Raw genomic sequence first — 115,343 nt, forward strand, 5'->3', positions numbered from 1 at the left:
AATGTCAAATCCATCTTCACGCGGAACGCCATTGACCTTGCCTTGCAAGCCGTCTACGATGTGGCGCAGTTGCCGGTCATTCATATCCACTGCCCGCTTCCAAGTGATGCGGCGAGAGTCGATGCCTAAGGCATTTCCATGATGGATGTGGTTATCAATGAGGGCTGCCAGCAGGTTGTTGGCAACACCGATGGCATGAAAGTCACCAGTGAAGTGGAGATTGATGTCTTCCATTGGCACAACTTGAGCGTGTCCACCGCCAGCAGCTCCGCCCTTGATACCAAAGACAGGTCCGAGTGAAGGTTCCCGTAGAGCGATAACGGCTTTTTTACCGATAGCAGCCAAAGCATCGACCAATCCGACAGAAGTCGTTGTCTTGCCTTCTCCGGCTGGTGTTGGAGAAATAGCTGTCACGAGAATCAGTTTGCCGTCTGGCTTGTCTTTTAAGGCTTCCAGTTGGCCAGCACTGATTTTTGCCTTGTAATTTCCATAAAGAGACAAGGCGTCTTCAGCAATTCCTAGCTTTTCTGCCACCTCTTTGATGGGCTTCATTTGAACCGAATTCGCAATTTCAATATCTGATAAAACCATATTGTTACCTCTTGAGAAGAGGAAGTCCATTCATGGGAAAGAGTGGCCTTCTCTTCCGTTTATCTATTAGACAACTTTCAAAATTTCTTGATAAATTTCATCTGCTAGAGCGCAGCCTTTTTGCAGTAGCTCTTCACCCTTGCTGCGGTAGTCTGCGACAAATGCTTCATCCTTGACACCTGATAGATTGATGAGGACATTGAGCCAAGCCCCTTGTAGACCAGCCTTAAGGTTAAGAGCTGCCACGCCTAGGTCGCTAGCAGCATTGGTATTGGACTTGCCGACAGCCTTTTGGGTTGTTTGCAGGGCAGCCAAGATGTCTTCCATCATGCCATAAGGTGACTTGGTCGCTTCCTTGAGGGCTTGCTGCATCGCTTCTCGACGGGCAGCCTTGTCTTCCTCTGTTTCCTTAGGCATATCAAAGACGGCGGAGACTAGATTGAAGGCTTCAGTGTCCTTGTCAATAGCTGCGAGCAAGCTTTCTTGCAGGCGGGCGCTTTCTGCATGCACTTGAGCAATTTCTGCTTCAAATTCTGCGTATTTTTTCTTGCCAAGAGTCAATTCACAGACCATCTTAGTCAGGGAAATACCGTTGGCTGCGGAAAGAGCAGCGGCAGAGCCGCCTCCTGGTGCAGGAGCATCTGAGCCTAGGACTTGGGCAAATTCTGTCAAGCTTAAATCTACTAATTTCATAGGTTTCTGTCCTCCTAGCCCAGCAAATGGTTTTCCAGAACTTGCTTGCCATAGTCAAAGTCTTCGATTTGCAGATAGTATTCTGCAGCGTCAATCAAAGCCTTGGCTGGTGCCAAACCGATGACTTCTGAGCCGAGGATTCCAACTCCGTAGCGCTTGGCTTCAAAGCGAACAGTTTCAAAAACACGATAGAGTGGGAATTTTTCCAGATTGACCATGTTGATAGAAACCTGAGCAATGTTGCGGTCTTCCAGCATAACGCCAATCGCTTTACAGTATTTGTAGCCACCGCTTGATCCACGGATGATTTTGGCAATATTGTTGGCAATTTCTAGATTGTCTGTATCCAAGTTGATGTTGTAGGCGATGAGTGGCATTCTAGCTCCGACAGCAGTGACACCAGCAGTTGGGTGAATCTTTCTTTCACCGTAGTCAGGCGCCCAGTCTGGTTCCAAGAGTTTTTCAGGCATTCCTTCAAATTGTCCCTTACGAACCTTGGCCAAGTTCTTACGCTCTGGACGAGTCGCTGCATCTTCATAGAGGAAGATAGGAATACCGAGCTCACGGTTGATCCGCTCAGATACGGTCTTCGCAATTTCTACGCATTCCTCACTTGTGATGTCCTTGATAGGTACAAAAGGCAGGACATCAGTTGCGCCCATACGAGGGTGTTCACCTTGGTGCTTGGTCAAGTCAATATTTTCAGAAGCGTATTTGACCAAACGGAAAGCAACTTCCTGAATGTTTTGATCGTCACCGACCAGGGTAAAGACGCTGCGGTTGTGGCTGGCATCAGAAGAGTGGTCCAGAAGTGTTACGCCTGGCACGCTCTTAGCTACTTCCACTAGACCGTCAATGACCGCTTGGTTGCGGCCTTCAGAAAAGTTAGGAATACATTCAACAATTTTTGCCATAAGATATTACCTCGTGTTATATGTTATTAAAATTTACAAAGTAGATAAAGTGGAACTTCCAGCTGAGCTAGATGTGAGATCTAGCTCAGTTCAGAAGTTGGGGGACAAGTTTTTCCTATTCGAACAATTTCTTAACAGATTCTTTGACCAAATCTTCATCAGTTAAGTACGGAATGGTGATGTGGTCTGTTCCTTGGTGGAGACGGTTGTACTCGATAGCAGTTTCGATGGCATGCTCATTACGTGCCCAGTTACGACGAGCGACTCCGCCGATTGTATCCCAAGCGATAGCAGATTTGATGATTTCATCGATGCGTTCGCTGCCGTCCAGTACCAAGCCAAAGCCACCATTGATTGCTTTACCGATACCAGTTCCGCCACCGTTGTGGAGAGCTACTAGACTCATACCACGAGCTGCATTACCAGCATAACATTGCACGGCCATGTCGCAGGTAACGTTAGAACCATCCTTAATATTAGAAGTTTCACGGAATGGTGAGTCGGTACCAGATACGTCGTGGTGGTCACGTCCGATCATGACAGGGCCAATCTTGCCTTCGCGGACTAATTCATTGAACTTGAGGGCGATATTGACGCGTCCCATACAGTCTTGGTAGAGAATGCGAGCCTGAGTTCCAACAACCAGCTGGTTCTTTTCTGCATCACGGATCCAGTTGTAGTTGTCGCGGTCTTGATAGCGGCGGTTAGGGTCAATCACTTCCATAGCTGCATGGTCAGTAGCGACTAGATCTTCGTGTTTACCGCTCAGACATACCCAACGGAAAGGACCATAACCATAGTCAAAGAGCATTGGGCCCATGATATCTTCTACATAAGATGGCCAAATGAAGCCGTCTTTATCATCAAAGCCATTCTTAGAAATTTCCTTGATGCCAGAGTCATAGACTGCCTTCATAAAGGCATTGCCGTAGTCAAAGAAGTAGGTACCATTGCTAGTCAGGGTCTTGATTGCCTTGAAGTGACGTTCCAAGGTTTGGTCAACCAGCTTAGCAAAGCTTTCCTTATCTTCAGCCAAGAGGCGAGTCCGCTCTTCAAAGCTGATACCAGCCGGACAGTAGCCACCGTCGTAAACATTGTGGCAAGAAGTTTGGTCAGACAGTAGATCTACATGGATATTGTTCTCGTTGACGTATTCCAAGAGGTCTACAATGTTACCATGATAGGCAATGGAAGTTGATTCACCAGCTTCCAGAGCTTTCTGAGCTAGCTCGATTGCTTCTTTTGGACTTTCGGCTAATTGACTAATCCAGCCTTGGGAGTGACGAGTTTCAATCCGAGATTGGTCTACTTCAGCTACGATTGCCACAGCTTTAGCAATTTCGGCTGCTTTCCCTTGAGCTCCACTCATACCACCTAGACCAGAAGAGATGAAGAGTTTGCCGGTTAGATCACCATCATCTGCCACGCCCAGTTTCAAACGCCCAGCATTGAGGAGGGTGTTGAAAGTACCATGGACAATACCTTGAGGGCCGATGTACATCCAACCGCCGGCTGTCATTTGACCGTAGTTGGTGACCCCCATTTCTTCTGCAATTTCCCAGTCTTTCATATTGTCGTATTCACCGACTAAGAGACCGTTGGTGATGATGACACGAGGAGCTTCTGGTTTGGATTTGAAGAGACCAACAGGGTGACCAGATTCTACAACCAAAGTTTGATGGTCGGTCATCACTTCCAGATATTTTTTAATTAAATTATACTGCATCCAGTTAGCGCAGACAGATCCAGTTTCCCCATAAGTAACCAATTCATAAGGATAGAGGGCGATTTCAAAGCTCAGGTTGTTGTCAATCATGACCTGCATAGCTTTAGCTGCGGTACAGTTTCCTTTATACTCATCAATTGGTTTACCATAGATACGTTCTTTTGGACGCCAGCGGTAGCCATAAATCCGTCCGCGAGTTTTTAACTCTTCTAAAAATTCTGGAATCACTTCTTCGTGGAATTTTTTTGGAATATAGCGAAGAGCATTTTTTAGAGCGATTTCTGTTTGCGCCTGAGTGAGACGGAAGCCCCGGTCAGGTGCACGTCGAATGCCTTCTTGGAAAACCGTTTTTTCAGGCAAGACATCGTCTAATTTGACGGTCATTGCTGCTGCAATTTCATTTTCACTAAAGTATGACATGAAGATTCCTCCTTATTAAGTCAAGTATAAAATATGTTTCGACCTTATTTTATAAGACCCCCGTCCATAAAAAGTCAAGAAAAAAAATAAAATAGAAAAAAAGAGAATTTCCTATTTTTTAAAAGCTTTTGACTATAATTTGACGATAGTGTATTATGATGAAAAGCAAGTAAAAATGTTAGAAATAAAATGGAGGAAGAAACATGACTGCTGATTTACTATTAACTCACTTTAATCAAGTCTTTTGTCCTAATGATCTTGGGCACCCTCTTTTTGGAGCGGAGATGAAGGAAGCTCGAGTGTTAGAAGACGGCTACATTGCAGTCAAAGACGGCAAAATCTTAGCTGTTGGCAGCGGAGAACCAGATGCTAGTCTGATTGGACCAGATACTAAGATCCAGTCTTATGAGGGTAAGATTGCTACGCCCGGCTTAATCGACTGTCACACTCACTTGGTCTACGGTGGCAGCCGGGAGCATGAATTTGCTAAGAAATTAGCCGGAGTCCCTTATCTGGAAATTCTTGCTCAAGGTGGCGGAATTCTCAGTACAGTTCGAGCAACGCGAGAAGCTTCCTTTGAAAATCTGTATGATAAATCCAAGAAGCTATTGGACTATATGTTGCTTCATGGGGTGACAACGGTTGAGGCCAAGAGTGGCTATGGTTTGGACTGGGAAACAGAGAAGCGTCAGCTAGATGTTGTTGGAGCTTTGGACCGTGACCATGATATTGATCTAGTTTCAACCTTTATGGCTGCCCACGCCGTTCCGCCGGAATATAAAGGACGTTCTCAGGAATATCTGGAGCTCATCGTCGAGGAAATGCTGCCTCGGGTAAAAGCAGAAAATCTAGCTGAGTTCTGTGATATTTTCTGTGAAAAAGGCGTCTTTACAGCTGACGAGTCACGCTACTTACTTTCTAAAGCTAAGGAAATGGGCTTCAAACTTCGTATCCATGCTGATGAAATCGAGTCTATCGGCGGGGTGGATGTAGCGGCTGAGCTAGGAGCAACCAGTGCGGAACACTTGATGATGGCGACTGATGATGGCATTCGCAAGATGGCAGAAGCCAAGGTTATCGGGAATCTTCTGCCAGCAACTACCTTCAGTCTGATGGAAGATACCTATGCACCAGCCCGCAAAATGCTGGAAGCTGGTATGGCTATTACCCTGACCACCGACAGCAATCCGGGCTCTTGTCCGACAGCTAACCTGCAGTTCGTCATGCAACTGGGTTGCTTTATGATGCGTCTGACGCCAGTGGAAGTTCTCAACGCTGTAACCATCAATGCGGCCTACTCAGTTAACCGTCAAGATAAGATTGGTAGCTTTGATACTGGCAAGCAGGCTGACATTACCATCCTAGATGCTAAGAATATTGACTATCCACTTTATTTCTTTGCGACTAACCTAACCCATCAGGTCTACAAGGCAGGAAAACTAGTTGTCGATCAAGGAAGAATTGTTTAAGCCTTCTAAAAACGAATCGTATTTTTCGAACTCTCTCTGGTGACAGGGGGAGTTCTTTTGCAGACGTCAGAACTTAAGAGGATTTGTTTCATAAGTGAGAAAAGAAATAATCTTAGAGCCATTTCTATCAAAAGTTTCAGACTCTCTTTTTTTCAAAATTAGACATAAAAAGACCACTCAGTTTGAGTGGTCGTGATGATTATAAGTTTTTTACTGCTGCAATCGCCGCATCATAGTCAGGTTCAGTGTTGATATTATCGACATATTCGGCATAGGTCACAGTGTTGTTCTCATCCAGAACGAGAACTGCACGGGCCAAAAGGTGCCATTCATTGATGAGGACAGCGTAGTCGCGGCCGAAAGAATGGTCGAAGTAGTCAGACAGCATGACAGCATTCTCAATACCTTCAGTAGCGCACCACTTGCCTTGTGCAAATGGCAAATCAACTGAAATTGTGATAACAACAGTGTTGTCCAAGTCAGAGAGTTCTTGGTTGAAGCGGCGAGTCTGAGTTGAGCAGACACCAGTATCGATAGATGGGATGATGCTCAGGACTTTCTTTTTGCCAGCAAAGTCAGCCAGAGTTTTCTTTGATAGATCCGTTGCTGTCAGGCTAAAATCATGGGCTGCGTCACCGACTTGTAGTTGTTTTCCAGTAAAGGTTACAGGATTTCCGAGAAAAGTTGTCATAAAAGTCTCCATTCATGTTTGATAGCTTCATTGTACCCCGAATCAATGTTTTTTTCGAATAATTTGACTGGAAATTTGAGAGCGCCTACATTTCAGCCCAATTTTTTCTTTGCATAAAAAGGTTAGGATTGCTTCCTAACCTTTTGTTATTATTTGGCCAATCCTTCAGAAATTTTATCCAGATTGTATTTCATCATGTTGTAGTAGCTGTCTCCTTCTTCGCCTTTTTCAGCGATTGAGTCGGTGAAGATTTTAGCGTAGATTGGGATATTTGTGTCTTTAGAAACAGTCTTCATCGGACGGTCGTCTACACTTGATTCGACAAAGAGAGATGGGACTTTGGTCTTGCGCAGTTTTTCAACCAAGCTTTTAATTTGGTCTGGAGTACCTTCTTCTTCAGTGTTGATTTCCCAGATGTAGGCTGATGGCACATTGTAGGCCTTAGAGAAGTACTTGAAGCAGCCTTCGCTGGTCACAATCATTTTCTTTTCTTCTGGGATGTTGTTGAATTTCTCTTTGGCTTCCTTGTCCAAAGCAGTTAGCTTCTCTACATAAGCTTTGAGATTTTTCTCGTAAGTAGCCTTATTGTCAGGGTCTTTTTCAATCAAGCGTTTGGCAATATTTTGCGCATAGATGATCCCATTTTCCAAGTTTAGCCAAGCATGAGGATCTTCTTTTCCTTTTTCATTTTGGCCTTCTAGGTAAATGACATCAACGCCTTCACTGACAGCATAGTAGTCCTTGTTTTCTTTCTTCTGGGCATTTTCTACCAATTTAGTGAACCAAGCATTACCACCTGTTTCAAGGTTGATACCGTTGTAGAAAATAAGATCAGCCTTAGAAGTCTTTTTGACATCTTCGGGCAGAGGTTCGTATTCGTGCGGATCCTGACCGACAGGGACAATACTGTGCAGATTGATTTTATCGCCAGCGATATTTTTTGTGATATCTGCGATAATTGAATTGGTTGCAACGACATTTAGCTTGGAAGAGCTAGAGTCAGTACTGCTTTTTTGACTAGAGCAGGCTGCTAGGCCGACAAAAGCCAGCAAAAGCAGAACTAAGAAACGACATTTTTTCATTGGAAATCCTCCATAAATATATTATTTTACTTTTCTTTTTAAATACCGCTGTTTTGGTGCGATAAAAAATGAAACCAAAAAGATCAGGGCAGAGGTTAGAACGATACTAGAACCTGCTGCAACATTAAAACTATAACCGATGAAGAGGCCTAAAACAGATGCACCAGTCCCCAAGGCAGATGACAATAAAATCATGGTCTTGAGACTCTTGGCATAGAGATAGGCTGTCGCAGCTGGTGTAATCAGCATGGCCACAATCAGAATCGTTCCGACACTTTGCATAGCTGTGACAGAAACCAAAGTCAAGAGAATCATCAGCAAATAGTGGTAAAAATTAACCTTCATTCCCATAGCTTGGGCCAAAAGCGGGTCAAAGGACGTCAGCAAAAGTTGCTTGAAGAAAATACTAATGACCAGCAGCACCAAAATACCCACGCCAATACTAATCCACATATCAAGGTCTTGTACCGCCAAGATATTCCCAAAGAGGATATGGAAGAGGTCGGTCGAACTCTTGGCAACGCTAATCAAAATGATCCCCAGAGCCAGGAAGGAAGAAAAAGTAATTCCGATAGCCGTGTCACTTTTGATAATAGAATTGCCCTTGATATAAGTGATAATAATGGAAGCTAGTAAGCCAAAGGTAATGGCACCGATGAAGAAATTAATCCCCAAAATAAAAGACAGGGCCACACCGGGCAGCACCGCGTGAGAGATGGCATCCCCCATGAGTGACATGCCCCGCAGAATGATAAAGCAGCCAACGGCACCGGCCACCACTCCAATCACAATGGCTGTAATCAAAGCATTTTGCAGGAAATGAAAGTCATGTAAGCCTTGAATAAATTCCTGAATCATCCTAGGCACCTCCATTCATAAAGAGCTGAGAGCCGTAGGTCTGCTGCATATTTTCTTTGGTGAAGGTACTCTCGGTTGATCCGAAAGCGACGACTTTTTTGTTAAGTAGCAAGACCTGATCAAAATAAGCGACCACCTTGCTCAAGTCATGGTGGACAATCAAAATCGTCTTCCCGTCTTTTCTTAGCTGACGGAGTGTTTTCATAATAATCTCTTCACTGACAGAATCAATACCGACAAAGGGCTCATCAAGGAAAATATAATCCGCTTCTTGGACTAGGCAGCGCGCAATCAAGACCCGTTGGAATTGACCGCCAGAGAGTTGACTGATTTGACGTTCAGCAAAATCCTCTAAACCAACGATTTTTAGAGCCTGGTTGACCTTGTCCCAGTCAGAAGTCTTTAATCTTTGGAAAAGCTTTATCTTAGGATAAAGCCCAAGAGAAACACACTCTTTTACCTTGATAGGAAAGTTATAGTCAATATTGATTTTTTGTTCTACATAGGCAATTCGTTTTAGTTCTTTGTCTAAGGGCTGACCATCCAGTAAAGCTTGGCCTTGGTGGTCGACGATTCCCAATAAACCTTTAATAAGGGTGGATTTTCCAGCCCCGTTTGGGCCGATAATTCCTGTAATAGTAGGGCCTTTTATAGTTACGTTTGCATTATCTAATGCCAGCTGGCCCTGATAGCTGACACTTAGGTTTTGTATCTCAATCATGTATATCACCTCTACGGTATTAATATACCTTAACATAAAAATTAAGTCAAGTTAATTTTGCAAAATATGGGAAATATTTAACAAAGATTTGAAAATCAAAGCTATTTTTGATAAGGTTATATCAAAAGCATGAAAGTGAGAAAAAGATGACACGACTGCAAGATGATTTTTATGATGCAATAAATGGCGAATGGGCCAAGACAGCTGTTATTCCCGACGATAAACCAGTTACAGGTGGCTTTATGGACTTGGCTGAGGAAATTGAAGACCTCATGCTCTCTACGACCGACAAATGGCTAGCTGGAGATGGAGTACCAGAAGATGCTATTCTGAAGAACTTTGTTGCTTACCATCGCCTAGCAGCGGATTATGATAAGCGGGAAGCAGCAGGGGTTGAGCCTGCGCGTGCTTACATTGATGAAATTCGTAACCTAGCGTCTTTTGAAGAATATGCTTCTAAGATTGCAGACTTTGAGCTGGCTGGTAAGCCGACTTATTTCCCCTTTGGTGTAGCGCCTGACTTTATGGATGCTCGGATCAATGTTCTCTGGGCGGATGGACCGGGCACTATTTTGCCAGATACGACCTACTATGCGGAAGACCATCCGCAGAAAGCAGATCTGCTTGCAAAATGGCGAAAGGCACAGGAAGATTTGCTAGCAAAATTTGATTTTACTGAAGAGGAAATCAAGGATATTTTAGACAAGGTTTTAGAGTTGGATGCTGTTTTTGCTCAGTATGTTCTTTCTAATGAAGAGAGCTCTGAGTATGCTAAGCTCTACCATCCTTATAAGTGGGACGATTTCAAAGCCTTGCTACCAGAGTTGCCTTTGGCAGATATTTTTACCAAGTTAATCGGTCAAGAACCCGACCAAGTCATTGTGCCTGAGGAACGCTTCTGGAAAGCAGCTAAAGATATTTATACAGCCGCGAACTGGGATAAACTCCACGCTTTACTGATTCTCTCTGCGGTCCGCAATACGACCCCTTATCTAACGGATGACATCCGTGTCTTAGCAGGTGCTTATCAACGTGCTTTATCAGGAACTCCTCAAGCTCAGGACAAGAAAAAAGCTGCCTATTACCTAGCTCAGGGGCCTTTTAATCAAGCGATCGGTCTTTGGTATGCCGGTCAAAAGTTCTCACCAGAAGCCAAGGCTGATGTGGAGCAGAAAGTGGCAACGATGATTGAAGTTTACAAGAACCGCCTAGCTCAGAATGACTGGCTAACACCAGAAACTCGTGACAAGGCCATTGTCAAACTTAATGTCATCAAGCCTTATATTGGTTATCCAGACGAGCTTCCTGAGCGCTATTCTCGCAAGGTTGTGGATGAAAATCTGACGCTCTTTGAAAATGCTCAGAAGCTGAGCCAGATTGATATTGCGTACAGCTGGAGCAAGTGGAATCAACCAGTAGATTATAAGGAATGGGGTATGCCAGCTCATATGGTCAATGCCTACTACAATCCGCAGAAAAATCTGATTGTCTTTCCAGCAGCTATCCTGCAGGCGCCTTTCTACGACCTGCACCAGTCTTCATCAGCTAATTACGGTGGTATTGGAGCGGTCATTGCCCATGAGATTTCTCATGCTTTTGATACCAATGGTGCTTCCTTTGATGAAAATGGTAGCCTTAATAATTGGTGGACGGAGCACGACTATCAAGCCTTTACTGAACGGACTCAAAAGGTTATTGACCAGTTTGAAGGGCAGGATTCCTATGGTGCTAAGGTCAATGGCAAGCTGACCGTTTCAGAAAACGTGGCAGATTTGGGCGGTATTGCAGCAGCCCTAGAAGCAGCCAAGCAAGAAGCAGATTTCTCTGCAGAGGAATTCTTTACCAACTTTGCCCGTATCTGGCGGATGAAGGGCCGGGAGGAATATATGAAGCTCCTGGCAAGCGTCGATGTCCATGCGCCGGCCAAGCTTCGGACCAATATACAGCTGCCAAACTTTGATGACTTCTTTACAACCTTTGATGTGAAAGAGGGAGACGGCATGTGGCGGAGCCCAGAAGAGCGGGTGATTATTTGGTAACAAACAAGTCATAAGAAGACGTAAAAACCTGACTGGAGGAGCTTCAGACGAAGTTCTTTGGTCAGGTTTTTATTTGTAGCTGTAGAGATAAATTTTGATAATCAAATTATGCTATAATAGGAAATATCTGGAAGAAGGAGAGCCTGATGTGGAATTTAAGGAAGAGCTAGGACAGAAAATTCAATCTCTAAGAGAAGAAAAAGGCTTGAGTCGTCTAGCGATTTGTGGGGAAGAAGACATTTTGACAACGCGGCAACTACAGCGAATTGAAAAAGGCCAGTCTCTGCCTACCATCGCGACAGCTCTCTATATTGCTGAGCAACTGGAAGTATCACTGGATACACTAGCAAATAGAGAGCGATTAGAGTTACCGTCTGGCTATCTTGAGTTGAAGTATCGCTTGGAAAAGCTATATCACTATGGAGATGGAGAGCGTCTTCAACAGAGAGAAGAGCTGATCGAGGAAATCTATCGGAAGTATTTCGATCAGCTCCCTGAGGAAGAACAACTTTATCTTCAGATTAAGCAGGCCAAGAACGATATGGTTTTAACGGAAAATATCGCCTATGATCAAGGCTTAATAGATGAATATCTGGATCAGGCTTTGGCCAAGGAAAAATTGACGGAAATGGATCTAGAAATCATTGATTTACGCCTGTTGGCGCTTGGTTTGAAAGATTTTGATAAGAAGGAGTTTACTTATTTGCTAAACAAGTTACTTGTGGCAGTAGCTGATTATCCGACCAATGGATTGGAAAAAATTCAGACCAGAATCATTTTTGCAGCGGGGGTCTTGTCTCACTATCAAGAATATGACCTCCTACCTAAAATATTACGAGCTCTGGAAGAGCTGATGTTGAGGCGAAACGACTTTCAAGATCGTGTCTTTAGCTATGCGCTTCAGTGGAAAATCGCCCTCTTCTTAGAAAACAATCTCGAAAAAGCTGAGGACAACTATCAAAAGGTAAAGTTAATGCTAGAGCTATTGCCAGAAGATGTCCTTAAGGAGAATATGAGACTGGACTGGGAGCAGGATATAAGCCGCTATAGTAAAATTGATGAATAAGCAACAGAACTCTGTGAGTCTAGGAACTCATAGAGTTTTTTAAATAGGACATGAATGTCCTCACACTTCGGTTTATTGATCTCTTATAATAGTGGGAGTAGAAAAAAGAAGTTACTTCTTCTTGAAGAAGGGATTTGGGAAAATGGAAATTAGATTAAAAAATATTAAGAAAAACTATGGCTCCTTTGAAGCCTTAAAAGGAATTGATTTAGTTTTGGAAGAAGGCAAGTTCTATGGTCTTCTTGGGCCCAATGGTGCTGGTAAAACGACTCTCTTTAATCTCCTCATTCAAAATTTCAAACAAAGCTCAGGAGATATTAGCTGGGAAGTTGACGGGCATCCTCTATCCGTAAAAGATTTTTATCGCCATATCGGAATCGTTTTTCAAAGCAATCGTTTGGATGAAAATTTAACAGTAGAGGAAAATTTGGTATCTAGAGGTGCCTTGTATGGCTTATCTAAGAGCAAGGTCTTGGAGAGGATGAAGGATTTACAAAACTATCTAGATGTTGCATCTATTAAAAATAAAAAATATGGGAGCTTGTCAGGAGGGCAGAAACGTAAAGTAGATATTGCTCGTGCTCTGCTACCTCGACCATTACTTTTATTGCTGGATGAGCCAACCACTGGTCTAGATCCGCAATCTCGACATGATTTATGGAATGCCATTCATCAGTTGAATAAGAAAGATAATATGACGGTAGTTCTCATCACTCACTATTTAGAAGAGATGGCTGGATGTGATATTCTACATGTTTTAATTTCTGGGAATCTTTATTACTCAGGAGATATTGCTACTTTTATTGAAAAGCATTCAACAACTAACTTGAATTTGCTTTTAAAAGAAGGGCAGTTTGTAACATCACTGTCGGTATCGCAATTTATGAACAAATGTCAAGTTTTGTCAGAAAGAGAGATTGTTTTTAAAGATGTTTCTGTTGAAGAAATGATGGAAATTATTTCTGAAAACCAAGATAAGTCTATCATTGAAGCATTTAATGTGGAATATTCAAACTTGGAAGCAGCTTATTTGAACTTATTAAAAGAAACAGGAGGAGAAATGAATGTTTGAGCTAATTTCTAGAAATAGGAAAGTATACACGAGAGATCGTTTGGCGTTTTTCATGTCATTCTTGTCAGTTATTATTTTAATTTTAGTCTATCAAGTCTTTCTAGGCCAACTCCAGATTGATGCCATTAAGGAGGCGTTAGGTAGCGACACTGCTTCGAGCGATACGATTAAGATGGTAAACTATTGGTTGATATCAGGTTTGACGACGATTATTTCTATGACCAGTACTTTAGGAGCGTTTGGAGTAATGGTCTCAGATAAGGAAAAGAAACTGAGTGAAGATTTCAAGGTTGAATTATCCTATGCTATTTTTGCAATCTTATTTGGGATAATCCTCACCATGTTCTCTTGTGTCTTTGCGATTGGGATTTTCAACGGTTTTAGTTCACTTCTAGATTATTCGGCTATGGACTATCTAAAGATTTTTGGAATTGTTAGCTTATCAACAGTTTTATCAGCTACTATTGTTCTTCCTGTATTAGCCTTTATTCGAACAAGTTCAGCTTTTACCACTTTAAGTACGATTGTTGGTACCTTTATCGGATTTATTTCAGGAGTTTATCTTTCTATCGGTTCAGTTGGGGAAACATTGCAGCAGGTTATGTCTTGGTTTCCTATGACACAAGTGAATGCACTTTTAAAACAAGTTTTGATGAAAGACTCAATTGCTCAAGTATTTGATAGTGCCCCAAGCTCGGTGGTAAATGAATACAAGGAATCTTATGGAGTAGTATTGCAGAATGCTAGTGGGGATCATCTTTCTAATTCCTTTATGCTAATTTATATTTCACTTATTATTGTTGCTCTATTAACACTCCACTTTTTTATTAAAAAGGTTAAGAAATGAAAGAAACCTCAGCTAAAGTTATAGAAAAGTGAATGCATATACAAAAAATCTGTTTAGGGAACCCTAAACAGATTTTATAGTTCTTTGATTTCTTTCATATAGCCAGCTGTAATGATACCAGCGGGGAGTGCAACAATTGCAATTCCTAAAAATGAAGAGATCATTGTAATGATTTTTCCGGTAGTTGATATCGCGTAAATGTCCCCATAGCCAACCGTAGTCAGGGAAATCGTTGCCCAATAAAGGGCGTCAAAGAAGGTAGGGAAAGTACTAGGCTCTACGTTGAAAATGACAAGGGCGGAAACAAAGATATATCCGAGTGCTAAAACCCCTACAATAATCAGACTGTCTTTCTGTTTTTTTAAGACATTTGTCAAGATCTGAATGTTCTTGGAATAGCGGAAAAATTTAAAGATACGCAGGGTACGAAGCATACGTAAAATCTTAAATAGACGCAGACTGTCGTTTAATAAAAAGAGTGATGGTAATATGCAGAGCAAATCAGCCATAGCCAAGAAAGTAAAAGGATAGAGGAGGAAAGAAATCCGTCCTTTCTGTAATTTATAATCGGCAGTGACAAGCCTAAGAACATAGTCAATAATAAAAATAATCGTTGTTATTAGATCGAGCCAAATGAAGATTCCTGAATGACTCTTTGAAGTTAGAGGAATTAAACTGACAATGATGGCCAAGATCATGAAAATATCGTAGGCTTCTTCAATAAAACTTTCCTGCTGGTGGGGCTCAATAATCTGAAACAAAGTCTTTCTCATAATCATAGCTCTCCCTTATTCATATGAATTTAATTTTAATTCTATCTGTTTTTAAAGATAAGTCAAGGTAAATCAACAAAGATTTTCCCCATTCTCCATTTTTAGCGTCTTTCAAAATCCTTTGAGAAAGTTACTATAAAAATAAAATCCAAGCTCATATCATATTTATATAAATGAGGTTGCTTTTGAGAAAAATATACAGTAAGAATCCGGATTTGGATAAATAAAAGCAAAATAGAAAACAAGCCACCTTTCAACTATAAGGCTGACAAGGCGGCTTGTTTTTTTGTGAGATTACCAGATGTAAGGAAAAACTCGGTATCTAACCTTTTGGCAATATGCTTCGTAATTTTTTCCAAAGTGATTACCTAAGGCTTTTTCTTCTACTTTAAGTCGAATGCTATATCCTACCACTAGTAAAATAAGACAGATAATGATTGTAAAAGGATTTAGTGAAGTAATCGATAGGCCAAGGATAGACAAGATACTGCCAGTATAAGCAGGATTTCTCACAATAGCATAAGGGCCATGGTCTACTAATTGTTGATTATCAGTTGTTTGAACGGCTAGTGTGAAGTTTTTTCCGAGATAATTGACCGCATAAATCCGCAATACGAACCCTGCTAGGGAGATGAGGATTCCAACATAGATCAAAAAAGGTGGCAATTGAGCTATAGAAGGTAGAAGTTGTTCATTCATTAATAGAAGACAACAAACAACACTACCAATAATGATGTAGCGACTTCCTTTGTCAGCAGAATCATTTACATTGTTTGACTTAGTTTTATTTTTAATCCACATTTCTGTGCTAATAAAAATAACAAAGAAAACATAAGTGAAAATAGTTTGTAAATTCATGATTATTCCTCCAGTCAGAATTATACACCTTTTAATTTTGGAGGTCAATCAAAGATTAACGCTTTAGAAATGGCTTATAGTTTTTATCGGTGAAAACTGGATTCCATCTTTCAAAATCCTTTGAAAATGGTATAATAGTAACATCACAAAAGTTGGAGATAAATATGAGTACTTATAATCATAGAGAAATCGAGCCTAAGTGGCAAAAATACTGGGCAGAGCACCATACATTTAAGACAGGTACGGACAAGGACAAGCCTAACTTTTATGCGCTGGACATGTTTCCTTACCCATCAGGAGCGGGGCTCCATGTAGGGCATCCAGAGGGCTACACAGCGACAGATATCCTTAGCCGCTACAAGCGAGCTCAGGGCTATAACGTCCTTCATCCTATGGGCTGGGATGCCTTTGGTTTGCCAGCTGAGCAATATGCTATGGATACAGGCAATGACCCGGCTGACTTTACAGCGGGAAACATTGCCAACTTCAAGCGCCAAATCAATGCTCTGGGCTTCTCTTATGACTGGGATCGGGAGGTCAATACTACTGACCCTAACTACTACAAGTGGACTCAGTGGATTTTCACAAAACTTTACGAAAAAGGTCTGGCTTATGAAGCAGAAGTACCAGTAAACTGGGTGGAAGAGCTGGGAACGGCTATTGCCAATGAGGAAGTTCTGCCAGACGGCACATCTGAGCGCGGTGGCTATCCAGTTGTCCGCAAGCCTATGCGTCAGTGGATGCTGAAAATCACAGCCTATGCAGAACGTTTGCTCAATGACTTGGAGGAACTGGACTGGCCAGAGTCTATCAAGGACATGCAGCGTAACTGGATCGGTAAATCAACCGGTGCTAATGTAACTTTCAAGATTAAGGATACAGATAAGGACTTTACTGTCTTTACGACTCGTCCGGACACCCTTTTTGGTGCAACCTATGCTGTCTTAGCTCCAGAGCATGCTCTCGTTGATGCCATTACAAGTGCCGAACAAGCCCAAGCAGTAGCAGACTACAAACATGCAGCCAGCCTCAAATCTGACCTGGCTCGGACAGATCTAGCTAAGGAGAAGACCGGTGTCTGGACAGGAGCTTATGCTATCAATCCTGTCAATGGTAAGGAAATCCCAATCTGGATTGCCGACTATGTGCTTGCAAGCTATGGAACAGGGGCTATCATGGCTGTTCCTGCGCATGACGAGCGCGACTGGGAGTTTGCTAAGCAGTTTGACTTGGAGATTATTCCGGTTCTAGAGGGTGGCAATGTTGCTGAAGCTGCTTATACAGAAGACGGTCCGCATATTAACTCCGGCTTCCTAGATGGCTTGGACAAGGCTGCCGCTATTGAAAAAATGGTTGCTTGGCTGGAAGCGGAAGGTGTCGGAAATGAAAAAGTCACCTATCGCCTGCGCGACTGGCTCTTTAGCCGTCAGCGCTACTGGGGTGAGCCGATTCCAATCATTCATTGGGAAGACGGGACTTCAACGGCTGTTCCAGAAAGTGAATTGCCGCTTGTCTTGCCTGTAACCAAGGATATCCGCCCATCTGGTACCGGTGAAAGCCCTCTGGCTAATCTGACTGACTGGCTGGAAGTGACTCGGGAAGATGGTGTTAAAGGACGCCGTGAAACCAACACTATGCCTCAATGGGCTGGTTCTAGCTGGTATTACCTGCGTTACATTGACCCGCATAACAATGAGAAATTAGCAGACGAAGAGTTGCTGAAGGCTTGGCTTCCAGTTGATATTTACATCGGAGGTGCAGAGCATGCCGTGCTCCACCTTCTCTACGCTCGCTTTTGGCACAAGTTCCTCTATGATCTTGGGGTGGTTCCGACCAAAGAGCCTTTCCAAAAACTCTTTAACCAAGGGATGATTCTGGGGACTAGCTACCGTGATCACCGTGGAGCACTTGTGGCGACTGACAAGGTGGAAAAACGCGATGGTTCTTTCTTCAACATCGAAACGGGAGAAGAACTAGAGCAAGCGCCTGCTAAGATGTCTAAGTCTTTGAAGAATGTGGTCAACCCAGACGATGTAGTAGAGCAATATGGTGCCGATACGCTTCGTGTTTATGAAATGTTCATGGGGCCACTGGATGCTTCCATCGCTTGGAGCGAGGAAGGTCTTGAAGGCAGTCGTAAGTTCCTCGATCGTGTTTACCGTTTGATGACAAGCAAAGAAATCGTTGCGGAAAATAGCGGAGCTCTTGACAAGGTCTATCATGAAACAGTTAAGGCTGTCACAGAGCAGATTGAGGAGCTCAAGTTTAACACAGCCATTGCCCAGCTCATGATCTTTGTCAATGCAGCCAACAAGGAAGAAAAGCTCTATGTTGAATACGCCAAAGGTTTCATTCAATTGCTGGCGCCTTTCGCACCACACTTGGCTGAAGAACTCTGGCAGTCACTAGCTCAAACCGGCGAGAGTATCTCCTACGTAGCTTGGCCAACTTATGATGAAAGCAAGCTTGTCGAAGCAGAGGTCGAAATCGTAGTTCAAATCAAGGGTAAAGTTCGTGCTAAGCTAGTCGTAGCCAAAGACTTGGGCCGTGAGGAACTGCAGGAAATCGCTCTGGCAGATGAGAAAATCAAGTCTGAAATCGCCGATAAAGAAGTCGTGAAAGTGATTAGTGTACCGAATAAACTTGTTAATATCGTTGTGAAATAATTTTTTAGAGGCTGGGACAAAAGTCCTAGCCTCTAAATTGTCTTTGGATTGTCGAGCAAGACGCAGTGGTTGAGTGGGCTCTACTACGCTGATTTCATCAGCTTTTACAGCCCTACTCAACTGTGCGGAGGTGGGACGACAAAATCGAATTCTAACGAATTACCGATTTCTGTCCCACTCTCTATTTTTTATCGTTCACTTTTATTAAGGCTAACCGCTGTGGAAGTTTATAGAACCGGTATCAGAATTCCCTGCTCATGCTTCTTCTTTCGCCTTGGATGTGGTATAATGACTGAAAAAATGGTGTAAAGGAAAGAATACGTACTTGTATATGAAGGAGTTATCTCAGATTTATGAGACTATATATAAAAGGTGACTATACTAGAAAAGTGCCATTTGGCTACAGAGAACTCGCATGGAAAATGTGGTTTAAAGAAAGAAACGGTCAAAAAATAAGTTTCTCAAATGTCGGGGATGACGAGATGTTGCAAAATGACTTCTATTTATCTTTGAGGTTAGATAAGTGGGGAGCAAGTGGCTCTCGTTGGAAAGATGTCAAGGCTAAAGGTGGCAGTGCAATCAATTCCCAAAAATATGAAAATATTGATTTGGATTATGAGGAAAGTTATGAAAGCGATGGTAGAGAAAAGGGCAAATATCTAAGAATCGCTGCGAATTATCTGGAGGTTTTAACAGTTGATAAACGAGCTATGTATATTATGGCACTTGAAATTGCGACTGCGATTGACGGTCAAATCAGTGAAGATGATAAGAAAACATGGCTAACAATTAAGGAATTCAAGGAAAAGCACCAAGATATCTTATCTCTGACCTTTGATGAAGCAAATGAGACGAGTTTGGAAGAAATTCAAACGATTGACACTATCGACGATCCCATCTGGGAAGAATTGGATCGGAAGCGTGAGGAGTATATCCAAATCCATGGTGAACGAATTTATGACGACGAGGAAGACGAGTGAGAATTTACATCAAAAGTGATTTTAAGCAAAAAATAACCTTTACGACAAGAGAGCTTGTTTGGCAGATGTGGTTTAAGGAACGGAGTGGCAAGAAAATAAGTTTCTCCAATGTTGGAGATGATGAGATGTTGCAGGATGATTTTTACTTTGGTGTTCGGTTACACAAATGGTCTTCAGTTGACGAAAGATGGGATAAGGCTCCTTTTATAATTCCTAGTAACCCTTGGTTGTCTTTGGAATATGAGAGTATAACACTTGAATTTGAAAAAACTTTCATTACAGAGTGGAGAGAACGTGGAGATTATCTACGTATCGCAACATCCCATATAGATGTTTTAACCGTAGATAAACGTGCCTTATACATTATGGCAGTCGAGGTTGCGAGAGCAATTGATGGGCAGATTAGCGAGGATGACAAAGAGACCTGGGTGGATGTAGAGATATTTAAGGAGTTGCACAAGGATGTTCTTTCACTGACTTATGATGAAGCGGTTGAGCTTAGTTTGGAAGAATTAAAGACAATGGTACCGGTAAGAGATCCTATATGGGAAGAGGAAGAACGGCTTCGCGAAGAATATATTAAAATCCATGGTGAACGTGTTTATGACGACGAGGAAGACGAGTGAGACTATATCTTAAAGGCAACTACGAAACTAGTATTTACCAAAACTGTATGGAATATCCTTGGAAAATGTGGTTCAAAGAACGTAAGGGAGTGAAAGTTGGTTTTTCTTATGCATTTGATGAAAATTTTTATTTGAGTTTAACTCTAGATAAATTTTCTTCAAATGATGAGCGTTGGGGAATGGCTGATTTTAGAATAGGAAAAGACTCTTGGGCGACTTTTAAGCGTGAAAATTTAAATTTAAATTTTGAAGATTCTTATGAAAGTGATGGGCGAGAAAAAGGAGACTATCTTCGAATCATCACGACTCATAAGGATATTCTAACGGTTGATAAGCGAGCACTCTATATCATGGCGATTGAAGTAGCATCTGCCATTGACGGTCAAATCAGCGAAGACGACAAAGAAACATGGCTGAGTATTGAAGAATTTAAAACGAAACATAAAGATCTACTGAATTTGACCTACGACGAAGCAGTCGATATTAGTTTAGAAGAGATAAAGGTTATGAAAGCCATTGACGAGCCACTCTGGGAAGAATTGGATAGAAAACGCGAGGAGTATATCAAAATCCATGGAGAAGTGGAGTTAGACGAAGAGGAAGACGATTGAGAATTTATATTAAAGGCGATTACACCAAAGAAATTCCATTTGATTATTTAGAACTAGCGAAGAGAATGTGGTTTGATACTAAGGATGGTAAGCGAGTAGATTTTTCTTATTTTGGAAATACTCGCCCATTTAAAACAGACCCAACTATTCACTTAAAATTAAATAAGTGGATGCATGATAATAGATGGAATAATATTCAGTTGAAAGAAGGGATTACCAACAAATTTGGGAGTCATGTATATGAAAATCTTGAATTAGATTACGAAGATAATCCAGCAACAGACTATCGAGAAAAAGGAGACTGTCTACGTTTAGCTTCTACCCACCTTGATCTTCTAACTGTTGATAAACGTGCCTTCTACATTATGGCGATTGAAATTGCGACTGCGATTGATGGTCTGATTAGCGAAGATGATAAAGAGAGCTGGTTAAGTGTGGAGGAATTTAAAAAACGGCATGAAGATATCCTTTCGATGAGTTATGAACAGGCTAATGAGATGAGCCTTGAAGAAATTCCGTTTATGGATGATGTTCAAGATCCAGTTTGGGAAGAAGACGACCGCAGGAATGAAGAATACATCAAAATCCATGGAGAAGTGGAGTTAGACGAAGAGGACGACGAGTGAGACTATATATCAAAGGCGATTACACCAAAGAAATTCCATTTGATTACTTAGAACTAGCTAAGAAAATGTGGTTTGAAAATTATCAAGGAGAAGGTATCCCTCTCTCCTATTCTGGTTTTCTTCAAATCAGAGATAGGAATGATATAGCCATTCATCTAAAACTAGATAAACAGGATTATGATGAACGTTGGTTGCATGTTCCGATACAAGAAGGGCTAAAATATCGTTTTTATTCACAAATTGATGAATATTTGAATTTAGATTATGAAGATGCTTATGTAACAGATTTTCGCGAAAATGGAGACTGTTTACGTTTGGCTTCTACCCATCTTGAATTGCTCACTCTTGATAAAAGAGCGTTCTATATCATGGCTATTGAGATTGCCACAATATTTAATGGACAAATCAGTGAAGATGATAAGAAAACATGGCTAACAATCGAGGAATTCAAGGAAAAGCACCAAGATATCTTATCTTTGACCTTTGATAAAGCAAATGAGATGAGTTTGGAAGAAATTCAGACGATTGATGCTATTGACGATCCTATTTGGGAAGAGTTGGATAGAAAGCGTGAAGACTACATCAAAATCCATGGCGAATGTGTTTATGACGATGATGAAGATGATTTTTAAAAGTAAGCTATGATACGAGAGTCTGATTAACACAGAAGACCATCATGTCCTGTATTTAAACTACATATTATGAACAAGACCTTGAGAATATTTTCTCAAGGTCTTTTGCTAGATTTTTAAAACATTTATTAAGCCAATCAAATTGATTACTTAATTAAGAGCAAGCAAATGGCGCAAAAGAGGAAATTTTCATTAGAAGCTTCAAGCCCATATTCTACTTACAAAATAGATAATAAAGGTGTATACTAAAAGCAAGGAAGAAATAGAAAGCAGGTATGTTCTATGAAGAAAACAGTCTATACAAAAGCTGGGGAAGTGGGTCTAGTAGAAGTGGAGCGTCCGCGAATAGAGGCGCCAGATGATGCTCTCATTCGTATCGTTCGGACCTGTGTCTGTGGTTCTGACTTATGGAGCTACCGCAATCCAGACATCGAAAAGGGCCATCAAAATAGTGGGCATGAAGCTATCGGGATTGTCGAAGAAATCGGTGAGGCCATTACAACGGTTAAGCCAGGTGACTTTGTCATTGCTCCCTTTACTCATGGGTGCGGGGAATGTGATGCTTGTCGAGCAGGATATGACGGTACCTGTGACCGCCATATTGGCACCAACTGGTCTGATGGGGTTCAAGCGGAGTACATCCGTTTCCACTTTGCCAATTGGGCCCTTATCAAAGTTCCAGGTCAACCTTCTGATTATACAGAAGGCATGCTCAAGTCTCTCTTGACATTGGCGGATGTTATGCCGACAGGTTACCATGCAGCGCGTGTTGCTGACGTCAAGCCTGGTGATAAGGTAGTTGTCATCGGTGATGGAGCGGTTGGACAATGTGCAGTGATTGCTGCTAAAATACGTGGTGCATCGCAAATCGTCCTCATGAGCCGTCACCAAGATCGCCAAAAAATGGCCTTGGAATCAGGTGCGACAGCTGTTGTAGCTGAACGTGGTCAAGAAGGAATTGCCAAAGTCCGTGAAATCCTTGGAGGAGGAGCAGATGCAGCTCTCGAATGTGTCGGGACAGAAGCAGCTGTTGACCAGGCACTGGGAGTCCTTCACAATGGTGGTCGGATGGGCTTTGTTGGAGTTCCTCATTATAACAACCGTGCTCTTGGATCGACCTTCGCCCAAAACATTACGGTGGCAGGCGGAGCAGCCTCCGTCACGACTTACGATAAGCAAATTTTGCTCAAGGCTGTCCTTGATGGCGATATCAATCCAGGACGTGTCTTCACTAATAGCTATAGTTTGGACGAGATTGATCAAGCCTATAAAGACATGGACGAACGTAAGACCATTAAGGCCATGATTGTAATCGATTAGAAAAGAGTCTAGTAGAATTGTTGTCTACTAGGCTTTTTGTTAGAGTCATTCTTAAATAGCTGTTGAACTTTTCTGCCTGTTCCCCATGAAAATGAATTTATGTTCCAATAAAAGCTGAGCTTATATGCGATAAGAAGTTCTATGAGGTCTATTATTATCTGCGTGCAAATGATAGAGTAAGTTTATCAGCTTGTCGGCATTTACTGAGTAAGATTTGTAGATAAAGAAGGTCTTGTGGCATAGATAGATTTAGAAAAATAAAAAATATCAAAAAAAATATCACTAATTATTGACAATGTTTCAAAAAACTGTATAATAGATATTGTAACAAATATTATTACAACAAAGAAAGGATGCTATGAATATCTTTAACGGATTCAAACAACTTTTTAAACAGAAAGAGGAAAAAATAATGACAAACTTTTCAGATTTACAAGCAAAACGCCGCTCCATCTATGCTTTGGGCAAAGATGTAAACCTTACAAATCAAGAATTGATTGATACCATCCAAGGAGCAATTCTCCAAACACCAACAGCTTTCAACTCACAAACGTCACGAGTTGTAATTCTGTTGGATGAAGAGTCAGATGCTTTCTGGAATGAGATTGCCTACTCAGAACTTGAAAAAGTGACACCAGCTGAAGCCTTTGAAGGAACAAAAGAACGCTTGGCAGGTTTCGCTCAAGCCAAAGGAACCATTCTTTTTTATGAAGATCAGGATGTTGTCAAAGGTCTTCAAGAGCAATTTCCACTTTACGCTGAAAACTTCCCACTTTGGTCAGAGCAAGGCCACGGAATTGCTCTTTATGCGACATGGTTGGCTTTAGCTGAGCAAAATATTGGTCTCAATGTGCAACACTATAACCCCTTAGTAGATGCACAATTGGCTGAAAAATATGATATCCCAGCCAACTGGAAACTCCGTGCTCAAGCACCATTTGGAGCAATCAAGGCACCAGCTGCTGACAAAGAAATCCAAACAGAAAACCGCTTCAAGGTATTTGGAAATTAATAGATAAAGAAAATCCCATCTGGAACTAGATGGGATTTTTAGTTTGATTAGAATAACTCCCAATTAGGTGTTGAGAATTTCTTAGTTTGAGTCATATAAAAATGAGTAAAATGAATTTCCATTGCTAAGGTCATCAGAGTTGCGATAGCAATGACGATGGTTGGGTTGTCTGAGAACAGAAGGGAAAGAAGCAGTCCGATAAAGAAGAATGCAGCTTGTAATCCATAATAGAGCTTGTCATACTTGAGGTAGCTCTTGTTAAAATAACCATTTGCAAGAATGGCAGCTTGGAAGAGCCCGATACCAGCATAGAAGAAGCTAGTCGCAAAAAACGATTGGCTTCTGGATTAACCAGAAAGTTCATGGAAACAGTGACCATAATTAAGCCGATAAAAATCGGATAGTGGCTATAAATCAAGAAGATTCCTTTATTTTCCCCTTCTTCATCAATGGCATGGTCAAACTGACCAAAATAGTTCATAAAGAGGTTGACCATGATGATAAAGTAAAGGATAGAACGGATGGAGAAATGTTCAAGGGTAAAGAAATCAGCTAATCCCATAATCATCTCACCAAAAGTGATGATAACTAAAAGCGAAATGCGTTCAATCAGGTGGGGCAGGTTGATTTGAAAATGGGAAACTTTTCGTGTCAATAGGACAGGCATGATAAAGGTTAGGAGAATCCCAGTCATGTAGACATGAATCCCAAGATGAATTGGCAAAAGAGCAGCTAGGTAGACCAAAATAGTTCGAAGACCGGTCATCCAAAGAAAACCCTTGATGCTTTTACGATTAGCCGGCGTGGTAGATTTTCGAAGGTATTCAACCAAGTATTGGAAAAATAAGGTCAAGGTCAGTGTACCAATGGTCCAGCAGAAGGTATGGAAATAGGATTGCCAGTTATTAGTAATCATATTTGATATCAAGAGCAGCATGGCCATATTGACGAACATAACGACCATATTGAAAAGAGAATTCTTTCCGTAACGATTCGTGTAGACAGTCTGAATCATCCAAGAATTGACCAGAACTAAAAGTGACATCAGGAAGCCGAAGATGTCATCTAGGGATAGAACCCCATGATGAAGATGATGGATGAGGGCAGTCGTTTTGGAAATCGCGTAGACAAAGACGAGGTCATAAAAAAGCTCGCTAAATTCCACCCGTTTGTGTTTGATAAGATTTGTCATAAGAAGACCTTTCGTAGTAATCTCTAACAATTCATTATAACAGAAAATGGGTATCAAGAGATACAAGTAAACTAGCAAAACTAAAAAGTGGCCTAAACCACTTTTATTTTCTTTTGATTAGAAATTTTGATGGCAAGCAGATTGAATGGGGATTTTTTGCAATAGCCGCTTTAAAAGCAAGTGTGCCAAGTTGGTAAGAATAGTTGTCAATGCTGGGGATATTGAGCAGTTTCCCAGACAACTGACTGGTTTGACTGACAATGAGTGGCGGTTCTATACCAGCTTTTTTATAGAATTCTAGTAGTCCGACTGCTAAGTCATCGCTATTGGAAACAATGCAGTCTAAACCTTTTTGCATACACAGCTTTTCAAAAATCCATCCTGCATCCTCATATCTCATTAATCCCCCAAAAGTTACATACTCTACGCCCTTGAAAATTCCCTCAAAGACTGATAGGGTTTCACGAAAAGTGGGGCTGATTGGACTGTTTCGAGAGAATAACAAAGCTATTTTCTGGGGGTTATGCTTCTGGATCCATTTAAAGAGAGCTTGATATCCAGGTTTTCGATCCACTGAGATAGAAATTAACTCAGGTAAGTCTGTTTCTTCCAGACAGACAATGGAGCCATATTTTCGGTAGCTAGCTATGGTCTGTATATCAATAGCCCGAGAAGTAAAGATTAGTGCATCAAAAGCATTGCTCCGTAGCTGTTCCAGATAGGATTTCTCAGCTTCAATACTGTAATCCGATGGTAAAAATAGGAGCTGGTAATGACTCTCTAGGGCTGCGTCTAGCAACCCCTTTATCAATTCAGTAAAGTAGGTATGCCGAACATGAGGCACTACAACACCGATTTTTCGAGTATGGCCAGCACTTAAGTCTCTAGCAATCTGACTAGGGCTGTAATCTAGTTCTTTTATAATAGCTGAAATTGTTTCGGCAGCTTCTTGTGAGACATAACCTGATTTGTTGATGTAGCGAGAAACAGTTGAGATGGAATAGCCAGATTGTTTGGCGATGTCACGTATGGAAACCATAGTACCCCCTTTCTTTATACACTATACCAAATGATAGGAGTTGTTGGCAAGATTGGATTTATAGGAGAAAGTGATGGATACCATAGCCAACACCGTCTTCATCGTTAGTTTTGGTAATGAGACTGACTTTGTCTTTGATTGCTTGACTAGCATTTTCCATTGCAATACTCAGTCCAACCCGTTCAAACATAGGGAGATCGTTGTGACCATCGCCGAAGGCGACTAGTTCTTTTTTATGTAGCTTTTCTTCTTTGATTATATAGTCAATGCCAACTGATTTTTTAGCTTTTTTGTGTGTAATTTCTAGATAGAAATCACCAGCTTGCTGTATAGAAACATTTGGAAGATTTAATTCTTCGAGTTTAGCTTTTAATGCTCTCATTTCGTTTCCATCAAAAGTGATGAGCATAATTTTAAAAATGCTTGTTTGAACTTTTAGGTATTGCTCCTCCCCGATAATAGTTGCCTCTAGTCTGGTCAATTGTTGCTCATAGTCGATTCCATTGTCCATTTTATACGTATACCAGTTTTCTAAGTCGTAGTAAGATTGACTTAAGTGAGGAAAATGCTGGTTGATAAAGTTGACTAAATAAGTAGAATCATTTCTTTCTAAAGCTTGCTGATGCAGGATCTTGATTTGATTTTGCTTGTAGGTATAAATCAATCCACCATTGAAACCAATCTGGGGGCCAGTCAGTTCTAATTTATTAATGGCCTCTTTCATCTCCATAGGTGCACGTGCAGAAACCAGAGTGAAGGGAAGATTGGCCTGAGAAATAAGTTTAGCATTACTGTCGGTCAGTCTGCCTTGGCTATTCAATAGCGTTCCATCCATATCGCAAAAAATACGTTTGATTGTCATATTATGAACCTCCGTTTGGTGTTTTTCTAAAGTATATCTTGTGGAACGCGTTCCATGTCAATGATTTTTTTTAAATTTTACAAAGAATTGCAATTCAAGTGTTTGACCAGTTAAAAATGGTATAGTAGAAGAAATACTCTTGCTTATGTCGTAAATTGTCATCGCCCTGTCAGGTATTATCATTTACTTGTCGGATTCTGTATCGTATAATAATCTCATCAATCAAATGAAACAAAAGAGGAAATCAACATGTCAAATAAAAAAGTTATCTTAGTCACAAGCGCTTCATCAGGTATGGGAAAGCTTTCAGCCCGAGACCTCATCAAAGCAGGTCACACAGTCTACGCAGTTGCTCGTAGCGTGGACAAGATGAAAGATTTGGAAGCACTCGGTGGTCACATCATGAAGATGAACGTGACCAATGAAGAAGATATCGAGAAAGTCGTAGCACAAGTTATTGCAGAACAAGGTCGTATCAATGTTCTCTGGAACAATGCAGGTTACGGTCTCTATGGTCCTGTTGAAAACTTGTCAATGGAAAAAGCCCAACAGCAATTTGAAGTTAATGTTTATGGTGTGGCTCGCTTGACCAAGAAAGTCTTGCCTTATATGCGTGCTCAAAAGGATAGTCTCATTATTAACACATCATCAATGGGTGGAAAAATCTACACACCACTTGGCGCTTGGTACCACGCATCAAAACATGCCATTGAAGGCTTCAGCGACTGCCTCCGTATGGAAGTCAAGGGGTTTGGAATCAAGGTTGTCGTCCTAGAACCAGGTATGATCAACACGGGTTTTAACGCGACAGTTGGTCAAAACTTCTCCTACGAGTCTAAAAATGGAGCTTACAGTCGTTTGGTTAATGGCTACATTAAGGCAATGGAAAACAATCCAACACCAGGTTCAAACCCAGAAGTCATCTCTCGTACTGTTCTCAAAATTATCAACGCTCGCAACCCTAAAACACGTTATCTAGTTGGACGTGGAGGGAAACTCTTGGTCGGTATTCGCCGTATCTTTGGTGACAAATTCTTCGACCGTATGATGCTCATGTCTATGCGTTAATAGAAATGGAGAAACCCTATGCGTCTTAGTCTTAGTCAGCAATATATTGACAATTTAAAACTTATTGGCTTAGATCTGAATATGATTCTGGAACTAGCCAATCTTCCAGATACCACTTGGAAGGAAGAAATAAATCTTTCAACCCTTGATTACTACCATCTGTTGACGGCTTTTGACAAGCTAGCCAATGATGAGCAGATTATCGCTATGAGTCGTATCAAGGATATTCAGATGTTCATGCCTCCTTTCTTTGCGGCTCTTTCATCGAAAACCGGCCTCGCAGCGATGGAGCATTTTGCCAAATACAAGAAAATCACAGGTCCCATTGTCGTTAGTATTGAAACCTTTGAGGACCTTGTCCGTGTGAGCTATCGCTATGATTATCCAGGGTTTGACTTGCCTCGTTTCGCTCTCCTCAACGAACAGCTGTTATTGGTCGATTTGGTTCGGACAGGGACAGGAGAAAACATCACTCCAGTACACGTTGGGACTCCATATGTCTATGAAGAAGCGAGTATTGCGGTATTTGGTTGTCACGTGGAAAAAATGGAAGGCAATGAAGTCGTCTTTAAAAAGTCAGATTTGGAGAAACCATTTTTAACTGCCAATAATGTCATGCTAGACTACCTAGAGCCTCAACTCAAAGAGCGCTTGGCAGAAGCCGTGACTAGTGAAAGTTTTACCGGTATCGTTCAGCAAAAACTCTATCAGGCTATCCCAAGTGGGGTCTTTGGTATCGAAGATATCGCAGCGACGCTAGGGATTAGTAGCCGAACCTTGCAACGAAATCTGACGGCAGAAGGCACTAAGTTTAACCAAGAATTGCAAAATGTGCAGAAGCTCCTAGCCTTTGGTTACTTCAAGAATCCTGACATGACAACGGATGATATAGCCTATCTGCTGGGCTATTCCGAAGTGTCCTCCTTCTCGCGGGCCTTTAAAAAGTGGACAGGAAAGACCATTTCAGAGTATCGAGAAGAGATTCAGAAACACTCCTAAAATCAGAGATATCGATTATAAGCATCAGATAATATCATCTGGTGTTTTTATTTTTTAAAGAATTTCAACTTTTTTCTTGACAAGTGAGTAAACACTCACTATAATAGCTCTTGTGATTTAAAAAAGTGAGTATACACTCACCTGGGAGGAAGTAAATGAAAACATTACTACATTTACAAGATTTAGTAAAATCTTTTGACCATCAAATAGTTCTGAATCATGTCAGCTTTGAATTGCAGACAGGAGAAATTATAGGATTAATTGGTCCGTCTGGTGCTGGTAAATCAACTATGATTAAGACTACGTTAGGAATGGAAAAGGCTGATGGAGGCGAAGCTTTAGTTCTGGATCATACTATGCCCAATCGTCATATTTTAGGAGATATTGGTTATATGGCCCAGTCAGATGCCTTATATGAGGCTTTGTCAGGCCAAGAAAATTTGGAATTTTTCGGTCAGCTAAAAGGGCTATCCAAAAGAGATTTGACAGTTGAAATTGCCCACGTGGCTCAAGTTGTGGATTTGACAGAGCATTTGAATAAAACGGTATCCGGTTATTCTGGAGGAATGAAACGGCGTTTATCTCTGGCCATCGCACTTCTGGGGAATCCTCAGCTCTTGATTTTGGACGAACCGACAGTTGGAATCGACCCTTCTCTTCGAAAGAAAATCTGGAATGAATTATTCGCGCTTAGAGACAATGGGATTGGGATATTAGTTACTACCCATGTTATGGATGAAGCAGAGTTGACGGATAAGGTCGGTTTATTATTAGGCGGAAAAATCATTGCTTTTGATACACCGCAACACTTAAAAGAAAGTTATCAAGTTTCAAGTATTGAAGAAGTATTTTTAAAAGCAGAAGGTGAGTAAAATGAGAACAATAGCGATTGCAAAAAAAGTCATCAAAGAATTACTTCGTGACAAACGAACTCTAGCCCTGATGTTTATAGCACCTGTTTTTATCATGTGGTTGATGAACCTCATGTTTTCAGCTAGTACAACCGTGAATGTCAAGTTGGCAACACAAGATCTACCAACTGGTTTGGTAACAAAAATGGATGAGCTCGATCATGTGGACGTCGAGATTTATCAAGGCTTAGATCAAGCCAAAGAAGCGCTAGTAAATGAAAAAGTCGATGCTGTGATTTCTTATAAAGACGGTGAGTATCAGGTCGACTACGCAAACACAGATGCCTCCAAGACATCTATGATACGACAAGTGTTACGAACAAGTATCGTCAATGAAGGCACCGATCAGTTATTATCTCGTGTCAAACAAGCTCTTCCACAATTGAAATTAGATGCAAAGGCGCCTGAAATCAAAGAATCTTACCAATATGGAGATAAAAATACTGGATTCTTTGCACGTATGATTCCAATTTTAATTGGCTTTGTGGTCTTCTTCTTTGTCTTTTTGATTTCTGGTATGGCGCTTTTGAAAGAACGCACCAGTGGAACACTAGAACGTTTGTTAGCAACACCAGTGAAACGATCTGAAATCGTCTATGGCTATATGTTGTCTTACGGTATTATTGCGATTTTTCAAACGGCAGTTGTCGTCTTAGCAGCAATTTGGCTACTAGATGTAGAAGTTGTAGGAAGTATTTTAAATGTTATAATAGTTAATGTGGTACTGGCTCTTGTAGCACTGGCATTTGGAATTCTCTTGTCTACTCTAGCAAAATCAGAATTCCAAATGATGCAATTTATTCCTCTCGTGATTATGCCCCAACTTTTTTTCTCAGGAATTATTCCATTGTCATCCATGGGAGAATGGGCTCCAACTGTGGGGAAATTTTTGCCATTAACCTATTCTGGTGATGCAATAAGCCAGATTATTCTTTACGGGCACAATCTTGGTGATATTTTGTCAAATCTTGGTGTTTTAATGATTTTCTTGATCATTTTAACAATTCTTAATATTGTTGGATTGCGTCGTTATCGTAAAGTTTAGAAATCAACATAAATAATGCTAAAAAGGTGTGAAGATTAGATGGATAAGACTGTTTTTGAATCGTTTGAAGATTACTTAGAAGAAGCGAATTACCCTCAAGGAAAGAAAAAAATCATGCAGGCAGCAGTGGATCTCATATCAACCAGGAGTTACCATGGGACCTCAACTCTTCACATAGCTGAGCGTGCTGGACTAAGCCAGGCAACTTTGTTTAAGTATTTTAAGACGAAGGATGATCTACTGACGGCTATTTTACATCCTGTAGTCCCAGGCATTTTCGGTAGTTTTTTTGAGGAACTCTTAGCTTTTGAAACGACAGAAGAGAGGGTTCGTTATCTCGTCCATGATCGTATGAGCTATCTCAAAAAAAATCGTGCTTTGATGAAGATCATTCTGCAGGAGAGTTTTTCAAATAAAAAACTAAAAAATGAACAGATTTTTATCTGGAATGCTATTCAAGATAAACTTCGAGTACTCCATAAGGAATTGCTAGCAGATCCACGTGTAAATCCAGAGTTAACGATTCCTCAAATGGTTCGTATTTGTGTTGGCCCGTTGTTGGCTTACTTCGCTCAGCTTTATATCGTTAGTGACAACGGAGAAATAAAGGAAGAAGACCTAGACTTATTAGAAAAACAGATTTTAGGTGGTTTGTGGAAATAAGGGAGTTCTAGAAGAACTAAGGTTTATTTACTTGACTTTCAAACAAGCTAAAAAAGACATGTTCTGCTTATTTCAGATTCATGTCTTTTTTGTTGTTGAATTTGGTATTTATTTATAACTCCTCAATCACTCTGCACAAGGCTTCCACATCTTCTTTTCGACTAGACCAGGAAGTAGCAAAACGGATGACGGTATGATGATCATCGTATTTTTCCCAGTAAGAGAAAATCACCTTTTGAGCCAGTTTTTTCATCTGATCATCATTCGCAATACAAAAGACTTGATTGATTGGATTTTCAAAATAAAGGGGGAGACTAGCATTTTTACAAGCTAGACGAATTTGGTTAGCGTAGGAAATCGCATCTTTGCCAATCGTCTGATAGAGCTTGTCTTTAAACAATTCGTCAAATTGGATGCCTAAAAGTCTTCCTTTGGCTAGAAGGGCGACGTGTTGTTTGATAATGGTGGTCATGTGAGGAAGGAGTTGAGGATTTGGGATAACGACTGCTTCCCCGAGAAGAGCGCCACATTTGGTCCCTCCGATATAGAATGCGTCGCATAAACGAGCCAAATCAGCAAGACTGACATCATTTTCAGGACAGGCAAGAGCGTAAGCAAGACGAGCACCACCTACGAAAAGTTTGACATTTTTTCCTTACACACATGAGAAATAGCTTCTAATTCTGCTTTTGAATAAAGAGTTCCGAGCTCAGTTGGTTGAGAGAGATAGACCATTCCTGACACGCGAAAGGAAATAGGATTCTTAGCAATTTGCAGGAATCCTTATTTTATAGGCATTTCTACTCTATTTTTTTGCCGTAAAAAACACTAGCTAGTCACTTTATTTATGTTTTTACATTAGCACTAAGAACAAAGATGGAGACTAGTTTAGTAATTTTTCAAAGAATTGGATGACCTCTGGTTTGAGATTACTTTCCCTCGGTTCAACTAGTGAAACGAAAAAGCTTATTCGTTCGTCTTCAGCCATCGGAATCGCAATCAATTCCTCTTCATCATCTGTTAGTGCAAGATCTGCTAGTAAACTGATCCCCACTTGTTTACGAAGTAGTTGTTTTAGGAGTTGAATATCATCTGTCTGAAAGAAGGGTGTAGCCTTATGGTGATAACGCTCATTCAACTGTTCAAAGGCTTTTAAATGAACAAAGTGCTCATCTGGAATGATAAAATCTTCATCGATGACGTCTGAAAATTGTAATACCTTTTTTGAGGCTAGTGGATGGTTGTGATGAAGGATATAGAAGAGATCTCGTTTGGCCATTTCTCTTACCTGGAAGCGATGATCTTTAATCGGTTCTAAACTCCCTAAAAAACTAGCATCTAGTTCTCCTTTGGAAAGTAATTCCAAAAGTTCGACAGATCCTTCTTGAATAGGATGGATACTTTGAAGAGCTGCAACATTACTGATAAAGGCGGGTTGTTTTCGGACAAGATAGTCAATGATGATTGGTGGGAAACCAATCGTATTGAATTGAGAGAGACTCCGTAGAATCTCTTTTTTTGCCCCTTGAATCTCAGGTAAGACCTTTTGAATATGTCGTAGCAAGATGTCTCCTTGGGGCGTCAATTTGAAAGTACGGTGAGAAGGATCGTGCACGATTAATTGGCAGTGAAATTCCTTTTCTAGTCGTTTAATCGCATAGGAAACGGATGGTTGACTGATCCCGTGTTTTTGGGCAACCCCGGTAAAGGATTGCTGTTGACTGAGATCAAGAAAATAATAAAAGTCCTTAAGATTCATTGGGCTCCCTCTTCTAAATAGACAGACATGGATAGGCAAAAATTATCCGTGATAGCTAATTTGACTATATGATTTTTTGTTTGTTACACTCTAAGGTGAGTCAGAGGATAATTAAAGGCTATCTAAAAGATCTTCGAATATCTTTAGGAACTTCTCCCTTTTTCCAACTGGAAGTTGTTTAATTTTCATATTTACTCTTTTAAGTGAAAGGCTGTCGGTAGGATCTGAAGATGCTTCGAGTGAATCAAAATTGAAGAATTCTTCAGGAGTTAACTCAAGAGCAGAAATGACTTTTTCAAGACTGTGAATGGTCAGATTCACATTTTGATTTTCCAATTGATTGATGTATTTTAATCCAAGGTCTGCCCGTTCCGATAGCTCCTCTTGACTCATGTTTTGTTTTTTTCGCAAATATTTGACCTTTTGCGCTATATACCGTTGTAAATAATGTTTTGTTTTCATGTAACCAGAATACAAGTTTTAAATGACAAAAATAACACCTTAAACAAAACAAAGTATCTTATAACAAACATATTTTAGATTTAGTATCTATGGCTTTCATAGGGCTGACTCATCCTAATGAGTAAAAAAGAGTCCTTAAAGCAATGAAATTTTTGATGAGAATAACTTTTTAAAAATGTGTAAAGGATTTCGCTTTTTAAAAAAATGACTGTGATTATTTAGGGAGTGATGGATAAATGCACTATTTTGTTATTTATGGAATCGCATCATTTTCGGTTGCTGGCCTGAATTTTCATTGACTAATTCATTAATATTGTATCATATATAGAACAAAGTGTCATTTAAAGCAAAAGGTGTTATAATAGAATAAACTAATAAGGAGGTCACATGATGACTGCACATGATATTTTAAACAACCCCTTCCTTAACAAAGGAACTGCCTTTACCTTGGAGGAACGTCAGAAACTAGGTCTCATTGGCCTCCTGCCACCTTACGTTCAAACCATTGAAGAACAAGCGACGCAAACTTATGCGCAAATGCAAACAAAGGTTAACGATTTGGAAAAACGTTTGTTCTTGATGGAAATTTTTAATACCAACCGTACCCTTTTCTATTACCTGTTTGCTCAACATTTGGAAGAATTTAATCCCATTGTCTATGACCCAACCATTGCTGATACCATTGAGGGATATAGCGACCTCTTTGTAGATCCACAATATGCCGCATATCTTGATATCAATCATCCTGAAAATATCGAAGCAACTTTGAAAAATGCAGCAGGGGACCGTGAAATTCGTCTTATTGTTGTGACAGATGCAGAAGGTATTCTTGGTATTGGAGACTGGGGAACAAATGGTGTCGATATTTCTGTTGGGAAATTGATGGTCTATACTGGAGCTGCAGGAATCGATCCTTCAACGGTGCTTCCTTTGGTCATTGATGCAGGTACCAACCGTGAAGAACTTCGTAACAATCCTAATTACTTGGGAAATCGTCACGAACGTGTGCGTGGAGATCGTTATTATGATTTTATCGATCAATTTGTTCAAACTGCAGAACGCCTCTTCCCTAAACTCTACCTGCACTGGGAAGATTTTGGTCGCTTAAATGCTGCCAACATCCTTGAAAAATATCGAAAACAAATCCCAACCTTTAACGATGATATCCAAGGAACTGGTATTGTAACTCTTGGTGGGATTTTTGGGTCATTGGATATTACAGGTGAAAAATTAACGGATCAAGTTTATCTCTGCTATGGTGGTGGGACTGCTGGTGCAGGGATTGCCTCTCGTGTCCTTCGCGAAATGGTTAGTGAAGGTCTGCCTGAAGAAGAAGCTTATAAACGGTTCTTTATGGTGGATAAACAGGGTCTCCTTTTTGATGATATGGATGACTTAACGCCGGAACAAAAACCATTTGCTAAGAAACGTTCTGATTTTGCCAACGCGGATAAGTTGACGGACCTTCTTGAAGTAGTGAAGACGGTTAGACCAACCATTCTTGTGGGAACTTCAACTCAGCCAAATACTTTCACAAAAGAAATTGTAGAAGCTATGTGTGAAAACACAGAACGTCCTATAATTTTCCCATTGTCAAACCCAACCAAACTAGCTGAAGCAAGTGCCAAAGATTTGATCGAATGGTCAGACGGAAAAGCATTTGTTGCAACAGGAATTCCAGCTGGTACTATTTCTTATAAAGGAGTAGACTATGTGATTGGTCAAGCGAATAATGCCCTGATTTACCCAGGTCTTGGACTCGGTATGCTGGCTTCTGAAGCGAGTCTTTTGACGGATGAAATGATTGGAGCTGCCGCACATTCATTGAGTGGTATTGTCAATCCAGGCGAACCAGGAGCACCAGTCTTACCTCCATTCAAGTATGTAGCTGATGTTTCTATCAAAGTAGCAGAAGCAGTTGCTAAAAAAGCGCAAGAACAAGGTCTTGCGCGCGCTCAAGAAAAAGATATGGCTAAAGCGGTTCGTGATTTAAAATGGTATCCAGAATATAAATAAGTAAATGGAAACGGGGTGTACGAGTGCGACTAGATGCCTCGTACGCCTTTTACTGTATATCCTAATATATAGAAAGGGAGATTATGGAAATCTTTTTAACTTCAATTCAGAGTATTGTACCCATTATCGTCATCATCATTCTTGGTTATTTCTTACAGGTCCGTGGGTGGTTTCAAGAGAGTTTTGGAAATGACTTATCTAAACTTATTATGAACGTGGCCATGCCCGTTGCAATTTTCACCTCTGTTCTTAAATATTTAACTTTAGATAAATTGATTAGCTTGTCTGGCGGTTTAATGTATACGTTTATCGCCTTCATTCTTGGTTACCTAGCGGCCTTTATCGTGGTGCAAGTTTTTAAAGTGCGCCCAGGTCGTCGAGGAACCATGATTAATACCTTTGTTAATGCCAATACCATATTTATTGGTTTGCCTTTAAATATCGCTTTGTTTGGAAATCAAGCCCTTCCTTACTTCTTGGTTTATTATATTACAAATACAGTATCTACTTGGACATTAGGTGTCTATCTGATGACTTCTGATAGTAAAGATAAAGAAGGGGCTTCAAAACAGGCTCAAAAATTTAATTGGAAGAAGCTTTTCCCAGCTCCTTTATTAGGTTTTCTCGTAGCCCTCGTCTTTTTGGTGTTACGTATTCCTGTTCCAAGTTTTGCGGAAAGTACCTTGACTTATATTGGTAGTTTAACAACGCCGTTATCTCTTGTCTATATCGGTCTCGTCTTATCTAAGGCAGGCCTTAAGACGATTCGCTTTGATAAAGATACCATTATCACATTGGTTGGTCGTTTTATTCTTGCACCGGTCATCATGCTCTTGGTTCTGAAGTTCTTCTCTCCAAATATGGTGGCACCAGAATTTAGAACCTTTATGATTCAATCTGTAACACCAGCCTTAGCAGTACTTCCTATCCTTGCCAATCAAGGTAAAGGCGATGTTGAGTTTTCAACGAATGTGGTTACTCTTAGCACAGTCTTATTTGTGATTGTGGCTCCAATTCTGCAGACATTATTAGGATAACAGGAAAGACTATTTCGGAGTACCGAGAAGAGATTCAGAAACACTCCTAAAATATAAATAGAGCTTAAAAGGTATCAGATAGTAGAAATCTGGTATTCTCTTCTATTAAATAGTAGAACTTTTCTCATTTTCCTATTTTTCCTTGTATTAGCTTAGGGTTTTATTTATAATGATTATAAATAAGAAACAAGGGAGAATAATATAAATGGAAGAGCATAAAATTGATAAGAACTTTAGTGGTCGGCTGAACATCTTGCGAGCTGGGGTTTTAGGAGCCAATGATGGTATTATTTCTATCGCAGGAGTAGTAATCGGGGTGGCCAGTGCGACGGACAATGTCTGGATAATCTTTCTGTCTGGTTTGGCAGCTGTCTTTGCCGGGGCCTTTTCTATGGCAGGCGGGGAGTATGTGTCTGTTTCTACTCAAAAAGATACAGAGGAGGCAGCTGTTGCCAGAGAGCGTGAGCTTTTAGAGAAGAATCCAGATATTGCAAAGCAGTCTCTCTATGCTGCCTATGTCCAAAATGGTGAGTGTGAGACTTCTGCTCAGCTTATGACCAACCGGGCCTTTCTACAAGATCCGCTGGAAGCCCTGGTGGCGGAAAAGTATGGCATCGAGATCGAGGAGTTCACTAATCCTTGGCATGCGGCCATCTCTAGTTTTTTAGCTTTTGCAGTTGGTGCGCTTTTTCCTATGATTACCATTATCCTGCTTCCTGCCCATATCCGTATCTGGTCAACGGTTGTGATTGTGGCTTTGGCGCTTTTGGGAACGGGCTATACCAGTGCTAGGTTAGGCAAAGCACCGATCAAAAATGCTATGCTTCGCAACCTCGTTATCGGCCTTCTAACCATGGCGGTCACTTATCTGGTCGGACAGATTTTTGCGATCTAATTTGAGAGAAAAATTAAAACGAGCATCCCTCTTCAACAAATTATAGAAGAAAGAGTGGCTTTTTAGGAAGTTATATGGAAGGTGTTGTTAGCGCCTTCTTTTTTTGTTATAGTGGAGATAGCAAAGAGATTTACTAGAAAAGAATGAGGCGGATAGATATATTTATGAAAAAAATGGACGAAATTGCAGACTTTGCTCCCTTACCTTCAGCAGCCCAGCTGGCTTATCATCGAGATGAATTGGCGGCTTTTATCCATTTTGGTATCAATACTTTTTATGAGCAGGAATGGGGAAATGGTCTGGAAGATCCTCGTCTTTTTAATCCGACAAAACTGGATACAGATCAGTGGATTAGGATTTTGAAAGAGTCTGGATTTAAAAGAGTAGTTGTTGTAGTCAAGCACCATGATGGTTTTGTCCTTTATCCGAGTCGCTACACAGACTATACGGTGGCAGCTAGTCCCTGGAGAGATGGCAAGGGTGATCTATTAGCAGAAATTTCTCGCTCAGCAAGCAGGTATGATATGGATTTAGGTCTTTACTTGTCTCCTTGGGATGCTCACAGTCCGCTCTATCATATTGAGACTCAAGAAGCCTATAACGAATACTATCAGAAGCAACTGGAAGAAATTCTGAGTAATCCGTTTTATGGCAATAAAGGGAAATTTGTAGAAATCTGGATGGACGGGGCGCGTGGTGAAGGTGCTCAAAAGCTTACCTATGATTTCGAATCTTGGTTTGAGACCATTCGTTATTACCAAAAAGACGCTCTGATCTTTTCGACAGAAGCGACTGAACTGCGATGGATAGGAAATGAAAGAGGTAGGGCCGGAGATCCCTTGTGGCAGAGAATTCGACCAGAAAAACTAAGTGAGAATACTCCGTTGGCCTACCTCTGCCATGGGGATCCGCAAGGAACACAGTATTCCTTGGGAGAAGCTGATGTATCCTTGCGCTCGGGCTGGTTTTATCATGCTAGTCAGCAACCCAAATCTTTGGCTGATCTGCTGGATATCTATATGGATTCCGTTGGGCGTGGGACACCCCTCTTACTCAACGTCCCGCCAACTAAGGAAGGGCTATTAGCGGAAGAAGATGTCCAGCGCTTGCAGGAATTTCACCGGGTCATTTCAGATTTATATACGGATAATCTAGCCTACCAGGCCAAGGTGAGCTGTAGTAATGAAAAAGAAGGCTTTCCATCTAGTCATTTGACGGATGGACGGGAAGATACTTTCTGGGCGCCAGCTTCAGACGAGTCAGCCTATGTCTTAGAAATTGACTTGGGTCAGACGCGTAGCTTTAATCTCGTTGAAATTCGAGAACCCATTGCCAAAGGCCAACGGATCGCAGGCTTTACCTTAGAAGTGAAGCAAGAGAATGGCTGGACGGACTTTGCTCGTGGTCAGACCATTGGTTACAAGCGTCTAATCTTAGGACAAATGGTTGAGGCTCGCTATTTAAGATTGATGTTGACGGATTTTCAAGCTCTTCCTCTTTTGAACAAGTTTGCAGTCTATAAGACACCGGCTGTGCTAGAAAAGAAAAAAACGGTTGCTGGTTTAGAATTTTCAAAAATAAGCTCTCCTCTTGTCGGAGGGCAAAATCCTTCAATCAGTCTCAGACGTTTGGACAAAGTGGAGGATAGAGAGAAAATCCAGATAGTCACGGAGCCCGGTACTGGAACGCATGGGACGGCTTATCTAGATCAGGTTTGGGAAATCACATTTGACTCTGGAGAGCAGACGAAAGAAATCACCCTATCGACTTTAGCCTTTACAGGTCAAGAAGACTTAGATTTTTATCTCTGTGCTAACCGAGAGGACGGTCGGCAAAATCGGGTCAAAATCGTGGTCAAGCCAAGTTCAGAATAAAAACGCGGAACTGTTGTTCTGCGTTTTTTTGTTTATTATTCTTTTGAAGAATTTGGTAGCCAAGACAAGTGGAAGTCTAGGCGCTTGGCAACTAGCAGTTCTTCATGGGAAATGTGTTGCAATGCCTGCCCATCTAACTCGGTCTTAGTCACAAATTGGAAGTGAGGGTAGTTGTCATGAGCATAAATGTCTAGCCATGTTTGACTTTGTGGTAGATACAAACGTAGATGATTGAAGAGAGGAATACCTAGGTCGTAAAATGGTTTTCCAGGACAGGTTGGATAGAGCCCGATGGCGCTCCAGATGTACCAAGCAGAGAGGCTACCATTGTCTTCGTCACCAGGGAAAGCTTGCCAGCCAGGTCGAAAACCTTGCTCTCTCAGGCTTTTAATAAGTAGACTTGTATACTCCGGCTTGTCGCTGTAGCGGAAGAGATAGGGGATGTGAAAGCTAGGCTGATTCGAAATGGCTAGTTGACCAAAGTGCGCTGTCGCCATTTCACTCATTTCGTGGATTTCATAGCCATAACCTGTTACGTCAAAGAAAGGCTGGTCCTGACAGAGCTTGGTTAGATAATCAGTGAAAGCTGTTTGCCCTCCCATTAGATTTTTCAATCCTTCAATATCATGGAAGATGCTGAGTGTATTTTGAATAGCTGAGCATTCTGCATAATCTCTACCCCAAGTGTATGGAGAAAAGTCTGGCCTGAATTGGCCTTTCCGATCTTTAGCTCTCATATAGCCTGTTTCTGGATCGAATAGATGCTGGTAATTAAGAGACTGCTGAGAGTATCGTTGAGCTACTGATTTTTGTTGGAGTTTATTGGCAAGGCTAGCAATACAAAAATCACTATAGCTATAATCTAGGCTATGACTGACACTTTCATGGTAGTCAAATGGCAGGTATCCTAGAGTTTGATAGTCCGAAGCCCCTTGCCGACCGTATCGTTTAGAAGGATCGTCCTTCTCTGCTGTCTCTAACATGGCTTGGAAAAGATCTTTTTCTAAATCAGGTATGAGATTTTTAGCGGCAGCATCTGCAATGACACCGTCTATCAAGGTACCTGGCATCATGCCCCGTTCGTCAGGAGCAAGCCACTTTGGTAAAAATCCTGTTTCTTTGTAGAAATTCAGAAAGCCTTCTAGAAAGTCATGATAGGTATCTGGCGCCATAAGGGCTAATAGAGGAAAGCTAGTTCGAAATCCATCCCAAAAACCGATATTGGTAAAGAGTTTCCCTGGCTGAACAGTCTGGTGGGTAAAATCCCAATGGATTTCTTGACCTTCTGCATCAAGCTCATAAAAGGTTTGAGGAAAGAGAAAGAGCCGGTAGAGAGCCTGGTCAAACATCCGACGGTCTATTTTGCCTTGGTCCACAATATCAAAACGATGGAGAAAGACTTCCCAGTCTTGTTTGGTTTCTTCTTTGAGTTCGTCAAAGGAAGACTGGGGTAGATTGATCAGGGCTTGTTCTTCTGATATAAAAGATGTGGCTAAGGAAAATTGCAGTTGGCCTTGCTCGAAATCTAGGACAAGGTCTTGGTCTAAGAAACTCTGTTTTTTGATAGGCTGGTCAAAGCGCAAGCAGACATGCATGACTAAGGGCTGCTTGGCTGGCTTGGTTTCTTCCTTGAGACTGCCTAAGAGAGTGTAGGCATCTACTTGCTGGAAAACCATCTTTGCTTCACTATGGAGAATGAGACTGATAGGCTGCTCTCTCTGGTTGGTCAGCCGGAAACGAGCTCCGTAGCGACTAGGAGTCAGCTCAGTGCTGATCTGGTAGCGGTTGGAGTTGATTTTTAAATAATGAGGTTGGAAGATACTCTCGTCTGGTCGATAAGAAGACTGGCGGTGGTAAATATCTGAATGCAGTATCTTTTCTGAGACAGGAGTAATGAGAAGCCACGAGTAGTCACCAATCCAAGGGCTGGGTTGGTGGGTCAGACGGATGCCTTGGAAAATAGGTGAGTCTGGATTAAAAAACCAAGATCCGTCTGTATGGCTACTTTGAGGTACGAAATAGTTCATACCAAATGGTGCCCCTGTATAGGGCAGAGTATTGCCACGTGAAATGCTATGGGAATTGTCTGTTCCATAGCGGGTATCAATTGTTTCTAGCATTGGTTTCATATAAAATCTCCTTGCAACGAAGCCTATTTTTCTAGATTATATCATGAAAAACGATCCTATGGATAAGGCAAAAATATAATATCGAAAGGCCTTTAGTTTGTGTATATATTTTAAAAACGGTTTGGCCTATACTAGAGGATGTAAAGGACTATGAAAAAGGAGAGAATAATGGTTTATTCAAAAGAGATCGTTGGGAAATGGCTAGAGTCGGTTGCCCAGTTAGCCCACGAACATCCAGCTTGGGTATCCGTTTTTGAGCGTTGCTACACAGATACTTTGGATAATACAGTAGAAATATTAGAAGATGGCTCAACCTTTGTTTTGACGGGAGATATTCCAGCTATGTGGCTACGAGATTCGACAGCTCAGCTCAAGCCCTATCTCTTTGTTGCTAAGGAAGATCCGAAAACTCGTAAAACGATTGCTGGTCTGGTCAAACGTCAGATGACACTGATTTTAAAAGATCCCTATGCCAACGCCTTTAATATCGCGGATAACTGGAAGGGACATCATGAGACAGACCATACAGACTTGTCAGGTTGGATTTGGGAACGCAAGTATGAAGTGGATTCCCTCTGCTATCCTCTACAATTAGCCTACCTCTTGTGGAAAGAGACAGGTGAGACGAGCCATCTCGATGCTACTTTTGTTGCTGGTGTCAGAGAAATTCTTCGGGTTTGGACGGTAGAACAAGATCACAGTCGCTCTTCTTATCGTTTTGTACGTGAGACGGACCGCAAGGAAGACACACTAGTTAATAATGGGCAAGGACCTGAATTTGCTGTGACAGGGATGACTTGGTCAGCCTTTCGTCCGAGTGATGATGCTTGTATCTATAGCTATCTCATACCGTCGAATATGTTTGCAACAGTCGTCTTGGGTTATGTGGCAGAAATCTTTGAAACATTGAATCTGGATGGCGCTGAGGAGATTGTTCCGCATGCACAGCGCCTGCAAAAGGAAATCAAAGAAGGAATTAAAAACTACGCCTATACTAAAAATGCCAAAGGTGAAAAGATTTACGCTTTTGAAGTAGATGGTTTGGGGCATGCTAGCATTATGGATGATCCAAATGTACCAAGTCTTTTGGCAGCGCCTTATTTAGGCTTTTGCTCGATAGATGACGAAGTCTACCAAAATACACGCCGCACCATTCTTAGCCCTGAAAATCCTTACTACTATGAAGGAGAGCGAGCTACAGGAATCGGAAGTTCACACACCTTTTATCGTTATATCTGGCCGATTGCCTTAGCAATTCAAGGTTTGACCACGCACGATAAGGAAGAAAAACGTCGGATCTTAGACCTCTTGGTGGATTGTGATGGAGGCACAGGTGTCATGCATGAGAGCTTCCATGTGGACGACCCGACCAAGTATTCTCGTGAATGGTTCAGCTGGGCTAATATGATGTTCTGCGAATTAGTATTAGACTATTACGATTTAAGAATTGACGTATAAAATTTTAAAAATAGAGGTATAAAATGGAAAATATTACCGTACATATTATTTCTCACAGCCACTGGGATCGAGAATGGTATCTCCCTTTTGAATCCCATCGGATGCAGCTGGTAGAGTTATTTGACAACCTTTTTGATCTTTTTGAAAACGATCCTGACTTTAAAAGTTTCCATTTAGACGGACAGACCATTGTCTTGGATGATTATTTAGAAATCCGTCCTGAAAACCGGGACAAGCTGCAGCGCTACATTGACGAAGGCAAGTTAAAGATCGGACCTTTCTATATCTTGCAGGATGATTATCTGATTTCCAGCGAAGCCAATGTCCGCAATACCTTGATTGGTCAGCAAGAGTGCAAAAAGTGGGGCAAGTCCACTCAGATTGGTTATTTCCCAGATACTTTTGGAAATATGGGGCAGGCACCTCAGATTTTACAACAATCAGGAATTCATGTAGCAGCTTTCGGTCGAGGAGTGAAGCCAATCGGATTTGATAACCAAGTCTTAGAGGATGAGCAATTCACTTCTCAGTACTCTGAAATGTACTGGCAGGGTGCCGATGGAAGTAAAGTCCTAGGTATCCTTTTTGCCAACTGGTATAGTAATGGGAATGAAATCCCAGTCGACCCTGAGGAAGCGAAGATTTTTTGGGAGCAAAAGTTAGCAGACGTGAAGAGCTACGCCTCTACAAACCAATGGCTGATGATGAACGGCTGTGACCACCAGCCAGTTCAGCGCAATCTCAGCCAAGCTATCCGAGTAGCCAATGAGCTTTATCCAGATATTAACTTTGTGCATAGTTCTTTTGATGACTATATGCAGGCTGTGGAAGCAGCTCTTCCTGAGGAATTGTCTACAGTTCAAGGCGAATTGACCAGCCAAGAAACAGACGGTTGGTACACTTTAGCTAACACTTCCTCAGCCCGTATCTATCTAAAACAAGCTTTCCAAGAAAATAGTAACTTGCTAGAGCAGGTAGTTGAGCCACTAACTGTCATAACAGGAGGTCACAATCACAAAGACCAGCTGACTTATGCTTGGAAGACCCTTTTGCAAAATGCTCCACACGATAGTATTTGCGGCTGTAGTGTAGACGAAGTTCACCGTGAAATGGAGACTCGCTTTGCCAAAGTCAATCAAGTGGTAGAATTTGTCAAAGGCAACCTGCTGGAAGTATGGAAACAAAAATTAGATAGCCGTCAAGCAGAGAGTGACCTGATCTTCACTGTTGTCAATACGGGACTCCATGATAAGGTCGACACAGTTTCTGTGGATGTGACATTTGCGACTTGTGATTTCAAGGAAGCGCATCCGACCGAAGCCTACCGGAGAATGGCGGAGCTGACGATTCCAGACTTGATTGTCAAGGATTTGGATAGTCGCCCTGTCGAAGCCAAAATCGAAGATTTGGGAGCTAATTTCCAATATGACCTTCCAAAGGATCGTTTCCGTCAGGCTTATATTGCTCGTCAGTTGCGCGTGACTTTGCCGCTTCATCTAGCACCTTTGTCTTGGAAAACCTTCCAATTGCTTCCTGGTGCAAAAGAAGAACATGAAGGGCTCTACCGCAATGGCGTGATTGATACTCCATTTGTGACTGTTAGCTTTGATGAAGACTTGACCGTTTACGATAAGTCAACTCATGAAGCCTATGAAGATTTCCTCCGATTTGAAGATCGTGGCGATATTGGAAATGAGTATATCTACTTCCAGCCAAAAAATACAGAACAGATCTATGCAAAACTGGCTGGCGTTAAGGTTTTGGAAAATAATGCACGCTATACTAAAGTAGAGTTGAGTCATGAATTGACCTTGCCAGTAAGCGCTGATGACTTGCTTGAGCAAGAGCAAAAAGGCATTGTTGAATTTATGAATCGCTCAGCAGGTCGTTCGTCAGAAGTGACAACCATGATCTTGTCAACAGAGTTGACGGTCTTTGCGGACAGCCCGCAACTGCGCTTTAAGACTCGCTTTACTAATACAGCTAAGGATCACCGCATCCGTGTTCTTTTCAGAACCCACAACAGCAGTAAAACCAACGATTCAGACAGCATTTATGAAGTAGTTCGTCGTAATAATCAACCAGCTGCTTCATGGGAAAATCCAGAAAATCCACAGCACCAACAAGCCTTCGTTAGCCTCTATGATGACCAAAAAGCTGTCACAGTAGCTAATAAAGGTCTAAATGAATACGAGATTTTAGGTGATGATACGATTGCTGTTACCATTCTGCGAGCAACAGGTGAACTGGGCGACTGGGGCTATTTCCCAACACCAGAAGCACAGTGCTTGCGTGACTTCCAAGTTGAGTACACTGTGGAATGTCACCAGCCACAAGAACGCTTTAGTGCTTATCGTCGGGCGAAAGCCTTCCAAACGCCGTTTACAGCTCTGCAAATTTCCAAACAAGAAGGAAGTGTTGTAGCAACTGGACAAGCCCTGGATCACCCAGCTCTCAGCCTGCCTGAAATCTGTCCAACCGCTTTGAAGGTGGCTGAAAACGAGTCAGGAATCATCCTTCGTTACTATAATATGACCCAAGAAGAACAAGAAGTGACGACTGGTTACCAAACGCTAGTTAACCTTTTAGAAGAAGTAGTGCCTGAAAAGTCCGGAGTCCTAGGACCACAGGAAATTCGTACAGAGCTTTTGAAAAAAGATTAAACTGAGACTGGGGCGTCTTGCCCCAGCCTTAGAATTAATAAAATAAGTAAAGGAGAAAAGCATGGTCATTGCAACAGTCGATATAGGTGGAACAGGTATCAAGTTTGCGGCTATGTCTAAAGAAGGGGAAATACTGGAAAAGCAAGAGCTTGCAACGCCTGATAATTTAGGCGACTTGCTGGCTTGGTTGGATTCTTGCCTTTCTAAGCGAGCTTACCAGGGCATTGCCATGAGTGTGCCTGGGGCAGTTGATCGAGCAACAGGCATTATTGGTGGGATTAGCGCGGTGCCTTATATTCATGGTTTTTCATGGTATGATAAGCTAGCCTCTTATGATCTACCGATTCATTTAGAAAATGATGCCAACTGCGTTGGTTTAAGCGAGCTGCTAGCTCACCCTGAGCTAGAAAATGCAGCCTGCGTGGTCGTTGGCACTGGTATTGGTGGCGCCATGATTCTCAATGGCAGATTGCACCGTGGCAAACACCATCTGGGTGGAGAATTTGGTTATATGCTCTTGTCTGAACCAGCTGAGACGCTAGGGAATTGGTCACTTCTTGCTTCGACAGGTAGTCTTGTTCGCTCTGTTCAAGCTAGTACTGGCTCGCAAGACTGGAACGGTAAGAAGATCTATGAAGCGGCGGCTGCAGGAGATGAAACTTGCCAAGCAGCAATTGAGCAGATGAACCGAAACCTTGCCAAGGGACTGCTCAATATTCAGTATTTATTTGATCCGGATGTGATAAGTCTGGGTGGCTCTATCAGCCAAAATCCTGACTTTATTCAAGGTGTCCGCTCAGCGATTGCTTATTATGTTGATCGCTATGAAGAATATTCGGTTGTACCAGAGATTCTGGCCTGTACCTACCAAGGAGAGGCTAATCTGTATGGTGCTTTAGTAAACTGGTTACAGGAGGAAGGCCAATGGCCACATTCTTAGGATTATCTAGTAAACAAGAAAAAGCTCTTTCCCGTTTAGAAAAGTATTTGAACTTGGGGGAGATTGAAGTCAGTCTTGTCACTGATTCAGCTACATTGATCAAGGTTGAAGGACGTCAGGGGCGTTATCAAGTTAGTTTTAAGCAACCTCATCAGCTCTATCGAGCTTTGGCGCTTTTATCTGCTGCGCTTAGATCAGGTCAAGACGAGGTGCAGATTGAGGAAGAGGCGGCCTATGAGGATTTGGCCTATATGGCTGACTGTTCCCGCAATGCCGTCTTGAACCTAAGCTCAGCTAAGAAGATGATTGAGGTCTTGGCTTTAATGGGGTATTCCACCTTTGAACTCTATATGGAAGACACCTACGAGATAGAAAATCAGCCTTATTTTGGCTATTTCAGAGGACGCTACACGGTTGCAGAATTGCAAGAGATTGAAGATTATGCCACAGATTTTGATATGACCTTTGTTCCTTGTATTCAGACCTTGGCTCACCTATCTGCTTTTGTCAAATGGGGTGTCAAGGAAGTACAGGAACTTCGAGATGTTGAGGATATCCTGCTGATTGGTGAAGAAAAAGTTTATGACCTAATTGAGGGCATGTTCCAGACGATGGCGCATTTACATACGCGCAAGATTAATATCGGCATGGATGAAGCCCACTTGGTCGGTCTCGGACGTTATTTGATTCAACATGGTTTCCAAAACCGCAGTCTTCTCATGTGTCAACACCTTGAGCGAGTCTTGGATATTGCAGATAAGTATGGTTTCCACTGTCAGATGTGGAGCGATATGTTCTTCAAACTCATGTCTGCAGATGGTCAGTACGACCGTGATGTAGAAATCCCAGAAGAAACCCGAGTTTATCTGGATCGCCTTAAAGAGCGAGTGACCTTGGTTTATTGGGATTATTATCAGGATAGTGAGGAAAAATACAATCGTAACTTCCAAAATCATCATAAGATCAGCCAAGATATTGCCTTTGCAGGCGGTGCTTGGAAGTGGATTGGCTTTACGCCGCATAATCATTTTAGTCGCTTAGTAGCTATTGAAGCCAATAAGGCTTGCCGGAAAAATCAAGTCAAGGAAGTGATTGTGACAGGCTGGGGAGATAATGGTGGAGAAACTTCTCAATTCTCAATCTTACCTGCTCTGCAGATTTGGGCGGAACTAGCTTATCGAAATGACTTGAAGAAAGTTTCAGAACACTTTTTAGTGAGTACAGGGCTTGACTTTGATGATTTTATGAAAATAGATTTGGCCAATCTTTTGCCAGATTTGCCAGACAATCTTAGCGGTATCAATCCAAATCGCTATGTCCTTTACCAAGACATCCTCTGTCCCCTGCTGGAACGCCATATCCGACCGGAAGAAGACAAGCAGCATTTCGAAGTATCTGCTCAGCAGTTAAAGGAAGTCAGCAAAAGAGCGGGCGAATATGGTTATGTTTTTGAGACCCAGGCCCAGTTAAATGCACTCTTAGCCTTGAAGATTGAAGCAACATCAGGCATTCAAAGAGCTTATCGTGAAGGGGATAAGGAAGGTTTGGAAGACTTGGCCGAAAAAGATTTGCCTCAGCTTTACCAAATGGTTGAAGACTTTTCGGACCAATTTAGTCGCCAATGGCAGCAGGAAAATAAGATTTTTGGCTTGGACACAATTGACATCCGTTTTGGAGGTTTACTCAAGCGAATCAAACGAGCACAAGAACGCCTAGAGCAATACATTAGTGGTCAAATCGAGCGTGTCGAAGAATTAGAACAAGAAATCTTGCCTTTTAATGATTTCTATAAGGACCAAGGTTTGACAGCGACAACTGCCAACCAATGGCACTCGATTGCAACGGCCTCAACAATTTATACGACTTAAGAAAAGACCGGCCTTTTTGGGGTCGGTTTTTTTTTCTCATTTTTATCTATAAATTGGATAAATAATTTGTATAGTTTTTTCTATAATTTGGAGTTTAAAATAATTTTTAAAAAAGCATATAATAGAAATGTGAAAACGGTATCAACTAAATAGAAAGGGAGATTTGCATGAATAAGTTGATAAAAACATTAAAAGAAAATTTCGTTTTCTTGCTCATGGTTCTGCCAGGAGTTATTTGGTTGATTTTATTCTTCTACATTCCGGTTTTCGGAAACGTAGTTGCCTTTCAGGATTTCCATATTCACCCTGATGGTTTCATTGCCAGTATCTTAAATAGTAAATGGGTGGGATGGGATAACTTCAAATTCCTATTTAGCTCGAGGGACGCATTTATCATTACCCGTAATACCCTGCTCTACAACTTTGGATTTATCATTCTAGGTTTGATTGCTGCAGTGGCGATTGCGATTATCTTTAGTGAAATGCGATCTAAGAAGTTAGTGAAAGTGTACCAAACTTCGATGCTCTTCCCTTATTTCTTGTCTTGGGTTATTATCAGTTACTTTGTAGATGCTTTCTTAAACATTGATAAAGGACTGATTAATCACTTGCTTCAAGGTTTTGGAAAGGAAGCCATTAACTTCTATACAACTTTAGGAATTTGGCCGGCTCTTTTGCTCTTCTTGGGTATTTGGAAGGGACTTGGATATAGTAGTGTTATCTACTATGCAACTATTATGGGGATTGACCCGACCTACTATGAAGCTGCAACAGTGGATGGTGCTACTAAGTGGCAACGCATTCGCAATATTACCTTGCCTCAGCTAACACCTCTGATTACGGTCTTGACCATTCTAGCAGTCGGAAATATCTTCCGCGCGGATTTCGGTCTCTTCTATACAGTAACCCGTAACGGAGGAGGAGGATCTCTCTATAGCGTTACCAACGTTTTGGACGTATATGTCTACAATGGACTTTCAGGAACTGGGGACATCACAATGGCCGCAGCCGCAGGATTGTACCAATCCGTTGTTGGTTTAATACTCGTTTTAGTATCTAACTTGATTGTTCGTCGCATAGATAAAGATTCTGCGCTATTCTAGAAAGGAGGAACCAATGAAAAAATCGGAAAAAATCAAAAAAGAAAAAATCGATAACGTTGGTATCCATGCCTTCAGTAAGCCAGCTAACTTATTTTTCAGTATTTTAATTGGGATTATTGCCCTATCTTGTATCTTACCATTTATCTTCGTTATTATGATCTCTATTACAAATGAGTCTGTGATAGCTACAAATGGTTTCAGCTTCTGGCCTTCTAAATTTGGCTTTGACGGTTATCTTTTCCTGGTACAGTTTAAGGACAAAATTTTAAACTCCCTTTTTATCACTCTGTTTGTGACAGCAGTCGGTACCAGCGTCAATGTCTTCATGACAACGACATACGCATATGCAATTTCTAGAAGAACATTTAAATACAAACGCTTCTTTACAGTATTTGCTTTGATTACCATGCTCTTTAATGCAGGTATGATTCCAGGTTACATCGTGGTAACTCAGTTGCTACGAATCGGAGATACCATTGCGGCCTTGATTATACCAATGTTGCTTTCTCCATTTAACATTATCTTGATGCGTACCTTCTTTAAACGGACGATTCCAGAAGCAATTCTTGAATCAGCTAAGATTGATGGTGCAAGTGAAACACGGATTTTCTTCCAAATTTGTTTACCACTTGCTCTACCAGGTATTGCAACAATCAGTCTCTTCACAGCTCTAGCTTATTGGAATGACTGGTTCAATGCCTTGCTTTATATCAAAAATCCAGATTTCTATCCTTTGCAATACTTGCTGATGCAAATCCAATCAAATATGGACTACATCGCAAAATCATCAGGTCTGTCATCACAAGTTGTTGGGGCAGCCAGTGGACTGCCTAAAGAAACTGGTCGTATGGCCATGGTGGTTGTGGCAACCTTGCCAATTGCAATGCTCTACCCATTCTTCCAACGTTATTTCGTAAAAGGTTTAACGATTGGTGGGGTCAAGGAATAAAAGTCCTAAACTTGCCTGTCAAGTATGGACTTCCTTGAAGTCAGCTTCGTAACTGAGCTTATCAGTTCATTAAATTGTTTATCAAAAAATAAAAATAAAGGAGTTTTTCTTATGAAAAAGTGGCAAAAAGTCGCACTCTTCTCAGCCAGCGCTCTCTTGATTACAGCTTTGGCTGCCTGCGGTAGCAGTAAATCATCTAGTTCAGAAAATGGTCCAACAACCATTAAGATGTACCAAATCGGTGATAAACCAGACAACTTGGACAAATTGTTGGAAAATGCTAACAAGATCTTGGAAAAGAAAGTTAATGCTAAATTAGAAATGCAATACCTTGGTTGGGGTGACTACAGCAAGAAAATGTCTGTAATTACTTCATCTGGTGAAAACTATGATATCGCTTTTGCTGATAACTATGTTGTAACTGCTCAAAAAGGTGCATATGCTGACTTGACAGACCTTTATAAGAAAGAAGGGAAAGAACTTTACAAAGCTCTCGACCCTGCTTACATCAAAGGTAACACTGTAAATGGTAAGATCTATGCTGTTCCAGTAGCTGCTAACGTTGCATCATCACAAAACTTTGCCTTCAACGGTCCTCTTTTGGAAAAATATGGAATTGACATTTCAAACGTGACTTCATATGAAACACTTGAACCTGTTTTGAAAGCAATCAAAGAAAAAGATCCAAACGTTGTACCATTTGCAATTGGTAAAAACTTCATTCCATCAGAAAACTTTGACTACCCAGTAGCAAACGGTCTTCCATTTGTTATTGATATGGAAGGTGACACTACTAAGATCGTCAACCGTTATGAAGTCCCTCGCTTCGTAGAACACTTGAAGACTCTTCACAAATTCTACAATGCTGGATACATTCCTAAAGATGTAGCAACAAGTGATACCACTTACGAACACAACAGCGATACATGGCTTGTTCGTGAAGAAACAGTAGGTCCTGCTGACTATGGTAATAGCTTGCTTTCACGTGTAGCAAACCGTAAGATCGAAATCAAACCAATTACTAAATTCATCAAGAAAAACCAAACAACTCAAGTTGCTAACTTTGTCATCTCAAACAACTCTAAGAACAAAGAAAAAGCAATGCAAGTGTTGAACGAATTGAACACTAACCCAGAACTTCTTAATGGACTTGTTTATGGACCAGAGGGAGAAAACTGGGAAAAAGTTAAAGGTTCAGAAAACCGTGTAAAAGTCTTGGATGGCTATAACGGAAACACTCACATGTCTGGATGGAACACTGGTAACAACTGGATCCTTTACATCAACGAAAATGTAACTGATCAACAAATTGAAGATTCTAAGAAAGAATTGGCTGAAGCAAAAGAATCACCAGCTCTTGGATTTATCTTCAACACAGAACCAGTTAAATCTGATATCACAGCTGTTACAAACACAATGCAACAATTTGATACAGCTATTAACACTGGTACAGTAGACCCAGAAAAAGCTATTCCAGAATTGATGGAAAAACTTAAATCTGAAGGTGCTTACGACAGAGTACTGAAAGAAATGCAAAAACAATACGATGAATTTTTGGCTGCTAAAAAATAAGCCGAGGTAAACATTGAGGTTGGGATTTAGATCCCGACCTTCTTGTTTTTTTCTTGTTCGATTGTTCAATTTTGAAAAGAGTAAGGATCTAAAATATGGTATAATTTGTTTATATGATTTTTAGATTGAAGATGTAATAGAAGAGGTAGGATATGGGGAAATTCATTGAATTTGTTTTTCAAAAAATTTATATGGCAATGCTGGCATCGGGAATTTTTTTAGTCCTGACTCTCTGTGGTGGTGTCTTGTTTGGCTTAGCACCTGCTAGTACGGTTTTAATGACTCTTTTTGCCCAGTATCGGTATGATTATAAAGCTTATAAGTGGCAAGAAGCTTGGTCCTTATTTAAAGAAAATTTCCTTCGTTCTAACCAGGTTTTTTATACCCTACTTTCAATTGAGGCAATTTTCTTGTATGGCCTCTATCTTCTTGTCCAGCTTCCTCAGTCTATTTTAACTGTGATTATCAGTATTTTAAACCTGCTTTTAGCTCTTCTATTGCCACTAGCTTACGCGGTTTATTTGAAATTGCAAGTTTATTTTGAGTTATCTTATATTAATTCGATTAAGCTTTCCTTTATTGGCATGTTTTTGAATGTAGGTGCAATGTTTAAGATTGCATTTGGAACGGCCATGATTATGGCAATCTTTTATTACATGCCTGCCTTGGTTTTCTTTGTCTTTCTTGGGGCTTGGCATTTCTTTATCAGTGATTTACTAGAACCAGTCTATCAGTTGATTGCTTCTAGATTAGTGGACCAACCATGAAAAAATTTTGGTTAAATTCCTTGCTAAGAGTCTATGCAATGACCATGTTTGTCATTGTCGGTTTTGTAGCTCTGTTAATCTCTTATGCCAGTTGGCAGTCCAAGGTTCAAGAAGTAACAGAAACTTCCCAGCGTATTTCAACAAGACTGGTTGATGAAGTTGAATCCTACTATCAGCGTGGTGTTCAAATCACTAAAAGCCTTGTAGGAAACCAGGCCAAGTTAGAAGGTGTCTATAATTATTTCACCATGTCGCCATCTGAGTACATTTATTGGCGTTTAAATAATGGCCTTCTTGGGATCGTTGAAGTTTCGCTACACGAGAATGTTGCCGATATTTATCTGCAGAATGATTTTGTGGCTGGTTTTGATATTGCATTGCAGGATTACAAGACAGTCTTTGTTTCAACTCGTCAAAAACAAGGAGGAATGCAAGTTGAAGCTAGTAAATATAAGCCAGCTAAGAATGCTTTTCCAATTCCTATTTATGACAGCGTCACCAGCAACCATATCGGGGTCGTTTATCTAACGATTGATTCCCAAGTTTTTGAACAAACGATTGACAATATTCGAAATACAACCCCTGTACTGGTTAAAATTACCTCGCCCTTCCAAAAAAATATGCTGACTTTTGGGGAAGGGAACAGTAAGAATTGGCTGGTCAAGGAGACACCTCATGGCTATGGTGTTCAAGTGGCTGTCCCAGAACATTATGTTTTAGAGAGAAGTTTAGTAAATGCCATTGTCATAGTGGGTATTAGTGCAATTCTAACAGGGAGTCTCCATCTGATTCTGCAACGAGTATTCCGCAACTATCAGCGCCAGGTTATTGATTTGGTGGATACGATCCAAGCAATAGGACAAGGAGACAGCCACTTACGGATTGAGACTGCAACCAAGGAGCAGGAATTGCTCTTAATTGCTGATAATACCAACACCATGTTGGATAATCTCGACCGCAATATTCATGACATCTACCAGCTGCAACTGAGTCAAAAAGATGCCAATATGCGGGCTTTGCAGGCTCAAATCAATCCGCATTTTATGTATAACACTCTGGAGTTTATCCGTATGTATGCAGTTATGAAGAGCCAAGAAGAACTTGCGGATATTATTTATGAATTTAGCAGCTTGCTGAGAAACAATATTTCTGATGAGACGCAGGTAACCTTGGAAAGCGAATTGGAATTCTGTCGTAAATACAGTTATCTCTGTATGGTGCGCCATCCAAATTCGGTTGCTTATGGCTTTACCATTGCTGAGGAGCTTAAAGGAATGATTATTCCTAAGTTTACCATTCAGCCTTTGGTGGAGAACTATTTTGCCCACGGTGTAGACTATCGCAGAAAGGACAATGTGATCAGTGTCAAAGTTTTGAAAAAATCTGATGCAGTTCAAATCATTGTTCAAGACAATGGACGTGGAATAAAGGCTGACAAGCTTGCAGAAATCCAGCAAATTTTAGCCAAGCGTCAATTGGAAAATTCGGAAAATAAGGAGAAAAGGACCTCGATTGGGATTATCAATATCCACGAACGTTTCTTGCTTTACTTTGGAGACCGCTATAGCATTGCTGTAGAGTCGGGAGAAAATAGGGGCGTTCGCTATATTATAGAGATCAAGGATGAATAAGAAAACACCATGCATAAAGTATTACTAGTTGATGATGAATACATGATTACCGAAGGTCTGAAAGTTCTCATCCCTTTTGAAAAATGGAATATGGAGGTTGTGGCAACAGCCAATGATGCTGAAGAAGCGCTAGACTATGTTAAAAACCATCCTGTTGATTTGGTCATCACCGATGTCAATATGCCAGGTATGAATGGTCTAGAAATGATTGCCCAGATGAAAGAAAGCCTGCCTAAACTCGCCTTTATCATCTTGTCAGGCTATCAGGAGTTTGAATATGTTAAAAAGGCCCTAAATTTGCAGGTGGCTGATTATTTGGTCAAACCTGTCAATAAGGTTGAGCTTGCAGCTATTTTAGAGAAACTTTCCCTGCAATTTGACCAATCTTCTCACCATCAAATGGAAGCAATTTTCCAAGATGGTCTCTCAGAGGAGGATTTGATTAGACTGTTAGAAAAGGAAGGAACAATTTGGCTAGGAGCTAGTCGAATCCCTCAAGGTATCGCTTCTACTTCATATTCCGTATCTGGTCAGACCTTATATCTTTTCCTATCACATACGAAAGAAGAGAGCCTCTACCAGATAGAGCTGGAGCCTCCTTACAAAGATAATTTGCAACAATTCAAATCCAATCTCGAGAAAGTTGTCTTTTATGGAACGGTTGGCCTGCAACAGGCAGATCCCCTTTTTCAATACTATGAACCCATGTATCGTGTGATTATTCAGGGGAATATCAATCAGATTTTGGATGAGTTAGACTTGCTAAAAGGTGTCGTCTTGAGCCACACACCAAGGATATCAATTACCAAACAGCTTTTTATTCAATTTATGATGGATGTTTATCATTTGTTTGAGCATTTGAAGCCAGATGATATGACCAGCATTATCAAGGAGATTGAAGGTATGATGTCCTTTGAGGACTTGCTAGACTATATCAAGCAAAAGTTGACTCATCTATTTGCTCAGTATCGTATGAATGAAAACGTCGCCAGTGTTCTAGAAGTCATTGGTCGCGATTATCAAAAGGATCTGTCTTTAAAGGATATCAGTAAAGACCTCTTTATTAATCCGGTCTACCTAGGACAGTTGATTAAGCGTGAGACCAATTCGACCTTTGCTGAGCTTCTGAATAAGCAGAGAATTAAGGCGGCCCAACAGTTGCTTTTGTCAACCAATGACAGTATTGAAGATGTCTGTTATGCAGTGGGTTACAGTAATGTTGGATATTTCTACAAAGTATTTAGAAAACTCTGTGGCAAGTCACCAAAGGCCTACCGCCAGCAAGTAGACTAATGAATCAGATAAAGCTAAGGATCTATTTAGAATTTTTCTCTTTAAAAAGCAGAAAAATTGGAATAAATAGGTCCTGTTTTTATACCATCAGAAAGAGTATAATGAAGGTGACTTTATAAAGTGAGGTAACCATATGCTTACATTTCCAAAAGACTTTGTTTGGGGTTCTTCCACATCTGGTCCACAAACTGAAGGGCGCGTGCCTGGTGACGGCAAGGGGGACAATCTCTGGGATTACTGGTACCAAGTGGAGCCCAATCGCTACTACAATGAAATCGGCCCAGAACAAACATCTACTTTTTATCAACATTGGGAGCAAGATATTGATCTTCTAGTCGAGACAGGTCATACAGCCTTTCGAACTTCTATCCAGTGGTCACGGATTTTCCCACAAGGCCGAGGTGAAGTTAATCCTCAAGGAGTGGCTTTCTACAGACAGGCCTTTGAAGCCATTAAGGCTAAGGGAATCCGCCTTTTAGTCAATCTATACCACTTTGACCTGCCTTTTGCTCTTCAGGAAGATGGGGATGGTTGGGAAAATAAGGCAACTATCAAGGCCTATGTTGACTATGCTCGTTTCTGTTTTGAGACCTATGGGGACTTGGTAGATCAATGGATTACCTTTAATGAACCTATCGTTCCGGTGGAGTTTGGCTATTTTTATGATGCCCATTATCCTCACAAGGTGGATGCAAAAGCAGCAGTTCAGGTTGCTTATCACACACAACTAGCGAGTACCCTTGCAGTCAAGGCTTGTCATGAAATCTTGCCTGACTCTAAGATTGGGATTGTCCTAAACTTGACACCAGCTTATCCACGAAGCCAACATCCTGCTGATGTGAAGGCTGCGCGTATTGCGGACCTCTTCCAAGCCCAATCTTTCTTAGATCCATCTGTTTTAGGAACTTATCCAGAGGAATTGGTGACAATATTATCTGAGTATGATTTGCTGCCAGATTATACAGCTGAGGAGTTGGAGCTCATTCGTGAGCACACCGTGGACTTCCTTGGAGTCAACTACTATCAGCCTTTGCGGGTTATGGCACCGCGTTTTGCTAAACATCCTGATAGCCCGCTCTTGCCGGAGCATTTCTATGAGCCATATGTCATGCCTGGTCGTAAAATCAATCCTCACCGTGGCTGGGAAATATATGAGCAAGGGATTTATGATATCGCTCAAAATATCAAAGAAAATTATGGCAATATCGAATGGATGCTGACGGAAAATGGAATGGGAGTTGAAGGTGAAGAAAGATTCCGTAAAGATGGCTTTATCCAAGATGATTATCGTATTGACTTTGTCAAAGGCCATCTGCGCCAGCTCCACCGTGCCATTCAAGACGGGGCCAACTGTACTGGCTACCTCATGTGGACCTTTATCGATTGCTGGTCTTGGCTCAATAGCTATAAAAACCGTTATGGTCTGATTGAATTGAATTTGGAAACTCAAGAACGGATTATTAAGAAATCAGGTTATTGGTTCCGTAAGCTTAGTCAGCAGAATGGATTTGAAGAATAAATAAGAAGGCCTATCAACAAAAGGTTGGTAGGCCTGTGCTATGATTTGAATATCAAAATATGTTATAATAGCACCAATATTTTTGAAAAATGGAGAATAAAAAGTGGATTTCAAGACAGAATTGGGACAAAGGATTCAAAATCTCCGTGAAAGCAAAGGATTAAGTAGACAGGCAATCTGTGATTTAGAAGATGTGTTAACGACACGTCAGCTCCAGCGGATTGAGAAAGGACAGTCTCTGCCCACGATTGCAACAGCAAAGTATATTGCTGACAAGCTTGATGTTTCTTTAGATGTCTTGGCTAACAATAATAGTTTAGCATTACCTCCTGAATACATTGATTTGAAATATCAATTACGAACCTTGTATCATTATGGCGATCCAGAACGTCTTCGTTTACTCGAAAAAATTATTGATGAAATTTATGAAAACCATTTTGAGAATTTACCAGAAGAGGAGCAATTATCTATTCAGGTAGCTCAGGCAACTGTTGACATGATTGGTGCTAAAGATCCTTCCTTTGATCAAGGTTTATTAGATGAGTACCTAGAGCAGGCAATGAAGAAAAAGGAATTAAGCTTCAATGATGTGGAGATTATTCAATTGCGCTTGCTTTCCTTAGCACTAGGAGACTTTAATCAGGAAGAATTTGTAGACTTACTGAGTAAAGTGATCTTGGCTGCAGACTACTTTCCATTATCGGAGCTGGAAAAGGTTCAAAATACGATTGTTTCAGCAGCAGCAGGTGTATTGGCCCATTATGGGATATACGAGATATTACCTGATATTGTAAACGTACTAAATGATATTATGACAAAAAGACGTGATTTTCAGGACAACATTTTTGTTCATGCCCTAAATTGGAAGGTTGCTTTATTTATAGAAGATAATCTAGAGAAAGCAAAAAATGATTATCAAAAGGTATGCATGATGGCAGATTTATTATCTGAGGATTTAGTGAAAAGAAATATGCAAGAAGAATGGATTGAAGATCTTGAGAAAAAGGGTCTTAAATATACTAATATTTAAAGAATTTAGGCTATCCAGAAGAAACTTGCCAGAAGTTTTTTTCTGAGAAGAGTTGCTAATTGATTAAGTTGCCTCAAGGAAATATCAACTATTCAAATTCAGGAAGTTATCATGAGTTAGTTTATTCAACAAATAACCTATCAACTAGAATGTTGATAGGTTTTTCTTAAGCTTATCTTAACTAGACCAATTTTTAAAGATGTAAGTGGTAAGAGTTTTTAGAAAAGTATAAATTGAATATCTTGTATAGGAAGGAGAACGGAGAAATCTGTTCTCCTTTTTTGTTCGTTTTAAATTTAAAGAGAAAGGAGATCATCATGCGAGGATTGGAGATTGTCATGAATATTGACACATTGGAAGTTTATGAAGTGATTGATCACGATAAAGAAAATCAGTCAGAGAAATTACCGCTAGAAGATTCTGAAGCTTCTCCAGGTGCCTTTCAACTTGATTTATTTGAAAGCATGAGCTGTCAGAACACATCCTAGGGGAGATTGTAAAGAACTGTATCAGAGGAGACAAACGATGATGACAAACAGTTTAAATTTATATGAAAAGTTACTCAATAGTGAGCCGTTAGGATTTATTGATCCGCTGACAGATCTAGGAGAGTTTGACAAGGTTCAGATGAAATTCAGAAAACCTGTCCGCAGCTTAACGAACAAGTATTCAGGTCAGCCTTATAATCCTTACTGGCAAGAGAAAATTGAGGAAATGCGATTACTCTATATTCAATATCAGCTAAGCCTACGTGAAGAAGACAAGAAAGAGAATATCCAAACCAGGGTCAAGGTTCCAGAAACGCAAGAACATATTGAAGAAATCGTGACCACGTATTTGAAGCTAGGTTTTCGCTTTAGAGAAATTGAAAAAAGAGTATCACTGTCCTACAAAAAGCTACGGAGTGACTGGAGTCGGTGCGATTATGTAACGACCGCAGAGACTGAGTTTTACAGTAAAGAGGACTTAAAGGACGGCTACTTCTTTTCGGTTGCTGAGCCTCCTAAGAGTATGAAAGAGAACTAGGAGTTAAAGTAAATGAAATTTTTAGATCTATTTGCTGGCATTGGCGGTTTTCGCCTTGGTATGGAAGCCGCAGGCCATCAATGTGTAGGGTTTTGTGAAGTAGACGGCTTTGCCAGAAAATCTTATAAAGCTATTTTTAATACAGAAAAGGAGGTAGAACTTCATGACATCAGAAGCGTACCAGATGAATCTATTCGAGGACTTGGACAAGTGGACATTCTCTGCGGAGGATTTCCGTGTCAGAGTTTCTCGCTTGCTGGAAGCAGACGAGGTTTCAGAGATGAACGAGGTAATCTCTTCTTTGAAGTTGCACGCTTCGCAAAGCTTCTTAGACCCTCTTATATTTTCCTTGAAAACGTCCCAGGACTCCTTAGTCATGGAGGAGGTGATACCTTTGAGACCATCCTCAGCACGCTTGATGCCTTGGGGTATAATGTGGAATGGCAAGTGCTTAACAGCTCGCACTTCGGAGTTCCACAAAACAGACAAAGGATCTTCCTTGTCGGACATTCTCGAAGACGAGGTACCCAACCAATATTTCCTCTCGGAAGCGACAACAGGGAAGTTGCTGAATTACCAGAAATCAGAACAAATTCCCTTACCGCCCAATACCCAGGGGGACAAGGGAACGGATCGTACATTGTTGAAAGTAAACCGAAGAGAGTAGGGAATATTCATCCTTCGGGTAAGGGAATGAATGGAGATATTTACTCAGTTGAAGGAACTGCTCCTACTCTTACAACAAATAAAGGTGAGGGGATGAAGATTGTACTATCAGGCAAGCTGCCTGGTAAGTATTCTATAACGAATCGATTATATGATACTTCTGGTATTGCTCCCACACTTTCCACAATGCAAGGAGGAGGCCAGGAACCAAAGATAATTCAGCGCTCTCATGGCTTTAATAAGGGTGGGGAGTATAAAATAGCACCAACCTTAACCAGCCATAGTTATCAGGAGAATAACGTTTTGAAAATTAAAGAAGCAACATCTGTTGGTTACACAAAAGCTACAGTCGGTGACAGTATAAATTTAGCTCATCCTAATTCTGCAACACGCAGGGGTAGAGTTGGAAAGAATAAAGCAAACACACTAGTGACTGATGACAGCCAAGGAGTTGTTATGTCAGATTTTCGTATCCGTAAACTCACTCCTCGAGAATGCTGGAGGCTTCAGGGGTTCCCTGACTGGGCTTTTGATAAAGCGTGTTATGGAGAAGTTATACCGCAAGGTTATTTTGACCTACTGCTTTCAAGAAAATTGTCTCGCAAAAAATGGCAGAAGCTATGGAGAATAACTCGTAAGCAACGAATGTCAAACAGCCAGCTATACAAGCAAGCAGGGAACAGTGTAACGGTTCCTGTAATTGCAGCTATAGCGAAATGCTTTAGTTAGAAAGTTACTTTATGAATATAAAAACTATCTATCCTTTAATCCTCAAAGATGGATTAAGGAGCTATAAATTTAGAAACAGCCATTTGAAGCCTGTTTCTTCAGCTGAGGAAGGCAAACGAGGGGCCATCTTTGCTTACCGTTCCAAAGCTCACATGATTAAGGCCCGTGGACTTGTTCTGACGTCGATGGAAGCTATTGAAGAAAATCAAGACAGCTTCACTCACTGGACGCCGAACGTTTACCGCTTCGGATCATACAGTGACAGTCGACGACAAATTACACGTGGCCATGCTGAAGAGAATTTGCGTCAGATCAATACCTTTGTGATTGATTTTGACCTGTCCTCAGATGATGTAATGACATCAGGAGACATCCTGACGGCTGCTCTTGATTTAGGCTTCATGCCAACGTTAATTCTAAAGTCAGATAAAGGATACCAGGCTTATTTTGTTCTGTCTGAGCCAGCCTATGTGACGGCTCATTCACAGTTTAAAGTGGTAAAGGTGGCCAAGGCGATCTCTCAAAATTTGAGAAGTTACTTTGGCCAGACTTTACCTGTCGATATGACCTGTAATCACTTTGGTATTTGCAGAATACCCCGTACAGATAATATCGAATTTTTTGATGAAGAGTACACCTATTCTTTCCAGGAGTGGCTGAATTGGTCGATGAAACAATCAGACTTGCCTTTCCCAAGTAAGAAACCGAACCTAACGGTTATTTCAGGAACGGAAGGGGCAAAACAGACCGATGAGCCCTGGTACAAAATGTTGATGAATGAGTCAAACATCAAAGGTACTAAGGACTTAATGGGCCGAAATTCTGTATTATTCACTTTAGCCTTAGCTAATTTCTCCAGTGGCGTCTCACAGGGCGATTGTGAGGTCGTGTTAAATGAATTTAGCCTACGACTGGACGAACCAGTCACTACAGGCGAACTCTTAAAGATTATTGCCAGTGCTTATTCAGGCAAATATGAGGCAGCCAGCAGAGATTATATCATGCTGCTGTGTCGGGCCTGGGTCAATAAGGATTTGAAGTCTGCGGATCTCTTTACCAAGCAGCGGTGGTACAAATTCAAGAAGAAGCGGGCTGATCGCAAGAACAGTCATCTGTATGAATGGAAAGCCGATGTGATGGCCTATTTAGAGGACTTTTACCAGTCAGAAGATCCATTTATTCAGACAACGAAAAAGGCGCTGAGAGAAGCTCTCAGTATCCCTGAACGCTCTTTAGACAGAGTACTGAAATCACTGAAGGCAGATCAGAAGATCTTCTTCACGATTAAATCTGGCCGTGGCGGCGGGATCCGTATTGCTTCAGTCAAGGCTATCTTCCTGTCCCTTCTCCAGGTGAAAAAGGATCGCCAGGAAGCGTATGTTGGTTATATTGCTGCTTTCTTTGAAGAAAGCTTGAGTCTCACTCGGCGAGTGATAGAAGGAGTTAAAAATGACCTTAAACAAGTATCACAACTCTCTTTATTTGAGCTCGACATTGGATAAAAAATAAAACCCGTCAAGTGCCTTTACATTATATCTAGGATACTGTGAGGCAATTCGGAGGTGGGGAAAAACTAGCTAGTAACTATTCATTAGGTAGGAGAACAACTAACACGTAAAAAAGTATAAGAGTTGGGTGTACTCAATGTTCAGGAGCTAGTCAAGAACTTGGAAGATCAAGAAAGTGAGGAAGTCAAATGATTGCTATTTTTAGTTTTGAGATTGGAGATTATCTGCGTGATGAGAAGAAGAACCTTCTAGTTTTTGAGACTCAGGGGATGGCTTCTCAATATCTTCAAAAATGGTATCACAAACCCGTACCAGTAACGAGGACAAAGAGAATTATTCAGTATCCGAATTACTATCAGGCTCCATTTAGATTTCATAAGGTTTGTTAGAAGGGAGGTTTTAATGGTGAAAAATGAAGATGATGTTCTTTATACTGGAAGACTTTATCTGTTTGATATTATTCCATTATGGAAAACGACAAAGACCAAGCGAGAATGGAAACAAATTGAAATGGAGATGTCATCAAGAAATAAAATGGTGATGTTTAAGTTTGATGACGAGGAGGAGAGGGAAGATGACAAAAACGTTTAAGATTGTACGAGGGACTTATCTGACAGGACTAGGACAAGAGCCCTCAGCTTATTACTTCAAAGTGTCTGAAAGCGATGCAGACTTTGAAACGATTGCTCCTGGAGATGTAGCCCTGACCTTTTATCAAAATGGAGAAACTATCACAAGTTTACCAGCTTTGGTACGAGTTGATGGGGTCATTGTAGCTGAAAGACAGGTCAATGAATTTCTCCATAGTGAGAAGAAAGATCATCTGCCTATGTTGCCGATTGTGGCGATTTATGATGATTTTGATCCGCTTGTTTTTAATAAGATTATGACCAGCTTTCAGGAGCTAAAGCAAGACATGAAACGGCTGGCTAAACTCCAAGTGATCCAGGGCAATCTCTTTGATTTTCTGGACAAGGAGGACTCTCTATGAAAGATTTGAAAGCAATCAAATTGGGTTTTGGCATTGTTCTTTTTATCATGCTTTTGAGTTTTGCTGCTATTGGAGTAAAGACAGTTTGGCAAGAGGTTGTTTTCAAAGATTATGACAGCCATCTGACCCAAAACGAATATACAGCTGCGGTAGTTGATCAGAATGTGAACCTGGTCTTTTACAAGTCAGGCTGCCCCTATTGCCAGGCAGGAAAACAGGCGGTTATTTCTGCTGCTGAAAAGAGTGCTTATCCGACTTTTTATATCAATGTTGAGTCTGAAAACGGGCAGGCCTTAGTAAAGAAATACCAAGTAAAAAAAGCGGCGACTATTGTCAAGTTGAGAGATGGAAAACAGCAGCTTTCTCTCTATGCAACTAAGGCTAGTAAAGGTGAAATTAATGTTGATGAGTCTGCTATCAAGGAGGCAATGAAATGACTAAAAAGGTAAAGAAAAAAACAGAAGCATTGTTTCGTTTTGATAATGAATTGTGGCGTGCTAAGACGCCTGAAAGTGTGGTTGCTTTAGGCAGACATGTTGGAGAAGATCCTTACTATCTTCTCCGGTTCCATGACGAGGGCGGCAGCCTTACCTATATCTCAGAGAGTGAGGCTTTGTGGCTAACTCTCGAACTTGCACCAGAAAAAATGTCTTGTATCTAGGAGGTTTCCCATGAATAACTTATCGAATTTTATTAGTCATTTTGTCATCTTGGCTAGCTTGCTATGCACTTGGTTTCTTCCTATTTGTTCTGTGACAATCAGAGATAAATATGAGAATGAGAAAAAGCAAATGAGAGCGTCTGTCGTCTTGATGATGTTGTTGAAAATGTTCTGGCCTAATAGTCAGGTGAAGTGGGGAAAAGAAAATTAGAAAGGATTTGTTAGACATGATAGAAACATTAAAACGCTGGATGGAAAATGCAAAATCCAGCACCGTTGTAAAACCATTTCTGGCCGTTAAAAACTGGTTTCAGGAGAATGTGATCAAACGAAAATTAGTCATTTTTTCCGTTTTATTTGCGGCCTGGATCAGTCTTTTGGCTGGAGCACTCTATTCTCCAGAACGCCAAACCTACACAGATGATCAGCTTAAAACCAAGCAAACATTTGTCAATGGAACTGGAGAAATTAAGCTGACCAGTCAGACCTATTCTCCCAAAACAGGTATCATTGTTCTTCAGTTTGAGACTAGGGATGCGACTTCATCTGTTGACCGTGGAATTGATGCCAAGCGCTTAAAATGGAAGCTTTACTCACAAAATAAATCAGCTAAAACGAGCATGGAAGTTGTCCCAATCGTGGATAATAAAATCTCAGTGATTATCCGTGGAGTACCTGAAGATTTTGGCGCTTTTGCGATTGATGTCATCAATACAACTGTCTCAACTAGTTCAGTTGATATTGACATTACATCGCCATCCAGTGACGATAGTTCCACTTCAAAAACCTTGTCCCCGAAAGAGGAGGAAGCAGAAAGAACAGTTCAATTCTTTGTAACAACTCAAAATAAAAATCTCAAACAAAAGACAATCGATGCGGTGTCTCGTGAAGAGTTTACACTGACTGAAATCGAGGCTGAAATCACCTATCAGGAAGGACAAATCAAAAAATTGAATGAGTCCATTTCTAAGCTGAAAACCTCTATTGAAGATGATGAGTCTCGCAAAAATGGATTGAATACTGAAGCAAAATATCTTACAGGTGATGACTTGGAAGCCAACCAAAAAGATATTTCTGTCATTGATAGTAACATCGAAACCAAGAACCGTTCGATTGAAACAGCGACAGAAAATATCGAAAAACTAAAAGGTAAGATTGAGACCTTAAACAAGAAAAAAGCAGCCGTGAAAGATGGTACATTTGAATTTTCTAATCCGATTGAAACGGTGGAAATGAAATAGTGAAAGGAAAGATATCATGAAAAAACACACTCAAAAATGGAAAGAACTAAATAAAAATGGACTCAAATTATCACTGTTTTGTGGTTTGAATTGGCTTGTAAAATTCTTGATTAAGGGTCAATTTTATATTTTCTCAGCTGTTTTACTCGGCTTGCTGACGTATTATATGCCACGGGATATACAACTATTTACTGTGAAAGTTTTGATTTCCTTAGTCATGCTCAAGTGCTTAATAGATGTCATTTATACGCTCTCCTCAAGAGAGTTGAGATGTATGAAGACGACTTTCAATTTTGTTTTAATCTTTCTATTTTTCCTAGAAGGAAATGATTATATTAAGCAACATGTTTTAACAGAATCTATGGTTAATCGTCTTCTTACATTTTGGCTAATTAGTCTTGCTCTTGCAACTCTTGTAATTTTTATTCAGCCGATATTATTTAAGCGCTATCTCTTCAAAAATGTTATTAATAAAGAGTATTTAGGTATTCGAAAGCTAACAGATCATCTGCCGCCTGAATGTAATCTTTATACGGATGCTGATGAAAAAGAAGCTGACAAACGGATGAAAATGATTAACCAAAATGTGATTAAACAACCTTATCAAGAGTTTGTCGAATTAAGCTATTTAAACAGAGAAGTGCATACAGCTATTCGCTATAGTGTAGTTCAATTTGAAAAAGAAAAAGAGCGTACTTTCGGTGATTATGATACCATTTATTATCCTGTTTTTAGAATTTATCCTTTTGGAATAAAAGAAGATTTTGGTCATACACTGATTAAATTTAAACTTAGTCGAAGAGCTGCTTTTACAATAGAAGTTGAAGGATTTCAGAAGCAATTTTCCTAAAATTGGTTCTCCCTAATTTTATATTAGGGAGTTTTCTTTTTGCGGTGACTTGTCCCTTTACAGCACAAAAAAAAATTATCCCTTATACTGATTTTAATTTTAAAAAGGAGGCTATAAGATGGCAAAAAAAGATCTTAAAAAAATTGATTTAGAATTGGAAGAAGCAAAGAAAAAAGTTGCTGCTTTGGAGTCGGTTCGTAAGGAAGCAGAAGAAAAGCTTCAAAAAAATATTGGTAAATTGTACGTCCAGGTGCAGCTCAAAAAAGATAAAAATTTGTCGTATGAACAAATTCATGATGACCTAAAAACAGAACTCGCTCTTCTCAAAGAAGAAGAAAAAGAACGTCGTCAAACTACTCAAAAAGCTACTGAAGAAAGTGAACAGGTTTCTTAAAAACAGACCGATTTTCTCCAGCTGAATGAGCACTAAATAACCTGATTTTGCTCTTAAAAGTTCAGTGGCTAAAAGTATGCTGATTAGAAAAAAGAGTAAGTATAGGTGTGTTATAGTGGTGTGCTTAGGTAGGCGTAGCCGAGAAAATTGGGGACAAGGGAAACGTTGATACTATCAACTCCCCACGGGATGTGGGGACAGTTTCTCTTATGCTCTTTTCAAGCACTGAGACCCTAAAAGGCCTTAGCCTTGCAGGTGGGCGCTGGTGTGCTGAAAAACCGCAAAAGTAGAACCGTTTCGGTTCGTGACGTTGCGAGGTTCGGGTTTTCTTTTTTGCTTCTTTTTGCTTTTTCCTCGTAAAAAGAAAAAAGAAGGGCGCTCATTTTTTGAAGAAAGGAGAGATGAAATGCCGACCAAAAATCAAATTGTTGAAATCAAAATCCGAGGACTTTCTCACCAAGAGGTGAATTATCTAAAAGCTCTTGCGAAAGATACCAAGGCAAAATCATTTAATGAATTTTTGCTGCGGATGTGCCGTGAAAAAATCGAAAAAGGAAAATTCAATCGGGCAGAAGATTTATACGTCTCCCATCTTGAAAATATCAAACTGACGTCTGACCACGTTTTACTTTTGACAGAAAAACAATCCGACATTTTACAAGATTTTGAAACGAAGATGGCCCGTTACGCTGATCATATTTCCCGCTGGTTGGAATACGAGGGGGAGGTGGAAAGAGATGACTAAGGAAATCAAAATCAGAAACATTCCAGATCATACGTTTGAGCAGCTGCACACCATAGCGGACAAATATCAGTATTCATCATTCAATGAATTTATGCTCTCACAATGTGAGTCTGTCGTGATGAACGACGGACTAGATTTATATGAAAATCGTTTCGCTGAAACTTTAGCTGAAATTAAAAAGCAACAGAGCCAGATTTTAGAGTTGCTGTTGAAGAATGAAATCAAATTATCAGGATATGGTGCAAAACAAGAACTGGTAGAACAGCTGACGATTGATTGGCTTAGCTTTATGAATGACGAAAAAGCAGTGACTTCTGAACGACAGGCAGGTGATCACTGATGAAGAAAAATAAATTTGTTTTTGTCGCTATAATTTTTCTAGCCATCCTTCTGGTACAGCCTCAAAATTTTCAAGCGATCGTCTCAATTTTTACACAAAATGATTTGAAAAGTCAGCTCAATATCACTGGTTCACCTGGAGAAAAAAATTCTGATATTTCATCCACCTATCATTCTAAAAATAGTGAACTGAAATCACAAATCTATGATGGAAAAAATCAAGTCATCGAAGTTCATTCTAAAGCTCAATTTATGAGTGAAGAATTGAATTTGGAAAAAGGCACCTGGAAAAAATTTTCCAGTCTTGATCTGCTCAATCGTGTAGGAGTGGCTGAAGCCATGTTAGGTCAAGACCTACTGCCTAAAAAAGAGCGAGAAGATATTTCAACCGTCACACCGACTGGTTGGAAAAACAAGAAGATTGATTTTAACGGTCAGTCGGATTACCTCTACAATCGTTCCCACTTAATTGCTTTTCGGTTGAGTGGTGGAGATAATCCGCAAAATCTCTTCACAGGGACACGGGCTCTGAATGCAAACTTTGAAGATGAAAAATCTTCTATGCTCTACTATGAAAATCTTATCTCAGACTATATCAAAGAAACAGGTCATCATGTCCGCTACAGGGTTACACCAATTTTTAAAAATGTGGAATTGGTGTGCCGGGGCATCCGCTTGGAGGCCCAAAGTGTAGAAGATGATACCATCTCTTTTGACGTGTATATTTTCAATATCCAGCCAGGATATGAACTCAATTATTTAACCGGGGACTCTCAAAAAGTTGCCCCTTGATGAACCAAAAAAGGAGAACTCATGCCAAGAAAAAAATCAAATATCCGTCGGTTTAGCCTATACCTAGGAGATGAAGGTGCTGAAAAATTTACAGCGATTATTGATTATTTACAAGACCAGGGATCCCCACACGGGCCAGACTTGAATAAGTCAGAAACAATTCAATTAGCCCTGGATGCTTTCTATAAATTGTTCCTTGATATTGATCGCCCTCGGCCTTATATCCAACGTTTAGCTGAGCTTCAAGGGGTCAAAAATAACCAGCTGGAAAATATAGAGCAGGATCTGAAAGTGATGAAAAATCAGCTCAATAGATTGCAGTATTTGGAGCTGACTAATTTTCATGCTATTACCAAAGGGCAAGAATTTGATGTGCAGGATTTAGAGTCTATTCACTCACGGATGGATCCTAACCAGCACGAACTAATGGCCAGAATTGATGATGTCATTCAAGAAGATGTGGCCAGGGGTCAAACCATCAAACATTCTCATTAAGGAGCTGTAAATGCCTATGGAAATGAACAGTCCAGCCGTGACATTTATGTTGCAGTACACGGAGGCAAATAGCGGATTTGTAGATTACACAAACCGTTCTGAAGCAGTCAAACAGGATCAAGAATTAGCTCTTGAAACTCATCGTCAAGAAATCGAAGGATTGACTGAAGAACAAGTTTTGGCCATGCAGTCAGCGGTTCCTGAACTCAATCTCAATTTTAGAGACTACCTGAGTTATATGAACCGTTCTTATGCGACGGAAAATCAAACAGAGGAGCTAACGGCTATCTTTACAGCGGATGCGAATTATCTTCAAAGAAGCAAGGTCAATGAGTTAAAGGAAAATCTTGAAACGGCTTATCAAAACGGCTCCCTTCTTTGGCAGGGAGTAATCTCTTTTGATAATGCCTTTTTGGCCCAACAAGGCCTATACGATATTGCGACGGGGCAGGTTGACCAGCAAGCTATCAAAACAGTGATCAGAGATGCTTTGCCGAAAGTGATTGCTAAAGAAGGGTTGTCAGACTCTTCCTTTTGGTGGGCCAACATTCACTTGAATACGGAGAATATTCACGTCCATTTTGGCTTGTCTGAACTTCAAAGTGCCCGTGAAAAAATCTTTTATCAACCAAGAGGGCGGATGGAATACAAAGGCAACTTTTCGCAGAAGACTATTTCAAAATTGAAAAGTGATGTGTTTCATGGGTTGCTCAATGATCAGACCCGTAACCGTATCATCCGAAAAGAACAGATTTTAGCGAACCTAAAATCCAATCTTGTTGATCAAGTTTTTCATAATCAACAGGTGACCTCTTCAGCTGAGAAAAATTTTCTGGAGCAGGCATATAATCATTTGCCGCTCCAAAAAAATTGGCGTTATGGCTCGAATGCCAAAGACTTTGCGGTTAGTAAATTTTTCCTGGATAAATATATTGACTCTTACTTGCAGAATGAAGGGAAAGAACTTTACCAGGAGTTTCTAGAAGAGACCAGAAACTTCTTGGGACTTTATGATAGTGCTTATTCAGCTGGAAAAAAACAAAAGTATGAACGTGTCCGAAAGGTAAATGGCCAAACGGTGCGATCAGAAAAGCAGGCCAAAGGCTATGACTTAGAAGGTATGTTTCATCGACGGGAACTGGAATTGAGAGAACGGCTAGGAAATCGTATTCTACGCTCTTTTAAAGAAGTGGCTCCGCAGATTGAAGACGTTCAGCTGGAAAAAAATTTGCCAGATTTTTCCAAAGGCAACCAAAATCGAATTCTCCAGCAGTTTCCAGAAGCCAGCTACTTAAAGTCCTTAGCTGCCTGGGAGAAAAAAGGCTACAGTCCCAAGAAAGGGATGCAGCCGATTGAAATTATAAAGCCAGTCTATGAAGAGTATGATAAACATGGAAATGGGATTGGAGAAATGAGCTTTGAGACCAGCTATGTTTACGACATCAAACAGATGGAAGAAAATATCCTGACCAAACGACTGTCTTTGAAAGAGTTGTCTTTCTTTTCTTCAGCTGAACTCCAGGAGCTTGTCGATGCAGCCAAGAAGAAAGAAAATCAGACGGAGAAAGAAAGGCAGGAGCTGGGAACTTTTCGCTATGCTCTAAAATTAAGTAAGTTAGAAGAGCGTCAAAAGGCCTTGCTAGTCAGTCAAAAATTGCTTCACCAGGTGCAGCCTTTACGGTCTGACCAGCCGTTTCTCAAGTTAAAACAAGAAAGGCTGGCCACAGAACTTAAGCTAGTTGAACTACAGTTGACACCAAACTATCGCTTGTCTAAAGATAAATTAGAGCTCAAACAATCACTGAGCCGTCAGTTTGTAGATAGCGTCAATCTCCCTATCTCTAAGGCAGATAGGGCCACTGTGCAAACTCCTATCCGACACTTACAAGCAGAGCTGGAAGTATTGAAACCACTCCAGGATGAGGGGATAATGATGCTGCTGAAAGGTTATCCTATTTCCAAGCAGGATTACAAGGAAGAGTTGGAGACACAGATCTCCATTTTCCAGGTGAAACATGGGATTTATAAAACCAATCAGAAGATAGCTCAAACCACGGATGAAGCTCAAATCAAAGCCTATAAACAATTCAATGCAAAAGAGTTTTCGAAACTGAAAGAATTGTATGGTAAATTACGACCTGAAGAAGAGGGACAAAAAGAGGCTCTTCTTCAGACGGTACAAAAACAAATCCAGTCTCAAAAACAAATCAGACGCAGCACCATCCAACAAACACAGGGCAGCCTGAAGGTTGATACTAACTTTATGAGAAATCTGACAGCTTCTCTCAAACAAGCTCAAAGGAGCAGTCAAAAAGCCCTTATGGAAAGAGCTAGGAGTGATGAGCGAGAAGAACAGGAAGAACGCCGTGAAAATCGTCGTTAAAAGTCATTGGGTGCCAATGGCTTTTTTAACATTGACTTGTCCATTTAGAGCACTCTTTTAAATTATTACTTAGACTAAAAGAATAGAACAAAAGAAAGGAGAAAACATCATGAAGTTATGTTTTCCAAGTGTGACAATAGAAGACTTTGACTTTGAAGCTGATTGGCTTGTCAAAGCGCTGGATAGTGAGACTCACCGAGTCCTTTTTGAAGGTCAAGGTAAAAATGCCGAACTTGAAATGACGATTGATTATCAGGCCAATCCCAAGGTTTTTGAAGAACTTTCAATCGGGGAGCTTGTTCAGCTGCCAAAAGAACTGTTTTTAGAGGCTGAAGAAGAACCTTTCCAGCCAATTTGTGAACCTTTTTAATATAAGAAAGGAGCTACTATGCCAGAAGAAACACATCAACCTCAAGGAAATCGTGGCCGCAGCCGTCGAGAGAGGGTAGAAATTGCTCGTTCCAGAGATATTCTGGATGTCGCTAATGAATTGAATATGGAATTGGTACGAGATGGGAAAGACTATCGCTGGAAAGAACACGACTCTCTGGTGATTTCACCTGATAAGAACAAGTGGAATTGGTTTTCCCGTCATCAAGGCGGGGATGTGATTGCTCTTATAGAGACTATTAGAGAGATCAATTTCAATCAAGCGATTGACTATCTCAATGATGGTACCTTTAAAGAATTTACCGCTGTAGAGAGGGAAAAAGAGCCATTTCGTTATCATCTTCAACCGTACGAGCAGGACTTTGTAGAAGCCAGAAATTATTTAAAAGTAAATCGTGGTCTCTCTGATGAAACGATTGACTTCTTTTTAGAAAAAGGTGTTCTAGCCCAAGCTAATGCGATGCTGAATAACAGCGTGGAGCCTGTGGTTGTTTTTAAAACCTTGACTTCTTCAGGCGAAATTACAGGAGCTACCCTACAAGGCATCTTTGAAAATCGGGATAAATGGCCGGGACGTGGCTATGCCAAAAATATTATCAGAAATTCTGATGGAATGGATGGCTTGCACGTGGATATTGGAAAGCCTAATCGGCTCATCTTCGCTGAAAGCCCAATTGATCTAATGTCCTATTATGAGATCAATAAGGATACTTTACAAGACGTTCGGCTTATATCTATGGATGGTCTTAAAGAAGCTACGATTGGCCGTCATCTGGCCCAGCTTCAATCAGAATTATCAGGCCGTCCGCTAAATTGGACGCCTGAACAACTAGCTAAGGGTCTCCAAACAGCGATTGACAGTCAGTATTTTGCGGATGGGAAACATACTGATATGATTACTCTTGCGGTGGATAATGACACTGCAGGAAGAACATTCGTTGAGGAACTGAAAGCTAAAGGAGCAGCTGTTACTGTAGATTTGCCTGAACTAAAGCAAGGACAAGATAAAACAGACTGGAATGACGTCTTGAAAACTCAGAATGAACAACCGTTAGTTGATTTATCAGCTCTATCAGTAGAAACAGTAGAAAATGAAAATTTTTCTAATAATCCATTAGAGCCAGTTTGGAAATTACATGGAAAATGGGAAGATGAATTAGCAGAAAAAATTCGGGAAAATTTAGGTATTAACCATGAACTACAGGCATGGCAATTTGAAAAAGAAATGTCACGATTTATAACGACTGATTTAGACAAGTTATTCGCAAAACGTACCATATTGGAAAGGGATGCTTATTTTGCGGATAGTTCAACGTCTATCCGAAAAGAGATTGATCGTTTAGATGCACAAATACTGGAGTACATAGAAAAAGCCCCTGAACAAAGTCAGGAGCGCTTGATTGATAGGACCAGTGGTGGCACGGGGTCTTTACAGAATACTGAAGGCAGTCCCACACCTGTACTTGAAACAAGCACCTTTGAGCAAACTGTTACCAGTCACCCGACATCATCCTATCCCTACCTTCATTTTAGCACAAATTATGATAAAGTGCAACGGCGAGTGGGGAATTACCACCCAATTACACCTGCCGATTTAAGACGTTTGAACCAATATGCGCCGTCCATTCAAAGTACAGCGTCCTGGTATTTAAGTGAACTGGCCGGCAGTAAAATCAGTTTTGTTTATGCGGATAATGGAGAGGAAAACGTTCTTCAGGTAACTTTCCTAAAAGAAAACTTTATCCATCTTTCAGGGATTAGACCTTTTGAAGAAGGAAAAGGAGCTGCTGACTTCTTAGAAGATTTTGCTACTGGTCAAGGTCATTATGACAGTATGCTAGTCAGTAATGCAATTAAGGATAAGTTGCAGGTTCTTCCAATGCTTCAGGACATTTTAGAGCCACAATCCTTTGTTCTGGATGATTTGAGCAGTGTTGAGAAATTACACAATCTCAATATGAGCGAAGCTATCAAAGCAAAAGATGAAGATTTCTTGTTGCTGTTTAAAGACGCTGAAGGTGAAAAAATCCCTGCCTCTCTCATGAAACTCAAGGGAGAGCTTGCAGCTAATGTAAAATCGCTAGATGAAAAGGTTATTCTTGGTGTTTATCGAGAACGGGATAATCAAATTGAACAGTTATCAATCAATGAAGAGTTCGTTACAGATGGTGGAGAAGAAATGTTAGATAATCTAAAGAATCAACTGTTCTCTTTAAATGAACCAAGTCAAGAACAAAAAACCACATTATCTCCAGTTGAAAAAAATATTGATGCAGCTATTTTTACACAAGTACTAGATGACGCACGTAATGTAGGCAACTTTGTAGAACTCGGTGTGACTATACCAGAAGAGGCTAAGGAAGCTTGGGCTAAGTATATAGAGTTATCAGATGTATCTTCAGGAGATTTTAATACAATTGTTCTCAAAGCAGAAGAATTAGGTTTGCTTGACAAAAACTCTAGTTTTTATCAAGAATGGCGTCTAGAAGATATTTATAATAATAATTATCATGTACGTTTTCAGTGGTTAGAAGAACAGGAGAATAATCTTAAATTACAATTTGAAGAACATAGCCTAGTTTCTTATCAAGACTTTGCTAGAGAGCTATACAAGGCTAATCAAGAAACCAAAAACAATACTGAAGCTAATATTTCTAAAATCAAATTTGATATTTATGCTCCAGGGGGAGAGATGATTAAAGAGGGGGTTCGATTTAATATTGGTGATGAAACTAAGCCAATTTCACAAATGCTAGGATTGGGCTATCGTCGTCTAAAAGGTCAACCAATACTAGCTAACATTGATGAGAATGTCCTTTCTCAGCTGGAAAATCTGGCTCTTAATCAAGAAATTTCTCATGAGGCTAACAATCCTCAAAATTCCCTCACTAGTCCAGAAATGGATTTGACAGCCTCCCTTTCTGAAGAAAGAGAATTTCGTTCTTCTAAACAGGAAACAAAGGGCCAACTGGATCAACGGGTGAATGAAATTTTAGTAGGTAATCAAGCAGATGCTGAAGAAGTGGCTCCAGCTAAAGAGTCACCAGGAGAAATTGATTACAGCCAGGTCACACCTCATGAACTGAGTGAAATCGCCTTTCAAAAAATCAGAGAGTTTACCCGTTCTCCTGAAGCTTTGGCTGAGTATATGGATTTTATGAGTAAATTTCCTCAACTCTCTCCAAGAAACGTAGCGCTAATCCAAGACCAATGGCAAGGAGCCAATGCAGTGGCGACTTATAATCAGTGGCAGGCTCTAGGAAAAACGCTTGGAATTAGACCTGAAGATGTCATTGAGACCAAAAACACCTACACCAATAAGCGGACAGGTGAGACTAAAGAAGTTGTTCATCAGGGCTTGTCTGTGAAATCGGGGGAAAAGGCACAGATTACTCTGTTCCGCCCTCTCATGGCAAGAATGATACCCGTTCTGGATGGCCAGGGAAACCAGGTTAAGAACAGTAAAGGCAATCCGAAATTCAAGAAGATTTCAGAAGCGACACTACAAGAGAAAGCTTTGCTGAAGGAAGGCAAGCTGAAGGTGGTTCAATTCCAGGAAAGAGACCAAGAGACAGGGCTGCCTAAGTTCACCACTTACAAGGTGTTTGAACTTTCTCAAACAACTTTGAAGCCAGAGAGTTATCCAAAGGCCATGCCAAATCGTCAATACCAGTTTGACACTGACCAAGTAAAAACGAAAGAGGTATTAGATGGTCTATGTGATTATGCAGGGACTTTAGGAGTTCGTCTGTTACGGGATGAGGTTCATGAGCTAGGAAATGCTAAAGGGGCCTTTTATCCAGGAGAACAAAAAATTCTTCTGAACCCTAATAATTTACCAGGAGAACAAATTGCTACAACTATTCATGAGTTGGCGCATGCCACACTCCATAATCCAAAATTTACCAATCATTACAAGGAAAATGTATCAACTCCTCGTAAGGAGCTAGAAGCTGAAATGACCAGTCACTTGGTGTCGAAGCATTTTGGCTTAGACACCAGCGAGGCAGCCATCGATTACATGGCTGGCTGGACAAAAAATCTAACACAGTTGGATGATAAGCAGCTGACAGAGTCCATGAAACGGATCCATCAGACTGTCTCAAAAATGGTCAAACATATTGAACATCACACAAAACCCTATGAACCTCCCAAAGAAAGAGGGCAATCGCCAAATTTTTCCAAAAGCCCAACTAAAGGGCTGAAGCCTTAACAGTCAGGGCGCTTCCTATGCGGAGCGCCTTTTCTTATTTAAGAAGATACACACTAAGTTATATAACTTGGTGAACAATAAAAAAGGCGCCTTTCTCAGCTGGAAAAGATTGATTGCAGCGACTTGTCCTCTTAGAGCAAGCTTTTTCATTATCCCTTACACTAAAGAAGTAAAACAAAGGAAGGAGAAAAAGATGCTAACAGTTATTCTGGCTGAAAAAGAAAATCAAGCCTTAGATTATGCAGAGGCACTAGGAACCTTCACGACAAGAAAGAAAGTTCATATTATCAAACAGACACCCTTTCTTACAGGTGAAGTGCATATAGTGTCCGCTGAAGGTCACTTGTTTGAATATGGTCTTCCAAAAGATAATTGGGATTTAGCCAAGCTCCCCTTGGTCGATGTCTCTTTCAAGCAATATCTCAAAAAAGACCCTACCTCTAAAGAAATGTTTAAACGGATTTATGAAGAGGTGACGGCTGCGGATGAAGTGATTATAGGGACGGACGCTGACCGTGAAGGGGAGAGAATAGCTTATTCCATTTTATCTCATATTCCTGAAGGTAAAGCGAAAATTAAAAAGCGTCTATGGGTCAATTCCATGACAACAAGAGCTCTACAGCGAGCCTTTCAGAATATGAGGGATCCTCAAGAAACCTACAGCTTCTATTTAGAAGCTGAAGCTAGAGCACAAAGTGATTGGCTGGTAGGGATGAATTTATCCCCAATGGCTACGCTAAACCTTCAGAAACAGGGAATGCTCCCTAAAGCAAAGGGAAACAGTTTATCAGTTGGGCGTGTTCAAACCCCAGTCGTTCGTCTGATCTGCGAGAATGATCTGGCCATTCGAAACTTTGTCCAACAGACCTATTGGAAACTTCAGCTTGAAGATAAAGAAAATGAGGTAATCTTTACTAATAAGGATAAATTTACCGATAGTGACGAAGTTTTGGAGCTTTCCAGGAGCCTTGCTGATGTTGCTCTCGTTTCTTCAGTTGAAGCTGAAGAGAAGGCAAAGCCTGCTCCAGCACTCTTCAATCTTTCTGACCTACAAAGCTATGCGGCTAGACGTTGGAAGTTTGAAGCAACGAAAACAGAGAGACTGGTTGAAGGATTGTACTTGAAAAAATACTTGTCCTATCCTCGGTCAGATTGTCGTTTTATTACTGAAGATGAATTTAATTATTTGAGGCAGTATCTGTCCAGCTATCAGGACACTGTTCATTGCCATTTTGAGTCTGTTTTCTTAGAGCCTAGGGATTTTTATGTAGACCCTGCTAAAGTGGCGAAAAGCAGTCACTACGCCCTTGTTCCGACAGAGAATATTCCTAATCTCCTGAGACTTTCTCCAGATGAACGGCTGATTTATGAAGCAGTCGTCAAACGAGCTATCTTGATGTTTGCGGCTGACTGTCGTTATCAGACGACAACGGTTCAGCTGGAAAACAAGGGGCAAGTCTTTCAAATGAAAGGTAAAATAACCATAGATCCAGGTTGGATAGAATGGAGTGATCTGCCTGTCAAGAAAGATGTAGAGTTGCCAAACTATCGGTTGGATGATCCGGTAGCTTGTCAGATAACGATTGTAGACGGTGTTACAAAGCCGCCTAAACGATTGACGGAGAGTCATCTGATTGGCCAAGTCTTTCCTAAATATGGTCTAGGAACACAGGCGACACGTGGAGCAGTTATTCAAACAATTCAATCCCGTGGTTACGTGAAAAAGGATAAGAAAACGGATCAGCTCTTTCCGACAGATAAGGGGTACTTGCTGATTAACTATCTATGGGATAATGAATTTTCCAATCCTGAAACGACAGGAGGCTGGGAACTTTTTCTCTCCCAGATTGGCGAGGGAGCGATCAATCCCCGTGATTTTGTAAATGCAATTAAAGATAAATTAACAATTCAAATTGAGCAGGCCAAAGAAGGGAGGGCTGATACATGGTGAAAACTCCATTTTTGGAAAAATACACGGATAACTTATCGGCTAAAATTGCTAAAAAAGAAGCAGATTATGAGGTTTACGGACGAGATGAGGAAATCCAGAACGTCATTACTTCTCTTCGCAGGCGCACTAAAAATAACCCAATTCTGGTTGGAGAAGCGGGCGTTGGGAAGACTGCTATTGTAGAAGGGCTTGCTTTAGCCATTTTAAGAGATCAGGTGCCAAATGATCTAAAAGGCTTAACTGTCCGCTCTTTGGAGCTCTCCAGTCTAATGAGTGGTGACGACGGTGGTTTTATTCCTAAATTTAAAAACATCATTCAAGAAATGATTGCTACCAAAGGCCAAAATATCCTTTTTGTCGATGAATTTCATACTATTGTTGGGGCGGGAAGCCAAAACGGGGAGTCTCTTGACGCTGGAAATATTATCAAGCCAGCCCTAGCACGTGGGGAGCTCCAGTTAATTGGGGCTACCACATTAGACGAATTTCACGACTACGTGGAAACAGACCGAGCCTTGGAACGGCGGGTTCAAAAAGTTATGGTTGAAGAACCGACAATTCCTGAAGCGATCACAATTATTGATCAAGCTAAGGTAATCTATGAAGACTTTCATCGCATCAAAATTAGTCGAGCTGCCGTAGAAACGGCAGTCAGGCTCTCAGTTCGTTATATTACAGACCGCTTCCTGCCTGACAAGGCCTTTGATCTGATTGACGAGGCTGCCACTATTTCCTCGGCCGAAAACAAAGAGCTGGTCACTGAAGAAGGAATTGCCCAGGTCTTGAAAAATAAGACGGGGATCCCGATTACCACCATTCTAAAAGGTGATAATGAACGCCTAGCTGGCTTTAGAGAAAAGCTATTGAAACGGGTCAAAGGCCAAGATGAAGCTATTGACGCTGTGGTAGATGCTGTTACGATTGCTCAAGCAGGGCTTCAGGATGAAAATAAACCTATTTCATCTTTCCTTTTTCTTGGCCCAACAGGAGTCGGAAAAACTGAATTATCAAAAGCAGTGGCGGAGGCACTTTTTGATGATGAAGATGCCATGCTGCGCTTTGATATGTCTGAATATAAACAAAAGGAAGACGTGGCCAAACTGATTGGTAATAGAGGAACCAGGACAAAGGGCCAGCTGACTGAAGGAGTCAAACAGAAACCTTACTGTGTGCTATTGCTGGATGAAATTGAAAAGGCGGATGGTGAGGTGCTAGATCTCTTCTTGCAGGTCTTAGATGATGGCCGTCTGACAGATGCCACAGGCCGCCTTGTGAGTTTTAAAAATACGATTGTGATTATGACGACAAACGTTGGAGCGAAGAAAATCATTGATAAGGCGGAGCTGAAAGGCAACTTTAAAGATCTGACAGATCGGGAACGCCAACAGTTTGAACGCAGTATGGAAAATGTACTCCAGAGAGAGTTCCGACCTGAATATCTAAATCGTATTGAAAATAAACTGATTTTCAATCTGCTGGAAAGTGATGTTATTGAAGAAATTGCGGAGAAAAATCTATCAGAGATTGCGTTGCGGATGAAACGCCAAAATCTCACTCTATCCTATGACTCTAGCTTGATTGCTTATTTATCTGACGTGGGAACAGATGTTAGAAATGGGGCCCGTCCACTGGAACGTTTGATTAAGCGGAAAGTCTTGGCTCCTATTTCTGCTAAAAGCCTAGGCCTCAATAAAACGACTCAATCTTACAATATCCATGTTTGGGTAGAGGGCGAGGCTCCAGATGGCAGTCACCGTATCGATCAGCGCCAACTTCATTTTGATGTGACAGAGCCCCTGGAAGTTCTCTTCAGCTGAAAAAAATACTTCTTTTACAGTGACTTGTCCCTTTACAGCGAAAACTTTCATTATCTCTTACACTAAAGATGTCAATAATTTTAAGGAGGATTTCACATGAAACAAAAATTGACAAACACTCTTCAAACCGTTAAGCAAAAAACAAAACCTTTTTTTCTGACCTTATCTCTCTTCTTGACTGGGCTGTTGGCTTCTCCTGTCTATGCAGATGATCCATTCGCAAAAACTCAAAATCTCGCTCAACAGGGAATTTCAAAGGTCCAGGGAATTGGGATTATCACCTTTGGTCTGGCTGTTGTAGCGACTGGGCTTGCCTATGGTCTGGGCGGTCGCGAAATAAAGGCTGCTATCAAAAAACATTGGGTGGCTATTGCCATTGGTATTATCGCAGTAGCTGCTGGCCCAAGTATCGTGGAGTGGGGCTTTAACTTTGTGAAAAACTAAGAAAGGAGTCAGAACCTATGGCATTTAGCCCGTTTCAAAAAAACAAAAAATGCTTGATGACGGATGACTTGTTTTTAGAACTTACCTGGGAGGAAGGTAAATCTCCTGAGGATGACAACGAGCTGCTTGGCATTATTGAAGGGTTAGATAATAGCTATCTGCCAGAAGGACAGATCTCGGTTGAAGACTCTCTTCCTTATGTGAGTTTTTTGACGGCAGAGCTACTCTTTCAGGAACTGAAAAAAGCCTATGGAGAATTTGCTTTTCAGAAGGTAGCCGTTTGTCACCTGGAAGGGAAAGAAGCTGTTTCCGAAGGTGAAGTATTTGCCAGTCCCTTTGTGATTGGCAAAACCTATCAAAATTTGCTTATCCCATTAATCCAGGCGATTATGACAAATGAAGCTTTTAGAAATTATACTCATTCAGATAAAAAGGAATACTTTGAAAATCAAGTGTACCCTATTTATAGGCAAAGCTTAGGTATTCCTGAGTCGGCCCTCCCTCTCTTTCCAGCTGAAGGTGAAGCGATGGAACCTGTAAAAAGTTCCTATTTTACAACTCCACGGGAGCCTCAAGCGATGGCTTCTTCAAAACAGGTGACACCTCATCCCGTAAATCTGAAAAAAGTTTATCTCCTGCTGGGAGTGATAGGGGTGTTGACGGCAGGAGCTTTGAGCTTGTCAATGCTATCTATCAGCCGCCTAACCAAACAAAACGAGCAGCTTCAGTATCTTTACCAGGAGTTGAAGCAAGAACAACACTTAGTAGCTACTGAACACCAGGTAGATGTATTCAATCGCTATTTCCTGCCAAACTATTATTCAGGAAATAAGGAAGCTCTGGCCCCGTTCCTAGATGCTGGAGATGCTAAGTACACCACTCCTAAAGAGGGTACTTTGCAGTCTGTCATCTTAGAAAAAATCACGTATGATGCTGAAAAGAAAAGCTATCAAGCAACCTATGTCTTATCTGTTAAACAAGGTGAAGAAGCTTCAAATCACCGCTTGAGTTTTTCTGTCAAAGAAGATAAATCTAGTACTTACGGCTTTGTGGTCATAACAGAACCGAAAGAAACAGATTATCTCAAGCCCAAAAAATAAATGAAAGAGGAACATATCTTATGAAAAAGAAACAACTTTTAGCTAGTCTAGCCATCTCTACAATCATTTTGAGTCAGGCAGGTGCTGTATTTGCTGCTGAGAATGTCGCTCCAGTAGACAACAGTTCCAGTCCTTCAGTAACAGTTCCAGCCCCTTCAGCTGAACGAGGTACGAGTGTGACGCAGCCAACAGAAACCCCATCTTCAACAGATCAAACGAATCCCGTCGATGGAACGACTACCCCAGGAGTTCAGCTACCATCTGAACCGTCACAGCCAAGTACCCCTCCAAGTACGGTAACACCAAGTGACTCGAATACCCCTCCAACATCAACGGAGGAACCAACTAAGCCAGGAGGCAACACAACATCTTCTTCTTCAGAAACGCTTCCAGCTGATGGAAAAGGTCAGACTGCTGAAGATCCTAAATCAAAAGATCCTGTGACCCCTCCTAGTCAGGATGAGCCAACAACTGTTCCAACGATTAACGGCGGTACAGCTACGATTACACCAAATACCAATACCCCAACTAATGACCCTACTATTTCTGCTCAAACAGCTGCCAGCGTGGGAGCTAGTCAGGTAGGAACAACTTCCCAGGTGACTGGTCAAGTTGTTTCTAACGTGTCTCCAACTGAACCAATTTTTACGAACACGGGCTATCAAATTGTCTCTACACAAAATAGCCAAGTCGTGATTGCGACTGCGGATGGTTCCACTCAAACGGTGGCCCCTGAAGTAGTTGGCGCTACAGTTAATTCAGATAAAACAATTTCAGTTACAGATCAAGTAGGAAAGATGACCACTCTTCCATCTACAGGAGATAAAGGAAGTCTATTGACTGTCCTTGGAAGCTTGTTGCTGGGTGTAGGTACTTTCTTCCTGAAGAAATGCCGTGAGGCTAAAGAAGTCTAGAAAGGACAATTGCTTATGCAAACATTTATAGCTGATGGCCGTGTCTCTGATATTCCTCAAGATGCAGTAGGTAAAACTTCTAATGGGAATGTCAGCTTCAAATTTGATTTTGTGTGTGACTCCAGTCTCCTGGATGAGAACCGCAAGCCGATGCCTAGCTTCTTCCACGTTCAAATGTACGGGAAACAAGCAGAAGTGATGGCAAAAAGCCTCTCCAAAGGGTCTCCTATTTTGCTGAAGGGAGAGATTGTCCAGCGGAGCTATACCAATAAAGATGGTCAACGTCGCTCTTATCAGTATATTGCTCCTGCACAGTTTGACGGGATCACCTTCTTGGAAAGTAAAGATGCGGCGATCAAGCGTCGTCAAGCTCAAGTTCCAGGAACTAATATTTTCCAGTCTGAACCAGCTCCAACTCATCAAGAACCTGAAGGAAGTTCAGCTTACCCTATCCCAATGGATGCTGATGAACCTTTCTAAAGTTCAGTGCAGCACTTGGCTTTAAAAGCCAGGTGCTATTTTTATTGTATGATGAGAAAGCTATTCTAACACTTTGTTTGAAAGAAGGCTGACAAGTTATCCATGAAAAATCCCTAGAATAGACGCTGTCTCATCAGACAATGGAATAAGTAATTAAATAACAAGTTACACAAAAAGTTATACAACAAATTGCACGCTAATGAGCGTCCCTTTTTACTTGGGGAAGGGTTTCCTCTGACTTGTCCCTTTAGAGCAGGTTCTTTCATTATCCCTTACACTAAAGGAGTAAATCAAAAGGAAAGGAGTTTTGCCTATGGCAAAACAACAGACAGAACTAATAGCAGATGATTTGATAGCTGACTCTCTTCAGGCTGAAAATTATCTGAAGCAGGGGAGAACTTGCTCTCTGGCAACTATACAGCTGGGATTGGAAGATTGGCTTCATCATTATTTGTATCGTTACCAAAAAGCCAGTCCAGAGCTGCGCTTCAAAATCTTTCTTTATTCCAATTTCTATGACAGAAAGATTGTTCATGATATAGAAAGGGGTGAAGTGAATGAATAATAATTGGTTGGAGGTGATCTATTACACCATAATCCAGCTGGCCAAAGTCAATTATTTCAACTTGCTGATTATTTTAGCTTTCTTAGGCTATCTTCTTTTCCAGGTGTTTAAATGGCAGCGACCATCGATCAAGAAAGGTTTAAAGTATCTCAAAATAGTAACTATCAAGACAAGACTTGAACAAAAATGGTACCAGTTCAAAGCGATTGTCACAGGGAAAGAAAAAATAGACTGGAGGGGGTTCTTGAACAGTATATTGACTTTTATCAAGCACTTGGTTGAGATCATCCCAGCATTTACTTTCTTACTTTTTGGCAATCTGATTTTTCGGATAGTCTATCGCTTGCCCTTCGTTAAACAAGAGCGTAAGCGGTTTGACAAAGAGATGAAGCCAATCTTGTATTTCAATAGCTACCGTAGCTTGGTGCTCATGGGGCTGGGTTTCAGTCTGATTGCTTTTATGATCACTAATTATGGGGTGACAGTCTTGCGTGCTGCCATTCGCTATCTTTATTTTGCCTTGCTGACTTTAAAAGACAATAGTCAAATGGTTGAATTTGATACGGACAGCCTACTAATCCAAAATCTCCTGAATGTACGGGTCTTTGTCCTGGCGCCTATTCTTGCCTTCCCACTTTTGATTGTTGGCTTGATTATTGCCTGGAAATCAGCCTGGATCAATTTTGAGCAATATCGCAGTTACAATAACAATGAAGAAGGAGATGACCGTTTTGCGACGGTCAAAGAAATTCACCAACAGTATAAAAAGGTTCCTAATAAGACAGAAATCTTTCCAGGTGAAGGTGGTGTGCCTGTTCTTCATGAGACCAGAAACAACTTGACAGGACTCACGCTAGGTTCCCAAATGTTGTGGCAAAATCGTAAATTTAGCCGTCTTTTAACTAAATCTGAGCGAGTGTTAGGCATGCTTGCAACTCCATCTGGAGATTATTATATTGAAGATGCTACCACGAACATGTTAGGAATTGGGATCACTCGTTCAGGTAAAGGAGAAGGGCATATCGCAGTTACGATGGATATTAACAGTAGAGCCGCTATTCAGCCATCAATGATTATTGCTGATCCGAAGGGAGAGCATTATCAGTCCTCTTATAAGACGATGCGTCGCCGTGGCTATAATGTCAATGTCTTGTCCTTCCAGAATATGGATTGGTCGATGTCATATAACCCCTTAGCTTTAGCGATTGCAGCTGCTAGAAAGGGCTATTATGAGAAAACCCAAACCCGTGTCAATGCAGTAGCAGAAGCGATTTATCGCAAGACCAAACCAGGTACGGGAAATGGAAACGCTAAATATTGGGAAGATACCTCTATCTCTCTTTTCAATGCCATTGCAATGGCATTGATTGATCGGGCCAGTGAAACTTTTAAAAATGGTGAGTCAGATGCCTGGGACACTGTAACCGTCAGAAATGTGGCTAAATTCCTGACGGATTTAGGATCTGAGGAAGTCTTTGTGGATGATTTGGGAGAAGTCATTGAAAACCCTGGTAAAGATCAGGCTGTAAAGAAAAAATCTAAAATTACGGTTTATTTTGATAATTTAAGAAGTATCAATCAACGTCAATTCTCTAAGTTTCGGGAAATGGCTGACCTCAACTTCAGGTCGTCCGATTTTGCGGCCGAAGAAACCAAGGGCAATGTTTACTCAAGCATGATGTCAGGGATTAACCTATTCTTGCAAGACAACATTGCCAAATTGACTTCTAAAAATTCTATTGACCTGGAGTCTGTCGGTTTTCCAAGGCGCTTATCCGTCAAGTTCCGATCTAGCACAGCCAGCACCATGTCTAATAAGTTTGCACATCAAACGGCCAAGGTCTCCATCTCTTCAGCGGATGGGAAGGTCATGTACGTGAAGGAAGCAGCGGCTATGGTTGATGGGGAAGGGTATTTAACTTATGCTATTGAACCTAAACTGCCTGATCAATTCTTAGTTACGATTGACTTCAATCATCTTGATCATGATATTTACCGTTTCTCAGCTGAAAAAGTCTACCGTAAAAAAGATAAAATTATCTATCTGGATGAGTACACCAAGAAACCAGTCTTGGACTCTATTAAAGTAACAGTGCTTGATAAACAAGCAGGTCACTTGCTTCAGGAAGAAGATATTGAGCTAGTTTATTCTGACAGTCCAACCATTATCTACCTGGTGACGCCACCTAATCGGGCTGAATATAACGGCATCGTATCCCTCTTTCTTGACCAGCTATTTAATGCGAATTATGAGCTGGCTTTGTCAGCTGGGAGAAAGTGTGTGAACCGTATCCTTCACATTCTGGACGAGTTCACAAACAACCCCGCTATTCCTCACATGGATAAGAAAATTTCCATCTGTTTGGGACAGAATATTTTGTATTATTTATGGATCCAAAACTTGGAACAGCTGGATAATGAATACGGAGAGAAAACAGCTACAACGATTAAAGAGAACTGTTCTTTAACGATTTATATCAAATCTACCAAACCTGCTACCAATGAATATTTCAGTAAAGAAATTGGCTATCGCACGATTACTAAGCGTCGTCGCTCCAGTAATATCTTGGATGAAGCCAATCCAAACGTAGCTATTGAAAATCCCCGTCAGGAATTGCTGACGCCAACTCAGCTAGCCAAGCTCCAAGAGGGAGAAGCGGTCATTCTGCGTGGAGTCAAAGGACGGGATAATGCAGGCCGTAAAGTGACAACAGATCCAATCTTCTTGCACGAAAAGACCAGTCTTCCGTATCGATACATGTTCCTTCAGGAAGAGTTTGACCAGTCTATGACTTTTGCGGATATTCCAGTGGAAAGTCCGCACCGCAATCTTGACCTACAAGAAATAGCTGTAGGAGCTCAGAGGAGCTTTGATAATATCATTGACTGGCGGAGAGCACTAAGCAATCGGATTGGCTCAAACAGCGGGGAAACAGCCAAATTAGCGACTCGCTATCAAAAAGGGAAGCCGTCTCCTAACCAGCAATTCTCCTCTCCAGCTGAAATGATTGCGGCTGCAGCTGAAGAAATTCTCTATGACGGCTATCAGTATGAGGATATGGATGAATATGAGGATCTGTTTGCAGATGATGTGATGTAAGACGAGGTACAAAGAATTGTATAATAAGTTATATACCTTTTGCATTAATAAGATATATCTGCTATAATAAACTCAATAAAAGATAGGAGAAGTACTCATGAAAATGAAAAAGATATTTGGTGTTATGTTGCTAGGTTTCATGGCTGTGCTCCTTGTGGCCTGCGGCCAAAAATCCGCTGAAGATATTATGAAAACAGAATTGAAGGATAGTTACACTGGATACTCAAAAGAAGCTGGTTATGAATATCCTTTCTCAGCTGGCGGAGATACGTTGAAATTTGATAAGAAAAATCATGTTATTACTAACGGAGCTAATAATGAAAATAAGTTTCAAGTTCTTTCGGAAAAACAAGTAAAAGAATTGCCTTCCTCGTTTAAAGGTGCTTTAGATGAATTGGAAAACGAGCTAAAAGGTACAGATAATTTCACGATTGCAGTTGGTGAATTTGATAAGTTTGAAGATAAAGCTTTTTATCAAATTGTTCTCACGGATAGTGGGAAAACAATTCGCATAATTGAATTACGTCGAGGATATAAAGACGGAAATGCATTTTATGATTTCACTGGGAAAGCTGACTAATTGTGTTATAAAAAGGAAGTCTCGATTTTGAGACTTCCTTTTTTTGCGGTGACTTGTCCTCTTAGAGCGGGTATCTTGATTATCTTTTATGATAAAGGTATCTAAAAAAGAAAGTAGGTGCCTTTATTGAATTACCAAACTTTTTCTGATCTCATGAAGGAGATTGGAAGTACTGACGGTGATCTTAGCGGTGATAAAGCAGAAAAATTGGCTCAGTTTTATTCTTACTGGAGTAATTACATGGAGCCTACCCCTGCTTTTATGGCTTTTATAGCTTATATTCCAGGAGGGATTGGTAAAGCCTTATATCAAATTACAGCTAGCTTAGAACATGTCTTTAATAACATGTTCAAACTCTTTGGCCTCTTTGGTTATTTGGGAGATTCTAACACGGTTATTGGCCAGTTTTTCCGAGGCTTCCAGGTGCTGGGGACTGTGGTGTTTAGCTTAATTTTGGTTGTATCAGCTATAACTGGAGTCTTTACAAAGCCTGTTAAATACAAAGGAGTTATCACCAATTTTCTTTTGGTGACCTTTGTTACAGCTGTAATGCCCCTAGCCTTAACCTCGATAGCTACTGTTGTTGCGCAAGATGCGATGTCTGTTCAGACTGTTTCTAGTGAAGCACCAAAAGGAAGTGAACAATATTCTTCTCTAGCAATACAACCCATGAAAAATAACGTAGTGGATTTGAAAGTCTTGATTGATAATGACTTTTCAACGGAGCTCTTTCCTATGGACTCTTATGGTTATATCAAACCTGTTAAGAAAGGATCAACTCCTGTCAATAATATTACAGACAGCACAGACAAACGAGACACATCTGATTTTGCGACTCGGATTGATTTTGGAGCTACATACGGAGCTACTAATAGCGAGTTGCTAAAACAAGTACAAGAACGATACAAGAAAAAATTTGGCTATGAAGGAATTAAAGGATTATTCCTTCATAAGTTAGATTCTGAGCAAGTAGGAGTCGAAACAATCACAGAACATAGATTTGCTAAAGGTTTAAATGCCTTTGAGTCAGTCTACCTGCGCTATAAGGTCAACTGGATTGGAATGTATATGCAATATATCATTTTAATCATCCTCTTGGTGAGTATGTCGATAAAGTTTGTAAAGTCAGTTTTTGACATCGTCATTGAAGCAATGATCTCGCCAATTCAGGGGTATTCATCCCTTTCAAATTCTAAGAAGTATAAAGAGCTACTTCGGACAATCGATGGAGCCTTCGCTGGTATCTTCTTTGAAGTTGTCATCATGCGTGTGACGCTGGAGATCTGTCGTGACCTTCCTACCCTATCTGTTTCTGCTATTACCAAGCTATCAGGTGGTTTCTTCGATGGCTTAAATATGTGGGAACAATGTTTGGCTGCTGGGCTTGTCTATATCGGAGTATTCTTTGCAGCTATGCAAGGAGTGAGCATGATTGAACGCTGGCTGGGAGTCTCAACAGGTCACAGCGACACCGCACAACAACTTCTTGGAGCCATGATGATGGGGAATGCCTTTGCGACTGGTGCAGGTGCCCTAGCTCATGGAGCGGTTGGCGCTGGTCAATTCGGTGTAGATATGGCTAAGAAAGTCCCAGGTGCCGTGGTAACAGGTAGTAAAGTTCTTGGCAATAGCCTGGCAGCGACAGGCGGTGGCTTGAGTGGTGTTGCTAATGCTGTGAGAGATCAAGGCATTTGGAATACAGCCAAAGGCGGTGTAAGTAATGCCGTAGATTTGGCGGATGCTATGGCCAAACAGGGAGCTGGCAAGGTTAAAGATTATATGGGCGGAGTGACGGATAATCTTGATCAGAAAGCCTCAAATGCTCAAAATGCAGTCTATAAGGGGCTGAAAAATGATGCCGTTGTCCCTGAGCCAGGATTTAGTCGAGATGGTGACTATACTTTGAACCCTTCAGGTCAATATGGTGGAGAACCGATCTTCTCAGATGATGCAAGCTCCCTTTCACCAAGTGGCGGAGTGACGGATCCGACGTTACCTCCAACTCCATCAGAAGAAGCATCATTTCAGGGAGTGAGTGATCCAACAACTCCTCCAAACCCCTCACCTGCGAAAAGCAACTTCCAGCAGTCTATGTCCCAGATGAACTATATGAGCCAACAGATGCAGCAGGCAGGCCAACGAATGCAAGGCCAAAGTCATATCAGAGGGGCAGAGATTGACGAAACAGAGGAGTAAGTGCCTATGATTGATCTCAAAGATAAAGTGGTGGTCATCACAGGAAGCTTGAGGCCACTGACTCGAAATGAAGCAGTAGCCTTTCTTACCGAGAGAGGAGCTATCGTTCAAGGGTATGTGTCCGCTCAAACACAAATTTTAGTAGCGGGCCATAAGCAACTGGATCTCTTTAAACCTGATCGCCGCTCTAAGAAATATGAAGCCGTTTTAAAGAGGTTAGAGGAAGGGCAGGAGATTACCATTCTATCTGAAGAATCCTTCTTCACTATCGTGAAAGAGTCTCAGGATTGAGGCTCTTTTTTTGCCTTCCTATTTGTCAGACAGTGTGTAATGAAATGTATAAAAAAATATATAACTTTATGGTTAATAAAAATCTATTCTCTTTCAGCTGGAAAAGAGTTTTTGCGGTGACTTGTCCCGTTAGAGCAAGCTTTTGAATTATCCTTTACACTAGGATTATCAATGATAAAGGAGAAGAAAATATGAACGAAAAGTACGGTATCCCTAGGGACATCTATGCGAAAGTCAAAATCATCGGGCTGTTCATGGCAGATATTGTTTTTGTCGGCGGTTCAGCGGTTGCGGCTCTTTCTATTGGCACGAAGATATTTCCGACGAGTCAGTGGCCCCAGCTGTTAGCCTTTATTATCCTAACGCCTCTCATGTGTCTATATTTAGTTTTGCCAACCAACGGCGGGAAGAAGAATTGGCAGAGTATGTATCTTTTCTTCAGACGCCGTCGTAAACACTATACCAGTATCAATTACCAACGATCTAAAGAGGAGGAAAAACACTAATGGCAATAAAACATTACTCACCAGTTTCTCAAGAGAAACGACCTTTGGGGCGTCAAATTCGCCAAGATAAGAAATTCAAACAGGAATACTTCGATCTTCACTCCTGCGTCGAGCTCCTGGATACCAAAAAGATTATTAATAATCATAAAGCTTACATTGAACTAGTGGACTTTGGCTATTTGCAGTTTTTGGAAATCCCAGGCAAAGACCTAGGCTCCCTGTCTTATGATGAAATCCGCCGTACCTTGGATAATTTTGAAAAGTGGCTGACAGATTTTAATACGGATATTCAGGTGGAAACCACAACACTTCCCACCAATACGGATACGCAGATTATGGATCTTAGGCATCATCTGAGTCAGGTTCGCCAGGAGAAAGCGAGGTTGCTTCCTGAAGAAAGACGATACTTGCAATTGAAAGACCGTGAAGAATGGTTAATCTCCCAAATCCAAACTGAGGAAAACATCCAACAGGAAATCTACAATACAGAGTTTATACTCTGGCTCTTTGCTCCAACGACATCAGAACTGGATGAGTTAGTGCGTAAGGCTAAGACTTACGGGAATAATGACTTTGTTCCACAGGAAGTGACGAAGACAAAGAAAATCCAGATTATAAAGCAATTTAACAACATGAACGAAAAAGTATAGGAGGTTCTTATGCCAGAATTATCAAAACGCCGCCAACGTCAACTGAAAGCAGATGGCTATGACTTAGCTTTTCTCAGCCAAATCCAACCTCAAGGGAATATTGATTTTGCTAGAAATGACCGCTATTGGACGAGTGGAGACGGCTACCATACCGTGCTTCATTTCTATGAATATCCGTCAGAAGACTTGGATCGGTTCTGGTTATCTGATCTGATGCTCATTCCTGGAACACAGGCTTTCCTTTCTATCTACCGAGAAAACAGTAAGGTCATTCGTCAAGAGATTACGGACTCCATCGAGGAGAAATCAACCCGTATTACTGGCAATAGTAAGCTTACGGATAACCAGAAAGAGTTAGATGAAATCAAGGACTTGCAGGAACTGAACCGTGAAATTACGAAGAAGAATATTTCTATACTGGGGATGTATGTGAGAATTTTTGTGCCCGCCTCAACGAAAGAAGGGCTCTTCCGCAGAGTTGAGGACATCAAGGATAAGACCTCTAACTTCAAATCAACCATCCTCTCAGGTGAATTAGACTTTGAATACCATGCTCCGTTTATTCCAGCTCAATATCAGATTGACCTTCCTAATCGTCGTCGAGGCATTCCTGTTAAGCCTCATGACCTGGCAGGTGGCTATTTCTTCAATCATACCAAATTGGAAGATCAGCGAGGCGTCTATATGGGTTGGACGCCAACCCGAGGAGCCGTCAACTTTAATTTCTTAGAACGAGATGAACGTCGAACCCGTTCCTTCATGATTATCTCTGGCAACCCTAAAATGGGTCAGCGCTCCTTTCTTCTCAAACATACAGATGGCCTGTATGCCAAAGGCAATTTCATCCGAAATTTTGATGCCAATGGCACGTTTCTGGATCAGACCCGTAAACAACACGGCCTGATTTTAGACCTCTCAGGTGAAGCTAATCGGATCAATATCTTTCAGGTCTTTCCGACTGTAACGAATGAAGAAGGAACGGAGGTAGACAAGAAGAAATCGTACAACCTGCATATTGAGAAGCTCAAGAATATATTCAAATTGCTGAATGATGAAGCTACTGGCGATGACTTGACTAGCCTTGGCCAGATTTTGAACGAATTTTATATCGAGGAAGGTCTTTGGGCTCGTAATCCTACGTTGAACCCTGAAAAGCTAAAGGCAACCGAATTGGTTGCGGAGGAATACCCTATTTTGTCTGACTTTGTGATGTACGTAGAGGACTATCAAGATAAGCTTCAGAGTAAAAAACATACCAATAAGATTGAACTAAGCTCTGTTAATCGTATTTACAATACTTTTAATGAGCTTCTGACAACCAATGCGGATATGTTTGAAGGGACAACCGAATTTCAGGATATTTCAAGAGAGCAGGTTGTGACCTTTGACCTGTCAGGACTCAAAGCCATGCCAAACTTGCTGAATGCGCAGATTTTCTCTGTTTTATCCCTAGTCTCAGCTGATATTGTTAACCACGGGAAACGATGCAAGCAGACCCTGAAGGCTTCACCTGATAAAAATGAGATGGATATGCCTCACTATATTGTTAATATTTCTGAAGCACAAACGCTCATAAATCCTAAGTATGAAAGCAGCGTAAAACTGCTGGCAGATATTATTGACTCCATGGGTGAGAACTTTGCTGGCGTGGTCTTGTCGGTAAATTCCCTTCGAGGCATCCTCTTTGAGTCAGGAAGTGCTACTTTTAAGGATCCGTATGTGACAGCAGTTCAACGTATATTTGGATTGATGCAGTATCGGGTATTTGCTCAAACGGATGATACCAGTGTGCCGCTTTTGGCCAATGCGCTATCGGGATCTATGAACCAATCAGAATTGGAAACTTTACCACGACTAAGAAAAGGCCAGCTGTTCATGAATATCTCCAGTGTAGGAAATATTGTCTTTAACCAGCAGTTGTTAGCCCCTGAAATAGAACGCTATGGCGGGCTCCAGTAATCAGAAAGGAAGAAAGAATGTCACGCAAAAACGATGGATTAGGATTTTTTGGACGTAAGAAGCAAGCATTTGATGAGTATGTGATGATCAGAAAAACCAGAATGAAAGCGGAACGAGACTATTTCGCTTCTGAAGGAGAATCAGACCCTGAACGGTTAGAGGCTCAGAAAGCTCGTGATCAGGAGTTTGTCAATAGTCTCAAGAAGGTTGCGCTTGGCTTTATTATCTTTTTAATTTTCTATGTTCTTTTAAAAACAGTTCTGGGTCTCTGGTAGAAAGAGAGGGAGTCTGTGAAGAAACTTTTTGTATGGAAAATCGGCCTCACGCTAGGAGCTTTTATCATCTTGGTGATGATGCTGACAAGTATATTGGCTGGAGTATTTGGTGCCGTGTCTCACAGTAGTTCAAAAGATTGTAGCTCTAGCTCTGATACCCAGGTTACTTCTTCAGGTGAAATCCCTTCAGGGGATGGCTCAATTGATGATTTTGTCAAGAAACATGAAGAAGCCTATATCAGCTCCTGGAAAGCAGGTGGTTTCCTACCGTCTGCTTCTATCACTCAGACAATGATAGAGAATGGTTTTAACTTCTCCAATCCAAATGGTACCTCCTTTTGGATGGCTCACAATATGGGCGGAGTTAAAACCTCTAGTAAAAGTAATTTCCCAGTCACGCTTGCGACTTATGGGGAAGATAGTGTTGACTTAAGCGGTACCAAGCCAGGTGCCAACGTCGGAGATGGAACTGGTGGAGCTTATACTTGGTTTTCCAGCTATGATGCGGGGATTGTAGGGAAGGCAGAGTTCATGGCTCACCAGACCCTCTACACAGCCGCTATCAATAATACAGATGGAAAGAGTACCTTGACTGCGATTGCGGACGGTGGCTGGGCAACAGATGGCACTTATAAGACTAAGCTGCTTGCTATGTATGATACTCTGGGTACGAAGTACAAGTGGCTGGATGACAAAGCTATTGCTGCTCACGGAACTAAACCCTATAAGGGCAGTACAACGACAGCTGCTTCAGAAGCTCCCAACACTTCTTCAGCTGAGGATAGCTCCAGCGATAGCGACACTGATTGCAGCGATGATGACAGTTCAGGTGGAGTATCTGATGGGACAGGAACTGTTCCAGGGGATGCAACAGCCTGGGGCTATAGTCCTGATAATCTTCCAGCTAGTCTGAAACAATACATCATCGATCCAAAAAGTTTGGGGATGGAATATGCTTCTTCTCAAGGCTGGTATGTGACAGGGTATGGGCCTAGCTTAGATGGCCAGTGTGTAAACTTAACTATTAGTTTAGGAAATCATCTTTGGGGCCACTCTGGATCTGTCTCAGGGAACGGGAAAGACCAGGCGTCATCTTGGGCCTCTATATTCGGAAATAGCGTCAAAACGACCCCTAAGAAGGGCGCTATCTTCTCTACTCAAAACGGAGGAGGCGGATATGGGCATACAGGTATCGTCTGCCATGTCTTTGAAGATGGTTCTATCCTGATTGTTGAACAAAACACGCCAATCAGTGGATGGGACTATTTCAAAAAGCCCTACACATGGGATTATCGGATTTGGAGTCCCGCCCAACAAAAGGCGGAGATTACGACCTTTGCTTATCCAGATAATAAGTCACCAAAATTAGTAAAATAGAAGGAAACAAGAATGAAGAAAAGGATTAAAGATAACATGGTATTCATCATTGCAACAGTTCTCTTAATCACTTTAGCTGGTGTCGGTATTTACCAATACCTGACCAAAGAAAAATCAAAAGAGGAGCCTAAAACAGAGCAGACAGAACCTTCAAAGAAGAAGGGAACAGTTTCTCCAGTTGAAGAGGAGACAGTGGATGAAAAGAACCATCGAACAGCTAAATTAAAGCTGGAACATCCCTATAGCCAAGCAGATGAGGTTCAAACGCAAGCAGTTGTTGTGGCTTTTGATGAGGCAGTGGCGGATATCCAAAAGGCTAAAACTCTTGCTGATGTAAAAGGGACGATTGAAAATCACCTCTCCATGACCGATAATGCTATGATACAAACCTTTGCGATGGCAATTTTAGTCAATCAATACACCTATCAAAAGGCAAAACTAGAAGTCAGCCCTTCAGAGAGTGACGATGTGGTTCAATTCTTGGTGGTGTTGACTAAAGAGAATGAAGAGAATTGTTATTTTATTGGAAACTTCAATACCACAGTCAATCAAATCCAATTGAAAGCCTACATTGGCGGGAATATCGGAGCGACATTTGGCTAAGTTCTGATGTAAGAAAATAGATAACGAAACGAACAATTAAGTATATAATAAAATACACAATAAGTTATATAACTTATTGTGTATTTTTTGTTGACAAATCTTTTGTGTAGTCGTATAATAGAAGCATGGAACAATATAGAAAATGATGAAAAGCAAAGGAGTCTTAGATGAAGATACAAACAATAAATCTGGGAAAAGGCGGCGGTGGGAAAACCACGGATACTTTTAATGAGGGAGATTGGATGGCACGTCTAAAGGGATTGAGAGTTTGTCTAATTGACGGCGCCTGGGAATGCAATCTAACCCGCACTTTTGACGTAACCAGCGAAAAGACCATTTATGATATTTTTACAACTGGAGAGTATGAGATTGTTCAAATTTCTGAAAATCTCAGTTTAATCTGCGGAGATGAACGTCTAACAGATGAGCAGCTGGATCTTGGCAGTCGAAATAATAAATACTTGCAACTCTTTATGTGGTTTAGTGAGCACTATGAGGAGCTGGCCGCTCAGTTTGATGTGATCCTGATTGATACCCATAATGACGAAAGTTTGGTGACGGCCAATTTTATTGCCGTTTCGGATATGGTCTTAGCGGTATCCGATGCTTCTCTCAACGGTTTTCGGGCTTGGCTGTCTCTGAAGAAATTTGTCGAGTTTATCAAGAATGAAGCAATCGAGGTCATTTCTAAAAAGAGCTATGTCACAGCGGAACCTTATCTGATTGGCAATAAAATTAAGTACGTTGGCCAAAATGTGACAGATACCTGTAAGCAGTTTTTAGAAGTTGTGGAAGAAGATCCTGCTTACCTGGGTTCTATCCAGGAGAAAGAACTGATGGCTAAAAGTTTGGTCATTGGCCAAAGCGTCTTTGAACAACGTGAAAAGATGACATATAGTCAAAAAGAAGCTCATCGGAAGTTTTATGATAATATGGATTATGTCTATGAAAATATATTAAGAGTATTAGAAGGAGAAACCGTATGACAGAAAATCGTTTTGCTCAGGTAAAAGAAACCTTTAAGCCCTCACCTGAAAAAGTGAGAGCAACACACCAAAATAGCACCCGCAACTCTAAAAAGGCTGCATCTAACTATAACAAGAAAGGCCGCTATCCTTTTTCCTTACACGAAGATGTCCGCTATGACAAGCTGGAGGAGTTGGTGGAATACCATCAAGCTAAATCAGCTTCAGATTATTTAGAAAATCTGATCATTCGGGAGTGGGAAAGGATGCAGCGAAAGCTTAAAAAGTAAGGAGATAAGCTTATGATTATCCTGAATATGAAAAACTTAGTTCGACTGTTCTTCATCTTTCTGGCAGCGGTGGCTGTCTTTGTCTTTTATAAGTCCTATGGCTTAAGCATGCTGTTCTTGCTGACTATAGGGCTGCTGTCTCTGAAGTTTGTACCAGTCTTGGTTCTTCCTATTGCCATTATTGCTATAATGGTTCATTTTACAGGGGACTTCTCCTTTATAGCAGACTCCATTGTAGCTATTTTCCTAGTCATCCCCTGCTCAATGATTGCTTATCCAGTCTTTGAACGTCTGGTGAACTCTATTCAGAAGAAAAAATAAAATAAGAAAATGAGCTTCATTCCAAGTGAGGCTCTATGGAGGTAATAAGATGGGAGCAGATATTCATGCCTGGATTGAAGGTAAAGATAAAAACGGTAACTGGTTTGTAGCCAATCCCCGCTATGTTGATTTTGCAAATCCCACAAGGATTAAGGATGTCGATGAATTTTATATTGGACGCAACTACCCTTTATTTTCTGCGCTTGGGAATGTGAGAAATGAGCATGATATACCGTTTATTCAGAAAAATAGAGGGCTACCAAAGGATGTAACGGATATTACAGAGGGCGCAGCTGCTGACTGGGATATGGATGGTCATTCATTTGGTTATGTTACTGCTATAGAGTTACAAGATTATTTTATGTCTTACATTAATGCCAATGATGAATCAATTCAACTAGCTGCAGAGGCTGTGAAATTTCTTTATTATAAGCTCTATAATTTGGCTTATGAAATTTCAGATTATGAAGGTAATTGTTTGAATGTGTATGATATGAGACTAGTCTTTTGGTTTGATAACTAATATGCTATACTGGTTGAGAGATGATGAACCACCTCAAAGCCTGGCCGATTGGTCAGGCTTTTTTTCGTATCATAAAAACTGAGATGCATACTAGTAAGGTCTATTAGTTGAAAAAAGAGGTAAAAATTGATTAAAATAGATTTTAATTTAACTTTCAAGGAGAGTGTTAATGACTGTTTTTGATGAAAGAGAATTAAAGGATCAATTATTTGCGCAAAATGCGAAAGATGTTTATGAGAGCATTGTTCAGTACGATGAAGAGATGGTTCCCATCATGAAAGCCAGAGGTTATACCTGTATTCACTCAATGGAGCGGACGGTTGCCTTTACTTTTGGAGAGATTACCTTCAGACGCCGCCGGTGGAAGAAAGGGGGTGAGTGGGTCGTTCCTGTTGATGAGAAACTAGGCTTGTCTAAAAACACCCGCTTCTCCTGGGAGTTTATGTACCAGGTGGCCTGCCTCTCTACCTTGATGCCTTATGATAAGGTCATCCAGGTTATTCAGTTGACTTATCATATCCGTATCACCAAGCCGATTGTTGTGAAGGCTGTCAAACTTTGCGATGAACTTCTGAAGGAGAAAGCAGATTATCGCTTTTATGGAGATGAAGAGGCTCAAGAAAAGCATCCTGTCGATATGATTTATATTGAAGGAGATGGGGTGATGGTGAAAGCGAGTGATCAGGAAGATCCTAGTCGAAACTATGATCTCTCTCATTTTGTCATTCACACGGGAAGCAAAAAGGTGGGAAGTAACCGCTTTGAACTCCAGGGAAAAAAAGAGTTTATCTCCTTAGATAATCGATCGGCGAGAGATCAAGTGCTAGACTACCTCTATAACCACTTTGACATCCAGGAAGAAACTATCCTGATTACCAATTCGGACGGCGGTCATGGCTATACACCCTATATCTTTAAAGAGATAGCCAAAGCCCTAAAGGTAAAGCGTCATGAGCATTTCTGGGACGCTTACCATGTCAACCAGAAGCTGAAGCTTGCTTTTAGGCCTTATGCAGAAGAACTCCTGGATTTAGCTTTCCAGGCGATCAAGCAGCACGACAAAGAAAAGCTGCGGACTGTCCTTGATACGACAGAGGGCTTCCTGTCCACAGAAGAGGAGGAAGAAGAGTTTGAACACTTTAAAAACAAGCTCCTGCAAAATTTTCAATATACCAAACCAGCTAATTTGAGGGGACTGAGTTCTTCGGGAATTGGGGTTATGGAAAGCCAGCACAGAAAAGTCACCTATCGCATGAAAAAGCGAGGCATGTACTGGACGGTACTAGGCGCTCAGACCATGAGTCAAATGATTGTTCTCAATTATGAAGACGGTCTGCGTGAGCTTTTCTTTGGCTCCTGGCGTAAGGAATATCAGGAAATGATGGATCTTGAAGGGGTAACTGGAGGGACAATTAAGATTAAACAGAACAAGATAAAACGACGTTATTGCTTGCGTAATTTCCGTTATCCTTCTAAACGTCGTCTTGGAAAATAAAAAAGTTATACAATAAGATATATAATAAATTATATAATTATCGCTTTTTCAAAAAAGTGTTTTTTCTGCTGTTTTTTTGCAGAAAACACTTGCATAGTGGGTATTTGTATGCTATAATACTTAGTAAATAAATCGAATAAAAAAAGACGAAAGGTGCGCTAACACCTTCCGCCTTACCGAGTAAGAACTCGTCCTTCTTACTCAGTCTTCAACTAATGATACAGGATAAATTCCATTCTGTCAAGACTGAGCAAGAAAAATGTTCAGTCTTTTTTGCACTCCTCGGTCAAAGTTCTCCTTTCATATTACAAGAAATGGGCTTTCTAAAAAATTCTACCACATACTTTAAAGATTTACAGCTTGACAAACAGAAAGAAGCATTGTATACTGATTTCGCCAATGATTTTTCTATAAAATCAGACTATACCAATTTTAAAGGAGAGTAGTGATGTCCTTGGAACATCACTCAATTAGTAAGTATGTGTGGAATTGTCGGAGTTGTCGGAAATCGCAACGCAACTGATATCTTGATGCAGGGTTTGGAAAAATTGGAATACCGTGGTTATGACTCAGCTGGAATTTTTGTAACAACAGGAAAAAATTCTAGCCTGGTCAAATCTGTCGGCCGTATTGCAGACCTGCGTTCTAAAATTGGAATCGACGTAGCAGGTTCGACTGGTATTGGTCATACCCGCTGGGCTACTCATGGGAAACCAAGCGAGAGCAATGCCCACCCTCATCGCTCTGAGACAGGACGTTTTGTCTTGGTGCACAACGGAGTTATTGAAAACTACCTTGAAATCAAGGAAGAATACCTTGCAGGTCACCACTTCAAAGGACAAACAGATACTGAAATTGCAGTGCATTTGATTGGGAAATTTGTTGAGGAAGACGGCTTATCAGTCTTAGAAGCCTTTAAAAAAGCCCTTCATATTATCCGTGGATCTTACGCTTTTGCCTTGGTTGATTCAGAAGATTCTGAGGTCATTTACGTTGCAAAAAATAAATCTCCACTTCTAGTTGGTCTGGGAGAAGGCTATAATATGGTCTGCTCAGATGCCATGGCCATGATTCGGGAAACGAATCAATTTATGGAAATCCATGACCAAGAGTTGGTTATTGTTCGTAAAGATAGTGTGGAGGTTCAGGACTATGACGGTAACCTTCAGGAACGCGAAAGTTATACTGCTGAGTTAGACTTGTCTGATATTGGTAAAGGAACCTATCCTTACTATATGCTCAAGGAAATCGATGAGCAGCCAACTGTTATGCGTAAACTCATCCAAGCCTATACAGATGAAAATGGCCAAGTAGTCGTAGATCCAGCTATTGTCAAGGCTGTACAAAAAGCTGACCGTATTTACATCCTTGCAGCAGGGACTTCTTACCATGCTGGATTTGCCTCTAAGAAAATGCTTGAAGAATTAACAGATACGCCAGTTGAGCTGGGAATTTCATCTGAATGGGGCTACGGTATGCCACTTCTCAGTAAAAAACCACTCTTTATCTTTATTAGTCAGTCAGGCGAAACAGCTGATAGTCGCCAGGTCTTGGTCAAGGCCAATGAAATGGGGATTCCAAGCCTAACAGTTACAAATGTGCCAGGATCAACCTTGTCTCGTGAAGCTAACCATACCATGCTTCTTCATGCAGGTCCTGAAATCGCGGTTGCTTCAACCAAGGCCTATACTGCACAAATTGCTGCCTTGGCATTCTTAGCTAAAGCAGTAGGAGACGCCAATGCTTCTGAAAAAGCTACAGCCTTTGATCTGGTTCATGAACTATCCTTGGTAGCCCAGTCTATCGAATCAACCCTTTCTGAGAAAGAGCTAATTGAGAGCAAGGTTGACAATCTTTTGGGGACAACTCGCAATGCCTTCTATATCGGCCGTGGTCAAGATTACTACGTAGCCATGGAAGCCAGCCTCAAGCTTAAAGAGATTTCATATATTCAGTGTGAAGGATTTGCAGCTGGTGAATTAAAACATGGTACGATTGCCTTGATTGAAGAAGGGACACCAGTCCTGGCCCTCTTGTCAGATCCTGTCCTTGCCAACCACACGCGGGGAAATATCCAAGAGGTAGCAGCTCGTGGTGCCAATGTATTGACCATTGCTGAAGAAAATGTAGCCAAAGATAATGATGATATTGTACTCAGTCAAGTACACCCATATCTATCACCGATTTCTATGGTCGTTCCAACCCAGCTCGTTGCTTATTATGCAACCCTGCATCGTGGTCTGGATGTTGATAAGCCACGTAACTTGGCCAAGTCAGTAACCGTTGAATAAGATAATAAAACCTAGTTTTGCTAGGTTTTATTTGTTTTCTCAAAAATATTCTGTTATGCTATAAGTTATAAGGAAACATTTCTTATATACTACTTATAGATACATGGGGGATCGGATGAAGAAAAAAGGTAATGTCATTGCTCTGATTGTCGGTTTTGTTTTTGGGAGTTCATTTTTGGTGAGAACCTTCTTGATTTATCAGGCTAGAGAAGCCAAAAGACAGGAAGTTGCTAAGGTCAAAGATGTACAGAAAACAATTCAATCTCTGGATGAGGAAAGAAGTGAAGAGGTGAAGAAACAATTGAGTAAAACTCTCAGTAGCGCCTTATCTTCCAGATCAACCTATGAAAAGTACACTCAGATTGATAATCAGTATGCGCTAGGTGTTCGGGGGGGAGCTTACTATTTGGTAACCCTTAGTACGAAAGAGGAGCGTTTGCTAGAGGGTGTGGATCAGGCATTTTCTACAACATACAAAGATGAAGATAACGGAGAGACTGGTGTTGCTTTGTTAGGACATAAAGATGGTGTTTGGCATATTTTGGATGAAAAAGGTGAAACGATTATAACACTAGAGCAAACAGATATCTCACCAGAATCTAAAATGATCATAAAAAATAATACAGTCAGCTTCCAATAATTTATGATCAATAAGCGAATTGACGAATCCCCCGAGAAATCTTGGGGGATATTTTTATAGGAGCAGGCTGTTGGTTAAATGTCTTGAAAAAAGCATGAAAAAAGTTTAGTTTGGTGAAATAGTTTCCGAGAGATATGCTATAATAAATTGAATGCAAAAAAGAAAAAATTGCGAATCAGATTAAAAGTGTCAGGGAAGTCTGATTAACTTAAATCTGATAGCATAAAAGAAGAGGAATTTTATGACAAAATTATATGGAAGTTTGGAAGCTGGCGGGACTAAGTTCGTCTGTGCGGTTGGTAATGAGAAGTTTGAAATAGTTGAAAAAACACAGTTTCCTACTACAACACCGATTGAAACTTTAGATAAAACGATTGAATTTTTCTCTCGTTTTGACAATTTAACTGGTTTAGCTGTTGGCTCTTTCGGACCAATTGATATTGATCAAAATTCAAAAACTTACGGTTTCATTACGACAACTCCAAAGCCTCATTGGGCGAATGTGGATATCGTTGGTGTCCTTCGTCGTGCTCTTAATGTACCAATTTACTTCACTACTGATGTTAATAGTTCCGCTTTTGGAGAAGTGGTAGCTCGCAACAATGCTGGTGGCCGTATTGAAAACTTAGTCTATTATACAATTGGGACAGGAATTGGAGCTGGAGCGATTCAGCGTGGAGAATTTATCGGTGGTGCTGGTCACCCAGAAATGGGTCACTACTATGTAGCCAAGCATCCGATGGATGTAGAAAAAGAATTTAATGGTGTCTGTCCTTTCCACAATGGTTGTTTGGAAGGTCTGGCAGCTGGTCCAAGTTTGGAAGCCCGTACCGGAATCCGTGGTGAAAATATTGAGCTTAACAGCTCTGTCTGGGATATTCAAGCCTACTACATTGCTCAAGCTGCGATTCAAGCTACTGTAACTTTCCGCCCAGATGTGATTGTCTTTGGTGGTGGAGTAATGGCGCAACAGCACATGTTAGACCGTGTTCGCGAAAAATTCGCAGTGCTACTCAATGGTTATCTGCCTGTTCCAGATGTTCGTGACTATATTGTGACACCAGCTGTAGCTGGTAATGGCTCTGCAACGTTGGGTAACTTTGTACTGGCTAAAGAAATCAGCGAACGACATGCAAAATAAAGGAGTAAAGGTCTGACTTGATCAGGCCTTTATTATATGAGGTGTAACATGCAACAAGCTATTGTAAAAGATATTCTCTTTTTACAGCAAAAATCAGAAGTAGCTGTAAAATCCGATCTCTACCTTGCTCAAGATCTGCAGGATACTCTGCTAGCCAATCAAGAAAACTGTGTCGGTCTTGCGGCCAATATGATTGGGGTTAAGAAGCGCGTGATCATTTTCATGTATGGAATGGTTCCAATCATTATGTTTAACCCAGTCTTGCGCGCTAAGTCAGGTCCTTATCAGACAGAGGAAGGTTGTTTGTCTCTTGTTGGTAGCAGATCTACAACCCGTTATCAAGAAATTACTGTCGATTACCTAGATCGAAATTGGCAACCACAAACCATAACTCTGAAAGACTTTCCGGCTCAAATCTGTCAGCACGAGCTGGATCATTTGGAAGGGATTCTTATATAGGGAGATAGAATGAAAGTATATAAGCGCGATGGCTCAACTTTTTATTTCATAGGCTTTCTCTTGCTCTTGGGTATCTTTTTTACTATGGCTTTTGCCTCTTTAGATAAGCAGACCCCTGCATTAGAAAGTCAGAATAATGCGAATCAAATAATTTATCGTAATCCAATCAGCAAAGAGGATGAGAGAAATGGTCGGACTTCTGAAGAAAGTGATGTTATGTTAAATATGGTCTATTGGGGAGTGGGGATCATTGCTATTTTGATGTTTGTTTTAGGCTATATTTCCAATCATAGACCTCCGATTCTAGAGATGAATCAATCGGGAATGAGACTGAGAGGCCTATCTGATAAAAGCGAGAAGTTCTTCTTATGGCAGGAGATTGAGAAGATTGAATATGACCTTTACCGGTCTCATAGGACGTCTGCAGAACCGACCATTCGAATTCTATATTTTTATCCTAAGGATCAAGACGCAAGTGCCGTTTCTTTAAATTTGGACCATGTGAAAGATGTTAGTTTCAACGAACTCCATCAACAAATTTCCGAACTTGCCCCTCATATTAAGTGGCTATTTCCATAGAAAAGAAGAAAGTAAAGATGAGACGAGGGGACCTCATTTTTCTATTTAGTAGACGTTTTTATAGCATTAAAAGAAGAGTTGATGAGGCGTAGAATAGGTCAAGGACGAGATTTTTCGACTAGATAGAACTGGGATTTTTGTTCCCAGTTTCTTTTTTGGAAATATAGTTCTCATGGAAACTTTTTTCTTGACATTTTTTATCCTAGTGATAAAATAGTTCTCATGGAAACTTATTAGTTCTCAAGAGAACTAAATAGAAAGGAGCATGTATTGGAAAAGCCTTTATTAGAGTTCAAACGTTTTGGTCGTCAAATCTATCGGATGATTGAATTGAGAGCTAAAGAACGTGGGATTGAATTTATGGCCGGTCCTCAAGGTCAAGTTATATATTTTGTGTCTCAGCGAGATAAAAAAGGAATCCAGACTTTTATCCGAGACATTGAATGCGAGCTAGATATTTCTAAATCAGTTGCCAGCAATTTGATGAAGAGAATGGAAAAAAATGGGACCATTATCTTGAAAGTGAGCAAAACAGATAAAAGAGCAAAAATTATCCAACTAACAAACGTCGCTCAAGATAGCCTCAAAGAAATCCAGGATTTTTTTAATGAAATCGATCGCTGTCTCCTCCAGGGTGTTTCAGAAGAAGAATTGGCAACCTTCACTCTGGTTATGGCGAAATTCCACCAAAATATTGAGAAATTAGAAAGCGAGGATGCCAATGTTTAAATTATTTAAACGCTTGACGTCAAAAGAAATCGGACTGATTTTGATGACAGTTGTTTTTATCTGTCTGACCGTTTATTTAGAGTTAGAAGTTCCGACTTATATGTCAGAAATTACAACCTTACTACAGACACCGGGGACAACGACAGGAGATCTATGGGTGCCAGGTTTGAAAATGCTAGGCCTATCCTTTGCCAGCTTATTCTCCTTGGTAATAGCTGGTTTTGTGTCCTCTCGGATGGCTTCTAGCTATACTACCCGCTTGCGTGAGGATATTTTTAATCGTGTCTTGGATTATTCTGATTCAGAGATTAAAAAATTCTCTATCCCTAGCCTTCTGACCAGAACAACCAACGATATTACCCAAATTCAGGTGTTTATCGCTATGGGACTACAAGTTGTTATTCGAGGAAGCATCATGGCGATTTGGGCTATGACGAAGGTTGTTGGCAAATCAGATGCTTGGTTGATCGCTGTTTTAGTCGCGGTTGCAGCCATTATATTAATGACGATTGTCTTAGTGACTTTGGCTTTTCCAAAGCAATCTATTGTACAAACCTTGACAGATAAATTAAATAGTGTGACACGTGAGAGTTTGACAGGGATTCGGGTTGTTCGGGCCTATAATGCTGAAGATTACCAGGATGCAAAATTTGGTGCAGCAAACGACGAGGTAACTAGCCTTAATATTTTTATTAACCGCTTCATGTCTTTGTTCAATCCGATTATGAGCGGAATTTCAAGTGGTTTAACGCTGGCTATTTATTGGATTGGAGCTTATTTGATTCATAGTGCAGCATCTGCTGATAAGCTTGGTCTATTCAGTGATATGGTTGTTTTCATGTCTTATGGTATGCAGGTTGTAATTGGCTTCTTGCTGATGGGGGCTTTGTTTATTGTTTTACCACGTACCCTTGTTTCAGCTGGTCGGATTAACAAAGTGTTAGCACTGGATAGCAGTATCAAAGAAAAAGATCAGGCACAGACTGAGGGCCAAAGTAAAGGACAAGTAACTTTTGAAGATGTTTCTTTCCGTTATGCAAAAAATTCTGAAGCAGTAATTGAGCATGTTAGTTTCACTGCTAAAGCTGGTGAAACAGTTGCCTTTATTGGATCTACTGGCTCAGGTAAATCAACCCTTGTCAATTTGATACCTCGTTTCTATGATGTGACAGAAGGTAGGATTCTAGTCGACGGTATAGACGTCTGTGACTACGAGCTTAAAGCTCTACGTAATAAGGTAGGGTATATTCCGCAGAAAGCTGTACTTTTCTCAGGGACAATTGCTTCAAATTTGGACTTTGGAGAAAGCATGGAAACTCCACTAGATGAAGAGAAAATGTGGGAAGCCCTTGAACTAGCACAAGCCAAATTATTTGTAGAAGAAAAAGAGGCAGGACTTGAATCTGAAGTAGCCCAAGGAGGCACGAACTACTCTGGCGGTCAACGCCAACGCCTGGCTATTGCGCGTGCATTGGCCCGTAAGCCGGAAATTTTGATATTTGATGATTCTTTCTCTGCTTTGGACTATAAGACAGATCGTATTTTACGAAAAGAATTGGCAGAACAGACCCAACATATGACAAAACTGATTGTCGCCCAACGAATTTCTACTATTATGGATGCCGATCAAATCCTAGTTCTAGACAATGGTAAAGTCGTTGGACAAGGTACCCATAAAGAGTTGTTGGCTACGAATGAAGTGTACCAAGAAATTGCTTATTCTCAATTATCAAAGGAGGAACTAGAAAATGGAAAATAAAAAAACATCTTTATTTACCCAGATGAAGCCCTATATTAAAGGCTTCCAGCTTCCTTTTGTCATTGCAGTAGCCGGTGCTATCATTTCTAGTATTATTACAGTGTTTGGTCCCTATAAGTTGCGTGAAATCACAAACTTAATTACAGAAGGTCTAGTAGGTGAGATGGACTTGGGAGCTATCTCAAATATAGGTTTCTTCCTAGCTTTCCTTTATGTTGTGGGTTCTCTTATCAATTATGCGCAGGGTTACGCTATTTCGGATATGATTCAGCACTTTTCAAAACGTTTGAGAACTGCGATTGCAGAGAAAATCAACCGCCTGCCCTTAAGCTACTTTGATAGTCATTCCCAAGGGGATACCCTATCACGTGTGACAAATGATGTAGATACAGTTGGACAATCGTTGACACAGAGTTTGGGCACCCTGATTTCTTCAGTCTTGCTTTTAATTGCTGTGCTCTTTATGATGTTTTATACGAATGTTGTACTTTCATTTGTGACGATTGGTTCGGTCTTATTGGGTTTTGTTTTCTCAGCAGTTCTGATGGCGAAATCTCAGAGATATTTCCAAGAACAGCAAAGTAATCTAGCAGCTATTAATGGTTATGTCGAAGAAATGTACTCCGGGCACAATGTTATTACTAGTTACAATGGTGCAGAAAAGACACGTTTGGCATTCAATGTCCTCAATCAAAATCTGTATGCTAGTATGTGGAAGTCACAATTTATTTCAGGAATTATGTTTCCACTGATGAACTTTGTTGGTAATTTTGGCTATGTGATGGTTGTGATTGTAGGTGCCACAATGGCTATTAATGGCTCCATTAGCATGGGTACGATTGTGGCTTTCATGGTCTACGTACGAATTTTTTCACAACCTCTTTCTCAAATCGCCCAGGGAATCACAACACTCCAATCTGCTAGTGCAGCTATGGGACGTGTCTTTGAGTTTCTAGCAGAAGCAGATATGGAAGATGATTCTCATAAACCGAAAGCTTTGACAGAAGTCAAAGGAGACGTTCATTTTGAAGATGTCTTCTTTGGTTATAATCCAGATAAGACTATTATTCATGATTTTTCAGCTCAAGCTAATGCTGGTCAAAAAGTAGCGATTGTTGGCCCGACAGGTGCGGGTAAGACAACGATTGTTAACCTACTCATGAAGTTTTATGATATTGACCGTGGTCGCATCACCATTGATGGCGTTGATACCAAAGAAATGAAACGCTCTGAAGTTCACGATGCTTTCTCTATGGTGTTACAGGACACATGGCTTTTTGAAGGGACCATTAAAGAAAACTTGATCTACAATCAGAAAGATATTACTGATCAAGCAGTTGTTGAAGCTGCAAAAGCGGTTGGTGTCCACCACTTTATCATGACCTTACCAGACGGCTATGATACAGTTCTGGATGACACAGTCAGTCTTTCTGTTGGTCAAAAGCAGCTCCTAACTATTGCGAGAGCTCTGCTCAAAGATGCGCCACTCCTTATCTTAGATGAGGCGACTTCATCTGTCGATACACGGACGGAAGAATTGATTCAAAAAGCGATGGACAAGCTGATGGAAGGCAGGACGTCCTTTGTCATTGCTCACCGCCTGTCTACTATTCGCAATGCTGATTTGATCCTAGTCATGCGTGATGGGAATATTATCGAGCAAGGAAACCATGACCAGCTCATGGAGCAGGGAGGTTTCTACGCCGATCTTTACAACAGTCAGTTTGTTGAAGAAGATCAAGAATAAAGAAGAAAGCACTGCAATTGCAGTGCTTTTTGAATTTGTCCTAGAAATAAGAGTAATTACTAAATTTACTGTAATTTTTGATATAGAAAGGTGAAGGGAGATTATTTTAGCTTATCCATTTTTTGATATAATAAAGAAAAAGTACATTTTGGGGGTAAGACATGTCAGAACCATTATTTCTACAATCAGTCATGCACGAAAAAATTTGGGGTGGAACCAAGCTGAGAGATGAGTTTGGCTATGAGATTCCTAGTGATAAAGTCGGTGAATATTGGGCAATTTCAGCCCATCCAAATGGTGTATCCACTGTGAAAAATGGCCGTTTTGCTGGTCAAAAGTTAGATACGCTTTATGCTGAACATAGGGAACTTTTCGGGGACCGTTCTGAGCCGGTCTTTCCTCTCTTGACCAAGATTTTGGATGCCAATGACTGGCTTAGTGTCCAGGTCCATCCAGATGATGCATACGGCTTGAAGCACGAGGGTGAGCTAGGGAAAACTGAATGTTGGTATATTATTGCTGCAGATGAAGGTGCAGAGATTATCTATGGTCACAGTGCCAAGAGTAAAGAAGAACTTCGCGAACAAATCGAATCCAAGAACTGGGATCAGCTCTTGACGAAGGTAAAGGTTAAAGCAGGTGACTTCTTCTATGTACCAAGTGGAACCATGCATGCTATTGGTTCGGGTATCTTGATTTTAGAAACTCAACAGTCTAGTGATACAACTTACCGTGTGTACGACTTTGACCGCAAGGATGATGCAGGAAATCTCCGTGAATTGCACCTAGAAAAATCTATCGATGTTTTAAATATTGGAGAACCCGCAAATAGCCGTCCAGTCAATTTACAAGTGGATAATCTGTCTTCAACTTTACTGGTTGCTAATGATTTCTTTGCTGTCTACAAGTGGGAACTGACTGGCCAGGCTGATTTCACTAAAACAGCTGACTATACGCTCAACAGCGTATTAAATGGACAAGGTCAGTTAACAGTAGATGGTCAAGTCTATCCAATTCATATGGGAGACCATTTTATCCTACCGAGCGATGTGGCTAGCTGGAAGTTAGAAGGTCACGATCTAGAAATGATTGTTAGCCATCCATAAATTAAGCTAAGCGGGGAGCGTTCATATTTTTGAAAAACTAAGTAGTATTTGAACAAAAAATTTTCGAGACAATCATTGCTCTCTGGCAGGAACAAGAAGTAGCTGTGGGTGCCACTCACGATCTCGTTAATCAATGCTACGAAATTGTTTTTAAAAAATCAGAACGATCTAGTCCTATTTAGCGGAGTCTATACCCTATGTAGAACTTAAACTACATGTCCTTATGTCGATAAAAAAGAGATGAAAACTGACTGAAAACATTTGACAATTTTTCAGGTTTGCGATATCATACTGTTCGGGCACCTCTTTTAGAGGTCAGAGCTTCCTGTTTCCAGGGAGCTATTTTTCTTTTTCAGACAGATTATGGAAAATCCTCCTCTAGATAAGAATTCAGTAACCTTGAGGTTGCTGGAACGAATTGTTTTATGAAAAGGAGCATGTATGTCAACTAAATATATTTTTGTCACCGGCGGTGTAGTTTCTTCTATCGGGAAAGGGATTGTAGCAGCTAGTCTGGGTCGGCTTTTAAAGAATCGCGGTCTCAAGGTTACGATTCAGAAATTTGACCCTTATATCAATATTGATCCGGGTACCATGAGCCCTTATCAGCATGGGGAAGTGTTTGTCACAGATGACGGAGCTGAGACAGATCTGGATCTAGGGCATTATGAGCGTTTTATTGACATCAATCTCAATAAATACTCCAATGTCACCACTGGTAAAATCTATAGCGAAGTCCTGCGCAAGGAGCGTAAAGGCGAGTATCTGGGGGCGACGGTCCAAGTCATTCCGCATATTACGGATGCTCTCAAGGACAAGATCAAGCGGGCGGCACGGACGACGGACTCGGATGTGATTATCACAGAGGTTGGTGGCACAGTAGGGGACATCGAGTCTCTTCCTTTTTTAGAAGCTTTACGCCAGATGAAGGCGGATGTCGGAGCAGACAATGTCATGTATATCCATACGACCCTTCTTCCATATCTCAAGGCAGCAGGCGAAATGAAGACCAAGCCGACTCAGCATTCTGTCAAAGAGTTGCGAGGTCTGGGAATTCAGCCAAATATGCTGGTCATTCGGACAGAACAACCAGTTGGACAAAATATCAAAAACAAACTGGCTCAATTCTGTGATGTAGCGCCTGAGGCGGTCATTGAGTCGCTGGATGTAGAGCATCTCTACCAAATTCCTCTTAATTTGCAGGCGCAAAAGATGGACCAAATCGTCTGTGACCATCTGAAACTGGATGTACCGGTAGCGGATATGACAGAGTGGTCAGCTATGGTAGAAAAAGTGATGAACTTGAAAAAGCAGGTCCATATTGCTCTTGTAGGTAAGTATGTTGAGTTGCCAGATGCCTATATTTCAGTTGTCGAAGCGCTCAAGCATGCTGGCTATGCCAACGATGCAGAGGTTAAGATTGACTGGATTGATGCGAATCAGGTAACTGCTGAAAATGCGGCAGAACTTCTTGGAAAGGCGGATGGGATTATCATTCCGGGCGGCTTTGGTCAGAGAGGAACTGAGGGTAAGATTCAGGCAATCCGCTATGCGCGTGAGCAAGATGTGCCTATGTTGGGGATTTGCTTGGGTATGCAGCTGACCTGTGTTGAATTCGCCCGTCACGTCCTTGAGCTGGCAGATGCCAACTCAGCGGAGCTCAATCCAGACACGCCGTATCCAATCATTGATCTTATGCGTGATCAGATTGATGTCGAAGACTTGGGTGGAACGCTGAGGTTGGGGCTCTATCCTTCTAAGCTTAAACATGGTTCTAAGGCGGCAGCAGCTTACGATCATCAAGAAGTTGTGCAGCGCCGTCACCGTCATCGCTATGAGTTTAACAATGATTTTCGCGAGCAGTTTGAGGCGGCTGGATTTGTATTTTCAGGAGTTTCACCAGACAATCGCTTGGTCGAAATAGTAGAAATCCCAGAAAATAAATTTTTCGTGGCATGTCAATACCACCCAGAGCTTTCTAGCCGTCCGAACCGACCTGAAGGCCTTTATACGGCTTTTGTTACTGCAGCGGTAGAAAAGAGCTCGGAAAGATAGACTAGCTTTGTCTGACCTAAGCGACTTTTCTAGAGAAATGTTATAATGAAAGCAAAAGGAGGGAAGAAGATGTTTCTAAACATTTTAGCTAGTATTCGTACTAATAATTTTCAAGATGAGCATTGTATAGAAAAAATCCAAACTCTCTGGCAGGAACAAGAGGGAACTGTGAAAGAAGCTTTTGCCCAAGGGGAACCAGTCTATGCCGTCTATCATGACTATGCCAGTGATTACAAAGGAGACTACAATCTCTCTATCTGTCGTTTGACAGATGGGGACGTCTATGATTTTGATACATCCGAGCAGACCTATCAAGTATTTGAGGCTGATAAGGAGGATCCGCAAGCGATTCTTCATGCTTGGCAGAGGATTTGGCAGGCAGAAGAAACAGGCGAGCTTCATCGAGGCTACACTTTCGACTTTGAAAAATACGATCCCGACCAAACGGTGGCTGTCTTTGTTGCGACTCAGCAGCCCTAAGTTTTCTGTGTTCCTGTCTTAGCTTCATTTTCGTTTAGATTTCCTATCCTTGTTGATTGAGTAGAAGGTTGATTTTTTGAAATAAACTAAAAAATTTTCTTGACAAGCCTTACCTGTCCTGTTATACTAGTAAGGTACTCAATCGCGGGGATGGCGGAATTGGCAGACGCGCAGGACTAAGGATCCTGTGACCGCTTTAGGTCGTGAGGGTTCAAGTCCCTCTCTCCGCATCAAGTAAGCTGGCTTCGGTCAGCTTTTTCTTTTTGTAGCAGAAGCACTTAAAAAAGCTAAGTGTCTCCCTGTAATTCTTTAAAATTTCAGGAAAAACTAGCAATTTTAGTGAAAAAGTGATAAAATAAACAATGTAAGTGGTTTAACCACAAAAAATAAGAGGAGGCCTGATAAGAATGGCAATCGTTTCAGCAGAAAAATTTGTCCAAGCAGCTCGTGACAATGGTTACGCAGTTGGTGGATTTAACACAAACAACCTTGAATGGACTCAAGCTATTTTGCGTGCAGCAGAAGCTAAAAAAGCTCCAGTTTTGATCCAAACTTCAATGGGTGCTGCAAAATACATGGGTGGTTACAAAGTATGTAAAGCCCTTATCGAAAACCTTGTTGAGTCAATGGGTATCACTGTACCAGTAGCTATCCACCTTGACCACGGTCACTACGAAGATGCACTTGAGTGTATCGAAGTAGGTTACACTTCTATCATGTTTGACGGTTCACACCTTCCAGTAGAAGAAAACCTTAAATTAGCTAAAGAAGTTGTTGAAAAAGCACATGCTAAAGGTATCTCAGTAGAAGCTGAAGTTGGTACTATTGGTGGTGAAGAAGATGGAATCATCGGTAAAGGTGAATTGGCTCCAATCGAAGATGCTAAAGCAATGGTTGCAACTGGTATTGACTTCTTGGCAGCAGGTATTGGTAACATCCACGGCCCTTACCCAGCAAACTGGGAAGGTCTTGACCTTGACCACTTGAAGAAATTGACAGAAGCTCTTCCTGGCTTCCCAATTGTATTGCACGGTGGTTCAGGTATTCCTGACGATCAAATCCAAGCAGCGATCAAACTTGGTGTTGCGAAAGTCAACGTAAACACTGAATGCCAAATCGCATTTGCAAACGCAACTCGTCAATTTGTACGTGAATACGATGCAAACGAAGCAGAATACGACAAGAAGAAACTCTTCGACCCACGTAAATTCTTGAAACCAGGTTTCGAAGCTATTACAGCAGCTGTTGAAGAACGTATTGACGTATTTGGTTCAGAAGGTAAAGCTTAATCTAGCTGAACATTACAAAACAGAAACCTGCCCGTAAGGGTAGGTTTTTTGGTGTTTTAAGGAAACTATTAAACCAGAAGTTTGGATTAAAAGTATTATTTTAAGAGAGAAATTTTCAATTTCATGCTCTATAGGCAAACGCTTGCATTCTATTTTTTCTTGGACTATAATAGGTTGGTATAGAGCCTTCTGTGATAATAAAATGTAGAAGGTGTAGAAAGTAAGGGTTTAGAATACTTGTGTTTGAAAATACGATTTTCTATTCCTTACGATAGGGGAGATAGATAAGGCAATGATAGAAGTAGAGCATCTTCAGAAAAACTTTGTGAAGACGGTCAAGGAACCAGGGTTAAAGGGGGCTTTGCGCTCCTTTATTCATCCTGAAAAGCAGACTTTTGAAGCAGTCAAGGATTTGACCTTTGAGGTGCCAAAAGGTCAAATTTTAGGTTTTATCGGGGCAAATGGTGCTGGGAAGTCGACAACTATTAAGATGCTGACAGGGATTTTGAAACCGACATCTGGTTTTTGTCGGATTAACGGCAAGATTCCGCAGGACAATCGCCAAGACTATGTCAAGGATATTGGGGTGGTTTTTGGACAACGCACCCAGCTGTGGTGGGATTTGGCTCTTCAAGAGACTTACACGGTCTTGAAGGAGATTTACGATGTGCCTGACACTCTCTTTCATAAGCGCATGGACTTTTTGAATGAAGTCTTGGATTTGAAGGACTTTATCAAAGACCCTGTGCGGACTCTTTCACTTGGTCAACGGATGCGGGCGGATATTGCGGCTTCCTTGCTCCACAATCCCAAGGTTTTCTTTTTAGATGAGCCCACCATTGGTTTGGATGTTTCCGTCAAGGACAACATTCGTCGGGCTATTACCCAGATCAATCAGGAGGAAGAGACTACCATTCTCTTGACCACTCATGATTTGAGTGATATTGAGCAACTTTGTGATCGGATTTTTATGATTGATAAGGGACAGGAGATTTTTGATGGAACGGTTAGCCAGCTCAAGGAAAGCTTTGGCAAGATGAAGACTCTTTCCTTTGAACTGCTACCAGGGCAAAGTCATCTCGTCTCTCACTATGAAGGCTTGCCTGATATGACTATTGAAAAACAAGGAAATAGCCTCAATATTGAGTTTGATAGTTCCCACTACCAATCGGCTGATATTATCAAGCAAACCCTGTCTGATTTTGAAGTCCGTGATTTGAAGATGGTGGATACAGATATTGAGGATATTATCCGTCGCTTCTACCGAAAGGAGCTCTAAGATGGTCAAATTGTGGAGGCGTTATAAACCCTTCATTAATGCAGGGATTCAGGAGCTGATTACCTATCGAGTCAACTTTCTTCTCTATCGAATTGGCGATGTCATGGGAGCTTTTGTGGCCTTTTATCTCTGGAAGGCAGTCTTTGATTCCTCGCAAGAGTCCTTGATTCAGGGATTTAGCATGGCAGATATCACCCTCTACATCATCATGAGTTTTGTGACCAATCTTTTGACCAAGTCGGATTCTTCTTTTATGATTGGAGAGGAGGTCAAGGATGGCTCCATTATCATACGCTTGCTGCGACCGGTGCATTTTGCGGCCTCCTATCTCTTCACCGAACTTGGTTCCAAGTGGTTGATTTTTATTTCTGTTGGAGTTCCATTTCTATGTGTCATTGTATTGGTAAAAATCCTTTCTGGGCAAGGCATTGTAGAAGTGCTAGGATTAACGGTCCTTTATCTTTTTAGCTTGACGCTGGCCTACCTGATTAACTTTTTCTTTAATATCTGCTTTGGATTTTCAGCCTTTGTATTTAAAAATCTATGGGGTTCTAATCTACTCAAGACTTCTATAGTGGCCTTTATGTCGGGGAGTCTGATTCCCTTGGCTTTCTTTCCAAAGGTGGTTTCAGATATTCTTTCCTTCTTGCCTTTCTCATCTTTGATCTACACTCCAGTCATGATCATTGTTGGGAAATACGATGCTAGTCAGATTCTTCAGGCGCTTTTGCTACAGTTTTTCTGGCTCTTAGTGATGGTGGGCTTGTCTCAGCTGATTTGGAAACGAGTCCAGTCATTTATCACTATTCAGGGAGGTTAGTATGAAAAAATATCAACGCATGCATCTGATTTTTATCAGACAATACATCAAGCAAATCATGGAATACAAGGTGGATTTTGTGGTTGGTGTTTTAGGTGTTTTCCTGA

Annotated in this window: 108 protein-coding genes and 1 tRNA gene (1 of these 109 only partly in view); 92 read left to right on the top strand and 17 right to left on the bottom strand. The window is 41.0% G+C overall.

Translation table 11 applies throughout. From position 1 onward, the window contains the following. The 4 genes from HMPREF0847_RS06145 to HMPREF0847_RS06160 form a co-directional block, all read right to left on the bottom strand. A partial coding sequence (locus tag HMPREF0847_RS06145) for a formate--tetrahydrofolate ligase (protein WP_020992720.1) occupies nucleotides 1-591 on the bottom strand: 591 nt, incomplete at its 3' end. A 66-nt stretch (nucleotides 592-657) separates the two neighbouring features. Continuing rightward, nucleotides 658-1,284 (bottom strand): cyclodeaminase/cyclohydrolase family protein, encoded by a 627-nt coding sequence (locus HMPREF0847_RS06150; RefSeq protein ID WP_002926667.1) that lies wholly within the window; start codon nucleotides 1,282-1,284, stop codon nucleotides 658-660. Nucleotides 1,285-1,298: 14 nt separating this feature from the next. Beyond that, a complete protein-coding gene (gene ftcD / locus HMPREF0847_RS06155; RefSeq protein ID WP_002903832.1) occupies nucleotides 1,299-2,198 on the bottom strand; it encodes a glutamate formimidoyltransferase in 900 nt (299 codons plus the stop codon). A gap of 115 nt (nucleotides 2,199-2,313) precedes the next feature. Then, the gene (locus HMPREF0847_RS06160; protein ID WP_008809790.1) at nucleotides 2,314-4,344 is read right to left on the bottom strand and encodes a urocanate hydratase; all 2,031 of its coding nucleotides are present in this window, start codon (nucleotides 4,342-4,344) and stop codon (nucleotides 2,314-2,316) included. 203 nt (nucleotides 4,345-4,547) lie between these two features. On the opposite strand from HMPREF0847_RS06160, the gene hutI reads away from it, so the two are divergent. Then, nucleotides 4,548-5,813, top strand: coding sequence for an imidazolonepropionase (gene hutI / locus HMPREF0847_RS06165; RefSeq protein WP_008809789.1), 1,266 nt, complete (start codon nucleotides 4,548-4,550; stop codon nucleotides 5,811-5,813). A gap of 199 nt (nucleotides 5,814-6,012) precedes the next feature. Here the strand turns inward: hutI and tpx are convergent, their stop codons facing one another. The 4 genes from tpx to HMPREF0847_RS06185 form a co-directional block, all read right to left on the bottom strand. Next, nucleotides 6,013-6,504: a thiol peroxidase gene (gene tpx / locus HMPREF0847_RS06170; RefSeq protein WP_020992721.1), complete on the bottom strand. Its 492-nt coding sequence runs from the start codon at nucleotides 6,502-6,504 to the stop codon at nucleotides 6,013-6,015. Between the two features lie 149 nt (nucleotides 6,505-6,653). Beyond that, a complete protein-coding gene (scaA, locus tag HMPREF0847_RS06175) occupies nucleotides 6,654-7,586 on the bottom strand; it encodes a metal ABC transporter substrate-binding lipoprotein/adhesin ScaA (protein ID WP_008809787.1) in 933 nt (310 codons plus the stop codon). A gap of 21 nt (nucleotides 7,587-7,607) precedes the next feature. Further along, nucleotides 7,608-8,444 (bottom strand): metal ABC transporter permease, encoded by an 837-nt coding sequence (locus tag HMPREF0847_RS06180; protein WP_020992722.1) that lies wholly within the window; start codon nucleotides 8,442-8,444, stop codon nucleotides 7,608-7,610. 1 nt (nucleotide 8,445) lies between these two features. Further along, nucleotides 8,446-9,165, bottom strand: coding sequence for a metal ABC transporter ATP-binding protein (locus HMPREF0847_RS06185; protein ID WP_020992723.1), 720 nt, complete (start codon nucleotides 9,163-9,165; stop codon nucleotides 8,446-8,448). Between the two features lie 146 nt (nucleotides 9,166-9,311). Between HMPREF0847_RS06185 and HMPREF0847_RS06190 the strand changes: the two genes are divergently transcribed. The 4 genes from HMPREF0847_RS06190 (at nucleotide 9,312) to HMPREF0847_RS06205 (ending at nucleotide 14,189) form a co-directional block, all read left to right on the top strand. Then, the gene (locus tag HMPREF0847_RS06190) at nucleotides 9,312-11,204 is read left to right on the top strand and encodes a M13 family metallopeptidase (protein WP_008809784.1); all 1,893 of its coding nucleotides are present in this window, start codon (nucleotides 9,312-9,314) and stop codon (nucleotides 11,202-11,204) included. 148 nt (nucleotides 11,205-11,352) lie between these two features. Next, complete coding sequence (locus HMPREF0847_RS06195) at nucleotides 11,353-12,270, top strand: helix-turn-helix domain-containing protein (RefSeq protein ID WP_008809783.1); 918 nt, start codon at nucleotides 11,353-11,355, stop codon at nucleotides 12,268-12,270. A gap of 142 nt (nucleotides 12,271-12,412) precedes the next feature. After that, on the top strand, nucleotides 12,413-13,342 hold the full coding sequence (locus HMPREF0847_RS06200) for an ABC transporter ATP-binding protein (RefSeq protein WP_008809782.1): 930 nt from the start codon (nucleotides 12,413-12,415) through the stop codon (nucleotides 13,340-13,342). Continuing rightward, entirely contained in the window at nucleotides 13,335-14,189 is an 855-nt protein-coding gene (locus HMPREF0847_RS06205; protein ID WP_008809781.1) for an ABC transporter permease, read from the top strand. Before HMPREF0847_RS06200 ends, HMPREF0847_RS06205 begins: the two co-directional genes overlap by 8 nt. Before the next feature lie 74 nt (nucleotides 14,190-14,263). Here HMPREF0847_RS06205 and HMPREF0847_RS06210 read toward each other — a convergent pair whose 3' ends face one another. Together HMPREF0847_RS06210 and HMPREF0847_RS06215 are read right to left on the bottom strand one after the other, a co-directional pair. Beyond that, nucleotides 14,264-14,962: an ion transporter gene (locus HMPREF0847_RS06210; protein WP_020992724.1), complete on the bottom strand. Its 699-nt coding sequence runs from the start codon at nucleotides 14,960-14,962 to the stop codon at nucleotides 14,264-14,266. A 294-nt stretch (nucleotides 14,963-15,256) separates the two neighbouring features. Then, nucleotides 15,257-15,820, bottom strand: coding sequence for a methyltransferase family protein (locus HMPREF0847_RS06215; RefSeq protein WP_008809779.1), 564 nt, complete (start codon nucleotides 15,818-15,820; stop codon nucleotides 15,257-15,259). Nucleotides 15,821-15,984: 164 nt separating this feature from the next. Between HMPREF0847_RS06215 and leuS the strand changes: the two genes are divergently transcribed. The 8 genes from leuS (at nucleotide 15,985) to HMPREF0847_RS06255 (ending at nucleotide 24,293) form a co-directional block, all read left to right on the top strand. Then, nucleotides 15,985-18,486 (top strand): leucine--tRNA ligase, encoded by a 2,502-nt coding sequence (gene leuS / locus HMPREF0847_RS06220; protein WP_008809778.1) that lies wholly within the window; start codon nucleotides 15,985-15,987, stop codon nucleotides 18,484-18,486. A 353-nt stretch (nucleotides 18,487-18,839) separates the two neighbouring features. Further along, nucleotides 18,840-19,466, top strand: coding sequence for a hypothetical protein (locus tag HMPREF0847_RS06225; protein ID WP_008809777.1), 627 nt, complete (start codon nucleotides 18,840-18,842; stop codon nucleotides 19,464-19,466). After that, nucleotides 19,463-20,092, top strand: a complete 630-nt coding sequence (locus HMPREF0847_RS06230) for a hypothetical protein (RefSeq protein ID WP_008809776.1) — start codon at nucleotides 19,463-19,465, stop codon at nucleotides 20,090-20,092. Before HMPREF0847_RS06225 ends, HMPREF0847_RS06230 begins: the two co-directional genes overlap by 4 nt. Next, nucleotides 20,089-20,703, top strand: a complete 615-nt coding sequence (locus HMPREF0847_RS06235) for a hypothetical protein (protein WP_008809775.1) — start codon at nucleotides 20,089-20,091, stop codon at nucleotides 20,701-20,703. The genes HMPREF0847_RS06230 and HMPREF0847_RS06235 overlap by 4 nt, the downstream gene beginning before the upstream one ends. Further along, on the top strand, nucleotides 20,700-21,329 hold the full coding sequence (locus tag HMPREF0847_RS06240; RefSeq protein ID WP_008809774.1) for a hypothetical protein: 630 nt from the start codon (nucleotides 20,700-20,702) through the stop codon (nucleotides 21,327-21,329). Before HMPREF0847_RS06235 ends, HMPREF0847_RS06240 begins: the two co-directional genes overlap by 4 nt. Continuing rightward, nucleotides 21,326-21,961, top strand: a complete 636-nt coding sequence (locus HMPREF0847_RS06245) for a hypothetical protein (RefSeq protein ID WP_008809773.1) — start codon at nucleotides 21,326-21,328, stop codon at nucleotides 21,959-21,961. Before HMPREF0847_RS06240 ends, HMPREF0847_RS06245 begins: the two co-directional genes overlap by 4 nt. 282 nt (nucleotides 21,962-22,243) lie before the next feature. After that, nucleotides 22,244-23,281: a zinc-binding dehydrogenase gene (locus HMPREF0847_RS06250; RefSeq protein WP_008809772.1), complete on the top strand. Its 1,038-nt coding sequence runs from the start codon at nucleotides 22,244-22,246 to the stop codon at nucleotides 23,279-23,281. 412 nt (nucleotides 23,282-23,693) lie between these two features. Then, nucleotides 23,694-24,293 (top strand): nitroreductase family protein, encoded by a 600-nt coding sequence (locus HMPREF0847_RS06255; RefSeq protein WP_008809771.1) that lies wholly within the window; start codon nucleotides 23,694-23,696, stop codon nucleotides 24,291-24,293. A 133-nt stretch (nucleotides 24,294-24,426) separates the two neighbouring features. Here the strand turns inward: HMPREF0847_RS06255 and HMPREF0847_RS06260 are convergent, their stop codons facing one another. The 3 genes from HMPREF0847_RS06260 to HMPREF0847_RS06270 all read right to left on the bottom strand — a co-directional run bounded on the left by HMPREF0847_RS06260 (nucleotide 24,427) and on the right by HMPREF0847_RS06270 (nucleotide 27,386). Continuing rightward, nucleotides 24,427-25,485 carry a low temperature requirement protein A gene (locus HMPREF0847_RS06260; RefSeq protein ID WP_008809770.1) on the bottom strand — a complete coding sequence of 353 codons (1,059 nt, stop codon included), beginning with the start codon at nucleotides 25,483-25,485 and terminating at the stop codon, nucleotides 24,427-24,429. Between the two features lie 103 nt (nucleotides 25,486-25,588). Continuing rightward, a complete protein-coding gene (locus HMPREF0847_RS06265; RefSeq protein ID WP_008809769.1) occupies nucleotides 25,589-26,524 on the bottom strand; it encodes a LacI family DNA-binding transcriptional regulator in 936 nt (311 codons plus the stop codon). Between the two features lie 58 nt (nucleotides 26,525-26,582). Next, complete coding sequence (locus HMPREF0847_RS06270; RefSeq protein WP_008809768.1) at nucleotides 26,583-27,386, bottom strand: Cof-type HAD-IIB family hydrolase; 804 nt, start codon at nucleotides 27,384-27,386, stop codon at nucleotides 26,583-26,585. A gap of 249 nt (nucleotides 27,387-27,635) precedes the next feature. On the opposite strand from HMPREF0847_RS06270, the gene HMPREF0847_RS06275 reads away from it, so the two are divergent. The 5 genes from HMPREF0847_RS06275 to HMPREF0847_RS06295 all read left to right on the top strand — a co-directional run bounded on the left by HMPREF0847_RS06275 (nucleotide 27,636) and on the right by HMPREF0847_RS06295 (nucleotide 32,072). Beyond that, on the top strand, nucleotides 27,636-28,454 hold the full coding sequence (locus tag HMPREF0847_RS06275) for an oxidoreductase (protein WP_008809767.1): 819 nt from the start codon (nucleotides 27,636-27,638) through the stop codon (nucleotides 28,452-28,454). A gap of 18 nt (nucleotides 28,455-28,472) precedes the next feature. Beyond that, complete coding sequence (locus HMPREF0847_RS06280; protein ID WP_008809766.1) at nucleotides 28,473-29,453, top strand: helix-turn-helix domain-containing protein; 981 nt, start codon at nucleotides 28,473-28,475, stop codon at nucleotides 29,451-29,453. 155 nt (nucleotides 29,454-29,608) lie between these two features. Beyond that, on the top strand, nucleotides 29,609-30,325 hold the full coding sequence (locus HMPREF0847_RS06285) for an ABC transporter ATP-binding protein (protein ID WP_008809765.1): 717 nt from the start codon (nucleotides 29,609-29,611) through the stop codon (nucleotides 30,323-30,325). Between the two features lies 1 nt (nucleotide 30,326). Further along, the gene (locus tag HMPREF0847_RS06290) at nucleotides 30,327-31,409 is read left to right on the top strand and encodes an ABC transporter permease (protein ID WP_020992725.1); all 1,083 of its coding nucleotides are present in this window, start codon (nucleotides 30,327-30,329) and stop codon (nucleotides 31,407-31,409) included. Between the two features lie 39 nt (nucleotides 31,410-31,448). After that, complete coding sequence (locus HMPREF0847_RS06295; RefSeq protein ID WP_000361924.1) at nucleotides 31,449-32,072, top strand: TetR/AcrR family transcriptional regulator; 624 nt, start codon at nucleotides 31,449-31,451, stop codon at nucleotides 32,070-32,072. A gap of 112 nt (nucleotides 32,073-32,184) precedes the next feature. Here HMPREF0847_RS06295 and HMPREF0847_RS11095 read toward each other — a convergent pair whose 3' ends face one another. The 3 genes from HMPREF0847_RS11095 to HMPREF0847_RS06315 all read right to left on the bottom strand — a co-directional run bounded on the left by HMPREF0847_RS11095 (nucleotide 32,185) and on the right by HMPREF0847_RS06315 (nucleotide 34,293). Beyond that, nucleotides 32,185-32,643: a hypothetical protein gene (locus HMPREF0847_RS11095; RefSeq protein ID WP_148507655.1), complete on the bottom strand. Its 459-nt coding sequence runs from the start codon at nucleotides 32,641-32,643 to the stop codon at nucleotides 32,185-32,187. 312 nt (nucleotides 32,644-32,955) lie between these two features. Next, complete coding sequence (locus HMPREF0847_RS06310) at nucleotides 32,956-33,831, bottom strand: LysR family transcriptional regulator (RefSeq protein ID WP_008809762.1); 876 nt, start codon at nucleotides 33,829-33,831, stop codon at nucleotides 32,956-32,958. A 111-nt stretch (nucleotides 33,832-33,942) separates the two neighbouring features. Then, a complete protein-coding gene (locus HMPREF0847_RS06315) occupies nucleotides 33,943-34,293 on the bottom strand; it encodes a helix-turn-helix domain-containing protein (RefSeq protein ID WP_008809761.1) in 351 nt (116 codons plus the stop codon). Between the two features lie 390 nt (nucleotides 34,294-34,683). On the opposite strand from HMPREF0847_RS06315, the gene HMPREF0847_RS06320 reads away from it, so the two are divergent. From HMPREF0847_RS06320 to HMPREF0847_RS06335, 4 genes are all read left to right on the top strand, one after another. After that, nucleotides 34,684-36,309 carry a malolactic enzyme gene (locus HMPREF0847_RS06320; RefSeq protein WP_008809760.1) on the top strand — a complete coding sequence of 542 codons (1,626 nt, stop codon included), beginning with the start codon at nucleotides 34,684-34,686 and terminating at the stop codon, nucleotides 36,307-36,309. Between the two features lie 83 nt (nucleotides 36,310-36,392). After that, complete coding sequence (locus HMPREF0847_RS06325) at nucleotides 36,393-37,346, top strand: AEC family transporter (protein ID WP_008809759.1); 954 nt, start codon at nucleotides 36,393-36,395, stop codon at nucleotides 37,344-37,346. Between the two features lie 205 nt (nucleotides 37,347-37,551). After that, nucleotides 37,552-38,241, top strand: coding sequence for a VIT1/CCC1 transporter family protein (locus HMPREF0847_RS06330; protein WP_008809758.1), 690 nt, complete (start codon nucleotides 37,552-37,554; stop codon nucleotides 38,239-38,241). A gap of 173 nt (nucleotides 38,242-38,414) precedes the next feature. Continuing rightward, complete coding sequence (locus HMPREF0847_RS06335; RefSeq protein ID WP_008809757.1) at nucleotides 38,415-40,115, top strand: alpha-L-fucosidase; 1,701 nt, start codon at nucleotides 38,415-38,417, stop codon at nucleotides 40,113-40,115. A 35-nt stretch (nucleotides 40,116-40,150) separates the two neighbouring features. Here HMPREF0847_RS06335 and HMPREF0847_RS06340 read toward each other — a convergent pair whose 3' ends face one another. After that, nucleotides 40,151-42,244, bottom strand: coding sequence for a GH92 family glycosyl hydrolase (locus HMPREF0847_RS06340; RefSeq protein WP_008809756.1), 2,094 nt, complete (start codon nucleotides 42,242-42,244; stop codon nucleotides 40,151-40,153). Nucleotides 42,245-42,412: 168 nt separating this feature from the next. On the opposite strand from HMPREF0847_RS06340, the gene HMPREF0847_RS06345 reads away from it, so the two are divergent. From HMPREF0847_RS06345 to HMPREF0847_RS06690, 70 genes are all read left to right on the top strand, one after another. Then, the gene (locus HMPREF0847_RS06345) at nucleotides 42,413-43,702 is read left to right on the top strand and encodes a glycoside hydrolase family 125 protein (RefSeq protein ID WP_008809755.1); all 1,290 of its coding nucleotides are present in this window, start codon (nucleotides 42,413-42,415) and stop codon (nucleotides 43,700-43,702) included. A gap of 23 nt (nucleotides 43,703-43,725) precedes the next feature. After that, the gene (locus HMPREF0847_RS06350; RefSeq protein WP_008809754.1) at nucleotides 43,726-46,365 is read left to right on the top strand and encodes an alpha-mannosidase; all 2,640 of its coding nucleotides are present in this window, start codon (nucleotides 43,726-43,728) and stop codon (nucleotides 46,363-46,365) included. A 61-nt stretch (nucleotides 46,366-46,426) separates the two neighbouring features. Continuing rightward, a complete protein-coding gene (locus HMPREF0847_RS06355; RefSeq protein WP_008809753.1) occupies nucleotides 46,427-47,305 on the top strand; it encodes an ROK family protein in 879 nt (292 codons plus the stop codon). Next, nucleotides 47,290-49,173: a family 20 glycosylhydrolase gene (locus HMPREF0847_RS06360; RefSeq protein ID WP_008809752.1), complete on the top strand. Its 1,884-nt coding sequence runs from the start codon at nucleotides 47,290-47,292 to the stop codon at nucleotides 49,171-49,173. Before HMPREF0847_RS06355 ends, HMPREF0847_RS06360 begins: the two co-directional genes overlap by 16 nt. Nucleotides 49,174-49,340: 167 nt before the next feature. After that, complete coding sequence (locus tag HMPREF0847_RS06365; RefSeq protein ID WP_008809751.1) at nucleotides 49,341-50,276, top strand: ABC transporter permease; 936 nt, start codon at nucleotides 49,341-49,343, stop codon at nucleotides 50,274-50,276. Nucleotides 50,277-50,289: 13 nt separating this feature from the next. After that, entirely contained in the window at nucleotides 50,290-51,225 is a 936-nt protein-coding gene (locus HMPREF0847_RS06370; RefSeq protein ID WP_008809750.1) for a carbohydrate ABC transporter permease, read from the top strand. 111 nt (nucleotides 51,226-51,336) lie between these two features. Continuing rightward, nucleotides 51,337-52,797 carry an ABC transporter substrate-binding protein gene (locus HMPREF0847_RS06375; RefSeq protein WP_020992727.1) on the top strand — a complete coding sequence of 487 codons (1,461 nt, stop codon included), beginning with the start codon at nucleotides 51,337-51,339 and terminating at the stop codon, nucleotides 52,795-52,797. A gap of 152 nt (nucleotides 52,798-52,949) precedes the next feature. Next, nucleotides 52,950-53,564, top strand: a complete 615-nt coding sequence (locus tag HMPREF0847_RS06380; RefSeq protein WP_008809748.1) for a YesL family protein — start codon at nucleotides 52,950-52,952, stop codon at nucleotides 53,562-53,564. Next, a complete protein-coding gene (locus HMPREF0847_RS06385) occupies nucleotides 53,561-55,195 on the top strand; it encodes a sensor histidine kinase (RefSeq protein ID WP_008809747.1) in 1,635 nt (544 codons plus the stop codon). Before HMPREF0847_RS06380 ends, HMPREF0847_RS06385 begins: the two co-directional genes overlap by 4 nt. A gap of 9 nt (nucleotides 55,196-55,204) precedes the next feature. Beyond that, nucleotides 55,205-56,488 (top strand): response regulator transcription factor, encoded by a 1,284-nt coding sequence (locus tag HMPREF0847_RS06390; protein WP_008809746.1) that lies wholly within the window; start codon nucleotides 55,205-55,207, stop codon nucleotides 56,486-56,488. A 133-nt stretch (nucleotides 56,489-56,621) separates the two neighbouring features. Further along, nucleotides 56,622-58,007 (top strand): glycoside hydrolase family 1 protein, encoded by a 1,386-nt coding sequence (locus tag HMPREF0847_RS06395; protein ID WP_008809745.1) that lies wholly within the window; start codon nucleotides 56,622-56,624, stop codon nucleotides 58,005-58,007. Nucleotides 58,008-58,110: 103 nt separating this feature from the next. Beyond that, nucleotides 58,111-59,037, top strand: coding sequence for a helix-turn-helix domain-containing protein (locus HMPREF0847_RS06400; RefSeq protein WP_020992728.1), 927 nt, complete (start codon nucleotides 58,111-58,113; stop codon nucleotides 59,035-59,037). Between the two features lie 317 nt (nucleotides 59,038-59,354). Beyond that, nucleotides 59,355-59,525 (top strand): hypothetical protein, encoded by a 171-nt coding sequence (locus tag HMPREF0847_RS11375; protein ID WP_008809743.1) that lies wholly within the window; start codon nucleotides 59,355-59,357, stop codon nucleotides 59,523-59,525. 37 nt (nucleotides 59,526-59,562) lie between these two features. Continuing rightward, on the top strand, nucleotides 59,563-60,063 hold the full coding sequence (locus tag HMPREF0847_RS06405) for a hypothetical protein (protein WP_008809742.1): 501 nt from the start codon (nucleotides 59,563-59,565) through the stop codon (nucleotides 60,061-60,063). A gap of 12 nt (nucleotides 60,064-60,075) precedes the next feature. Then, entirely contained in the window at nucleotides 60,076-61,458 is a 1,383-nt protein-coding gene (locus HMPREF0847_RS06410) for a DNA cytosine methyltransferase (protein ID WP_008809741.1), read from the top strand. 11 nt (nucleotides 61,459-61,469) lie between these two features. Next, nucleotides 61,470-62,960 (top strand): primase C-terminal domain-containing protein, encoded by a 1,491-nt coding sequence (locus tag HMPREF0847_RS06415; protein ID WP_008809740.1) that lies wholly within the window; start codon nucleotides 61,470-61,472, stop codon nucleotides 62,958-62,960. Nucleotides 62,961-63,154: 194 nt separating this feature from the next. After that, nucleotides 63,155-63,355: a hypothetical protein gene (locus tag HMPREF0847_RS11455; RefSeq protein ID WP_008809739.1), complete on the top strand. Its 201-nt coding sequence runs from the start codon at nucleotides 63,155-63,157 to the stop codon at nucleotides 63,353-63,355. A gap of 13 nt (nucleotides 63,356-63,368) precedes the next feature. Then, the gene (locus HMPREF0847_RS06425) at nucleotides 63,369-63,557 is read left to right on the top strand and encodes a hypothetical protein (protein WP_008809738.1); all 189 of its coding nucleotides are present in this window, start codon (nucleotides 63,369-63,371) and stop codon (nucleotides 63,555-63,557) included. Then, on the top strand, nucleotides 63,541-63,957 hold the full coding sequence (locus HMPREF0847_RS06430; protein ID WP_020992730.1) for a hypothetical protein: 417 nt from the start codon (nucleotides 63,541-63,543) through the stop codon (nucleotides 63,955-63,957). Before HMPREF0847_RS06425 ends, HMPREF0847_RS06430 begins: the two co-directional genes overlap by 17 nt. Beyond that, nucleotides 63,954-64,394 carry a hypothetical protein gene (locus HMPREF0847_RS06435; protein WP_008809736.1) on the top strand — a complete coding sequence of 147 codons (441 nt, stop codon included), beginning with the start codon at nucleotides 63,954-63,956 and terminating at the stop codon, nucleotides 64,392-64,394. The genes HMPREF0847_RS06430 and HMPREF0847_RS06435 overlap by 4 nt, the downstream gene beginning before the upstream one ends. Continuing rightward, the gene (locus HMPREF0847_RS06440) at nucleotides 64,391-64,618 is read left to right on the top strand and encodes a hypothetical protein (protein WP_020992731.1); all 228 of its coding nucleotides are present in this window, start codon (nucleotides 64,391-64,393) and stop codon (nucleotides 64,616-64,618) included. The genes HMPREF0847_RS06435 and HMPREF0847_RS06440 overlap by 4 nt, the downstream gene beginning before the upstream one ends. Before the next feature lie 10 nt (nucleotides 64,619-64,628). Next, nucleotides 64,629-64,829, top strand: a complete 201-nt coding sequence (locus HMPREF0847_RS06445) for a hypothetical protein (RefSeq protein WP_020992732.1) — start codon at nucleotides 64,629-64,631, stop codon at nucleotides 64,827-64,829. Nucleotides 64,830-64,845: 16 nt separating this feature from the next. Continuing rightward, nucleotides 64,846-65,859 (top strand): hypothetical protein, encoded by a 1,014-nt coding sequence (locus HMPREF0847_RS06450; protein WP_020992733.1) that lies wholly within the window; start codon nucleotides 64,846-64,848, stop codon nucleotides 65,857-65,859. A gap of 16 nt (nucleotides 65,860-65,875) precedes the next feature. Next, nucleotides 65,876-66,709, top strand: coding sequence for a hypothetical protein (locus HMPREF0847_RS06455; RefSeq protein WP_008809733.1), 834 nt, complete (start codon nucleotides 65,876-65,878; stop codon nucleotides 66,707-66,709). A 118-nt stretch (nucleotides 66,710-66,827) separates the two neighbouring features. Beyond that, on the top strand, nucleotides 66,828-67,103 hold the full coding sequence (locus HMPREF0847_RS06460) for a hypothetical protein (RefSeq protein ID WP_008809732.1): 276 nt from the start codon (nucleotides 66,828-66,830) through the stop codon (nucleotides 67,101-67,103). A 406-nt stretch (nucleotides 67,104-67,509) separates the two neighbouring features. Next, entirely contained in the window at nucleotides 67,510-67,848 is a 339-nt protein-coding gene (locus tag HMPREF0847_RS06465; protein WP_008809731.1) for a hypothetical protein, read from the top strand. Then, nucleotides 67,841-68,188, top strand: coding sequence for a hypothetical protein (locus HMPREF0847_RS06470; RefSeq protein ID WP_008809730.1), 348 nt, complete (start codon nucleotides 67,841-67,843; stop codon nucleotides 68,186-68,188). The genes HMPREF0847_RS06465 and HMPREF0847_RS06470 overlap by 8 nt, the downstream gene beginning before the upstream one ends. Next, nucleotides 68,188-68,979, top strand: coding sequence for a DNA/RNA non-specific endonuclease (locus tag HMPREF0847_RS06475; RefSeq protein ID WP_020992734.1), 792 nt, complete (start codon nucleotides 68,188-68,190; stop codon nucleotides 68,977-68,979). The genes HMPREF0847_RS06470 and HMPREF0847_RS06475 overlap by 1 nt, the downstream gene beginning before the upstream one ends. Nucleotides 68,980-69,000: 21 nt before the next feature. Further along, on the top strand, nucleotides 69,001-69,474 hold the full coding sequence (locus HMPREF0847_RS06480) for a hypothetical protein (RefSeq protein ID WP_008809728.1): 474 nt from the start codon (nucleotides 69,001-69,003) through the stop codon (nucleotides 69,472-69,474). A 16-nt stretch (nucleotides 69,475-69,490) separates the two neighbouring features. Continuing rightward, on the top strand, nucleotides 69,491-71,857 hold the full coding sequence (gene mobP2 / locus HMPREF0847_RS06485) for a MobP2 family relaxase (RefSeq protein WP_008809727.1): 2,367 nt from the start codon (nucleotides 69,491-69,493) through the stop codon (nucleotides 71,855-71,857). Between the two features lie 109 nt (nucleotides 71,858-71,966). Continuing rightward, nucleotides 71,967-72,227, top strand: a complete 261-nt coding sequence (locus HMPREF0847_RS06490; RefSeq protein ID WP_008809726.1) for a hypothetical protein — start codon at nucleotides 71,967-71,969, stop codon at nucleotides 72,225-72,227. Between the two features lie 18 nt (nucleotides 72,228-72,245). Then, entirely contained in the window at nucleotides 72,246-76,460 is a 4,215-nt protein-coding gene (locus tag HMPREF0847_RS06495; RefSeq protein ID WP_008809725.1) for a PBECR4 domain-containing protein, read from the top strand. A 193-nt stretch (nucleotides 76,461-76,653) separates the two neighbouring features. Then, the gene (locus tag HMPREF0847_RS06500) at nucleotides 76,654-78,411 is read left to right on the top strand and encodes a type IA DNA topoisomerase (RefSeq protein ID WP_037622473.1); all 1,758 of its coding nucleotides are present in this window, start codon (nucleotides 76,654-76,656) and stop codon (nucleotides 78,409-78,411) included. Beyond that, on the top strand, nucleotides 78,405-80,228 hold the full coding sequence (locus HMPREF0847_RS06505; protein WP_008809723.1) for an AAA family ATPase: 1,824 nt from the start codon (nucleotides 78,405-78,407) through the stop codon (nucleotides 80,226-80,228). Before HMPREF0847_RS06500 ends, HMPREF0847_RS06505 begins: the two co-directional genes overlap by 7 nt. 96 nt (nucleotides 80,229-80,324) lie before the next feature. Further along, complete coding sequence (locus HMPREF0847_RS06510) at nucleotides 80,325-80,672, top strand: TrbC/VirB2 family protein (RefSeq protein ID WP_008809722.1); 348 nt, start codon at nucleotides 80,325-80,327, stop codon at nucleotides 80,670-80,672. Between the two features lie 17 nt (nucleotides 80,673-80,689). Further along, on the top strand, nucleotides 80,690-81,772 hold the full coding sequence (locus HMPREF0847_RS06515; RefSeq protein ID WP_008809721.1) for a hypothetical protein: 1,083 nt from the start codon (nucleotides 80,690-80,692) through the stop codon (nucleotides 81,770-81,772). 20 nt (nucleotides 81,773-81,792) lie between these two features. Next, entirely contained in the window at nucleotides 81,793-82,686 is an 894-nt protein-coding gene (locus tag HMPREF0847_RS06520; protein WP_008809720.1) for an LPXTG cell wall anchor domain-containing protein, read from the top strand. A 15-nt stretch (nucleotides 82,687-82,701) separates the two neighbouring features. Then, nucleotides 82,702-83,166, top strand: a complete 465-nt coding sequence (locus HMPREF0847_RS06525; RefSeq protein WP_008809719.1) for a single-stranded DNA-binding protein — start codon at nucleotides 82,702-82,704, stop codon at nucleotides 83,164-83,166. 313 nt (nucleotides 83,167-83,479) lie between these two features. Next, nucleotides 83,480-83,731, top strand: coding sequence for a hypothetical protein (locus tag HMPREF0847_RS06530; RefSeq protein WP_020992736.1), 252 nt, complete (start codon nucleotides 83,480-83,482; stop codon nucleotides 83,729-83,731). Further along, complete coding sequence (locus HMPREF0847_RS06535; RefSeq protein ID WP_020992737.1) at nucleotides 83,724-86,831, top strand: VirD4-like conjugal transfer protein, CD1115 family; 3,108 nt, start codon at nucleotides 83,724-83,726, stop codon at nucleotides 86,829-86,831. Before HMPREF0847_RS06530 ends, HMPREF0847_RS06535 begins: the two co-directional genes overlap by 8 nt. Nucleotides 86,832-86,928: 97 nt before the next feature. After that, nucleotides 86,929-87,411, top strand: a complete 483-nt coding sequence (locus HMPREF0847_RS06540) for a hypothetical protein (RefSeq protein ID WP_008809716.1) — start codon at nucleotides 86,929-86,931, stop codon at nucleotides 87,409-87,411. A gap of 126 nt (nucleotides 87,412-87,537) precedes the next feature. After that, nucleotides 87,538-89,607 carry a pLS20_p028 family conjugation system transmembrane protein gene (locus HMPREF0847_RS06545; protein WP_020992738.1) on the top strand — a complete coding sequence of 690 codons (2,070 nt, stop codon included), beginning with the start codon at nucleotides 87,538-87,540 and terminating at the stop codon, nucleotides 89,605-89,607. Between the two features lie 6 nt (nucleotides 89,608-89,613). Further along, nucleotides 89,614-89,898, top strand: coding sequence for a BRCT domain-containing protein (locus HMPREF0847_RS06550; RefSeq protein WP_020992739.1), 285 nt, complete (start codon nucleotides 89,614-89,616; stop codon nucleotides 89,896-89,898). Between the two features lie 191 nt (nucleotides 89,899-90,089). After that, nucleotides 90,090-90,404 (top strand): DUF5592 family protein, encoded by a 315-nt coding sequence (locus tag HMPREF0847_RS06555; RefSeq protein WP_008809713.1) that lies wholly within the window; start codon nucleotides 90,090-90,092, stop codon nucleotides 90,402-90,404. After that, nucleotides 90,404-91,054, top strand: a complete 651-nt coding sequence (locus HMPREF0847_RS06560; protein ID WP_008809712.1) for a hypothetical protein — start codon at nucleotides 90,404-90,406, stop codon at nucleotides 91,052-91,054. The genes HMPREF0847_RS06555 and HMPREF0847_RS06560 overlap by 1 nt, the downstream gene beginning before the upstream one ends. Nucleotides 91,055-91,063: 9 nt before the next feature. Further along, nucleotides 91,064-93,013 carry a virulence factor gene (locus HMPREF0847_RS06565; protein WP_008809711.1) on the top strand — a complete coding sequence of 650 codons (1,950 nt, stop codon included), beginning with the start codon at nucleotides 91,064-91,066 and terminating at the stop codon, nucleotides 93,011-93,013. A gap of 17 nt (nucleotides 93,014-93,030) precedes the next feature. Next, on the top strand, nucleotides 93,031-93,288 hold the full coding sequence (locus tag HMPREF0847_RS06570; protein ID WP_008809710.1) for a hypothetical protein: 258 nt from the start codon (nucleotides 93,031-93,033) through the stop codon (nucleotides 93,286-93,288). 75 nt (nucleotides 93,289-93,363) lie between these two features. Further along, nucleotides 93,364-94,665 carry a CHAP domain-containing protein gene (locus HMPREF0847_RS06575; protein WP_371278079.1) on the top strand — a complete coding sequence of 434 codons (1,302 nt, stop codon included), beginning with the start codon at nucleotides 93,364-93,366 and terminating at the stop codon, nucleotides 94,663-94,665. A 12-nt stretch (nucleotides 94,666-94,677) separates the two neighbouring features. Next, nucleotides 94,678-95,268, top strand: coding sequence for a hypothetical protein (locus HMPREF0847_RS06580; RefSeq protein ID WP_008809708.1), 591 nt, complete (start codon nucleotides 94,678-94,680; stop codon nucleotides 95,266-95,268). Nucleotides 95,269-95,435: 167 nt separating this feature from the next. After that, nucleotides 95,436-96,254, top strand: coding sequence for a ParA family protein (locus HMPREF0847_RS06585; protein ID WP_020992740.1), 819 nt, complete (start codon nucleotides 95,436-95,438; stop codon nucleotides 96,252-96,254). Continuing rightward, a complete protein-coding gene (locus tag HMPREF0847_RS06590) occupies nucleotides 96,251-96,523 on the top strand; it encodes a hypothetical protein (RefSeq protein WP_008809706.1) in 273 nt (90 codons plus the stop codon). Before HMPREF0847_RS06585 ends, HMPREF0847_RS06590 begins: the two co-directional genes overlap by 4 nt. Before the next feature lie 12 nt (nucleotides 96,524-96,535). Next, complete coding sequence (locus HMPREF0847_RS06595) at nucleotides 96,536-96,844, top strand: hypothetical protein (protein WP_008809705.1); 309 nt, start codon at nucleotides 96,536-96,538, stop codon at nucleotides 96,842-96,844. 49 nt (nucleotides 96,845-96,893) lie between these two features. Further along, entirely contained in the window at nucleotides 96,894-97,367 is a 474-nt protein-coding gene (locus HMPREF0847_RS06600) for a hypothetical protein (RefSeq protein WP_020992741.1), read from the top strand. 169 nt (nucleotides 97,368-97,536) lie between these two features. Next, the gene (locus HMPREF0847_RS06605) at nucleotides 97,537-98,862 is read left to right on the top strand and encodes an ISLre2 family transposase (protein ID WP_020992742.1); all 1,326 of its coding nucleotides are present in this window, start codon (nucleotides 97,537-97,539) and stop codon (nucleotides 98,860-98,862) included. Nucleotides 98,863-99,341: 479 nt separating this feature from the next. After that, entirely contained in the window at nucleotides 99,342-101,153 is a 1,812-nt protein-coding gene (glmS, locus tag HMPREF0847_RS06615; RefSeq protein WP_008809701.1) for a glutamine--fructose-6-phosphate transaminase (isomerizing), read from the top strand. Nucleotides 101,154-101,268: 115 nt separating this feature from the next. Next, complete coding sequence (locus HMPREF0847_RS06620; RefSeq protein WP_008809700.1) at nucleotides 101,269-101,793, top strand: hypothetical protein; 525 nt, start codon at nucleotides 101,269-101,271, stop codon at nucleotides 101,791-101,793. A 241-nt stretch (nucleotides 101,794-102,034) separates the two neighbouring features. Further along, entirely contained in the window at nucleotides 102,035-102,934 is a 900-nt protein-coding gene (gene scrK, locus HMPREF0847_RS06625) for a fructokinase ScrK (protein WP_008809699.1), read from the top strand. Nucleotides 102,935-102,982: 48 nt separating this feature from the next. Beyond that, complete coding sequence (locus tag HMPREF0847_RS06630) at nucleotides 102,983-103,393, top strand: peptide deformylase (RefSeq protein WP_008809698.1); 411 nt, start codon at nucleotides 102,983-102,985, stop codon at nucleotides 103,391-103,393. Between the two features lie 9 nt (nucleotides 103,394-103,402). Further along, nucleotides 103,403-103,972 (top strand): hypothetical protein, encoded by a 570-nt coding sequence (locus HMPREF0847_RS06635; protein WP_008809697.1) that lies wholly within the window; start codon nucleotides 103,403-103,405, stop codon nucleotides 103,970-103,972. 270 nt (nucleotides 103,973-104,242) lie between these two features. After that, entirely contained in the window at nucleotides 104,243-104,701 is a 459-nt protein-coding gene (locus HMPREF0847_RS06640) for a MarR family winged helix-turn-helix transcriptional regulator (protein WP_020992743.1), read from the top strand. Next, nucleotides 104,694-106,460: an ABC transporter ATP-binding protein gene (locus tag HMPREF0847_RS06645; protein WP_020992744.1), complete on the top strand. Its 1,767-nt coding sequence runs from the start codon at nucleotides 104,694-104,696 to the stop codon at nucleotides 106,458-106,460. The genes HMPREF0847_RS06640 and HMPREF0847_RS06645 overlap by 8 nt, the downstream gene beginning before the upstream one ends. Further along, complete coding sequence (locus tag HMPREF0847_RS06650) at nucleotides 106,450-108,207, top strand: ABC transporter ATP-binding protein (RefSeq protein ID WP_008809694.1); 1,758 nt, start codon at nucleotides 106,450-106,452, stop codon at nucleotides 108,205-108,207. The genes HMPREF0847_RS06645 and HMPREF0847_RS06650 overlap by 11 nt, the downstream gene beginning before the upstream one ends. Before the next feature lie 161 nt (nucleotides 108,208-108,368). Further along, complete coding sequence (gene manA / locus HMPREF0847_RS06655) at nucleotides 108,369-109,313, top strand: mannose-6-phosphate isomerase, class I (RefSeq protein ID WP_008809693.1); 945 nt, start codon at nucleotides 108,369-108,371, stop codon at nucleotides 109,311-109,313. Nucleotides 109,314-109,754: 441 nt separating this feature from the next. After that, the gene (locus tag HMPREF0847_RS06660) at nucleotides 109,755-111,368 is read left to right on the top strand and encodes a CTP synthase (protein ID WP_008809692.1); all 1,614 of its coding nucleotides are present in this window, start codon (nucleotides 109,755-109,757) and stop codon (nucleotides 111,366-111,368) included. A gap of 69 nt (nucleotides 111,369-111,437) precedes the next feature. Further along, the gene (locus HMPREF0847_RS06665) at nucleotides 111,438-111,848 is read left to right on the top strand and encodes a GyrI-like domain-containing protein (protein ID WP_008809691.1); all 411 of its coding nucleotides are present in this window, start codon (nucleotides 111,438-111,440) and stop codon (nucleotides 111,846-111,848) included. A gap of 144 nt (nucleotides 111,849-111,992) precedes the next feature. Continuing rightward, nucleotides 111,993-112,078 (top strand) — tRNA-Leu (locus tag HMPREF0847_RS06670). Between the two features lie 177 nt (nucleotides 112,079-112,255). Beyond that, nucleotides 112,256-113,137 (top strand): class II fructose-bisphosphate aldolase, encoded by an 882-nt coding sequence (locus HMPREF0847_RS06675; RefSeq protein ID WP_008809690.1) that lies wholly within the window; start codon nucleotides 112,256-112,258, stop codon nucleotides 113,135-113,137. A gap of 292 nt (nucleotides 113,138-113,429) precedes the next feature. Beyond that, nucleotides 113,430-114,416 (top strand): ABC transporter ATP-binding protein, encoded by a 987-nt coding sequence (locus HMPREF0847_RS06680; protein WP_008809689.1) that lies wholly within the window; start codon nucleotides 113,430-113,432, stop codon nucleotides 114,414-114,416. Nucleotide 114,417: 1 nt separating this feature from the next. Continuing rightward, nucleotides 114,418-115,236, top strand: a complete 819-nt coding sequence (locus HMPREF0847_RS06685; protein WP_008809688.1) for an ABC transporter permease — start codon at nucleotides 114,418-114,420, stop codon at nucleotides 115,234-115,236. A gap of 1 nt (nucleotide 115,237) precedes the next feature. After that, a protein-coding gene (locus HMPREF0847_RS06690) for an ABC transporter permease (protein ID WP_008809687.1) crosses the window boundary here: on the top strand, nucleotides 115,238-115,343 show its 5' end (the start). The gene runs 680 nt beyond the window's last position; 106 of the gene's 786 nt are visible here — the first part of the coding sequence; the start codon lies at nucleotides 115,238-115,240; its stop codon lies beyond the right edge, outside the window.

The sequence above is a fragment of the Streptococcus sp. 2_1_36FAA genome (genome assembly GCF_000161955.2).
Taxonomy (GTDB): Bacteria; Bacillota; Bacilli; order Lactobacillales; family Streptococcaceae; genus Streptococcus; species Streptococcus gordonii.

Bases quoted from the DNA above. Each gene is read 5' to 3' on its own strand.
- HMPREF0847_RS06150 (WP_002926667.1), bottom strand. From the start codon at position 1,284: ATGAAATTAGTAGATTTAAGCTTGACAGAATTTGCCCAAGTCCTAGGC.
- ftcD (WP_002903832.1), bottom strand. From the start codon at position 2,198: ATGGCAAAAATTGTTGAATGTATTCCTAACTTTTCTGAAGGCCGCAAC.
- HMPREF0847_RS06160 (WP_008809790.1), bottom strand. From the start codon at position 4,344: ATGTCATACTTTAGTGAAAATGAAATTGCAGCAGCAATGACCGTCAAA.
- hutI (WP_008809789.1), top strand. From the start codon at position 4,548: ATGACTGCTGATTTACTATTAACTCACTTTAATCAAGTCTTTTGTCCT.
- tpx (WP_020992721.1), bottom strand. From the start codon at position 6,504: ATGACAACTTTTCTCGGAAATCCTGTAACCTTTACTGGAAAACAACTA.
- scaA (WP_008809787.1), bottom strand. From the start codon at position 7,586: ATGAAAAAATGTCGTTTCTTAGTTCTGCTTTTGCTGGCTTTTGTCGGC.
- HMPREF0847_RS06180 (WP_020992722.1), bottom strand. From the start codon at position 8,444: ATGATTCAGGAATTTATTCAAGGCTTACATGACTTTCATTTCCTGCAA.
- HMPREF0847_RS06185 (WP_020992723.1), bottom strand. From the start codon at position 9,165: ATGATTGAGATACAAAACCTAAGTGTCAGCTATCAGGGCCAGCTGGCA.
- HMPREF0847_RS06190 (WP_008809784.1), top strand. From the start codon at position 9,312: ATGACACGACTGCAAGATGATTTTTATGATGCAATAAATGGCGAATGG.
- HMPREF0847_RS06200 (WP_008809782.1), top strand. From the start codon at position 12,413: ATGGAAATTAGATTAAAAAATATTAAGAAAAACTATGGCTCCTTTGAA.
- HMPREF0847_RS06205 (WP_008809781.1), top strand. From the start codon at position 13,335: ATGTTTGAGCTAATTTCTAGAAATAGGAAAGTATACACGAGAGATCGT.
- HMPREF0847_RS06210 (WP_020992724.1), bottom strand. From the start codon at position 14,962: ATGAGAAAGACTTTGTTTCAGATTATTGAGCCCCACCAGCAGGAAAGT.
- HMPREF0847_RS06215 (WP_008809779.1), bottom strand. From the start codon at position 15,820: ATGAATTTACAAACTATTTTCACTTATGTTTTCTTTGTTATTTTTATT.
- leuS (WP_008809778.1), top strand. From the start codon at position 15,985: ATGAGTACTTATAATCATAGAGAAATCGAGCCTAAGTGGCAAAAATAC.
- HMPREF0847_RS06225 (WP_008809777.1), top strand. From the start codon at position 18,840: ATGAGACTATATATAAAAGGTGACTATACTAGAAAAGTGCCATTTGGC.
- HMPREF0847_RS06250 (WP_008809772.1), top strand. From the start codon at position 22,244: ATGAAGAAAACAGTCTATACAAAAGCTGGGGAAGTGGGTCTAGTAGAA.
- HMPREF0847_RS06255 (WP_008809771.1), top strand. From the start codon at position 23,694: ATGACAAACTTTTCAGATTTACAAGCAAAACGCCGCTCCATCTATGCT.
- HMPREF0847_RS06260 (WP_008809770.1), bottom strand. From the start codon at position 25,485: ATGACAAATCTTATCAAACACAAACGGGTGGAATTTAGCGAGCTTTTT.
- HMPREF0847_RS06265 (WP_008809769.1), bottom strand. From the start codon at position 26,524: ATGGTTTCCATACGTGACATCGCCAAACAATCTGGCTATTCCATCTCA.
- HMPREF0847_RS06270 (WP_008809768.1), bottom strand. From the start codon at position 27,386: ATGACAATCAAACGTATTTTTTGCGATATGGATGGAACGCTATTGAAT.
- HMPREF0847_RS06275 (WP_008809767.1), top strand. From the start codon at position 27,636: ATGTCAAATAAAAAAGTTATCTTAGTCACAAGCGCTTCATCAGGTATG.
- HMPREF0847_RS06280 (WP_008809766.1), top strand. From the start codon at position 28,473: ATGCGTCTTAGTCTTAGTCAGCAATATATTGACAATTTAAAACTTATT.
- HMPREF0847_RS06285 (WP_008809765.1), top strand. From the start codon at position 29,609: ATGAAAACATTACTACATTTACAAGATTTAGTAAAATCTTTTGACCAT.
- HMPREF0847_RS06290 (WP_020992725.1), top strand. From the start codon at position 30,327: ATGAGAACAATAGCGATTGCAAAAAAAGTCATCAAAGAATTACTTCGT.
- HMPREF0847_RS06295 (WP_000361924.1), top strand. From the start codon at position 31,449: ATGGATAAGACTGTTTTTGAATCGTTTGAAGATTACTTAGAAGAAGCG.
- HMPREF0847_RS06310 (WP_008809762.1), bottom strand. From the start codon at position 33,831: ATGAATCTTAAGGACTTTTATTATTTTCTTGATCTCAGTCAACAGCAA.
- HMPREF0847_RS06315 (WP_008809761.1), bottom strand. From the start codon at position 34,293: ATGAAAACAAAACATTATTTACAACGGTATATAGCGCAAAAGGTCAAA.
- HMPREF0847_RS06320 (WP_008809760.1), top strand. From the start codon at position 34,684: ATGACTGCACATGATATTTTAAACAACCCCTTCCTTAACAAAGGAACT.
- HMPREF0847_RS06325 (WP_008809759.1), top strand. From the start codon at position 36,393: ATGGAAATCTTTTTAACTTCAATTCAGAGTATTGTACCCATTATCGTC.
- HMPREF0847_RS06330 (WP_008809758.1), top strand. From the start codon at position 37,552: ATGGAAGAGCATAAAATTGATAAGAACTTTAGTGGTCGGCTGAACATC.
- HMPREF0847_RS06335 (WP_008809757.1), top strand. From the start codon at position 38,415: ATGGACGAAATTGCAGACTTTGCTCCCTTACCTTCAGCAGCCCAGCTG.
- HMPREF0847_RS06340 (WP_008809756.1), bottom strand. From the start codon at position 42,244: ATGAAACCAATGCTAGAAACAATTGATACCCGCTATGGAACAGACAAT.
- HMPREF0847_RS06345 (WP_008809755.1), top strand. From the start codon at position 42,413: ATGGTTTATTCAAAAGAGATCGTTGGGAAATGGCTAGAGTCGGTTGCC.
- HMPREF0847_RS06350 (WP_008809754.1), top strand. From the start codon at position 43,726: ATGGAAAATATTACCGTACATATTATTTCTCACAGCCACTGGGATCGA.
- HMPREF0847_RS06355 (WP_008809753.1), top strand. From the start codon at position 46,427: ATGGTCATTGCAACAGTCGATATAGGTGGAACAGGTATCAAGTTTGCG.
- HMPREF0847_RS06360 (WP_008809752.1), top strand. From the start codon at position 47,290: ATGGCCACATTCTTAGGATTATCTAGTAAACAAGAAAAAGCTCTTTCC.
- HMPREF0847_RS06365 (WP_008809751.1), top strand. From the start codon at position 49,341: ATGAATAAGTTGATAAAAACATTAAAAGAAAATTTCGTTTTCTTGCTC.
- HMPREF0847_RS06370 (WP_008809750.1), top strand. From the start codon at position 50,290: ATGAAAAAATCGGAAAAAATCAAAAAAGAAAAAATCGATAACGTTGGT.
- HMPREF0847_RS06375 (WP_020992727.1), top strand. From the start codon at position 51,337: ATGAAAAAGTGGCAAAAAGTCGCACTCTTCTCAGCCAGCGCTCTCTTG.
- HMPREF0847_RS06380 (WP_008809748.1), top strand. From the start codon at position 52,950: ATGGGGAAATTCATTGAATTTGTTTTTCAAAAAATTTATATGGCAATG.
- HMPREF0847_RS06385 (WP_008809747.1), top strand. From the start codon at position 53,561: ATGAAAAAATTTTGGTTAAATTCCTTGCTAAGAGTCTATGCAATGACC.
- HMPREF0847_RS06390 (WP_008809746.1), top strand. From the start codon at position 55,205: ATGCATAAAGTATTACTAGTTGATGATGAATACATGATTACCGAAGGT.
- HMPREF0847_RS06395 (WP_008809745.1), top strand. From the start codon at position 56,622: ATGCTTACATTTCCAAAAGACTTTGTTTGGGGTTCTTCCACATCTGGT.
- HMPREF0847_RS11375 (WP_008809743.1), top strand. From the start codon at position 59,355: ATGCGAGGATTGGAGATTGTCATGAATATTGACACATTGGAAGTTTAT.
- HMPREF0847_RS06405 (WP_008809742.1), top strand. From the start codon at position 59,563: ATGATGACAAACAGTTTAAATTTATATGAAAAGTTACTCAATAGTGAG.
- HMPREF0847_RS06410 (WP_008809741.1), top strand. From the start codon at position 60,076: ATGAAATTTTTAGATCTATTTGCTGGCATTGGCGGTTTTCGCCTTGGT.
- HMPREF0847_RS06415 (WP_008809740.1), top strand. From the start codon at position 61,470: ATGAATATAAAAACTATCTATCCTTTAATCCTCAAAGATGGATTAAGG.
- HMPREF0847_RS11455 (WP_008809739.1), top strand. From the start codon at position 63,155: ATGATTGCTATTTTTAGTTTTGAGATTGGAGATTATCTGCGTGATGAG.
- HMPREF0847_RS06425 (WP_008809738.1), top strand. From the start codon at position 63,369: ATGGTGAAAAATGAAGATGATGTTCTTTATACTGGAAGACTTTATCTG.
- HMPREF0847_RS06430 (WP_020992730.1), top strand. From the start codon at position 63,541: ATGACAAAAACGTTTAAGATTGTACGAGGGACTTATCTGACAGGACTA.
- HMPREF0847_RS06435 (WP_008809736.1), top strand. From the start codon at position 63,954: ATGAAAGATTTGAAAGCAATCAAATTGGGTTTTGGCATTGTTCTTTTT.
- HMPREF0847_RS06440 (WP_020992731.1), top strand. From the start codon at position 64,391: ATGACTAAAAAGGTAAAGAAAAAAACAGAAGCATTGTTTCGTTTTGAT.
- HMPREF0847_RS06445 (WP_020992732.1), top strand. From the start codon at position 64,629: ATGAATAACTTATCGAATTTTATTAGTCATTTTGTCATCTTGGCTAGC.
- HMPREF0847_RS06450 (WP_020992733.1), top strand. From the start codon at position 64,846: ATGATAGAAACATTAAAACGCTGGATGGAAAATGCAAAATCCAGCACC.
- HMPREF0847_RS06455 (WP_008809733.1), top strand. From the start codon at position 65,876: ATGAAAAAACACACTCAAAAATGGAAAGAACTAAATAAAAATGGACTC.
- HMPREF0847_RS06460 (WP_008809732.1), top strand. From the start codon at position 66,828: ATGGCAAAAAAAGATCTTAAAAAAATTGATTTAGAATTGGAAGAAGCA.
- HMPREF0847_RS06465 (WP_008809731.1), top strand. From the start codon at position 67,510: ATGCCGACCAAAAATCAAATTGTTGAAATCAAAATCCGAGGACTTTCT.
- HMPREF0847_RS06470 (WP_008809730.1), top strand. From the start codon at position 67,841: ATGACTAAGGAAATCAAAATCAGAAACATTCCAGATCATACGTTTGAG.
- HMPREF0847_RS06475 (WP_020992734.1), top strand. From the start codon at position 68,188: ATGAAGAAAAATAAATTTGTTTTTGTCGCTATAATTTTTCTAGCCATC.
- HMPREF0847_RS06480 (WP_008809728.1), top strand. From the start codon at position 69,001: ATGCCAAGAAAAAAATCAAATATCCGTCGGTTTAGCCTATACCTAGGA.
- mobP2 (WP_008809727.1), top strand. From the start codon at position 69,491: ATGGAAATGAACAGTCCAGCCGTGACATTTATGTTGCAGTACACGGAG.
- HMPREF0847_RS06490 (WP_008809726.1), top strand. From the start codon at position 71,967: ATGAAGTTATGTTTTCCAAGTGTGACAATAGAAGACTTTGACTTTGAA.
- HMPREF0847_RS06495 (WP_008809725.1), top strand. From the start codon at position 72,246: ATGCCAGAAGAAACACATCAACCTCAAGGAAATCGTGGCCGCAGCCGT.
- HMPREF0847_RS06500 (WP_037622473.1), top strand. From the start codon at position 76,654: ATGCTAACAGTTATTCTGGCTGAAAAAGAAAATCAAGCCTTAGATTAT.
- HMPREF0847_RS06505 (WP_008809723.1), top strand. From the start codon at position 78,405: ATGGTGAAAACTCCATTTTTGGAAAAATACACGGATAACTTATCGGCT.
- HMPREF0847_RS06510 (WP_008809722.1), top strand. From the start codon at position 80,325: ATGAAACAAAAATTGACAAACACTCTTCAAACCGTTAAGCAAAAAACA.
- HMPREF0847_RS06515 (WP_008809721.1), top strand. From the start codon at position 80,690: ATGGCATTTAGCCCGTTTCAAAAAAACAAAAAATGCTTGATGACGGAT.
- HMPREF0847_RS06520 (WP_008809720.1), top strand. From the start codon at position 81,793: ATGAAAAAGAAACAACTTTTAGCTAGTCTAGCCATCTCTACAATCATT.
- HMPREF0847_RS06525 (WP_008809719.1), top strand. From the start codon at position 82,702: ATGCAAACATTTATAGCTGATGGCCGTGTCTCTGATATTCCTCAAGAT.
- HMPREF0847_RS06530 (WP_020992736.1), top strand. From the start codon at position 83,480: ATGGCAAAACAACAGACAGAACTAATAGCAGATGATTTGATAGCTGAC.
- HMPREF0847_RS06535 (WP_020992737.1), top strand. From the start codon at position 83,724: ATGAATAATAATTGGTTGGAGGTGATCTATTACACCATAATCCAGCTG.
- HMPREF0847_RS06540 (WP_008809716.1), top strand. From the start codon at position 86,929: ATGAAAATGAAAAAGATATTTGGTGTTATGTTGCTAGGTTTCATGGCT.
- HMPREF0847_RS06550 (WP_020992739.1), top strand. From the start codon at position 89,614: ATGATTGATCTCAAAGATAAAGTGGTGGTCATCACAGGAAGCTTGAGG.
- HMPREF0847_RS06555 (WP_008809713.1), top strand. From the start codon at position 90,090: ATGAACGAAAAGTACGGTATCCCTAGGGACATCTATGCGAAAGTCAAA.
- HMPREF0847_RS06560 (WP_008809712.1), top strand. From the start codon at position 90,404: ATGGCAATAAAACATTACTCACCAGTTTCTCAAGAGAAACGACCTTTG.
- HMPREF0847_RS06565 (WP_008809711.1), top strand. From the start codon at position 91,064: ATGCCAGAATTATCAAAACGCCGCCAACGTCAACTGAAAGCAGATGGC.
- HMPREF0847_RS06570 (WP_008809710.1), top strand. From the start codon at position 93,031: ATGTCACGCAAAAACGATGGATTAGGATTTTTTGGACGTAAGAAGCAA.
- HMPREF0847_RS06575 (WP_371278079.1), top strand. From the start codon at position 93,364: ATGATGCTGACAAGTATATTGGCTGGAGTATTTGGTGCCGTGTCTCAC.
- HMPREF0847_RS06580 (WP_008809708.1), top strand. From the start codon at position 94,678: ATGAAGAAAAGGATTAAAGATAACATGGTATTCATCATTGCAACAGTT.
- HMPREF0847_RS06585 (WP_020992740.1), top strand. From the start codon at position 95,436: ATGAAGATACAAACAATAAATCTGGGAAAAGGCGGCGGTGGGAAAACC.
- HMPREF0847_RS06590 (WP_008809706.1), top strand. From the start codon at position 96,251: ATGACAGAAAATCGTTTTGCTCAGGTAAAAGAAACCTTTAAGCCCTCA.
- HMPREF0847_RS06595 (WP_008809705.1), top strand. From the start codon at position 96,536: ATGATTATCCTGAATATGAAAAACTTAGTTCGACTGTTCTTCATCTTT.
- HMPREF0847_RS06600 (WP_020992741.1), top strand. From the start codon at position 96,894: ATGGGAGCAGATATTCATGCCTGGATTGAAGGTAAAGATAAAAACGGT.
- HMPREF0847_RS06605 (WP_020992742.1), top strand. From the start codon at position 97,537: ATGACTGTTTTTGATGAAAGAGAATTAAAGGATCAATTATTTGCGCAA.
- glmS (WP_008809701.1), top strand. From the start codon at position 99,342: ATGTGTGGAATTGTCGGAGTTGTCGGAAATCGCAACGCAACTGATATC.
- HMPREF0847_RS06620 (WP_008809700.1), top strand. From the start codon at position 101,269: ATGAAGAAAAAAGGTAATGTCATTGCTCTGATTGTCGGTTTTGTTTTT.
- scrK (WP_008809699.1), top strand. From the start codon at position 102,035: ATGACAAAATTATATGGAAGTTTGGAAGCTGGCGGGACTAAGTTCGTC.
- HMPREF0847_RS06630 (WP_008809698.1), top strand. From the start codon at position 102,983: ATGCAACAAGCTATTGTAAAAGATATTCTCTTTTTACAGCAAAAATCA.
- HMPREF0847_RS06635 (WP_008809697.1), top strand. From the start codon at position 103,403: ATGAAAGTATATAAGCGCGATGGCTCAACTTTTTATTTCATAGGCTTT.
- HMPREF0847_RS06645 (WP_020992744.1), top strand. From the start codon at position 104,694: ATGTTTAAATTATTTAAACGCTTGACGTCAAAAGAAATCGGACTGATT.
- HMPREF0847_RS06650 (WP_008809694.1), top strand. From the start codon at position 106,450: ATGGAAAATAAAAAAACATCTTTATTTACCCAGATGAAGCCCTATATT.
- manA (WP_008809693.1), top strand. From the start codon at position 108,369: ATGTCAGAACCATTATTTCTACAATCAGTCATGCACGAAAAAATTTGG.
- HMPREF0847_RS06660 (WP_008809692.1), top strand. From the start codon at position 109,755: ATGTCAACTAAATATATTTTTGTCACCGGCGGTGTAGTTTCTTCTATC.
- HMPREF0847_RS06665 (WP_008809691.1), top strand. From the start codon at position 111,438: ATGTTTCTAAACATTTTAGCTAGTATTCGTACTAATAATTTTCAAGAT.
- HMPREF0847_RS06675 (WP_008809690.1), top strand. From the start codon at position 112,256: ATGGCAATCGTTTCAGCAGAAAAATTTGTCCAAGCAGCTCGTGACAAT.
- HMPREF0847_RS06680 (WP_008809689.1), top strand. From the start codon at position 113,430: ATGATAGAAGTAGAGCATCTTCAGAAAAACTTTGTGAAGACGGTCAAG.
- HMPREF0847_RS06685 (WP_008809688.1), top strand. From the start codon at position 114,418: ATGGTCAAATTGTGGAGGCGTTATAAACCCTTCATTAATGCAGGGATT.